General features: G+C 43.2%; 103 protein-coding genes, 4 tRNA genes and 3 pseudogenes (1 of these 110 only partly in view). 31 read left to right on the plus strand and 79 right to left on the minus strand.

Annotated features, from left to right (window positions below; translation table 11 throughout):
* The 12 genes from HGO23_RS17535 to HGO23_RS17590 all read right to left on the minus strand — a co-directional run.
* Nucleotides 1-1552, minus strand: the 5' portion of a protein-coding gene (locus tag HGO23_RS17535) for a baseplate J/gp47 family protein (protein WP_209027379.1). 626 nt of this gene lie to the left of the window's left edge; 1552 of the gene's 2178 nt are visible here — the first part of the coding sequence; it begins with the start codon at nucleotides 1550-1552; its stop codon lies off the left edge, out of view.
* Nucleotides 1553-1636: 84 nt separating this feature from the next.
* Complete coding sequence (locus HGO23_RS17540; protein ID WP_099134323.1) at nucleotides 1637-2068, minus strand: hypothetical protein; 432 nt, start codon at nucleotides 2066-2068, stop codon at nucleotides 1637-1639.
* Nucleotides 2065-2487, minus strand: a complete 423-nt coding sequence (locus HGO23_RS17545; RefSeq protein ID WP_099134322.1) for a GPW/gp25 family protein — start codon at nucleotides 2485-2487, stop codon at nucleotides 2065-2067. The genes HGO23_RS17540 and HGO23_RS17545 overlap by 4 nt, the downstream gene beginning before the upstream one ends.
* 10 nt (nucleotides 2488-2497) lie before the next feature.
* Entirely contained in the window at nucleotides 2498-4114 is a 1617-nt protein-coding gene (locus HGO23_RS17550) for a phage baseplate assembly protein V (RefSeq protein WP_209027380.1), read from the minus strand.
* Nucleotides 4114-4800 (minus strand): CIS tube protein, encoded by a 687-nt coding sequence (locus tag HGO23_RS17555; RefSeq protein ID WP_099134320.1) that lies wholly within the window; start codon nucleotides 4798-4800, stop codon nucleotides 4114-4116. Before HGO23_RS17555 ends, HGO23_RS17550 begins: the two co-directional genes overlap by 1 nt.
* A complete protein-coding gene (locus tag HGO23_RS17560) occupies nucleotides 4797-4994 on the minus strand; it encodes a DUF5908 family protein (RefSeq protein WP_209027381.1) in 198 nt (65 codons plus the stop codon). Before HGO23_RS17560 ends, HGO23_RS17555 begins: the two co-directional genes overlap by 4 nt.
* The gene (locus tag HGO23_RS17565) at nucleotides 4991-5449 is read right to left on the minus strand and encodes a phage tail protein (RefSeq protein WP_099134318.1); all 459 of its coding nucleotides are present in this window, start codon (nucleotides 5447-5449) and stop codon (nucleotides 4991-4993) included. The genes HGO23_RS17560 and HGO23_RS17565 overlap by 4 nt, the downstream gene beginning before the upstream one ends.
* Nucleotides 5450-5463: 14 nt before the next feature.
* Nucleotides 5464-6672: a phage tail sheath C-terminal domain-containing protein gene (locus HGO23_RS17570; RefSeq protein WP_209027382.1), complete on the minus strand. Its 1209-nt coding sequence runs from the start codon at nucleotides 6670-6672 to the stop codon at nucleotides 5464-5466.
* 66 nt (nucleotides 6673-6738) lie between these two features.
* Nucleotides 6739-8169, minus strand: a complete 1431-nt coding sequence (locus HGO23_RS17575) for a phage tail sheath family protein (protein WP_209027383.1) — start codon at nucleotides 8167-8169, stop codon at nucleotides 6739-6741.
* A gap of 21 nt (nucleotides 8170-8190) precedes the next feature.
* Nucleotides 8191-9258: a phage tail sheath family protein gene (locus HGO23_RS17580; protein ID WP_209027384.1), complete on the minus strand. Its 1068-nt coding sequence runs from the start codon at nucleotides 9256-9258 to the stop codon at nucleotides 8191-8193.
* A gap of 39 nt (nucleotides 9259-9297) precedes the next feature.
* Nucleotides 9298-9747, minus strand: a complete 450-nt coding sequence (locus HGO23_RS17585) for a phage tail protein (protein WP_209027385.1) — start codon at nucleotides 9745-9747, stop codon at nucleotides 9298-9300.
* Between the two features lie 518 nt (nucleotides 9748-10265).
* Nucleotides 10266-12584 (minus strand): FdhF/YdeP family oxidoreductase, encoded by a 2319-nt coding sequence (locus tag HGO23_RS17590; protein WP_209027386.1) that lies wholly within the window; start codon nucleotides 12582-12584, stop codon nucleotides 10266-10268.
* A 384-nt stretch (nucleotides 12585-12968) separates the two neighbouring features.
* Between HGO23_RS17590 and HGO23_RS17595 the strand changes: the two are divergent.
* From HGO23_RS17595 to nrdG, 6 genes and pseudogenes are all read left to right on the plus strand, one after another.
* Nucleotides 12969-13098 (plus strand): annotated as a pseudogene (locus tag HGO23_RS17595) (transposase); the annotation flags it as partial.
* A gap of 474 nt (nucleotides 13099-13572) precedes the next feature.
* Nucleotides 13573-14073 (plus strand): DUF2867 domain-containing protein, encoded by a 501-nt coding sequence (locus tag HGO23_RS17600; RefSeq protein WP_099134312.1) that lies wholly within the window; start codon nucleotides 13573-13575, stop codon nucleotides 14071-14073.
* Nucleotides 14074-14324: 251 nt separating this feature from the next.
* Entirely contained in the window at nucleotides 14325-14804 is a 480-nt protein-coding gene (gene pyrI, locus HGO23_RS17605; protein WP_209027387.1) for an aspartate carbamoyltransferase regulatory subunit, read from the plus strand.
* 86 nt (nucleotides 14805-14890) lie between these two features.
* Entirely contained in the window at nucleotides 14891-15277 is a 387-nt protein-coding gene (gene ridA, locus HGO23_RS17610; RefSeq protein WP_038261552.1) for a 2-iminobutanoate/2-iminopropanoate deaminase, read from the plus strand.
* 279 nt (nucleotides 15278-15556) lie between these two features.
* The gene (gene nrdD, locus HGO23_RS17615; protein ID WP_099134602.1) at nucleotides 15557-17467 is read left to right on the plus strand and encodes an anaerobic ribonucleoside-triphosphate reductase; all 1911 of its coding nucleotides are present in this window, start codon (nucleotides 15557-15559) and stop codon (nucleotides 17465-17467) included.
* A gap of 4 nt (nucleotides 17468-17471) precedes the next feature.
* Nucleotides 17472-17936 carry an anaerobic ribonucleoside-triphosphate reductase-activating protein gene (gene nrdG / locus HGO23_RS17620; RefSeq protein WP_099134310.1) on the plus strand — a complete coding sequence of 155 codons (465 nt, stop codon included), beginning with the start codon at nucleotides 17472-17474 and terminating at the stop codon, nucleotides 17934-17936.
* A gap of 18 nt (nucleotides 17937-17954) precedes the next feature.
* On the opposite strand, the gene HGO23_RS17625 is transcribed toward nrdG, so the two are convergent.
* Together HGO23_RS17625 and bhsA are read right to left on the minus strand one after the other, a co-directional pair.
* Nucleotides 17955-18386 carry a YhbP family protein gene (locus HGO23_RS17625; protein ID WP_099134309.1) on the minus strand — a complete coding sequence of 144 codons (432 nt, stop codon included), beginning with the start codon at nucleotides 18384-18386 and terminating at the stop codon, nucleotides 17955-17957.
* Between the two features lie 116 nt (nucleotides 18387-18502).
* Nucleotides 18503-18754 (minus strand): multiple stress resistance protein BhsA, encoded by a 252-nt coding sequence (gene bhsA, locus HGO23_RS17630; RefSeq protein WP_099134308.1) that lies wholly within the window; start codon nucleotides 18752-18754, stop codon nucleotides 18503-18505.
* Nucleotides 18755-19032: 278 nt separating this feature from the next.
* On the opposite strand from bhsA, the gene HGO23_RS17635 reads away from it, so the two are divergent.
* Nucleotides 19033-19329 carry a GIY-YIG nuclease family protein gene (locus HGO23_RS17635; RefSeq protein WP_280529548.1) on the plus strand — a complete coding sequence of 99 codons (297 nt, stop codon included), beginning with the start codon at nucleotides 19033-19035 and terminating at the stop codon, nucleotides 19327-19329.
* Nucleotides 19330-19399: 70 nt separating this feature from the next.
* On the opposite strand, the gene HGO23_RS17640 is transcribed toward HGO23_RS17635, so the two are convergent.
* The 5 genes from HGO23_RS17640 to HGO23_RS19820 form a co-directional block, all read right to left on the minus strand.
* Nucleotides 19400-19903 (minus strand): GNAT family N-acetyltransferase, encoded by a 504-nt coding sequence (locus HGO23_RS17640; protein WP_209027389.1) that lies wholly within the window; start codon nucleotides 19901-19903, stop codon nucleotides 19400-19402.
* A 303-nt stretch (nucleotides 19904-20206) separates the two neighbouring features.
* Nucleotides 20207-21364, minus strand: coding sequence for an ABC transporter permease (locus HGO23_RS17645; RefSeq protein ID WP_209027390.1), 1158 nt, complete (start codon nucleotides 21362-21364; stop codon nucleotides 20207-20209).
* Between the two features lie 18 nt (nucleotides 21365-21382).
* The gene (locus HGO23_RS17650; RefSeq protein WP_209027391.1) at nucleotides 21383-22573 is read right to left on the minus strand and encodes an ABC transporter permease; all 1191 of its coding nucleotides are present in this window, start codon (nucleotides 22571-22573) and stop codon (nucleotides 21383-21385) included.
* A gap of 12 nt (nucleotides 22574-22585) precedes the next feature.
* A complete protein-coding gene (locus HGO23_RS17655) occupies nucleotides 22586-23557 on the minus strand; it encodes an HlyD family secretion protein (protein WP_209027392.1) in 972 nt (323 codons plus the stop codon).
* 704 nt (nucleotides 23558-24261) lie between these two features.
* Nucleotides 24262-24489, minus strand: coding sequence for a hypothetical protein (locus tag HGO23_RS19820; RefSeq protein ID WP_244589829.1), 228 nt, complete (start codon nucleotides 24487-24489; stop codon nucleotides 24262-24264).
* Between the two features lie 356 nt (nucleotides 24490-24845).
* Here HGO23_RS19820 and HGO23_RS17660 point away from each other — a divergent pair.
* The 3 genes and pseudogenes from HGO23_RS17660 (at nucleotide 24846) to btsR (ending at nucleotide 28805) form a co-directional block, all read left to right on the plus strand.
* Nucleotides 24846-26203: pseudogene (locus HGO23_RS17660) on the plus strand (inverse autotransporter beta domain-containing protein).
* A 182-nt stretch (nucleotides 26204-26385) separates the two neighbouring features.
* Nucleotides 26386-28083, plus strand: coding sequence for a sensor histidine kinase (locus HGO23_RS17665; protein ID WP_099134302.1), 1698 nt, complete (start codon nucleotides 26386-26388; stop codon nucleotides 28081-28083).
* 2 nt (nucleotides 28084-28085) lie between these two features.
* A complete protein-coding gene (btsR, locus tag HGO23_RS17670; protein ID WP_209027393.1) occupies nucleotides 28086-28805 on the plus strand; it encodes a two-component system response regulator BtsR in 720 nt (239 codons plus the stop codon).
* Between the two features lie 257 nt (nucleotides 28806-29062).
* On the opposite strand, the gene HGO23_RS17675 is transcribed toward btsR, so the two are convergent.
* The 16 genes from HGO23_RS17675 to rlmE all read right to left on the minus strand — a co-directional run bounded on the left by HGO23_RS17675 (nucleotide 29063) and on the right by rlmE (nucleotide 47426).
* Nucleotides 29063-30991, minus strand: coding sequence for a DEAD/DEAH family ATP-dependent RNA helicase (locus HGO23_RS17675; RefSeq protein WP_209027394.1), 1929 nt, complete (start codon nucleotides 30989-30991; stop codon nucleotides 29063-29065).
* A 170-nt stretch (nucleotides 30992-31161) separates the two neighbouring features.
* Complete coding sequence (gene nlpI / locus HGO23_RS17680; protein WP_209027395.1) at nucleotides 31162-32052, minus strand: lipoprotein NlpI; 891 nt, start codon at nucleotides 32050-32052, stop codon at nucleotides 31162-31164.
* Nucleotides 32053-32255: 203 nt separating this feature from the next.
* Nucleotides 32256-34409, minus strand: a complete 2154-nt coding sequence (gene pnp / locus HGO23_RS17685) for a polyribonucleotide nucleotidyltransferase (protein WP_099134298.1) — start codon at nucleotides 34407-34409, stop codon at nucleotides 32256-32258.
* 304 nt (nucleotides 34410-34713) lie between these two features.
* Entirely contained in the window at nucleotides 34714-34983 is a 270-nt protein-coding gene (gene rpsO / locus HGO23_RS17690; protein WP_038261508.1) for a 30S ribosomal protein S15, read from the minus strand.
* Nucleotides 34984-35119: 136 nt separating this feature from the next.
* Nucleotides 35120-36067, minus strand: a complete 948-nt coding sequence (truB, locus tag HGO23_RS17695; RefSeq protein ID WP_209027396.1) for a tRNA pseudouridine(55) synthase TruB — start codon at nucleotides 36065-36067, stop codon at nucleotides 35120-35122.
* Nucleotides 36067-36477 (minus strand): 30S ribosome-binding factor RbfA, encoded by a 411-nt coding sequence (gene rbfA / locus HGO23_RS17700; RefSeq protein WP_099134296.1) that lies wholly within the window; start codon nucleotides 36475-36477, stop codon nucleotides 36067-36069. Before rbfA ends, truB begins: the two co-directional genes overlap by 1 nt.
* A gap of 112 nt (nucleotides 36478-36589) precedes the next feature.
* Nucleotides 36590-39313, minus strand: a complete 2724-nt coding sequence (infB, locus tag HGO23_RS17705) for a translation initiation factor IF-2 (protein WP_099134295.1) — start codon at nucleotides 39311-39313, stop codon at nucleotides 36590-36592.
* 25 nt (nucleotides 39314-39338) lie between these two features.
* Complete coding sequence (gene nusA, locus HGO23_RS17710; protein ID WP_099134294.1) at nucleotides 39339-40847, minus strand: transcription termination factor NusA; 1509 nt, start codon at nucleotides 40845-40847, stop codon at nucleotides 39339-39341.
* Nucleotides 40848-40868: 21 nt separating this feature from the next.
* Nucleotides 40869-41321: a ribosome maturation factor RimP gene (rimP, locus tag HGO23_RS17715; protein WP_145956604.1), complete on the minus strand. Its 453-nt coding sequence runs from the start codon at nucleotides 41319-41321 to the stop codon at nucleotides 40869-40871.
* A 236-nt stretch (nucleotides 41322-41557) separates the two neighbouring features.
* Nucleotides 41558-41634 (minus strand) — tRNA-Met (locus HGO23_RS17720).
* Between the two features lie 58 nt (nucleotides 41635-41692).
* Nucleotides 41693-41782, minus strand: a tRNA-Leu gene (locus HGO23_RS17725).
* 114 nt (nucleotides 41783-41896) lie between these two features.
* On the minus strand, nucleotides 41897-42244 hold the full coding sequence (secG, locus tag HGO23_RS17730) for a preprotein translocase subunit SecG (RefSeq protein WP_099134292.1): 348 nt from the start codon (nucleotides 42242-42244) through the stop codon (nucleotides 41897-41899).
* A 196-nt stretch (nucleotides 42245-42440) separates the two neighbouring features.
* The gene (gene glmM, locus HGO23_RS17735) at nucleotides 42441-43772 is read right to left on the minus strand and encodes a phosphoglucosamine mutase (RefSeq protein ID WP_099134291.1); all 1332 of its coding nucleotides are present in this window, start codon (nucleotides 43770-43772) and stop codon (nucleotides 42441-42443) included.
* Between the two features lie 78 nt (nucleotides 43773-43850).
* Complete coding sequence (folP, locus tag HGO23_RS17740; RefSeq protein ID WP_209027397.1) at nucleotides 43851-44696, minus strand: dihydropteroate synthase; 846 nt, start codon at nucleotides 44694-44696, stop codon at nucleotides 43851-43853.
* 112 nt (nucleotides 44697-44808) lie between these two features.
* Nucleotides 44809-46749: an ATP-dependent zinc metalloprotease FtsH gene (gene ftsH, locus HGO23_RS17745; protein WP_209027398.1), complete on the minus strand. Its 1941-nt coding sequence runs from the start codon at nucleotides 46747-46749 to the stop codon at nucleotides 44809-44811.
* Between the two features lie 47 nt (nucleotides 46750-46796).
* Entirely contained in the window at nucleotides 46797-47426 is a 630-nt protein-coding gene (gene rlmE, locus HGO23_RS17750; RefSeq protein ID WP_099134288.1) for a 23S rRNA (uridine(2552)-2'-O)-methyltransferase RlmE, read from the minus strand.
* Nucleotides 47427-47559: 133 nt separating this feature from the next.
* Here rlmE and yhbY point away from each other — a divergent pair, with 133 nt between their 5' ends.
* Nucleotides 47560-47853 carry a ribosome assembly RNA-binding protein YhbY gene (gene yhbY / locus HGO23_RS17755; RefSeq protein ID WP_038261477.1) on the plus strand — a complete coding sequence of 98 codons (294 nt, stop codon included), beginning with the start codon at nucleotides 47560-47562 and terminating at the stop codon, nucleotides 47851-47853.
* Between the two features lie 151 nt (nucleotides 47854-48004).
* On the opposite strand, the gene greA is transcribed toward yhbY, so the two are convergent.
* Nucleotides 48005-48481, minus strand: coding sequence for a transcription elongation factor GreA (gene greA / locus HGO23_RS17760; RefSeq protein ID WP_099134287.1), 477 nt, complete (start codon nucleotides 48479-48481; stop codon nucleotides 48005-48007).
* A gap of 315 nt (nucleotides 48482-48796) precedes the next feature.
* On the opposite strand from greA, the gene dacB reads away from it, so the two are divergent.
* Complete coding sequence (gene dacB, locus HGO23_RS17765; protein WP_169923001.1) at nucleotides 48797-50245, plus strand: serine-type D-Ala-D-Ala carboxypeptidase; 1449 nt, start codon at nucleotides 48797-48799, stop codon at nucleotides 50243-50245.
* A 99-nt stretch (nucleotides 50246-50344) separates the two neighbouring features.
* On the opposite strand, the gene cgtA is transcribed toward dacB, so the two are convergent.
* From cgtA to rplU, 3 genes are all read right to left on the minus strand, one after another.
* On the minus strand, nucleotides 50345-51514 hold the full coding sequence (gene cgtA / locus HGO23_RS17770; protein ID WP_209027399.1) for an Obg family GTPase CgtA: 1170 nt from the start codon (nucleotides 51512-51514) through the stop codon (nucleotides 50345-50347).
* Nucleotides 51515-51644: 130 nt separating this feature from the next.
* On the minus strand, nucleotides 51645-51902 hold the full coding sequence (rpmA, locus tag HGO23_RS17775) for a 50S ribosomal protein L27 (RefSeq protein WP_038261469.1): 258 nt from the start codon (nucleotides 51900-51902) through the stop codon (nucleotides 51645-51647).
* A gap of 20 nt (nucleotides 51903-51922) precedes the next feature.
* Complete coding sequence (rplU, locus tag HGO23_RS17780; RefSeq protein WP_045968299.1) at nucleotides 51923-52231, minus strand: 50S ribosomal protein L21; 309 nt, start codon at nucleotides 52229-52231, stop codon at nucleotides 51923-51925.
* Nucleotides 52232-52484: 253 nt separating this feature from the next.
* Between rplU and ispB the strand changes: the two genes are divergently transcribed.
* Nucleotides 52485-53456 carry an octaprenyl diphosphate synthase gene (ispB, locus tag HGO23_RS17785; RefSeq protein WP_099134284.1) on the plus strand — a complete coding sequence of 324 codons (972 nt, stop codon included), beginning with the start codon at nucleotides 52485-52487 and terminating at the stop codon, nucleotides 53454-53456.
* 45 nt (nucleotides 53457-53501) lie between these two features.
* On the opposite strand, the gene HGO23_RS17790 is transcribed toward ispB, so the two are convergent.
* Both HGO23_RS17790 and HGO23_RS17795 read right to left on the minus strand, forming a co-directional pair.
* The gene (locus HGO23_RS17790) at nucleotides 53502-53882 is read right to left on the minus strand and encodes a DNA-binding protein (protein WP_099134283.1); all 381 of its coding nucleotides are present in this window, start codon (nucleotides 53880-53882) and stop codon (nucleotides 53502-53504) included.
* A gap of 75 nt (nucleotides 53883-53957) precedes the next feature.
* Nucleotides 53958-54305 (minus strand): DNA-binding protein, encoded by a 348-nt coding sequence (locus HGO23_RS17795; protein ID WP_099134282.1) that lies wholly within the window; start codon nucleotides 54303-54305, stop codon nucleotides 53958-53960.
* Between the two features lie 187 nt (nucleotides 54306-54492).
* Here HGO23_RS17795 and HGO23_RS17800 point away from each other — a divergent pair, with 187 nt between their 5' ends.
* Complete coding sequence (locus tag HGO23_RS17800) at nucleotides 54493-54756, plus strand: helix-turn-helix domain-containing protein (protein WP_038261455.1); 264 nt, start codon at nucleotides 54493-54495, stop codon at nucleotides 54754-54756.
* A 116-nt stretch (nucleotides 54757-54872) separates the two neighbouring features.
* Here the strand turns inward: HGO23_RS17800 and mdh are convergent, their stop codons facing one another.
* Entirely contained in the window at nucleotides 54873-55811 is a 939-nt protein-coding gene (mdh, locus tag HGO23_RS17805; RefSeq protein WP_209027400.1) for a malate dehydrogenase, read from the minus strand.
* Between the two features lie 442 nt (nucleotides 55812-56253).
* Here mdh and argR point away from each other — a divergent pair, with 442 nt between their 5' ends.
* Nucleotides 56254-56724: a transcriptional regulator ArgR gene (gene argR / locus HGO23_RS17810; protein ID WP_099134280.1), complete on the plus strand. Its 471-nt coding sequence runs from the start codon at nucleotides 56254-56256 to the stop codon at nucleotides 56722-56724.
* A gap of 133 nt (nucleotides 56725-56857) precedes the next feature.
* On the opposite strand, the gene mpl is transcribed toward argR, so the two are convergent.
* Nucleotides 56858-58228 (minus strand): UDP-N-acetylmuramate:L-alanyl-gamma-D-glutamyl-meso-diaminopimelate ligase, encoded by a 1371-nt coding sequence (mpl, locus tag HGO23_RS17815; protein ID WP_209027401.1) that lies wholly within the window; start codon nucleotides 58226-58228, stop codon nucleotides 56858-56860.
* Between the two features lie 170 nt (nucleotides 58229-58398).
* On the opposite strand from mpl, the gene fbp reads away from it, so the two are divergent.
* Together fbp and ppa are read left to right on the plus strand one after the other, a co-directional pair.
* Nucleotides 58399-59403 carry a class 1 fructose-bisphosphatase gene (fbp, locus tag HGO23_RS17820; RefSeq protein WP_209027402.1) on the plus strand — a complete coding sequence of 335 codons (1005 nt, stop codon included), beginning with the start codon at nucleotides 58399-58401 and terminating at the stop codon, nucleotides 59401-59403.
* 260 nt (nucleotides 59404-59663) lie between these two features.
* On the plus strand, nucleotides 59664-60194 hold the full coding sequence (gene ppa / locus HGO23_RS17825) for an inorganic diphosphatase (protein ID WP_099134277.1): 531 nt from the start codon (nucleotides 59664-59666) through the stop codon (nucleotides 60192-60194).
* A 133-nt stretch (nucleotides 60195-60327) separates the two neighbouring features.
* Here ppa and HGO23_RS17830 read toward each other — a convergent pair whose 3' ends face one another.
* The 3 genes from HGO23_RS17830 to tamA are packed head-to-tail and all read right to left on the minus strand — an operon-like array spanning nucleotide 60328 to nucleotide 66178.
* Nucleotides 60328-60675 carry a gamma-glutamylcyclotransferase family protein gene (locus HGO23_RS17830; protein ID WP_099134276.1) on the minus strand — a complete coding sequence of 116 codons (348 nt, stop codon included), beginning with the start codon at nucleotides 60673-60675 and terminating at the stop codon, nucleotides 60328-60330.
* Nucleotides 60676-60677: 2 nt separating this feature from the next.
* A complete protein-coding gene (tamB, locus tag HGO23_RS17835; RefSeq protein ID WP_209027403.1) occupies nucleotides 60678-64439 on the minus strand; it encodes an autotransporter assembly complex protein TamB in 3762 nt (1253 codons plus the stop codon).
* On the minus strand, nucleotides 64436-66178 hold the full coding sequence (tamA, locus tag HGO23_RS17840) for an autotransporter assembly complex protein TamA (protein ID WP_209027404.1): 1743 nt from the start codon (nucleotides 66176-66178) through the stop codon (nucleotides 64436-64438). The genes tamB and tamA overlap by 4 nt, the downstream gene beginning before the upstream one ends.
* A 134-nt stretch (nucleotides 66179-66312) precedes the next feature.
* Here tamA and msrA point away from each other — a divergent pair, with 134 nt between their 5' ends.
* Both msrA and paeA read left to right on the plus strand, forming a co-directional pair.
* Nucleotides 66313-66954 carry a peptide-methionine (S)-S-oxide reductase MsrA gene (msrA, locus tag HGO23_RS17845; protein ID WP_099134601.1) on the plus strand — a complete coding sequence of 214 codons (642 nt, stop codon included), beginning with the start codon at nucleotides 66313-66315 and terminating at the stop codon, nucleotides 66952-66954.
* Between the two features lie 162 nt (nucleotides 66955-67116).
* Entirely contained in the window at nucleotides 67117-68448 is a 1332-nt protein-coding gene (gene paeA, locus HGO23_RS17850; protein ID WP_099134273.1) for a polyamine export protein PaeA, read from the plus strand.
* A 136-nt stretch (nucleotides 68449-68584) separates the two neighbouring features.
* On the opposite strand, the gene HGO23_RS17855 is transcribed toward paeA, so the two are convergent.
* Nucleotides 68585-68791: a DUF1107 domain-containing protein gene (locus HGO23_RS17855; RefSeq protein WP_099134272.1), complete on the minus strand. Its 207-nt coding sequence runs from the start codon at nucleotides 68789-68791 to the stop codon at nucleotides 68585-68587.
* Between the two features lie 342 nt (nucleotides 68792-69133).
* Here HGO23_RS17855 and HGO23_RS17860 point away from each other — a divergent pair, with 342 nt between their 5' ends.
* Nucleotides 69134-69691 carry a YtfJ family protein gene (locus HGO23_RS17860; protein ID WP_099134271.1) on the plus strand — a complete coding sequence of 186 codons (558 nt, stop codon included), beginning with the start codon at nucleotides 69134-69136 and terminating at the stop codon, nucleotides 69689-69691.
* Nucleotides 69692-69818: 127 nt separating this feature from the next.
* On the opposite strand, the gene cysQ is transcribed toward HGO23_RS17860, so the two are convergent.
* From cysQ to HGO23_RS17915, 11 genes are all read right to left on the minus strand, one after another.
* Entirely contained in the window at nucleotides 69819-70559 is a 741-nt protein-coding gene (cysQ, locus tag HGO23_RS17865; protein WP_209028820.1) for a 3'(2'),5'-bisphosphate nucleotidase CysQ, read from the minus strand.
* A 62-nt stretch (nucleotides 70560-70621) separates the two neighbouring features.
* The gene (gene bamJ / locus HGO23_RS17870) at nucleotides 70622-71242 is read right to left on the minus strand and encodes a BamJ family beta-barrel-assembly machinery protein (RefSeq protein ID WP_099134269.1); all 621 of its coding nucleotides are present in this window, start codon (nucleotides 71240-71242) and stop codon (nucleotides 70622-70624) included.
* Between the two features lie 180 nt (nucleotides 71243-71422).
* The gene (rplI, locus tag HGO23_RS17875; RefSeq protein ID WP_099134268.1) at nucleotides 71423-71875 is read right to left on the minus strand and encodes a 50S ribosomal protein L9; all 453 of its coding nucleotides are present in this window, start codon (nucleotides 71873-71875) and stop codon (nucleotides 71423-71425) included.
* Nucleotides 71876-71913: 38 nt separating this feature from the next.
* Nucleotides 71914-72141 carry a 30S ribosomal protein S18 gene (rpsR, locus tag HGO23_RS17880; RefSeq protein WP_000135199.1) on the minus strand — a complete coding sequence of 76 codons (228 nt, stop codon included), beginning with the start codon at nucleotides 72139-72141 and terminating at the stop codon, nucleotides 71914-71916.
* Nucleotides 72142-72145: 4 nt separating this feature from the next.
* Complete coding sequence (gene priB / locus HGO23_RS17885; protein WP_099134267.1) at nucleotides 72146-72463, minus strand: primosomal replication protein N; 318 nt, start codon at nucleotides 72461-72463, stop codon at nucleotides 72146-72148.
* Nucleotides 72464-72468: 5 nt separating this feature from the next.
* Nucleotides 72469-72867, minus strand: a complete 399-nt coding sequence (gene rpsF / locus HGO23_RS17890) for a 30S ribosomal protein S6 (RefSeq protein ID WP_038261402.1) — start codon at nucleotides 72865-72867, stop codon at nucleotides 72469-72471.
* 132 nt (nucleotides 72868-72999) lie between these two features.
* On the minus strand, nucleotides 73000-73737 hold the full coding sequence (gene rlmB, locus HGO23_RS17895; protein WP_209027405.1) for a 23S rRNA (guanosine(2251)-2'-O)-methyltransferase RlmB: 738 nt from the start codon (nucleotides 73735-73737) through the stop codon (nucleotides 73000-73002).
* A 75-nt stretch (nucleotides 73738-73812) separates the two neighbouring features.
* Nucleotides 73813-76278 carry a ribonuclease R gene (gene rnr / locus HGO23_RS17900; RefSeq protein WP_099134600.1) on the minus strand — a complete coding sequence of 822 codons (2466 nt, stop codon included), beginning with the start codon at nucleotides 76276-76278 and terminating at the stop codon, nucleotides 73813-73815.
* A gap of 56 nt (nucleotides 76279-76334) precedes the next feature.
* The gene (gene nsrR, locus HGO23_RS17905) at nucleotides 76335-76754 is read right to left on the minus strand and encodes a nitric oxide-sensing transcriptional repressor NsrR (protein WP_099134265.1); all 420 of its coding nucleotides are present in this window, start codon (nucleotides 76752-76754) and stop codon (nucleotides 76335-76337) included.
* Between the two features lie 293 nt (nucleotides 76755-77047).
* A complete protein-coding gene (locus HGO23_RS17910) occupies nucleotides 77048-77323 on the minus strand; it encodes a hypothetical protein (RefSeq protein ID WP_209027406.1) in 276 nt (91 codons plus the stop codon).
* Nucleotides 77324-77351: 28 nt separating this feature from the next.
* Entirely contained in the window at nucleotides 77352-77588 is a 237-nt protein-coding gene (locus HGO23_RS17915; RefSeq protein WP_209027407.1) for a hypothetical protein, read from the minus strand.
* A gap of 226 nt (nucleotides 77589-77814) precedes the next feature.
* Here HGO23_RS17915 and HGO23_RS19830 point away from each other — a divergent pair, with 226 nt between their 5' ends.
* Together HGO23_RS19830 and HGO23_RS17920 are read left to right on the plus strand one after the other, a co-directional pair.
* Nucleotides 77815-77982: a helix-turn-helix domain-containing protein gene (locus HGO23_RS19830; protein WP_244967973.1), complete on the plus strand. Its 168-nt coding sequence runs from the start codon at nucleotides 77815-77817 to the stop codon at nucleotides 77980-77982.
* 7 nt (nucleotides 77983-77989) lie between these two features.
* The gene (locus tag HGO23_RS17920; RefSeq protein ID WP_244967839.1) at nucleotides 77990-78562 is read left to right on the plus strand and encodes a type 2 periplasmic-binding domain-containing protein; all 573 of its coding nucleotides are present in this window, start codon (nucleotides 77990-77992) and stop codon (nucleotides 78560-78562) included.
* A 183-nt stretch (nucleotides 78563-78745) separates the two neighbouring features.
* On the opposite strand, the gene HGO23_RS17925 is transcribed toward HGO23_RS17920, so the two are convergent.
* From HGO23_RS17925 to tsaE, 10 genes are all read right to left on the minus strand, one after another.
* Nucleotides 78746-80044 carry an adenylosuccinate synthase gene (locus tag HGO23_RS17925; protein ID WP_099134263.1) on the minus strand — a complete coding sequence of 433 codons (1299 nt, stop codon included), beginning with the start codon at nucleotides 80042-80044 and terminating at the stop codon, nucleotides 78746-78748.
* A gap of 242 nt (nucleotides 80045-80286) precedes the next feature.
* Nucleotides 80287-81297 (minus strand): protease modulator HflC, encoded by a 1011-nt coding sequence (hflC, locus tag HGO23_RS17930; protein WP_209027408.1) that lies wholly within the window; start codon nucleotides 81295-81297, stop codon nucleotides 80287-80289.
* A 2-nt stretch (nucleotides 81298-81299) separates the two neighbouring features.
* Nucleotides 81300-82544, minus strand: coding sequence for an FtsH protease activity modulator HflK (gene hflK / locus HGO23_RS17935; RefSeq protein WP_099134261.1), 1245 nt, complete (start codon nucleotides 82542-82544; stop codon nucleotides 81300-81302).
* 23 nt (nucleotides 82545-82567) lie between these two features.
* Nucleotides 82568-82747, minus strand: coding sequence for a hypothetical protein (locus HGO23_RS17940; protein ID WP_169923000.1), 180 nt, complete (start codon nucleotides 82745-82747; stop codon nucleotides 82568-82570).
* A gap of 116 nt (nucleotides 82748-82863) precedes the next feature.
* Nucleotides 82864-84144, minus strand: coding sequence for a ribosome rescue GTPase HflX (gene hflX / locus HGO23_RS17945; RefSeq protein ID WP_209027409.1), 1281 nt, complete (start codon nucleotides 84142-84144; stop codon nucleotides 82864-82866).
* Nucleotides 84145-84239: 95 nt separating this feature from the next.
* The gene (gene hfq, locus HGO23_RS17950) at nucleotides 84240-84542 is read right to left on the minus strand and encodes an RNA chaperone Hfq (RefSeq protein ID WP_099134259.1); all 303 of its coding nucleotides are present in this window, start codon (nucleotides 84540-84542) and stop codon (nucleotides 84240-84242) included.
* A 108-nt stretch (nucleotides 84543-84650) separates the two neighbouring features.
* A complete protein-coding gene (gene miaA / locus HGO23_RS17955) occupies nucleotides 84651-85592 on the minus strand; it encodes a tRNA (adenosine(37)-N6)-dimethylallyltransferase MiaA (protein WP_209027410.1) in 942 nt (313 codons plus the stop codon).
* Nucleotides 85585-87585, minus strand: coding sequence for a DNA mismatch repair endonuclease MutL (gene mutL / locus HGO23_RS17960; protein WP_209027411.1), 2001 nt, complete (start codon nucleotides 87583-87585; stop codon nucleotides 85585-85587). Before mutL ends, miaA begins: the two co-directional genes overlap by 8 nt.
* Before the next feature lie 61 nt (nucleotides 87586-87646).
* Nucleotides 87647-89020 carry an N-acetylmuramoyl-L-alanine amidase AmiB gene (gene amiB, locus HGO23_RS17965; RefSeq protein WP_209027412.1) on the minus strand — a complete coding sequence of 458 codons (1374 nt, stop codon included), beginning with the start codon at nucleotides 89018-89020 and terminating at the stop codon, nucleotides 87647-87649.
* Nucleotides 89021-89034: 14 nt separating this feature from the next.
* On the minus strand, nucleotides 89035-89499 hold the full coding sequence (tsaE, locus tag HGO23_RS17970) for a tRNA (adenosine(37)-N6)-threonylcarbamoyltransferase complex ATPase subunit type 1 TsaE (protein WP_209027413.1): 465 nt from the start codon (nucleotides 89497-89499) through the stop codon (nucleotides 89035-89037).
* Between the two features lie 251 nt (nucleotides 89500-89750).
* Here tsaE and queG point away from each other — a divergent pair.
* A pseudogene (queG, locus tag HGO23_RS17975) lies at nucleotides 89751-90908 on the plus strand (tRNA epoxyqueuosine(34) reductase QueG).
* Nucleotides 90909-91529: 621 nt separating this feature from the next.
* Here the strand turns inward: queG and HGO23_RS17980 are convergent.
* On the minus strand, nucleotides 91530-92963 hold the full coding sequence (locus HGO23_RS17980; protein WP_099134254.1) for a 4-hydroxyphenylacetate 3-hydroxylase family protein: 1434 nt from the start codon (nucleotides 92961-92963) through the stop codon (nucleotides 91530-91532).
* Between the two features lie 718 nt (nucleotides 92964-93681).
* Here HGO23_RS17980 and HGO23_RS17985 point away from each other — a divergent pair.
* Entirely contained in the window at nucleotides 93682-93972 is a 291-nt protein-coding gene (locus tag HGO23_RS17985; protein ID WP_209027414.1) for a hypothetical protein, read from the plus strand.
* 78 nt (nucleotides 93973-94050) lie between these two features.
* A complete protein-coding gene (locus tag HGO23_RS17990; protein ID WP_209028821.1) occupies nucleotides 94051-94491 on the plus strand; it encodes an AEC family transporter in 441 nt (146 codons plus the stop codon).
* Between the two features lie 31 nt (nucleotides 94492-94522).
* On the opposite strand, the gene HGO23_RS17995 is transcribed toward HGO23_RS17990, so the two are convergent.
* Nucleotides 94523-94598, minus strand: a tRNA-Gly gene (locus tag HGO23_RS17995).
* A gap of 352 nt (nucleotides 94599-94950) precedes the next feature.
* Between HGO23_RS17995 and HGO23_RS18000 the strand changes: the two genes are divergently transcribed.
* Nucleotides 94951-98343 (plus strand): indolepyruvate ferredoxin oxidoreductase family protein, encoded by a 3393-nt coding sequence (locus HGO23_RS18000; protein WP_209027415.1) that lies wholly within the window; start codon nucleotides 94951-94953, stop codon nucleotides 98341-98343.
* Between the two features lie 64 nt (nucleotides 98344-98407).
* On the opposite strand, the gene HGO23_RS18005 is transcribed toward HGO23_RS18000, so the two are convergent.
* The 3 genes from HGO23_RS18005 to orn all read right to left on the minus strand — a co-directional run bounded on the left by HGO23_RS18005 (nucleotide 98408) and on the right by orn (nucleotide 101038).
* The gene (locus HGO23_RS18005) at nucleotides 98408-99841 is read right to left on the minus strand and encodes an NAD(P)/FAD-dependent oxidoreductase (RefSeq protein WP_209027416.1); all 1434 of its coding nucleotides are present in this window, start codon (nucleotides 99839-99841) and stop codon (nucleotides 98408-98410) included.
* Between the two features lie 317 nt (nucleotides 99842-100158).
* Nucleotides 100159-100234: transfer RNA gene (locus HGO23_RS18010), tRNA-Gly, on the minus strand.
* A gap of 258 nt (nucleotides 100235-100492) precedes the next feature.
* Nucleotides 100493-101038, minus strand: a complete 546-nt coding sequence (gene orn, locus HGO23_RS18015) for an oligoribonuclease (protein WP_209027417.1) — start codon at nucleotides 101036-101038, stop codon at nucleotides 100493-100495.
* A gap of 112 nt (nucleotides 101039-101150) precedes the next feature.
* On the opposite strand from orn, the gene rsgA reads away from it, so the two are divergent.
* From rsgA to HGO23_RS18035, 4 genes are all read left to right on the plus strand, one after another.
* Nucleotides 101151-102221 (plus strand): small ribosomal subunit biogenesis GTPase RsgA, encoded by a 1071-nt coding sequence (rsgA, locus tag HGO23_RS18020; RefSeq protein ID WP_209027418.1) that lies wholly within the window; start codon nucleotides 101151-101153, stop codon nucleotides 102219-102221.
* Nucleotides 102222-102363: 142 nt separating this feature from the next.
* A complete protein-coding gene (gene asd / locus HGO23_RS18025) occupies nucleotides 102364-103287 on the plus strand; it encodes an archaetidylserine decarboxylase (RefSeq protein ID WP_099134247.1) in 924 nt (307 codons plus the stop codon).
* A 24-nt stretch (nucleotides 103288-103311) separates the two neighbouring features.
* The gene (gene mscM, locus HGO23_RS18030; protein WP_209027419.1) at nucleotides 103312-106671 is read left to right on the plus strand and encodes a miniconductance mechanosensitive channel MscM; all 3360 of its coding nucleotides are present in this window, start codon (nucleotides 103312-103314) and stop codon (nucleotides 106669-106671) included.
* Between the two features lie 50 nt (nucleotides 106672-106721).
* On the plus strand, nucleotides 106722-107930 hold the full coding sequence (locus tag HGO23_RS18035; protein WP_209027420.1) for an MFS transporter: 1209 nt from the start codon (nucleotides 106722-106724) through the stop codon (nucleotides 107928-107930).
* Nucleotides 107931-108063: 133 nt separating this feature from the next.
* Here the strand turns inward: HGO23_RS18035 and HGO23_RS18040 are convergent, their stop codons facing one another.
* The 4 genes from HGO23_RS18040 to HGO23_RS18055 all read right to left on the minus strand — a co-directional run bounded on the left by HGO23_RS18040 (nucleotide 108064) and on the right by HGO23_RS18055 (nucleotide 111826).
* Nucleotides 108064-108192 carry a DUF805 domain-containing protein gene (locus HGO23_RS18040; RefSeq protein ID WP_209027421.1) on the minus strand — a complete coding sequence of 43 codons (129 nt, stop codon included), beginning with the start codon at nucleotides 108190-108192 and terminating at the stop codon, nucleotides 108064-108066.
* Between the two features lie 114 nt (nucleotides 108193-108306).
* Nucleotides 108307-109284, minus strand: coding sequence for a nucleoside hydrolase (locus tag HGO23_RS18045; protein WP_209027422.1), 978 nt, complete (start codon nucleotides 109282-109284; stop codon nucleotides 108307-108309).
* 2 nt (nucleotides 109285-109286) lie between these two features.
* Nucleotides 109287-110303, minus strand: coding sequence for a LacI family DNA-binding transcriptional regulator (locus HGO23_RS18050; protein ID WP_209028822.1), 1017 nt, complete (start codon nucleotides 110301-110303; stop codon nucleotides 109287-109289).
* A gap of 149 nt (nucleotides 110304-110452) precedes the next feature.
* Nucleotides 110453-111826 carry an MFS transporter gene (locus HGO23_RS18055; RefSeq protein WP_425330525.1) on the minus strand — a complete coding sequence of 458 codons (1374 nt, stop codon included), beginning with the start codon at nucleotides 111824-111826 and terminating at the stop codon, nucleotides 110453-110455.
* A 744-nt stretch (nucleotides 111827-112570) separates the two neighbouring features.
* On the opposite strand from HGO23_RS18055, the gene HGO23_RS18060 reads away from it, so the two are divergent.
* Nucleotides 112571-113338 (plus strand): IS5 family transposase, encoded by a 768-nt coding sequence (locus HGO23_RS18060; protein WP_209027424.1) that lies wholly within the window; start codon nucleotides 112571-112573, stop codon nucleotides 113336-113338.
* Between the two features lie 94 nt (nucleotides 113339-113432).
* On the opposite strand, the gene yigL is transcribed toward HGO23_RS18060, so the two are convergent.
* Nucleotides 113433-114233 (minus strand): sugar/pyridoxal phosphate phosphatase YigL, encoded by an 801-nt coding sequence (gene yigL, locus HGO23_RS18065; RefSeq protein ID WP_209027425.1) that lies wholly within the window; start codon nucleotides 114231-114233, stop codon nucleotides 113433-113435.
* 54 nt (nucleotides 114234-114287) lie between these two features.
* Nucleotides 114288-115283: a lysophospholipase L2 gene (gene pldB, locus HGO23_RS18070; RefSeq protein ID WP_099134240.1), complete on the minus strand. Its 996-nt coding sequence runs from the start codon at nucleotides 115281-115283 to the stop codon at nucleotides 114288-114290.
* Nucleotides 115284-115343 lie beyond the last annotated feature (60 nt).

Genomic DNA, 115343 nt, shown 5'->3' on the forward strand with positions numbered 1-115343 from the left:
CCCGTTCAAAAAAGGCGCTGTAGGATTCCGGTACACGTCCATTCCACGACGGCCAAGGCTGATTGATCGAAGCCACCACAACGATGGGTTCAACAGGGCGTTGAATAGTGTCTGCCAGTAATGGCGTTAAGAAATGGCTGTCACTGATGCTATTGACGTTCACCAATGTTGCTGTCATGGCGTTATAGATCAAGCCGTATAACCAAGGTTTTTTCCCCCATGAACCTTCGTGTGTGGGTATTACCACGACGGCTTTTAACCAATAGCGCCCTGTTGGCATCCGGGTAGACTGAGCGGAAGCATCCGCAGGCAGAACAACTTGCCAGATGCCATCTTGATACAGGTGTTGGGTTTCATCATTGACCCACGCATCCAATGTTGCCCATTGATTCTTATTATTCAGGTAATACCAAGAAACCTTGTTAGGTTGCTGCGGCGATTTTAATTTCCAATACAGCGATAGGGTTTGCCCCGGCTCTACGTCGGTGATACCAAGGTATAACGTGGGGTTCTCTTCCAACGGCTCAATTTCAGGGCTATAACCAAAGGGGGTTAAGTGATATGTCTTGAATGAAACTTTGTCTATAGTTGTTTCTTGCACCTTTAGTGCGGTTACTGTAGGCAATGTCTGACTGTCTTTTCCCTGTAGTCTGAGCACCGGCTTACTGAAAACAAGATTATCCAACCCCTCCGGGGCGCTGATTGCTGGCTCTTTATCTGAAAGCGTTAGTATGACCTCTGTTCCCTTTCCCTCAGCAGTCAAGATTAGCCACTGGTTTCCACTACTGATTTGAGCCACCAGATTTTGGCTATCAATATCTTTATCAAAGGTAACAGTTATCTTTCTTGTCCCTTCTTCCATCGCCAGTTGTGCAGAAATCATTAATACGCCACCCAATACAGATTTATCCGTATCAGTTTCACTGAATAACCGAATTCCATCAGATGGCAATGATAATTGTGCTTGTGAATCCCAAGGAGTCGCGGTAATCCATTGCTGTTGTTCTTTTTGACGGAGCCAGCGCAAGTCACTGATATAGGCACGATTCGCCAACAGACTGGTGTCCAGCGCATATTGCAAGGCATTGCCTTGTTCATCTTGCCCTGCTTCAAATAAAGTGCCTTTAGTGAGTAGTTGTTCTGTTACTGTGGTATTCAATTCTACAGATAAGGCGACTTGATCCGGTTGTGCCGGACGGGGAGATAACCCCAAAAGCGCCCGGTAATAGAGATTGCGATGCGCCGCCGGTAAGGCATTAAATAAAGATATTGGTGTTTCCAGTAATCGTAATACCACTAACAGAAAAGCTTGATGAGGTAATAATTCCCCATTGGCTTCGATTTTCCCCTGATATAATTCGGCAAGTTTCTCCGGCGTATTATCCGCCATAAAGAAAAAATCATTCCAATGCTTATCGGTTTGATTAAAGGGAATTATTTTAGTGTACTCCTCAATATATTGGAGTAATTGCAAACTGGTTCGATTATCTAATTTAAAATCGCTCATCGGCACCAAGTCTGACAATTTTTTATTTAACTCAGTCAATTCCATAATATCACCTGTTTGGCACAGCGATTCCTCTGTGAATAAGTGATTATTCACACCATTTAATTTCTATTTGATTCAGCCAATGCCTTAATTTACGGTGGCAAAGTTTTGTTGCGTGATAAAACTGCCTTTGCCTGATGAGGGGCTTGGGTAATTTGGGTCAGGTTGAGGTGGATTCACAGTATTATTTATGGCTGGTGATTGAGGCGTAAACACGGTTGTAAATTTTTGCCCTTTGATAATTAAGGCGGCACCACTGGTACAGTGAAGGGCTTGCTGACTGCTATCTAACGCCGTGATAGTAATGGTGCCATTTCCCGGCGTCATATGGGTTGTTGTGGTATAAGTTGCAGAAACAGTAACCCGTTTCTCATCACCCAAAATGCAGACTTTTTTGCCGTTTACCTGAGCATGCCCTGTACCTTTGATTTTAACCAGACCGGGAATGTTCAACTTTCGACTGCCAAATTGAGGCTCAAACTGTAGCGTGTCACCGTCAACTACAATGAGTTCACTCATATTACCTCCATCCTCCGGTCTTCACTCAGCGCCAGTGTTCCTTGAATTTTCTGATTGATATCGCTTCCCCGCAGGCGATACATAATCTGAATTTGCAAGGTACTCTTATTATTTGGTGACTGACGAACCTGGATATCGGTAATATCTGCCCGTGATTCATAACGTAATACGCTGTCATGAATATGGGACTCAATTTCAGCAAACAGTTCGTTACGGATATTTTCAAACATAAAATCATTTAATCCGCAACCATAATTTTCACGCATCAGGCGTTCCCCCGGCTCAGTTTTGAACAGAATGTGCAAACTTTGGCGCACATCTGCTGCTCCTTCAGCCATTTCCACCCCCTTTTCAAGGGAAAACGCGGGAGGAAAAGCCCAACCACGACCATAGAGTTGTGTCAGTATTTGGTTTTCCATTGTTCACCTTTCACTGGGTAAGATTAATTTTGCCACCCTTGATCTCAACACTGTTTTTGCCAGACAGATTGAGCGATTTATCCATTTGGGCATTCATGGTTTGTGCTTTCAGCGTTAATTCTTTTTTCGTTGACAGGGAAATATCTTTATCCTGCTGGAGTTCTATTTGGTTTTCTCCTGCATTCATTTGGATTATTTTCTTTTTGCCATCAATCCTGATTTGTTGTTGAGTTTCTCCTTTTTTCACCACCAGCACTTTTTCTTGATTATCCTGGGTAGGTTCTAAAGGTGCTTTATTTTTCGGGTTGTGCATTGCGCCCAGAATCACCGGATAACGTGGGTCATTTTCAAAAAAGCCAACAATCACTTCGTCGCCGGGCTCTGGATAAAAACAGAAACCGCTTTCGTGGCTGGCGTAAGGTTTCCCCAATCTGGCCCATAAGAATTCATTCGGACGATTCAATACTGGCAGAATAATTGGAATGCGGTTCAGGGCTGCTTTGTCTTGCTGATATTTCGCGACTATTGCAATGTGGAGTTCGGTGGCATCGGGTAGCATCGGCAGGTGTTCCTGTTGTAGGCCAATGCTCAAAGTGGTTTCCCAGTCAATTCGTCGGTTAAAACGATGACGAACCGCAGTAATGCTTGCCGTTCCATCCAATTGTGCACCGAATCCGGTCAATTGAATGTTGTCCCCTAACTGATAACGTCCATTACCTTTAAGCAAGAACTCGCCTGTAACACCAGAGATACGCTGATTCAGCAACAGCCCCTGTGCCAAATAGCCACTTTCCTGAGTAGTTAACGGGCTGCTATAGCGAATGTCCCAACTTGTTTTATTTAAAGATGCCAGCCTGTCAGGGGAGAGAGCCGCTTTACCCACGGCAATACTGCTGTGGCGACCGCCTGATAATTCCTGTTGTTTGCTGATATCCCAACCACTGACTTCCAGCGAAGCAGGGTTAAGATGGTTATCAAACTGCCAATTGGCATCTTTGACGATGATATCTTTTTTCTCATCCCCGCGACTTTTCAGGGTATGGATTGGGTTAGATTTCAGGGATTCAGGCTGGACAAGCTGAACGCCTTCTGTCGTTGGCAACAACCACACGCCGGTTGCCGATAGACGGCACAACAGAAAACGCCAGTCTGAACAACGAAATTGCACCATTTGCTCATGTTTTTGATCTAATGCGGCTATCTGTTCAAAATGCGCCTTGATACCCGCCTGATTCAATAAGGTGTTCAGAATGTTTTTTTCGTTACTGGCCTTAAACAGTTGTGAGTGCTGAGTATCAACCATTAGCTGCAACCGATGTCTGATGACCAAAGTAAGCAATAATTGCTTGTTTTTGATCTTCAACGTGTTACGGGTAATCAGGCCATTGAACAGTACCGATTTCCTGCCACCATCAATTACTTTCAGACGCAAGGTTTTCCCTGCCTGACAATGAGCCAGTTCTGCTTGTACATCTGCTTGACTAAAAGCGGAAAGCGGCCTGTCCGGCAAGCTGAGTTTCAGCGTTGCACAAGGGATGCTGTTAACACGGTAATAGGTATCTACATCAACGGCGGCCAACAGTGACAGAACCTTGCCATCTGCAATGATTTTCAGTTGATGGCTCATCAGGTGTCTCCTCTGGTGGCCTGCAATATCTCACCCGGAGCAAATCCGTTAAGATTATCCAAGCCGTTTTGCCAAGCCAGCGTCAGATAATCGACACCACCAGACAGCGTTGAGGCTGTGCTGGCCGCCATCAGAGACAGTGAAACACCATCCTGTACCCGTAAGGCGATTTTCGCCGGTGATTTCAGGTTTTGCTCTGTCTCCTGTAAGACCAGACTTTCATCCGCCACCAATGCCAGGATGACCCGCGCCCGCAAAGGAGTAGCATCACGATCAAATAAGGTGTAATTGACCGATAAGCCTTTTACTCTGCCGGCAAAATAGCCGCGGTTTTCCCAACGCATTTTCCCCCATTTAATTTGCAGGAATCGCGTTTCATTACTGGTGGCATCTACGCTGCACAATTGCTTAAGCTGCATTAGCTGAGCTTCAACGGGAGTTTTGTTACCCGGCATTGTGGCGTCAAAAATCAACTCAAGGGATAAGCCTGCGGGCTTGGCCTGTACATAAATGCTGCTCTGTTTTTCGCTATTAATCGCCTGGGATTGTTGGTAATCCGTTTGGTAATCCAGTTGCAGGGAATCGGGGTTATATATAGCCTGAATGGTGCCTGCCCGTATTTTTCCTTCCCTGTCTTTATAAGCGTTAATGGTCAGCTTCGCTAAACCACGTTCTATTAAACTCATGGACGCCACCCTTCCTCATCGCGTAATGCCGCCAACACTTCGCGTTTAATTTTCTCAACCCAAATTGCTTCATCCAGACTTTCCTGGATCAAAGAATGGCCTTGTTGAACTGATCCAGTCGCTTGTGTTGGTAATATTGGTGCTGATGAAACCACTTTTGCCTGAATAATTAACTCTCTGATTTCTACTGTCATACTTTGACTCCCAACCAGCACATATCCTGATAGCGAAGCTCAAGGGTATTCACCAAGATGGCGTTACTGTTCGCATCAAAGTCGCTGGTTTGCCAGCGTACCGGTAAGGCGTTGCTCAACGTCCAACTGGATAAAGGCAGTGAATTTTCGTTTAACAGCATAATCACCACATCCGCATAAGCGATTTTCTCACCGCGCAATACCCGATCAAACATCCAGGTCAAAGGAGAAACGGTCATCACACCGCGCTCCAGTGTTAATGTACCGTGTTGGATCTTCTCGGCCAGATAGTTATTGCGGGCGTTCTCGCCGCCTTGACTGTGTTGAGTGATTTGAAGTTCACGGCTCAGACCAGAAATGTGTTGGAAACGGATATCCAGCGGATCAGGAATGCCATTAAAAATAAAACTCGCCATAAAGCGGTGGGATACCACAGGGGTGTAATAATCTTTCATTGTGCTCTTTCCTTCTAAGACAAAAGCGCTCCCGTTTGGGTATCAAACACTAAACTGATTTCGATAAATTCAGCGGGAGACAAAACGGCCAAGGCGACTTTCATGATCATTTTCCCGGCACGGATATCCTCTTCAATCATCGTTTCATTTACGCCTAACAACACAGTAAATGCCTCATCTTCCCGTGAACCGTACAAGCCGCCCTGTAACCACAGTTGCCGTAACCAGTTATAGCTTTGCCCCTTGCATTTCATCCACGTCAGTTCGTTATTGGGTTCAAAGACGTACATACGGGCTAATTGCGCCAAATGAACGGTAACATAAGAAACCAGACGTCGCGTTTGCAGGTAGCGCCACGGCGAGCTGTCCCTGTTTTCCAGTGTGCGGCATCCCCATACACGTATACCTTTGCCGGGGAAAGTGCGGATCACATTGAGTGAAGTGCCGTTGGCGTTAAATAGTGCACTCCCTTGAAGATAAGACTTAGCCGGACAAATAACTTGGGATAAGGCAATATTGGCTGGTGCTTTCCACACGCCGACTTCACTATCTGTGTGCTGGATAACTGCCGCAATGGCTGCGGTGGGAGAGAGCACGATATTTTGCGGGCTGGATATATCCTGATAAATGGTTTCCAGCCGAGGCCAATAAGCGGCTCCCCATTGGCGATACTCTGACGAGAGACCTTCCAGACATTGCCGGGCCTGTTTAACCTCATCCGGCGCATCCAGCAGCACAAAGAGATTGGCGTGGATCTGACTCAATTGCAGCAATGTCATCCAACCTTCAGACCACAAATTAACTAAAGTGTGTTGGTCATCAATCACACTGTCATTCAGTCGAGTGATATCCGGCGCCAAAATCAGGGTAATCTGCGTTTCACCACCAATGGCTTCTGCTACCGCATCAGAGCTTAATGCTGTCATCAGTGCTCCGGCTTCCGCTTGGGTTATGTTTGCTGAGGGCATCTTTCCTTGCAGCGGTAAGACAAAAGCCTGTTGCCCGCCATTATCGAAATAGTGCCTGACCGCCCACGCCATCAAATGATTGTCGCCAAATAGCCGGGTATATTCCGCCAGATTATCGATACGAACCGCGGTTTTTGCTTGTTGTGAATTGTGGGATGTATAGCCAATAAATACCGGTACTGCACTAGGTATCTCTTGCTGACCTGTAGTGATGATACTCTCTGTTAAGGTTACTCCCGGTTGAATTCTTTCCATCATCATCTCCTTTAATTGCGTGAGATAGGCACTGCTAATACAGTACCTGATGTTTAGTCACGGAGATTACTGAGCAACATCCTGCGTAAATTGCAGAACGATAAATTCAGCCGGTCGTACTGCGGCCAGACCTACTTTCATAATCATTTTGCCTTGTTTGATATCAGCATCAGACATGGTGATACCCTGACCAATATGGACAAAATAAGCTTCTTCCGGCCGATCCCCCATCAGGGCATTTTTTTGCCAGAGGGCATAAAGATATTGGTCAACGGCAACTTTGGCACGCATCCAGGTCGGTTGATTATTGGTTTCAAATAATACGGCTCGCAGTGCCTGGCGGATATCGCGTTCAACAGAATTGAACAAACGACGGACAGGAATGTATCGCCAGTGGGTATCGTTGATGTCGGTACAAGTACGGGCTCCCCAAACTATCAGACCACGATCAGTAAATGAACGGATGACATTAATGCCCTTGTTATTCATCTCGCCTTGTCGTTCGTCATCGACTTTATCCGTCAATCCTTTGATACCTGTAAGTGCAACGTTGGCTGGCGCTTTCCAGACACCACGCTGGTTATCTGTTTTACAATAAATTCCTGCAATAGCAGCACTTGGAGGAATGGTGAGGTTACGTTGCTGTTCCTGTTGCAATCTGGTATCAATTTTTTGTGCTAGCGTTTTATCTTTTTTCCTGAATTCATCCAGATTTTTCAGTTTATCTTTGCCTGATTCATCCTGATACCCACTGATAGTAACGTCCTTATCGTCAGGTAAGGCAGATAATTTCAGGTTTGTTTCCAACAGAGGATAATAAGTGGCAACCTTAGCGCCATTGCCTACACCAGGTGTCGATTCACCATTGTGGCTATCTGCAATCAGAAAATAACCCACTTTGTCATCATCCAACAGTGGGCTGACTGCACCATAGACTTTGCTTTTATAATCCTGATCCTGTTCTGGACAAACCAACAGAGTGATATCCCCTTTTTGTTCTATCACTTCGGGAATGGAGGACAGAGCCAAATCGTCACTAACATTGTTTAATGGGTAGATATAACAAGCTCCACCCCCATTTTGAAAATAGAGCCTCAAAGCTTCTACGGCTTGAGATAGATTGACTTCCTCAATATTGTGAATCCATTTTTTGGGTTCTTCTTCGGCTGCCGGGAGAGATTGAATTTTGGGATTTTCTTGGGTTTCAGTCTCTTTATTTTCGACTTTTTCTTTTTTGGTCTCTTCTTTTTTTATTGCGCCATCAGAAGAAGCTTCAAGACTAGAGCGGATGACAATTTCTGTCACTGGCGCCAAAGAAAAAGCGGAAGTAAATTCAAGCCAATTGCTGATACGAATACAGGCTTGGGTTGACATCTCAGGTTTTCGGGTAAATTTACCAATAAAAACAGGCACGGCAGTTGGACTGTTACTCACAGACAATGCAAGGGATGCATCTTCTTCAATATAAACACCGGGCACTTTTAAATTAGCTGGCATAATAATTCCTCATCAATGTGATTAACGCTGTTCTACATCTTGCGTAAACTGGAGGATGATAAATTCCGCAGGTCGAACAGCAGCCAGACCAATTTTTACTATCATCTGTCCTTGATTAATCTGTTCTGGCGTCATTGTGATCCCCTTGCCAATCTGCACGAAATAAGCCTCTTCTTCCTTGCTGCCAGCCAATCCCCCTTGTTGCCACAAGCCATGAAGATAGTTGCTGATCGCCGCCCTGACACGTTCCCAAGTTGGCTGGCTGTTAGGTTCAAACATGGCAAAGCTCATGGCACGCTTAACATCTCGCTCAACGGTATTAAACAGGCGACGTACAGGGACATAGCGCCAGTTGTCATCGTCTTGCAGTGTTCTTGCTCCCCAGACGGTAGCGCCGGTATTGCTGAAATTTCGAATCATATTGATGGCACGACCAGAGTTATATACGCCCTGAACTTCATCCGTGACCAGAAATGCAGGTTCCAGCCCCCCTTTCAATGCGATATTGGCGGGAGCTTTCCACACTCCACGGGATAGATCGACGGAGGTGTAAACTCCGGCTATAACAGCACTCGGTGGAATGGTCGTCTCAGCCCAATCAGCTTTCAGCCACGGGTAGTAAACTGCGGCGAACGCTGTGGCGTCATATTTGTTCTTAACTGTTTCCGCATTCGCGATAGTCAACGCTTCTTCAGGGCCATCAAAAATGGCAAATAACCCTTTTCCTGGTTGGCATAAAGTTGCTGCTGCTGTTTTAATATCTTCACCCGCAGCAACCAGCAAAGTGACATCATCTAAAGTTGGAATAAATTTTTCTAATCTCTGAGTTTTGATGAGGTAGCAGTAGCCTCCGCCATTGATAAAATACGCACGCAGAGAAACTGACAATTTATCCTCATTGTCAAAGTTGACCACCAGATTAAGATAATCCATCCAGGAATTAATTCGGAGTGCAGTATCTTCATTAAGATATTTATTTTCTTTGTTCACTGCAAAAACAGGAACGGCGGTGGCGCTATTAGATACAGATAGCGCCAGGCTATTTAATTCTTCAATATAAACGCCAGGATAACTGGTATCGGTTGTCATAAGAAATACCCTTATACGAAATGATTAACTATCAATGCTTCAGATAGCCTGCATAGTTACGCGATCGGCTGTCAGGGTAATTTCCTGAACGGCTATGTCATTGCTAGTGGCATCAAAGGAAGGAGAAGTCAGTGAGGTAGGAAAAGCATTAGCAACATTCCAGGTCATTAATAACTCAGTGCCTGCGTCATTGGTTAAGCTAATGGTAATATCTTTTTTCTCGACCTGATTAAGTTGGATAGAATTAATCCAGTCAAATAATTCAGTTTTGCCAGGAAAAACACCTTTACGCAGGGTAATATTAATAGGTTGACGCTGACCCGGCATTTTGAACCAATTACCCACGCCATCACGGTATTCAATGGTTTCATAATTAATATCAAGTCCTGAAACACTGTTAAATGGAATTTGCTCATTGCCAACGGAAACAAGGAAACGATAAGAGGGAATTGGATATTCAACTGAAATTTGAGATGTGCTTATAGACATAATAGCCTCTTTTTAAAATAAAAATAGTTATGATTAATCTCTTTGAAATAGGATGTAAGACTATATATTTGGAGAAAGCTACCGCCACAAAATGACAAGGAATATCATTTTGGAAATTTTTTGGGGCTATATCATGCTTACATCGATATTTATGATCGATACCTAAATAGATATTTATATCAATGATCATCGTGCCGAAAAATCTATAATGAGTATATTGCCAATAATGCAATTTGCTTTTTATGCAATTTGATTTATGTAATAAAAAATATTTTTGTTAATTGTTAATTTATAATGTTTAACATATGTTAAAAATAATATAATGAATAAAATATTGACAGTAAAAATAGAGTTAAGTGAAAAACTGCTATTATTAAGGTTATTCGGAAAGAGGTTATATGAAATGGAAAATACAGATGTGATTTCAAAAACCGGGCCTGAATTGGTATCTGCTCAAAGAACTATTTTTAAGATAACAATTCATTAAGCAGAGACACATAAATAAAATAGCAAACAAGTTATACAAGGCGCTGAGGTTCTGATTCATTCAGTGCAGTCAACGATAATTTCACCGGAACAGATTTAGAAGTTGGTGTACCAGTACCATTACCAATACTATCCATCGGCACTAACGGATTAGCTTCCGGGTAATAAGCCGCAAGGTTACCGCGAGGAATAATATAAGGAACGAGTTTAAAGCCATGCACTTTACGCTCAATACCGTCATGCCATATTGTCTCGATATCAACCATATCCCCTGCTTGGTATCCCAATTGAGCAATATCTTCGGGGTTCATAAACAAGACTTCCCGCTGGCCATAAACGCCACGATAACGGTCATCCAAACCATAGATGGTAGTGTTGTATTGATCATGCGAGCGTAAAGTCTGCAAAGCAAAAGGAACTTCAGCTCCGTCGATTTGTGGGAACAGTGTTTTCGGTAGTGGTGCGTGGCTAAACTGGGCTTTTTTACTCGGTGTTGGAAAACGCAGTTCTGCCGCAGCATTGCCAAGATAGAAACCACCCGGATGTTCACATTTTTTATTAAAGTCAGCAAATCCGGGAATAGTTGCCGCAATATGATCACGGATTTTGTTGTAATCTCCGGCTAATTCCAGCCAGTTAATTGTTGAGGTATTGCCCAAAACCGCATCGGCAATGCCTGCAATAATGGCAGTTTCAGAACGTTGAGTATCAAATAGTGGTTTATTCACCCCCTCGGAAGCATGCACCATACTGAAAGAATCTTCTACCGTCACAAACTGTGCACCACTGAGCTGGATATCCTGCTCAGTACGTCCCAATGCAGGCAGGATCAGAGCATCTTTTTTACCAGTAACAAGATGGCTTCGATTTAATTTTGTACTGATATGAACTGTCAAGTCGCAATGCCGAAGCGCTTCTTCTGCACGTGGGCTATCAGGCGCAGCAGCGGCGAGGTTTCCGCCTAAAGCGATCAACACTTTCACTTCATCACGCAACATAGCATCCAGCGCTTCCACGACATTATGACCATGGGTGCGAGGCGGTTCAAAACCAAAATGGTTTGCCAAACTATCAAGGAAATTTGGGGAAGGTTGTTCATTAATCCCCATTGTCCGGTTTCCCTGTACGTTGCTGTGACCACGAACCGGGCATACACCTGCACCGGGTTTGCCCAATTGACCAAACAGCAATTGCAGGTTTGTAATTTCACGAACGGTATCCAGAGAATGTTTGTGCTGGGTGATCCCCATCGCCCAGGTACAAATAACCCGTTCGGCGTTCTGATAAATATCAGCAGCCTCGCGTAATTGTGCCTGCGTTAAGCCTGATTGTTCCTCAATAAACGACCATTCAGTAGCAGCAACTTCCTGCAAATAAGCATCCACACCTTCGGTGTAGGTCGAAATAAAATCTTGATCAAAAATACCTGCTTCTCCGGCATTCGTAAGTGTGTTATGGGTTTCCAAAAGTGCTTTGACCATACCCCGCACAGCCGCCATATCTCCACCCAGTTTAGGTTGATAGTAGCGATGGCTAATATTACCCGCCATTAGCGTAACCACTTCGAGTGGTTTTTGTGGATCAGCAAAACGTTCTAAGCCACGTTCGCGCAATGTATTAAAGGTGACAATTCTGGCGCCGTGCTCAGCAGCATGCCGTAAACTATGCAGCATTCGTGGATGGTTTGTACCGGGGTTTTGACCAAATACAAAGATGGCATCAGCGTGATCAAAATCATTCAGACGAATAGTTCCCTTACCAACTCCCAGGCTCTTCAACAATCCATAACCACTTGCTTCATGGCACATGTTCGAACAATCCGGGAAATTATTGGTTCCCAATACCCGGCCAAATAATTGATATAACCACGAAGCTTCATTACTGGCTCGACCGGAGGTATACAGTTCCAACTGATTGGGGTTATCCATTGTCTTAATGTGTTTGGCGATAAGAGAAAAAGCCTGCTTCCAACTAATTGGTTCGTAGTGATCCGTTTTATGGTTATAATGCATCGGTTCAACGACTCTTCCTTGATATTCCAGAAAATAATCACTTTGTTGGTAGAGTTTACTAACGCTGTATTTGGCGAAAAATTCGTTGTCTACATAGCGACGGGTCGCTTCCCAGGTAACCGCTTTAGCCCCGTTTTCACAGAAACTGAAAAGACTTTTGTTATCATCTCCCCACGCACATCCCGGGCAATCAAAGCCTTTGGGTTTGTTCATGCGCATCAGGTTAACCATGTTTTTTAATGCTTGTTTACTATCAAAGACAAAGCGTGTTGTTGCCTCCAATGAACCCCAACCTCCCGCAGCAGCGCGATAAGGTTCTATTTTTGTTTTGAATTTCATAACAATCTCGATTTTTTAACATGGTGGTCAAAAAATTGGCCACGGATTGGCAGATGAATCAGAAACGACGAACTGATTTATTGTGATATTTATTCCGTTCTTATACAACGAGAAAACCGAATTGTCCCCCTATTGATAGTACTAATTGAAATTTAATAGAGATCACAACATCCAATAGAGCAAGCAGATTGGTGAAAATAAATACAATAAATAATAAGACGTTATCAAAGCAAGGTATTGCTTATTTTTAATTCATAACTGAGCGTTTTTTATGCTTTGAGCGGGAGGTACAAGTGTAATTTTTCTGTACACAAGTGATCTTCTCACGGTGCAAGTGATTCTGAGATTGCACTCAACAAACGGAAAAATTTACTAGGGGGGTGTATTACTTTTATTGATTCTACGAGCTTATACGTTTGCCATAACATCCGCATTCCCCCGTCATAAAGTCTTTGAAGGTGTAGAAAAACGAGGAAAAACCTCAATAGGATGGTTTTACAGTTTCAAGTTACACTCTTAAGAAAATGTGGGTGAAATATTGGAGTGTGATTATGGAAATTACCAAAAAATAAAGACGGTAAAATAATAACTAATTATTATGATGGCTATAGAGGCCCTAAATTTTTATTTCCCTTGAGGAACCTATGAAGCCTAGTTAATTCTAGGCTTCTGCTATTTTAGCATTCCAAAATTATCAACTCTAATCATACAATCCTTCCCTTTTTTCTATACCTTGGCATAGTTTTTAATCGAACTAGAATGTTGGCAGCGTCAGACATATCCCTTTCCGTTGTATTAATTCAACACATAACATATTATTTCGATTTAGGATCAAACAATGTTAATGCTCAAAAAATTAACCCAAGAGTATGGCAAATTACACACCAAAGGAAAATCTTAGAGTGTCATTTCACCTCCTATACTGCAAAATTAAACATGGACAGGATATCCCTTATTTATATCATATAAAATAATATCGTGGTGTAATATGTACTATCGTGATGAAATTGGTTGTTTGTTTTTAGATAAAAAAGATAAATTAGATTATTTCAGTCAGCAAAATGCCTTTATTAAAAATAAAGTCACTGCCCTTACTGTTTATAATAAAATGACCCAAAAAACACCATTATGGTTACGTCTGTCTTTTACTATAAGAGATAAAATCTCAAGTCTTGCAGGCGTTAAAAAAATTCACGGATTCTCTGGTGGGCACTTAAAAGAAACACTGCATAACGGAAGCCATATTGATTTTTTTAAAATTGTACGTATTAGTGATAATGAAATGTGTCTCTTGTCGAAAGATGTACACTTAACGGTTTTGATATCCCTGAACGTTTTCTCTGATGACAATCATGTAAACGGTTCCACAGCAACGGTGACAGCATCTGTAATTACCCATAGTTTTTTTGGGAAAATGTATATGATACCGGTATCTCTCACACACGGCATTATTGTGAAGAGTATGCTCTCTAAGGTTAAGTTCCCATAAAAACTTAATGACATATACAGGAAATATCTAAATAGGGAAACATTATCAACACAGTTTTCCACCGACTATGACGTTTTCCCCACAACAAACTCAACAACCACCGACTTTAGTCGGTGGTTGATTTCACAAGCAACTATGATATGTCCATTACGCAGGATGAAATACCAAACCTTATATGACAAAATAGATGCATGTCCCTGATTCCCTAATATCTGGAGGAGGAATACCCTAAGCGGTATTCACAGCACAACATGACCCAAGACCATTCACTACAAGATCATCAATTACAAGTAGAAGCCATTAAATGTGGCACAGTTATCGACCACATTCCGGCCCATGTTGGTTTTAAGTTATTGTCACTATTCAAACTCACAGAAACCGACCAACGCATTACTATTGGTCTAAATTTACCTTCCAATCAATTGGGTAAGAAAGATCTAATCAAAATTGAAAATACATTCCTGACAGAACAACAGGCAAATCAACTCGCTATGTATGCGCCACATGCAACTGTGAATAATATTGAAAATTACGTTGTCGTGAAGAAAATGCCAATCAACCTACCAGAGCAGATTGACGGTATCCTTGTATGCCCGAACGGTAACTGTATCAGTCATAATGAACCAGTAGAAAGCAGTTTCCGCGTCATGGAAGCCGCTAACGATGTTGTCGTCTGTTGCAAATACTGCGAAAAAGAGTTTGATCGTCAGGCTGTCATCAGCAACGATTAAAATCCCGCAGTTGATGCCGGGCAGAGGGGCACTATAATGTTGGCCTCACAAAAATTTTCTATTCTGACGTTAAACAGGAGTTTCTAATGTCACATTCCATTCATACCGACAATGCACCAGCCGCAATCGGCCCTTATGTTCAGGGCGTTGATCTAGGCAGCATGGTTATTACTTCCGGTCAGATCCCTGTAGATCCGAAAACGGGTGACGTTTCTGAAGATATCACGGCACAAACCCGCCAATCACTGGAAAACGTCAAGGCTATTATTGAACAGTCTGGCCTGAAAGTAGCGAATATCGTAAAAACTACAGTGTTTGTTAAAGATCTGAATGATTTTGCTACAGTGAATGCAGCCTATGAAGCATTCTTTACTGAACATAACGCGCCTTTTCCCGCTCGTTCATGTGTTGAAGTTGCTCGTCTGCCAAAAGATGTGAAAATCGAAATCGAAGCGATCGCAGTCCGCAGCTAATTCATAGCTCCATCAACCCTGATAACTCAATATCAGGGTTGGTATTCTCTCCTTTTGCCCCCCACTTCTCCTCAGAATAATTTCCCTTTTCTTTGTCTTAGATCAACTTATTGAATGGTATATTGGATAGAAAAACCCATATATTGTGCTTAAATATAAATAAATAACTATATATAGTGATTATACACAAGATTATCCACACCAAGCTAAAAACTGACCATCATGCAGTTTTAGTTTGTGGATAACATATTGAGGAACCCTATTGTGAAAACGGTTGTGATGCAGCACAGTGACCATACAGTTAATGTTGGGGAAAAAGCTCTCCACAAATGGCATGATCGACTAGATCAGGAAATCCGCGGCCTGATCGAACAGAGTGATCTGCCTTTACTCAATGAAAATGCCAATAAAGACGCTAAAGTGATCCCCACTCAGCGTGATTTACTGGCAGGGATCGTCGCCAGACAGTATGCCAAACAACATATGTTGCCGGGTGATGTTGTTCTGGCACATGAAAAAGGAGAAATTCACTATCATGATCTGGATTATGCCCCATTCTTCCCAATGTTTAACTGTATGTTAGTTGACTTACAGGGCATGCTGACCAAGGGTTTTAAGATGGGAAATGCCGAGATTGAACCGCCAAAATCGATCTCCACAGCGACTGCCATTACAGCCCAAATTATTGCACAGGTCGCCAGCCATATTTATGGCGGTACAACCATCGACCGTATTGATGAAGTGCTCGCTCCATTCGTTAAGGCCAGCTATAACAAACATTTGATCATCGCAAAAGAGTGGCATATTACGGATCACACAGCCTATGCTGAAGCCCGCACCGAAAAAGAGTGTTACGATGCTTTCCAATCTTTGGAGTATGAAGTGAACACGCTGCACACCGCCAACGGACAAACACCGTTTGTGACATTCGGTTTTGGACTGGGGACATCAAATGAATCCCGTTTGATTCAAACGGCTATTTTACGTAACCGCATTGCAGGCTTAGGCAAAAATCACAAAACCGCCGTATTCCCAAAACTGGTTTTTGCCATTCGTGACGGGCTGAATCATAAATTTGGAGATCCCAACTATGACATCAAATTATTGGCTCTGGAATGTGCCAGCAAGCGCATGTATCCAGATATTCTTAATTATGATCAAGTGGTTAAAGTAACCGGATCATTTAAAACGCCAATGGGTTGCCGTAGCTTTCTCGGTGTTTATGAAGAGAAGGGTCAACAAATTCATGCAGGGCGCAATAATCTGGGGGTAATAAGTCTGAATCTTCCCCGTATCGCGATTGAAGCCAAAGGCAATGAAATGCGTTTTTGGCAGCTACTGGAGCAGCGCCTGTTGGTTGTCAGACAAGCATTAATGACCCGAATTGAACGTCTTGAAAACACCAAAGCACGGGTTGCCCCTATCCTCTATATGGAAGGCGCTTGTGGAATAAGGTTGAAAGAGGATGACAATATTGCCGAAATTTTCAAACATGGGCGGGCTTCTATTTCATTAGGGTATATTGGTATCAATGAAACAATTAATGCGTTATACGGTGATCACATTCATCTATTTGACGATGAACAACGTCGCCAAAAAGCAATCGCTATCGTCAAGCGGTTACGCAAAGCGGTTGATACCTGGAAACAGGAAACCGGATATGGATTCAGTTTATACAGTACGCCAAGTGAAAGTTTATGTGACCGTTTCTGTCGCCTTGATGCCGCTGAATTTGGCGTGATCCAGGGAGTCACGGACAAAGGTTATTACACCAACAGTTTTCATCTGGATGTAGAGAAAAAAGTCAATCCCTACGATAAGCTGGACTTTGAAGCACCTTATCCCCCATTAGCGAATGGTGGTTTTATCTGCTATGGCGAATATCCCAATCTGCAACATAATGTGAAGGCATTGGAAGATGTATGGGACTACAGTTATTCCCGTGTCCCTTACTATGGAACCAATACTCCAATTGATGAATGCTATCAATGCGGTTTTACCGGAGAATTTTCCTGTATCAGCAAAGGGTTCATCTGTCCTCGTTGTGGTAATCATGATCCAGCGCATGTTTCTGTGATCCGACGGGTTTGTGGATATCTTGGCAGCCCTGATGCCCGTCCGTTTAACGCAGGTAAACAGGAAGAGGTGAAACGTCGCATCAAACATCTCAGTAACGAGCGAATTGGCTAATACTATGAATTACCATCAATATTATCCGGTTGATGTGGTGAATGGCCCCGGAACCCGCTGTACCCTGTTTGTGGCTGGCTGTTCCCATCAATGTCGTGGTTGTTATAACCAAAGTACATGGCGGACTAACTCAGGTTATCCGTTCACGCAGGCTGTTGAAGATCAGATCATTACTGACTTGAAAGATCTTCGCATCAAACGGAAAGGGTTATCATTGTCTGGCGGCGACCCTCTTCATCCCTCCAATACACCCGATATTCTCAAACTGGTCAAACGGATAAAGAGAGAGTGCCCGAATAAAGATATCTGGCTATGGACAGGTTATGTACTCCACGAGTTAAGCGGTCTCCAACAAGAAATTGTCAGTTATATTCATGTGTTAGTTGACGGGAAATTTGAACAGGCGTTGCACGACCCGGCGTTAATCTGGCGAGGCAGTAGTAATCAGGTTATTCACTATTTACGATAATTAATTACGATACTGATATTAACGCTGCCAATGTAATTTTTTGCCAAAGCCAAGGGTGTTGTCCACCATTTTGATCTCATTCAGGTTCAATTGCCAAATAGGCGATTTTGCTGTTATCGCTATAGGAAAGCGGTGGCAGTAACTTGCTTTGGCAACTGTTTCATCCCTACCTGTCAATGGGACGACTTCACCACGAAACTGAATGCCTCTGATCTGGGAAACATTGTGAGTTTGTCCGGCAATAGTACCTGCAACTACGGCGTTTTCCTGCATCATTTTACCGTGGCGGGTATCAGGTTCAGTCATAAACCAAAGTGTCATTTTATCGACATCAAAGGCATAGAAACAATTTGCGCACCATAGATCCTGATTTGAAGAAGTACAAATTGTGAAGACATGTTGCTCGGCAAGGTACTGGCAGATTATTAAGATATCTTTATTCAATTCCATCTAATTCCATACTGTTATATTTGCTCATCTCAATCAGAACACATAGCTGGATCAATGTCCAGATGTGTTCTGATAGTTATACAGTAGTATAAGATTTAATCTGTTTTAACTATAAGTTATTTATAAATTTCAGCAACACCATGCAGTTTATTGTCTCCAGTAGCAGAAATAATGCGGAAATAAGATGCTCCAGCTTTGTCAGCTTTTTTGGATAACTCTTCTGTCAGGTTATCCAGTGTTTCTGCTCCCGTCACAGAAACAATACCAATCTTCTCTCCTGTAGCATTTCTTACTTCAGTTGCCGCAAAAGAACCAAACGAAACAGCACATAGTGTTAAAACAGCGGCAATAAATTTTGCATTTCTCATTTTCAGATCCTCTGTCTACTTTTCAATATAAAGGGTGTCTCTCTGTGACTTAGATCAAGTTATACGCTTCTTCAAAAAATGATAATTAGCAACTCTTGCTATAGTTTTTCAGTTATTTTGAATAAAAAATTCTGTCACTTACTGTTAATAAACATGTAATTTAATATAATTCATCATGTTATGATGTTCAAAAAACCATAATACAGTCTATAGCCTCATAATGATTTAATCCCATACAGTATTTATATATTTGTAACTATTTAAAATTACTAATGAATATTAACAAATCTGATTGGTATCTTTACTTGATAAAAACCCAGAATGGTTCTTTATATACCGGAATTACTACAGATATTTCCCGTCGTCTGATACAACACAGTACCGGAAAAGGGGCGAAGGCTTTGAGGGGAAAAGGTTCATTGACTCTGGTCTATCACAGTTTAGTACGAGATAAGAGCACAGCATTAAAGCTGGAATACCGAGTGAAGCAACTAAACAAACAGCAAAAAGAGAGGCTGGTTACAACCCAGCCTGTCTGTATAGAAATCTATTTGTCAGAGACTTCATTAGAATAGACATCGTTGCCAGAGTATCTCCAGCATTTCTTCAGCGTGTATTTACTATTTCTGTATTTACGTCTTGTAGTTACACATAATCAAAATGACTGGGATATGTGACTAAACCATGACAATCATCCAGCGAGACATCAGCCAGTGTGTAAACCTGAAAGAATTCCTCACTATCAAGCCATTGACAATGTAATTGGTACTCTTTAGCAAGCCTGAAACCAAAACGGTGATAATATTCAGGTTTACCAAGCACGACTACTGCGCCATAACCAAACTCATTCAGGCTATCCAATCCTTCATACACTAACTTCTCACCAATGCCCTGACGACGATACGGTTCAGACACTACCAATGGCGCCAATCCAACCCAATTATGATCCTGACCATTGATGTCAACAGGTGTGAAACCAACATAGCCAATCACGTGACCTTCATCGTCAGTCGCAACAACACCCAGCGTCAACAAGCCATCTTCTCTTAATCTATGAACTAACTCAGCTTCTGCCGAGGTCTCAAAGGATTCTCGCAGCAAGCGATCAATACCCGTGGCATCAACCGGAATTTCGACCCTGATTAACATGACGATAACGCGCGATCGTGCTGATCTGCGCCCTCTTTTTGTTCCACTTTGATAAATTCAGCTAACGATAATAAACCAAAACGGAAAGTGGATTTAACCTAACACAAGTCAGATCCCTTTTCGTGAAAAGGAACATGTTATTTTACCTAAATACTGTGATATTTCCTGATACTATCTCAAGAATTGATAATAAAATTCTATCACTGAGATCCAGTAAATCAGCACCAGTGACATTTGCACGGAACCTGTCCCAAATCAATATATTTTCATTATCAGTCTAAAGATAATTCTTGATTATTGTTATTAATTCTTTCGCTGCAGTTTCCTAAAACTCTTCAGTCCCCGCAGCTCACCATTACGCAACATCCCAACCAAAATCCCCAGGATCATGTACACAACACCAAGGAACAGGATCATTGCAATATCCCCCAACATACTTTGTAAAGGCATGTTCATTTGGTTTATTCCTGCGATAATTTTGGTTGCCCATGTGGATGGCAAAGCTGATGAAATCGCTCTTACCCAATCAGGCATCGCCTGAACCGGCCAGATAGTCCCCGAAATATAGAAAACAGGAGTAGTGATAAACGCCAATGTCAGATAAATCATTTCCACACTGCGCAAACACTCTGTTACCAGTTTACCTAACCCCAATACTGCCAGCAGGAATGGGAAAGTCATCAGCAACAATTGATAAATTGGTGCATCCTGCCGATATCCCAATACCCATGGCCACAGGACAAAAAAGATAACAGACAAAAACAGCCAAATAGGCAACAGCGCAGACAAAGCACCCAGATAGACAGGGAGTGGAGGCTTACCGTTAGGAGTGCTACGTATAGCAATACTCACACGTACACAAGCAATCAACAAGGAGTGCTGCAAAAGCATCACCAGTAGTCCGGGAAAAACAATTGCGGCATAACTGATCCCCGGATTAAATAATCCAATGGTTTCTCCTTTAATCGGTTGTAGCAGTACTTTCACCTGTTCCGTACTGAAACCCGATTTCAGCAGTAACTGGGTATTGTATTCAGATAATAATTGTTGATACGCCAACGCCAAATCCTGCTGAATCTGCCCATTGGCAAGGCGGTTCGTCGCGTCACCATAAACCGGTACTGTCACATTTTTTCCGCCTAAAAGACGTTTTTCAAAATCCGGCGGCACAATGATAATGGCGAAGATTTTCCGTCGTAACATGTCATTACGGGCGTTAGCAAGACTAGCGTAGCTTTTGGTTTCAACTTTCGCCGTCGCATCAACGTGGCGGATCAGCGCACGGCTCATATGGCTGTTGTCCTGATCAATAATCGCGATGGGTAGATCCCATAATGTAGGGTGGACATAAACCAGACTCATCACACACAGAGAAACAATCAGCATTAACCACAAGGGTTTTTCCAGCATTCCCAACAATACATTGTGGAAAGTTTGCCAATACATCTTCCAGTTATTCATTTATCTGCTTCCTCTGCATCATATAACTTCCCCTGGCTGGTTAAGCCGTTTCCACAAGCGATTGCGGATCAACAAGGCACAAACCAAAGGATAAATCATCAATAGCATGCAAATATGCAGGATGATTTTTAATGACACTTCCCGCAGAAAGATATCGAACATGGCATTTAAAGCATGGGTTAATGGCTCCAGATTCGAAATAACTCTTGCCGGCCATACCATTGATAATTCAGGCACCACCATGCCAGAAAATGACATCGCAATACTAACCAGCATTCCGATTAGCGAATAAGCCGTCAATGCACTACTGGTGAAAGTAAACAATAATAAGCCGATACTTTGAGCCGCAATCACATAGAAAAATCCAACAACCGGCATATATATCGGGTTACCTGCAACTTTGGCATCAGAGAATGCAACCAATGCTGCAATTTCTATCATCAACAACAGGGTAAAAATTAAGGTATAAGGCGCAAGTTTTCCTAATAAAGCCGGTACAAAAGATTTTGCGCTTAAGAGCTGCTTTCCCCTTGCCATCGTATAAATAGTACAGGTCACGACGAAAAGCTGTAATAAATGGATGGTTGCAGCAAATTGCTGGAAATAGATATAACTGCCACTGGCATTGAACAGGCTGTCATAAGACATCGTCGCCTTAGCAAGTGGTGGAAGCTGACGACCAATTTCAGACGCAATGATCTCACGATATTTAGCATTTGTTTCTACCATCAATCCGCTGAAGTCCTGAATCGAATAACGCCCTGAACCATAAAACAAGGCATTATAATAGATGCTCACTGTTGGCTGTTTACCACTCAACGCATCTTTTTCTAGATCATGGGGGATATAGAGTAAAGAGTAATCCTTTGCACTCCCCAATCTCTCTAGTGATTCCGTCAGGCCATTATCATAAGTTTTAATATCAGCGTGAGGGGCCGCATTTAAATTACGAATTAATGTGCGTGATAAAGTACTGTGATCATTATCCACTACTGAAACAGGCAGGTTTAGCAACGTTCCTTCCGAAAAATTGGCACTGATTAAGATAAACAGCAACAGAGGAAACAGCCAACTCAGCCAGTGAAAAATCGGGCTACGGACTGCAACCACCAGCTCGCGGGTAAACGCACGCTTAAAGCTATGCCATTCAGGATTATGCCATTTAAGACTATTCCATTTAAGACCATGCCACACAGCTTTTCTGTTCATCAAGCTGCCACCTTACTTATCCCAGTGCCATAATGCACTCATTCCCGGACGCAGCCCATCAACAGGTTGTAGTGGGTATAAACGCACTTCAAATGTTTTCAGATCAAAGTCCCCTGTCGCACGAGTTGCCCGTTTTGTCGCGTAATCCCCCATTGGAGCGATATAACGTACTTCTGCCTCAACATCTTTGTTATCCAAAGCCGGTACACGCAATGTCACTTTGTCACCTTTACGGATTTTAGCCAGAATATCTTCGCGCAAGTTATAGACAAAGTAAGCTTCAGGCATACGTACTAATGTTGCCAATGGGCTACTGGCATTGAAAAGTTGCCCGACCTCCGCCGGAAGTGGTCCAACTTCACCATCAACGGGAGCTTTTACCTGTAGATCATTACTCTGAATTTTTAACTCCTGTAATTTTTCTTCGGCTTCATTCAATGCTGCCTGATATTGTTGCCGTAATTCTATACGATCACCATTTTTTCCTGCATCCAGCTCCGCTTTTGCTGACAGCATTTTCTGGTAAGCAATATCACGCGCGTTTCGTGCGTTATCCAATTCACTCGCAGATGAATAACCTTTGACTGAAATATTACTGAGTCGCTCAAATTCACGTTGAGCGTTTTTATATCCAAATTCAGCCTGTAAGTATGCCGCTTCCAGACTGCGAATATTTTCTTCTCGTGTACCATGCAAAGATAAATTGAGTTTTGCTTTGGCCTGATCACGAGCGGCTTGAGCTGCGGCAACTTTTGCAGTCAGTTCAGGGCCATCAAGGCTTACCAATAGTTGCCCGGCTTTTATATCGTCTCCTCTCCTAACGTGAAGCGCAACCACTCGTCCAGAGGCTTTAGATGCAATGATGACCTCGGGTGCTTCAACCTCTCCCTGCAACAATAAGTCCTGATGATGTGAGCGAAAAAGCACGGCCATTGCGGTCAGAAAGATAATCAGCAATATCGTGAAAAGTGTTCTTTTCTTCATTATGTTTTGTAAGCTCCAAGCATACTACCAGATCAAAACTCGTCAGAGATTAACGAATTAGTTTAGCTATACCGACCTAATGTGACACTATCTTCATAAATTCTTTTTAGAAATTAGTGCGCCTGATCATTGACAAAAATGAAATGCTTTATGCAGCTACCTATCACATTATATACCCAATCAATTTCAAGTGGCAGTAAGACGGGAAATTAACATATTCCATCAATTCGACTTGTTCTCTGATTATTTTTATTTCTTAAAATAAATTCATCAATTAATATTTAATTATAAATTAAAAAGAGAGTTCTTTCTGAATCTACATTGCAGAATATTCGCCAATAGAAAATTAAAGATTAATAAAATTAAAATACAAATAAAAACTAATAATAATTTGCAACAAATATTTGGCTGTCAAAAATTCCCTTATATTTAAGGCTATTTTTATCCTTCCTCAGATAATCTCTGGACATATAAGATATAAAAATTTCAACATAATGTTTTTATTTGAAAAAATTTTAAAAACCATGTTTTAATCTCATAAAAAATACGTATAAATCACCTATTATTTTTTATTTAAAATGCCTGATATAGAAAGTAATGTTGACCACTAAATAATTTTATGCTGGAATAAAAACCACATGCATAAGATATGTCAAATCAATAATCCTTGTGTTAACAAATTAACAATTTTTTTGTTAACCAATTTATGATGTCTCAAATAAGGCAATACCGTTTTGCCCCTCTTTTATTTCATCATCACCTGACGCTGTTACTATTACAGGTTTATTTTTATGCACAAAAAATTTGATAAGTCCCGGACACAAAATCAGCAACGCTTGCTGAAACGAGTAGCCTGGGTGAATATTATCGTCCAATTTTCGTTCCCGCTCGCTGGCACATTTACTCCTATTATCGCCGCCGCCTAAACGCATACGATGTCTCAACATTCCCCTCTGGCAATACCAACTGAGCCTTATATTCTGAAGCCGGGAGAAACGATCCATACAATAGCTAAACGTTACGGTTTCACCATTAATCAACTTAAGGAAATAAATAAATTCCGTACTTTCAGCAAACCGTTTCCAGTACTTGAGATTGGTGATGAAATTGATGTCCCTAAATCGCGCCCTAATAAATATTTACCATTCAATTACTTTCCATCAGAACCATTTTCCGGAACCAATGATACAGAACGCAAGCTGGCTAATGCGGCTACCCGCGTTGGTGAGATACTGACACTCAATTTGGCCTGCGCCGCATTGATAAACGCAACACCATCAATATCGGTATCGGACAACGTCAATTTTTTGATAACTGGATGCCGGGATGCAATGCTTTTCTGGATCACGATCTTACCGGAGATAATACCCGGCTTGGCCTCGGTACAGAGTACGCCCACGATTATCTGAGATTAGGCATGAACGGCTATTTTCGCTTAACTAACTGGAAAGATTCGCGTTTGCTGAAAGATTACGATGAACGCCCTGCCAATGGTTTTATGTGAGAGCACAAGGCTATATCCCCGCTTTGCCACAACTTGGCGGTAAGTTGGTATATGAACAATATTTTGGCGATGAAGTTGGGTTAATCAATAAAGATCACCGCCAAAAGACCCCCGCAGCCTTTACTGCCGGAATTAATTATACGCCTATTCCATTGCTGACTTTCGATATTGACCGCAAACAAGAGATATCCGGCAATGGCAATACTCAATGGGACGTTGGAAGCTTGCTTGCCAACGGAGGTAAAATCAAAGTGCTTGTTGTTCAGGCACAGAATGGTCTCCACATTACTGGGAATACCAAAACGATTGATACCAGTATGGGTCAAGAGCAAGGTAACCATACCTATGGTGGCACTGAAAGCGGAAAAGTCAAAGGGATAGCTGATAACCTGGAAATCACTATCAATACAGGAAAAGTAAAAAAAGGCGAAACAATTACCCTGAATATTAAAGCATTCAATCACGGACAGCCTGTAAAAAATGTCCCTATAGAAATGAAAGCAACCAATGCACTAAACCGTCAGGAATTTCCTCAAACAGTTACTGCGCTGATAGACAGTGAATCAGGTCACTACCAAGGAGTAACGGGAGATCAGGGTAGTTTGTCGCTCCCCATCACCGACCCAAATGGACTCGGCGTAAAAACGACCTTGCAAATAAAAGCATATGGCGTCTCAAACCCGAAAACTGAAGATGTCATTTTTACTGTCGTGACCAGCCCTGATTCTAAGTACGCAAATTTTTGGGGACATATGGCTAAAACGGTGACAAATACAAACGGAGCCGTTTTTGACCGATCTCTGTTACAAGCTGAGTTAGCAGATATGGATATGAAAGGAATGACTACGTATCTTGAAAATGGTGAGATTTGGCCATGTCGCGTCTATAAAGGCGCTGTATAGTATTGCAAAAAAATGCATAAAAAATTATCGACAGTAGAAGATTTAGCCAGCCTGTACCGCACACATCAACAAAATGCGATGCATGAGCTGTACGGCTGGCCACAATTCCGTTCTTATCGTTCTTCAACACCCGGAATAGATGAACACGGGAAAAATGTTCATTTCGCCGTGAATATAGATGATGGCGCAGTTCATGTTATTAACGAGATAGTCACCGATTACGTTATCTGCACTGAATAACCCTATTCCTATTTATTTCGACAAAAATCCTTAAAAAATCCGCCCTTGCCGAAGAGGGTGGATAATCCTCTCAAGATCCGGAAATACATTAATCTTCAACGTACTATTGACGGCGTTAAATTCAAGCTTTGATAATAACTGCATAAATTAATTTATCGTTATCAAACATGTCGTGAAAAAATATGTATGAATTTAACCTCGTTTTACTACTGCTCCAGCAGATGTGTATCTATCTGGTGATTGCCTGGCTACTGAGTAAAACACCTCTGTTCATTCCTTTATTGCAAGTGAGTGTTCGCTTACCTCATAAGCTCATGTGTTATGTCATTTTCTCCATCTTCTGCATAATGGGAACATATTTTGGCCTGCATGTTAATGATTCTATTGCTAATACCCGTGCCATTGGTGCTGTATTAGGGGGGTTCCTTGGCGGGCCAACAGTCGGGGCGATGGTAGGATTCACCGGAGGATTACATCGCTATTCCCTTGGTGGAATGACCGCATTCAGTTGTATGGTATCCACCATTATAGAAGGCGTTATTGGCGGCCTTGTACACAGTTATTTAATGAAGCAGGGCAAGATCAATAAGTTACTTAATCTATGGACTGCGGCGATTGTGACATTCTTTGCCGAATGTGCTCAGATGGGGATTATTCTGCTGTTTACTAACCCTTTCAGTGAAGCATTTAATTTAGTGAAAAATATCGCCGCTCCTATGATTATCGCTAACAGTATCGGAGCAGCTATGTTTATCCGCATATTGCTGGACAGACGAGCCATATTCGAAAAATATACCAGTGCTTTTTCTGCCCAGGCCCTGAAAATCGCGGTATGTACCGAAGGGATATTACTTAAGGGATTTAATGAAGCTAACAGCATGCGTGTAGCAAAAGTTATCTATCAGGAACTGGAAATCGGGGCCGTCGCAATTACTGATCGGGAAAAACTACTGGCATTTATTGGTATTGGTTCTGACCATCACTTACCGGGAACACCTATTGCTTCCGAGCAATCACATCGTGCGATAGCAAATAATGAAGTCGTCTACGCTGATGGTAACGAAATCCCCTATTGCTGTTCTCTTAGTCCCATTTGCAAATTGGGTTCAGCACTGGTTATTCCTCTGCGGGGAGAAAATCAGCAAGTAATCGGTACGATAAAATTATATGAAGCCAAAAATCGTTTATTCAGTTCGATCAATCGAACATTAGGCGAAGGAATTGCCAGCTTGCTTTCTGCCCAAATCCTTGCGGGACAATATGAACGAAATAAGCAGTCTCTATTACAATCAGAAGTGAAACTACTTCACGCGCAAGTGAATCCTCACTTTTTATTTAATGCCCTGAATACACTACAGGCAGTGATCCGACGCGATAGCCAGCAAGCGGGCCAGCTTGTGCAGTACCTTTCGACATTCTTTCGCAAGAATCTGAAGCGACCAGAAGAAATTGCCACACTACAAAATGAAGTAGAGCATGTGAATGCTTACTTACAAATTGAAAAAGCGCGATTTTGTGAACATCTCCAGATAACCATAGATATACCGGAGTCTCTACGTTATGCCAAATTGCCTGCATTTTCCCTGCAACCTATGGTCGAAAATGCAATTAAACATGGCACATCACAGTTACTGGATACCGGAAGAATTACGATTAGAGCCCACCAGCAAACCAATCTGCTATTGGTAGAAATTGAAGATAATGCGGGGCTTTATTGCCCGAAAAAAATGGGGAATGGACTTGGAATGAGTTTAGTAGATAAGCGCTTGCGGCTTCGCTATGGTGAACATTATGGTGTGCGTGTTGATTACCAACCAGAAGAATTTACCCGTGTCATTTTATGTTTGCCATTGGAAAAAGAGGCTGATAAGGCGGCGTAGTTATGCATGTACTAATTGTTGATGATGAGCCACTGGCTCGTGAGAATTTACGTTGCCTGTTAGAAGAGGAAACAGATATTCAGATCATCGGTGAATGTGCCAATGCAGTAGAAGCAATTGGCACCATTCATCGTCTGAAACCGGACGTGGTTTTCCTTGATATTCAAATGCCTCGCATCACCGGGCTTGAAATGGTAGGTATGCTCGACCCTGAGCATCGCCCTTATATCGTTTTTCTTACTGCTTTTGATGAATATGCAATACAGGCGTTTGAAGAGCATGCATTTGATTATCTGCTAAAACCACTGGAAAAAGAGCGACTGAGCAAGACATTACAACGACTGCGTTCGGGTTATCAAAAACAGAGTCTGACAGACTTACAACCCGAAAATGAGCAACTGAAATATATTCCCTGCATAGGACACAGCCGGATATGGCTGATGCAACTGGATGATGTGTTGTATATCACCTCACGTTTGAGTGGGGTATATGTGATGAGTGCCAACGGACAGGAAGGTTTTACTGAATTGACCTTGCGCACTCTGGAAATCCGTACTCCCCTGACCCGTTGCCATCGACAGTATCTGGTCAATATGACGCATTTGCGGGAGATTGTTTTTGGGGAGAATCGTCAGGCGGAATTGGTATTGAGCAATGATGAACGAATTCCTGTCAGCCGCCGTTACTTAAAGCCTCTCAAAGAAGAATTGGGGTTAAGTTAATCATTTTTGCAGAGATAATGTCTGTACTCTCTACTATTAATCCAGAATAAAATAAGAAAATGTATAGCCGCTATTGCTCTCGACGAGTTATTTTTAGAAAAAGCAACACAATTAATTGAACACCCTAATTCTGCCCGATTTGGTAAAATGAAAATATTGAAAACATAAAAGCCCTTTCTCTTTATAGGGGAAAGGGCTTAATTCAATTTGATATTTCAGCGTGTTATTGCTAACACGAGACAACAATCAACAGGGTATTACACGTTACCATTGCTTTGTTGCTGACGGCGACGTTGTCCACCACCGTTGAAATCGTCGTTATTGCGACCACGGAAAGAACCGCGCTCACCGCCACCACGGCGTTCATTGTTAAAACGACGACCACCGCTATTGCCAAAACCGTCACGATCACGGCGTGAGCCATTACCACCATTACCGTTACGACCACCACCACGACGCTCACGACGTTCAAATGGCTGTGCATCCCCCATCAACTGTATGTTCATTGGCTTATTCAGGATACGGGTACGGGTAAAGTGAGACAATAACTCTCCCGGCATCCCTTTTGGCAGCTCAATTGTGGAGTGCGTTGCGAACAGTTTGATATTGCCGATGTAGCGGCTGCTGATATCACCTTCGTTAGCGATAGCACCAACAATATGGCGTACTTCAACACCATCATCGCGACCCACTTCAATACGGTACAGTTCCATATCACCAACATCACGGCGTTCTCGGCGAGGACGATCACCTCTGTCACCTCTATCACCTCTGTCACGCTCACCAAAGCCATTACCATTACCATTACCATTACGGCGACGGTCATCATGTTCATTAAATTCACGGCGAGGACGACGAACTGGATCTGGTGGCAGGATCAGTGGACGCTCACCTTGTGCCATTTTCAGCAGTGCCGCAGCCAATGTTTCTATATCCAACTCGTCGCTGATACTCAATTTAGACAGCAGAGCACGATATTGATCCAGATCGCTGCTTTCCAACTGCTGCTGAACGTTAGCAGCGAATTTTTCCAGACGACGCTGGCTCAGAAGTTCAGCATTCGGCAGCTCTACTTCCGGGATTGTCAGCTTCATGGTGCGTTCAATGTTACGCAGCAGACGGCGTTCACGATTTTCAACAAACAATAGCGCACGACCAGCACGACCAGCACGACCTGTACGGCCGATACGGTGTACATATGACTCAGCATCCATCGGAATGTCATAGTTAACAACCAGACTGATGCGGTCAACATCCAAACCACGGGCAGCAACATCTGTTGCGATCAGAATGTCCAGACGGCCATCTTTCAAACGCTCCAGAGTCTGTTCACGCAGAGCCTGATTCATATCGCCATTCAGTGCCGCAGAATTATAACCGTTACGCTCAAGCGTTTCTGCCACTTCCAGAGTCGCATTCTTGGTACGGACGAAAATAATCGCCGCATCAAAATCTTCTGTTTCAAGGAAACGTACCAGTGCTTCATTCTTACGCATACCGTAAACAGACCAGTAACTTTGGCTGATATCCGGACGGTTGGTTACGCTGGTCTGAATGCGAACTTCTTGTGGCTCGTTCATGAAACGACGAGTGATACGACGAATCGCTTCAGGCATAGTCGCTGAGAACAATGCAGTCTGATGTTCTGCCGGGATCTGGCTCATGATGTTTTCAACATCTTCAATAAAGCCCATACGCAGCATTTCGTCAGCTTCGTCCAGTACCAGACCTTTCAGGTTGGACAGATCCAACGTGCCACGCTTCAGGTGATCCAACAGACGACCCGGTGTTCCCACTACAACTTGTGGCCCCTGGCGCAAAGCACGCAATTGAACGTCATAACGCTGTCCACCATAGAGCGCGACAACATTCACGTTACGCATATGTTTGGAAAAATCTGAACATGCTTCAGCAACCTGTACCGCCAGTTCACGGGTCGGTGCTAACACAAGGATCTGTGGAGCTCTAAGCTCAGCATCAATATTATGCAGTAAAGGCAAGCTGAATGCCGCAGTTTTACCACTACCAGTCTGCGCCATACCCAGCACGTCACGGCCATTTAACAGGTGAGGAATACATTGCTGTTGAATTGGTGAGGGCTTCTCATAGCCCATGTCTTGCAGTGCAGAAAGAATAGGTGCTGATAATCCTAAATCAGCAAAAGAGATTTCAGTCTCAGTGGTCATGTAATGGTGCCTCATTGATCGTGGCGGCCAGTCTACATAACACAGTGAAAAGAATTTCTGTCATTTTCATTTAAAATGTGAACTGGCTCAAATTATGTTATTAAACGAACAAATAAGCCCCCACCTCTCAAGATGTGGACTTAAAAATCTGTCGTGAAAATGTTCGTCAGCTATTGTTGGTTCGATTCTGATACTGATAGGTCATCTTGTCTTTGGCCTAGCAGCGCCAATTCCAACAATGCATAGCGGTGCTCAACAAAGTTATGAACATTGTTAGCTACCGTCAGCTTGAATAACGCAACTGCGCTATCCTCATCCCCCAGACTTAGGTAATGCTTACCTAAATAGAAGTCAGTTTCACTGAGATGCTCAGCGAGCGAAGTGTTATCTGTCGAATCCTGTTTCAGGCGTTCCATCAGTATTTTCTCACTGATCTTACCCAAATAAAATTCAACAATATTCCAGCCCCATAGCCCCCGGTTCGTTTTGTCAAAACGGTGCGACAAATTAGTCATTGCAACCTTAGGATCGATTTTCTCTTCCACAAGGTACAACCACAACGAACGGAAGGGATCATTTGGATCGTCTTGATAAAACGCCTGCAGATCATCCTGCGCTAAACGATAGCGGCCACCGTAATACAGTGCAATTCCGCGATTCATCCGCGCGTAGTTGTAAGTTGGATCAAGCTCTAAAACAGAATCAAACGCTTCATAGGCAGCATCAAAATTGCCTGCCTGCGTAAAATAAATCCCCAGATAATTAAAAATTTCAGGGATATCTGGACGGATAGACAAAGCCACTGAAAAATCATTCTGTGCCAATGCTCTCAGCCCGAGGCTATCATACAGCACACCTCTTTCATATAAAAGCTGTGCATACTCATCTTCCTTAAGAGAGCGGCTCGCAAGTATTTGTTCCATGCGTGCCAAAATAACCTCTTGTTGCAATGTTGGTTGAAGTGGAATAGCAAAAACTTCATTTTTACGCCATTCAGTGCTGCCACATCCTATAAGGAGAAAAATAGCTGCAACGTAATACCAGCGCAGAAAAGAATTCATTTCCCACTCCCGAAGTCAGACATTAATCAGAATGCCCTGTTACTCCACCCACGGTTGTTCCACCCACATTGTATATTTCAGGCATCCTGCCCGAAATTATCTGCCCCCCTGTATCTTTCAAATTGCCCTCTGTTGGCGACAATTCGAAATTTATTGGGGATAAACGGCGCCCTTTTTACAGGACACCGCTCTCTACGTCAAATTTATTCTACTGATGATTCCGGTGATTGTGATGCTTCATCGGTAGTATTCAGCATAGTATTAACTGCTGCTTCTTTCATACTCAGACGGATACGACCCTGACGGTCAATTTCCAGCACCTTGACAGGAACTTCCTGACCAATCTGTAAATAGTCAGTTACTTTCTCTACACGCTTGTCTGCGATCTGAGAAATGTGTACCAATCCTTCTTTACCACCGCCAATTGCAACAAATGCGCCAAAGTCAACAATACGGGTAACTTTACCAGTATAAATACGGCCAACTTCGACTTCAGCAGTAATCTCTTCAATACGGCTGATAGCATGACGAGCTTTTTCACCATCAGTCGCTGCGATCTTCACAGTACCGTCATCTTCGATTTCAATAGTTGTGCCTGTTTCTTCAGTCAGAGCACGGATCACGGAACCACCTTTACCGATCACATCTTTGATCTTATCTGGGTTGATCTTGATGGTGTGAATACGTGGCGCAAATTCAGAAATGTCATTACGTGGGCTCTGGATTGCCTGCTCCATCACATTCAGGATATGTAAACGAGCACCTTTGGCCTGATTCAAAGCAATTTGCATGATTTCACGGGTGATACCTTCAATTTTGATGTCCATCTGCAATGCGCTGATACCATCACGGCTACCCGCAACTTTAAAGTCCATATCACCCAGATGATCTTCATCACCCAGAATGTCAGAAAGAACCACAAAGTTATCGCCTTCTTTCACCAGCCCCATGGCGATACCTGCAACTGCTGCCTTAATCGGTACACCTGCATCCATCAGTGCCAATGAAGCACCACAGACGGAAGCCATAGAAGAAGAACCATTGGATTCCGTAATTTCAGAAACCACACGAACCGTATACGGGAACTCGTTGATGCTAGGCATTACCGCCAGAACACCACGCTTCGCCAAACGACCGTGACCAATTTCACGACGTTTTGGCGAACCAACCATACCCGTTTCACCAACAGAGTATGGAGGGAAGTTGTAATGGAACAGGAAGCGATCTGTGTACTCTCCCATCAGCTCGTCGATCACCTGGGCATCACGTTCAGTACCCAGTGTTGCTGTAACCAGTGCCTGAGTTTCACCACGGGTAAACAGAGATGAACCGTGAGTACGTGGCAATACGCCAGTACGAACGTCCAGTGCACGAACCATATCTTTTTCACGACCATCAATGCGAGGCTCACCACGCAGTACGCGGCCACGAACGACATTTTTCTCCAGAACAGACAACACTTCAAGCACTTCTGTCTCTTCCAGCTCAACGCTATTTTCTGCTGCTTCTGCCAGAATGATTGCAGAAACTTCTTCTTTGATAGTATCAACCTGAGCGTAACGCTCCTGTTTTTCAGTAATGCGGTAAGCATTGCCCAGACGGCTTTCTGCCAACTCAGCAACGCGATCATGCAGAGATTGGTTGACAGGCTCTGGTGCCCAATCCCACTTCTCTTTACCCGCTTCAGCAGCCAGTGCATTGATGTTATCAATCACAATCTGCTGTTGTTCATGGCCGAACACCACCGCACCCAGCATCTGTTCTTCTGTCAGCAGCTCCGCTTCGGATTCAACCATTAGTACAGCGCCTTCAGTACCTGCAACAACCAAATCCAGACGGCTGTTTTTCAGCTCATTGCTGGTTGGGTTCAGTACATACTGATCATTGATATAACCAACACGTGCTGCGCCAATTGGGCCGTTGAATGGAATGCCAGACAATGCCAATGCCGCAGAAGAGCCGATCATAGCAACGATATCCGGATGAACCTGTGGGTTTACAGAAACAACAGTTGCAATGATTTGAACTTCGTTCAGGAAACCTTCTGGAAAAAGTGGGCGCAGTGGACGGTCGATAAGACGAGCAACAAGGGTTTCACCTTCACCCGGACGGCCTTCACGACGGAAAAAACTGCCAGGAATACGGCCAGCAGCATATGTACGTTCTTGATAGTTAACAGTCAGTGGAAAGAAATCCTGACCTGGTTTTACTTTTTTCTGACCAACAACGGTAACAAATACCGCAGTGTCATCCATATTTACCATAACAGCCGCTGTCGCCTGACGAGCCATCATGCCTGTTTCGATGGTCACAGTGTGCTGACCATACTGGAATTTACGAACAATCGGATTCAGCAAAATAATATTCCTTCGTTAGTGTTGCTGCCTTTTAAATATCAGCAACAATGGATATTCTCTTCATTGCTACACCCTCACGACTAATGACAGTGCTTAATCCCCTTTGTTTTCCAAGTAACAGCTCTGTTAGCCGCTCTATAACTTGGAATCTACCGGGTATATCCTTTTCAGTACTCTCATTAGCCGCGCGAGTCACTGTAGCTGAAGAGATTCAAATATTTCAGAAACGGAATTTAAGTTTCTTAAATTCCACTTTCTAGAAGAAAAGGGGCCCGATAGGCCCCTTTCCACTGAAACTCATTGATTAGCGGCGCAGTCCCAGACGCTCAATCAGCGCGGTGTAGCGTGCCAGATCTTTACGCTTCAGGTAGTTCAGCTGGTTACGGCGCTGTGCAACCATACGCAACAGACCACGACGGCTGTGGTGATCTTTTTTGTGCTCTGCAAAGTGACCTTGCAGATGGTTGATTTGTGCAGTCAGCAGGGCAATCTGAACTTCGCTAGAACCACTGTCGTTAGCGCCACGGCCAAACTCAGCAATAATCTGCGCTTTTGCTTCAGTACTTAGAGACATAGTATAACTCCAAATAATTGATTACGAATGACGAGTGCCGATCTCTAATTCAGCTACTCATATACAGGCGCATCATTCTACGCTGCAAATAGGTGAAGCGCAAGATAGTCCCATTAATGCTTACTTTTGATATGTTTCAACTATCATCAGTTTCAACTACCAAGCGACGCGGAGCCACTAAACCATCATCATCAATCACAGCAATACCGATGAATTTGTTTTCATCTCCTTCGGTAACGCGTACCCACTCACTAGATGGTAAACGGTGCTGGCTACGAACAGGCTGTCCCTGCTTAAAATAAGCAGCAACGACAGATGTCAAATGAATTACGGGGAAATGCGTAACTGCCGTATCCATCGGTAACAGCAATGGATCGAGCAATTCTCCCGCTTCAATCTGTTGTCTTGCCGCCTGTTCTTTTAACCCATACAGCTGTTCCAATGTCACCATCCTATGATTAGGATAATTGGCAACCTGCAAACGATGCAGATAAATCACATGGGCACCACACCCCAACAACTCTCCTAAATCGTCAACGATCGTGCGGACATAGGTTCCTTTGGAACAGTGGATTTCCAGCTCCAGTTCATCACCCTCCCAGCGAATGAACTGCAATTCATACACGGTAATTGGACGCGCTTCCCGCTCAACTTCAACGCCTTGACGGGCATATTCATACAGCGGTTTTCCCTGGTGTTTTAACGCAGAGTACATGGAAGGAACCTGCATGGTATCACCGCGGAATATCTCCAATGCTGCATCAAGCTGAGCCGGAGTCACCTGAACTTCACGTTCACAAATGATTTTTCCATGTGAATCTGAAGTATCAGTGCGCTGTCCTAAACGGGCAATGACTCTATAGCGTTTGTCAGAATCCAACAAAAACTGGGAAAACTTGGTCGCTTCACCCAGGCAAATCGGCAACATTCCTGTTGCCAGCGGATCTAACGCACCTGTATGACCTGCTTTGCTGGCATTAAAGATCCGCCTTACTTTCTGTAAAGCATCATTGGAGGAAATATCCTGCGGCTTGTCCAACAGCAGTACACCGTGTATCGCACGACCCCGACGACGACGCCCCATTACTTTTCCTCGTTATGATCCGCAGAAGCACGACGCTGCTCGTCATTTTTTACGACATTAGTCACCAGATTTGACATGCGCATCCCTTCTATCAAAGAACTGTCGTAAGAAAACGTCAGTTCAGGAATAACGCGCAGACGCATCGCTTTACCCAGCAAAGAACGAATAAACCCAGAGGCTTCATTCAATGCCTTGATACTCCCCTGAACCTTATCTGAATCATGTTCTTCCACTAACACATTCAGAAAAGTCACAAATACTTTGGCATAAGCCAGATCGCGAGAAACCTCAACACCAGAAACAGTTGCCATACCGATGCGGGGATCTTTGACTTCACGCTGTAAAATGATGGCAATCTCTTTTTGCATTTCCTGTGCAACGCGCTGAGTACGACTGAATTCTCTTGCCATTGTTTTATCTCCTGACATTTTGGGGGGCATTGAGCCCCCCAAGAATGGAATGAATCTATACCCGTCTTTCTTTCAAGCTGCTACCTGAAATCTATTGGGCAATTGTGGTTTTTTAATCGATAGAGCGTTTAACTTCAACAACTTCGAAGACTTCAATCATATCGCCAACACGAACATCATTGTAGTTCTTCACACCGATACCACATTCCATGCCATTACGGACTTCGTTAACATCATCCTTAAAGCGACGCAGGGATTCCAGCTCACCTTCGTAGATAACCACATTATCACGCAGGACACGGATTGGATTATTACGCTTGATAGTACCTTCTGTCACCATACAGCCAGCAACTGCACCAAATTTCGGTGATTTAAAGACATCACGAACTTCTGCCAATCCCATGATTTGCTGTTTGTATTCTGGTGCCAGCATACCGCTCATTGCCTGTTTGATTTCATCAATCAAACTATAGATAACAGAGTAATAACGCAGATCAACACTTTCGTTTTCAATGATACGACGTGCAGAAGCATCAGCACGAACGTTAAAGCCCAGAATAATCGCGTTGGATGCTGCCGCAAGCGTTGCGTCCGTTTCAGTGATACCACCTACGCCAGAGCCGATGATTTTCACTTTCACTTCGTCAGTAGACAATTTCAGTAGTGAATCACAAATCGCTTCGCATGTACCCTGAACGTCAGTTTTCAGAACGATGTTCAGTTCAGATACCTTACCCTCTTCCATGTTAGCAAACATGTTTTCCAGTTTGGATTTCTGCTGACGAGCCAGTTTCACTTCGCGGAATTTGCCTTGGCGGTACAGTGCTACTTCACGTGCTTTCTTTTCATCACGTACAACAGTCGTTTCATCACCCGCAGATGGCACGTTGGATAGACCAAGGATTTCCACTGGCATAGATGGGCCGGCAGACATGACTTCCTGACCAAGTTCGTTACGCATCGCACGGATACGGCCATATTCGAAGCCGCACAGAACGATATCACCTTTGTTCAGGGTACCGGACTGCACCAGAATGGTAGCAACAGGACCGCGACCTTTATCCAGGAAGGATTCAATAACCACGCCATTTGCCATACCAGTACGAACTGCATTTAGCTCCAGAACTTCAGCTTGCAGCAGGATAGCTTCCAACAATTCATCAATACCGATACCAGCTTTAGCAGATACATTAATGAATTGGTTTTCACCGCCCCAATCTTCCGGAATAATACCGTACTGTGACAGTTCATTCTTCACGCGATCCGGATCAGCTTCTGGTTTATCAATTTTGTTAACCGCAACAACAACTGGCACACTAGCTGCTTTGGCGTGCTGGATAGCTTCGATAGTCTGAGGCATCACGCCATCATCCGCAGCGACAACCAGAACAACGATGTCGGTTGCCTTAGCACCACGAGCACGCATGGAGGTAAACGCAGCGTGGCCTGGAGTATCCAGGAAGGTAATCATGCCTTTTTCAGTTTTCACATGATATGCACCAATATGCTGGGTAATACCGCCCGCCTCACCGGAGGCCACTTTGGTTGAGCGGATGTAATCCAGCAAAGAGGTTTTACCATGGTCAACGTGACCCATGATAGTAACCACAGGCGCACGAGGCTCTGCCTGAGTTTCACCGGTGTCACGATCGCTCATCAGCGCTTCTTCCAGTTCGTTTTCACGACGCAGGATAACTTTGTGCCCCATTTCTTCAGCAACCAATTGAGCTGTTTCCTGATCGATAACCTGATTAATGGTCGCCATTGCGCCCATTTTTATCATGGTTTTGATGACCTGGGAACCTTTAACAGCCATCTTATTAGCCAGTTCAGCAACGGTAATGGTTTCACCAATCACTACATCACGGTTAACGGCTGCTACAGGTTTGGTAAAGCTCTGCTGCAAAGCAGAGGTTTTGCGCTGTTTACCTTTGGTACGGCCGACTGCACGTGCTTCTTCACGATCAGCTTTCGATTCAGAATGTTTGTTATTCTTCTTCTGGCGGGAGGATTTGCCACCACGGGTTCGGGTGCGGCGATCACCTTCAACTTTAGCGTCATTCTCATCTTCCGCATCACGGGCATGACGGGAAGTAGTTACATGGTAGTCATTGCTGTCATTAAAATCAGAGTTGTCAGACCATTTATCCTGATTTTCTTCTGCCATGCGGCGGGCTTCTTCTGCTACACGTTTTGCTTCTGCTTCAACTTTACGACGCATTTCTTCTTCAGCTTTGCGTTTTAAATTTGCTGCTTCAGCTTCACGACGCGCTTTTTCAGTTTGCGCTGCTGGCTCAGTTTGCACTGGTTTCGATTTCTTTTCGGTATGTTGCTTAGTCACTTTTTCTTTTTCCGCTACCTCACGCTGAGCCTTTTCAGCCTCTTCACGTTTGGCTTTTTCTTTTGCTTCACGTTTCGCTTGCTCTTCCGCGAGTTTCTTCGCTTCAGTTTCAAGCCGCGCCTTTTCTTCTGCCTCGCGCCGAGCCTGCTCTTCCGCTTCACGCTTCGCCTGTTCTTCCGCTTTAGCTTGTTCAATCGCGTCACGGTTCACATATGTGCGTTTTTTACGGACTTCAATCGCTACCGATTTACTTTTGCCACCGGTGCCAGGGACGTTCAGTGTACTGCGCGTTTTACGCTGTAGTGTCAATTTACCTGGCTGGCCGCCAGTACCGCCTTGTTCACGGTTCAGGTGGGCCAGCAAAGCTTCTTTTTCTTTCTGGGAAACAGAGTCAGTTGCGGTTTTCTGAATGCCAGCATCAGCGAATTGCTGGATCAGGCGTTCAACCGATGTCTGGATCTCTTCTGCCAGTAATCTTACGGTTACCTCTGTCATTCTGTTCCTTCCTGCTACAGTTTATTTATGCATCATCGCCAAACCAACAGATATTACGGGCTGCCATAATGAGTTCTCCTGCTTTCTCATCATTCAGTCCTTCGATATCAGATAAGTCGTCGATACCCTGCTCGGCAAGATCTTCCAGAGTACAGATGCCAAGGGCAGCCAGGTTAAACGCCAAAGTACGCTCCATGCCAGGCAGATCCAGTAAATCTTTGGCAGGTTGCTGATCACCAAAACTCTCCTTCTGGGCCAGTTCTAGCGTCGTCAAGGCCGCTTTTGCACGTTCACGGAGAACTTCAACGGTTTCCTCATCAAGGCCTTCTACTACCAGAAGTTCATTGATTGGTACATAGGCCAACTCTTCCAGTGTGGAGAAACCTTCTTCGACCAATACAGTGGCGAAATCTTCATCAATGTCGAGATGCTTAGTAAATGTATCAATAGAAGCATGAGCTTCTGCCTGATGTTTCGCTTGCAGCTCTTCCGCAGTCATGACATTCAATTCCCACTTGTCATCACCACGATGTTTTTTCAGCAATTGTGCCGCCAGACGGACATTTTGGCCATTACGACCAATAGCCTGAGCAAGATTGCTGTTTTCCACGGCAACATCCATCGTACAGTTATCTTCATCAACAACGATAGATGCAACATCCGCCGGAGCCATTGCATTAATAACAAATTGCGCAGGATTGTCATCCCACAATACGATATCAATTCGTTCGCCGCCCAACTCACTGGAAACGGCCTGTACCCTTGCACCACGCATACCTACGCAAGCACCAACCGGATCGATACGCTTGTCGTTAGTTTTTACTGCGATTTTGGCGCGGGAACCCGGATCACGGGCAGCAGCTTTGATCTCAATGATCTCTTCGCCAATTTCCGGTACTTCGATGCGGAACAATTCAACCAGCATCTCTGGACGAGAACGGCTAATGAAAAGCTGTGCACCACGTGCCTCTGGACGCACATCATACAAGACACCACGCACGCGGTCACCCGGGCGGAAGTTTTCACGTGGCAGCATGTCTTCACGTAAAATAACCGCTTCAGCATTATTACCCAAATCAAGCGTAATATTGTCACGATTTACTTTTTTGACCTGACCAGTCACGATCTCGCCCTGCTGTTCGCGGAATTGATCGACGACCATTGCACGTTCAGCTTCACGTACTTTCTGCACGATAACCTGTTTTGCAGTCTGGGTTGTAATACGGTCAAAAGTTACTGATTCAATTTGATCTTCAATATAACCACCCAGTTCAATTTCTGGGTCTTCAAATTTTGCAGCATCAAATGTGATTTCACGAGTCGGCAGAGTGACTTCTTCAACAACTAACCAACGGCGGAAAGTATCAAAATCACCGGATTTACGATCGATGCAAACACGGACATCAATTTCCTGCTCATATTTTTTCTTGGTGGCTGTCGCCAATGCAATCTCTAATGCTTCGAAGATTTTTTCACGAGGGAGAGATTTTTCATTAGAAACCGCTTCCACAACAGCCAGAATTTCTTTATTCATCCTAGTTGCCTCATCCGAACTTTAAAAGTGGGGTACCAGGTTCGCTTTCTGGATGTTGCTCAGTGCGAACACTTCGTCTTTTCCATCCACCGTAACCGTAATTATTTCACCATCAACAGCTTTGATAATTCCTCGCCATTTACGACGGTTTTGCATTGCCATACGTAACATCAAGCTGACTTCTTCACCCATGAAACTCTGGTAGTGTTCAGCCTTAAACAGTGGACGATCAAGCCCCGGTGAAGATATTTCTAGGTTATAAAGCCCTGAGATCGGATCTTCGACATCGAGTACTGCACTGACCTGATGGCTAACATCAGCACAATCATCAACAGTGATACCCTCCTCACTATCGATATAGACCCGCAGTGTCGATACACGTGCGCGAATAAACTCCAGGCCCACTAATTCAAAACCCAAAGCTTCAACTGGTGCTGAAATCATCGCTGTTAATTTTTGCTCTAATGTGGACAAGCCCACCCCCAAGACATAAAAAAAGGGCTATATTAGCCCAGTAGTTCTGCTGTCAAATAACAAAAAACCCCGAAATCCGGGGCTTATGTAACTGGACCCTGTTTACTGCCAGTGGTCTCAACCAACTTCTTTTATACCTCTCAAAGCTGTACCTCTGGGAGCAACCTGTCAAATCAGGATTGATACCCTAGGCTGCTAAATCATAACTATTTGAAAAGGTACATGTTGTTAAGAAGTGGTTGCGGGAGCCGGATTTGAACCGACGACCTTCGGGTTATGAGCCCGACGAGCTACCATGCTGCTCCATCCCGCGTTCGAAAACGTGGCAAATCTTACGCTGATAACACTAAAAACGCAAGTTTCTAGATTAATGGTGCCGAGGACGGGACTTGAACCCGTACGCCCGTTGTTTAGGCACTACCACCTCAAGGTAGCGTGTATACCAATTTCACCACCTCGGCACTGATTGTAGAACTGTTATCTTAACCTGTTAATGATACTAACCGTTTAAATCAACAACCCTACTCCAATTCTTTTACTGACTATTCTTTTTATAGAAAACTTTCTATCGAAAATTATTGTGGGATATCACTATTCGGTTTAGTTGGCTTTGCTGGTACTACTGGAACTTCTGCTTGTTTCTCAACGTGTGCAGGCTCAGCAATATCGTCCCACTTACCGCTTGAACCAGTTTTGTTACTGGTCATATTACCCAGCACCAGACTGATAACAAAAAACAGTGTTGCAAAAACCGCTGTCATGCGGGTCATAAAATTCGCAGAACCCGATGAACCAAATATTGTTGCAGACGCACCCGCACCAAAGGAAGCACCCATATCAGCACCTTTCCCCTGCTGTAGCAGAACCAGAGCGATTAGCCCGATACCGACCAGCAAGAATATACTTAAAAGAGCTCCATACATATGTTGTACCCGTTTCCTCGTGGGATTTACCATAACTTTGGTAACGTCATAACTCTAGTAATGTTTACTGCATCACCCGCTCAAAATAAAAAAAATTAACTTATTGGGCGGGTGTGAATACTAACCAAAGCGTTTCAGACAAGCAAGGTTAATTTCAAATACTGATGCTGATCGAAGAAAAAATCAACAAATCAGGCTATTTTTTTACAGCATCTGCAATGCGATGCGCCAGTGCCGTAACCTGTCCCTCATCTTCACCTTCTACCATCACACGGATCAATGGTTCAGTGCCCGATTTGCGTAACAGTACTCGACCACGACCCTCTAACTCAGTTTCAACTTCTTTAACAACTTCGAGTACTCGTTCCGATTGCAAAGGATCGTTATCACCACTAAAACGAACATTGACCAGCACTTGTGGCAATAATTTCATGCCACTACACAGGTCATGCAGACTCATATTATTGCGTACTATAGCACTCAATACCTGCAAACCAGCAACGATACCATCACCTGTTGTGGTTTTATCCAGTAATATGATATGGCCTGAATTTTCTGCACCTAAACGCCAGCCTTTTTCCTGCAACTTCTCCAGTACATAGCGGTCACCGACTTTGGCACGTTCAAATGGAATACCAAGCTGTTTCAACGCCAACTCCAATCCCATATTACTCATCAAAGTTCCTACTGCACCACCGCGCAGTTGCCCTTGTCGCAATGCTTCACGTGCGATGATGTAAAGTATCTGGTCTCCATCTACTTTCTGACCCAAATGATCAACCATGATTATCCGGTCACCATCGCCATCAAATGCCAAACCGACATTTGCCTGCTCTTCCTGAACCCGTTTCTGCAATAGCCGGACATCTGTCGCACCGCATTCTTCATTGATATTGATGCCATTTGGCTCACAGCCGATAGTTATAACATCGGCGCCCAACTCTCTCAGAACATTCGGTGCGATATGGTAGGTAGCACCATTAGCACAATCCAATACGATTTTTAATCCATTTAGACTTTGTTCACTAGGGAATGTGCCTTTACAGAATTCGATATAACGGCCTGCCGCATCAACAATACGATTAGCACGTCCTAATTCAGCAGATTCTACGCAGGTTAGCGGTTTTTCCATTTCGGCTTCAATTGCTTCTTCCACATCATCAGGAAGTTTAGTGCCATCAATGGAGAAGAATTTAATACCGTTATCGTAGTAAGGATTATGGGAAGCTGAAATAACAATTCCCGCTTCAGCACGGAAAGTGCGTGTCAGGTATGCTACGGCTGGCGTCGGCATCGGGCCAGTAAACGATGCTGATAGCCCAGCGGCTGCCAGTCCCGCTTCCAAAGCAGATTCCAGCATATAGCCAGAAATACGGGTATCTTTACCAATAATAATTTTGCGAGAACCATGACGCGCCAGTACCTTACCCGCAGCCCAACCAAGTTTTAAAACAAAATCAGGGGTAATCGGGCTATTACCGACTTTGCCACGGATACCGTCAGTACCAAAATATTTACGGTTACTCATAAATTTCTTTCTTCCTTTGCTGAACGTATTCTTTGTTCACAATCTGCGTTTTGCTGATAATTTTTCCGGCGGGGTTCGCTACTGACGAAAAATATTCTTCTCTGACAAAGTTACCTGGACAATCTGTATTGCCTGCACCGTTTCTTTTACATCATGCACGCGAATAATCTGAGCTCCCTGCATAGCCGCAATGACAGCGCAAGCAACACTTCCCGTTACTCTTTCCTGTGGTGGCACATGAAGTAACTGACCAATCATGGACTTGCGTGACATACCAGCCAGAATCGGCAGGCCAAGATGGTGGAGCTCTTTTAAATGAGCCAATAATTGATAATTATGTGATAAATTCTTACCAAAACCGAATCCCGGATCTATCATCAGCTTGTTTCTTGTAATACCTGCTGCAACACAGCGTTCAATCTGTGTTTCCAGATATGTTCTGACTTCCGCCACAATATCTTCGTAGTGAGGTTCTACCTGCATTGTTCGGGGTTGTCCCTGCATGTGCATTAAACAAACTGGTAACTCTGTTTTTGCCGCTGCCTCTAGTGCACCCGACCCCTGCAATGAACGGATGTCATTAATGATATGAGCACCTACTTTGGCAGCTTCCTGCATTACGATAGCTTTTGACGTATCAACAGAGATCCATACATTAAAACGCTGTGCCAAAGACTCTATTACAGGTACAACGCGATCTAGTTCCTCCTGTTCACTGACATCATCAGCACCAGGACGCGTCGATTCACCACCAACATCAATAATAGTGGCTCCTTCTTCAATCATTTTGGCAGCATGTTGTAGTGCCGCATCAAGGGTACTGTAAGTACCACCATCTGAAAAGGAATCAGGAGTAACATTCAGTATTCCCATGACTTGCGGATGGGAAAGGTCAAGAATACTGCCTCTGGCTGTCAGTTTCATCGCTAGGGGGCCTTAATGTTAAAAACCCCAGGAAAAACCCGGGGTTTAGTAAGTACGGTCTGTCAAAACCAGAGGCAACCTTCTATCAATGATCGCCCTTGGTCTGAATAGATTATGCAGTTGGACTACCATCCGCAGGTTTCGTGGCCTGCTGCTGAGACGATGTATTCTGACGGTTATTACTACTATTACTATTACTGCTATTACCGCCATTATTGTTATCGCCTTCCCAACCTGCGGGCGGACGAACTATAGTACGGTTCATCAGGTCATCAATCTGAGGCGCATCAATGGTTTCGTACTTCATTAAAGCATCTTTCATTGAATGCAAAATATCCAGATTATCCATCAGAATCTGACGTGCGCGCTGGTAGTTGCGATCAATGATAACTTTCACTTCTTGATCAATTAAACGTGCGGTATCTTCCGACATGTGTTTTGCCTTAGCCACAGAACGACCAAGGAAAACTTCGCCTTCTTCTTCCGCATACAACAATGGGCCTAGTTTTTCCGAGAAGCCCCATTGTGTCACCATGTTACGGGCAATGGATGTCGCCACTTTAATGTCATTGGAAGCGCCCGTAGAAACATTATCTGGACCGTAGATGATCTCTTCTGCAAGACGGCCGCCATATAAAGTAGAAATCTGACTTTCTAATTTTTGACGGCTGGCACTGATTTGATCACCTTCTGGCAAGAAAAAAGTTACACCCAATGCGCGACCACGAGGAATGATTGTCACTTTATGGACAGGATCATGTTCAGGAACCAAACGGCCAATGATGGCATGTCCTGCTTCATGGTAAGCGGTGGATTCTTTCTGCTCTTCTGTCATGACCATTGAACGGCGCTCTGCACCCATCATGATCTTATCTTTTGCCTTCTCAAATTCCACCATAGATACGACGCGTCTGTTGCCACGAGCGGCAAATAAAGCGGCTTCGTTCACCAGGTTTGCCAAATCCGCACCAGAGAAACCTGGTGTACCACGGGCAATAATGGAAGCATCAATGTCAGTATCCAATGGAATACGGCGCATATGAACTTTCAGAATCTGTTCACGGCCGCGAACATCAGGCAGACCAACGACAACCTGACGGTCGAAACGACCCGGACGCAACAGCGCAGGATCCAAAACATCAGGACGGTTAGTTGCAGCGATAACGATAATGCCTTCGTTACCCTCAAAACCATCCATTTCAACCAGCATCTGGTTCAGTGTTTGTTCACGTTCATCGTGTCCACCACCCAAACCAGCACCACGTTGACGCCCTACAGCATCAATTTCGTCGATAAAGATAATACAAGGAGCTGCTTTCTTAGCCTGTTCAAACATGTCACGAACACGAGAAGCGCCAACACCAACAAACATTTCAACAAAGTCAGAACCAGAAATAGTGAAGAATGGTACTTTAGCCTCACCTGCAATTGCTTTCGCCAGCAAGGTTTTACCTGTACCCGGAGGCCCTACCATCAGGATACCTTTCGGGATCTTACCACCCAGTTTCTGGAATCGGCCGGGTTCACGCAGGTATTCCACCAATTCACCCACTTCTTCTTTTGCTTCGTCACAACCAGCAACATCCGCAAACGTGGTTTTGATCTGATCTTCCGTTAACATACGGGCTTTGCTTTTACCGAAAGACATCGCTCCTTTACCGCCACCACCTTGCATTTGGCGCATAAAGAAGATCCAAACGCCAATCAGCAGTAGCATTGGGAACCATGAAATAAAGAGAGTCGCTAACAGGCCTTGTTGCTCTGGTGGTTCACCGACAACTTTTACCTGTTTGTTGAGCAGTGTATCCAGCAGCTTCTCATCCTGAACTGGCATATACGTGCTATATTTTCCACCGTTGTCTTTCTTAGTGAAATCAATGTCACGACCCGAAATACGTACTTCACTGATTTGATTATGTGATAACTCACTGATGAAGTTCGAGTAATCCACCCTACGACCACTGGAATCGCCGGGACCAAAACTCTGGAACAATAACATCAAGACAACTGCGATGACTAACCAGAGAATCAGGTTTTTCGCCATGTCACTCAAGGGATTAACCTCATATTACAACTGTGTTAACAAATAGCAGCAGGGTACTACACTTTCCGCCCTGTCGCTACAATGTATACTTCACGTGATCGTGCCCGCGAAGCGTCTGGTTTACGAATTTTAACTTTCGTAAAAAGGGAGCGTATTTCCCTCAGGTACTCATCAAAGCCCTCTCCCTGAAACACTTTGACGATAAAACTACCCCCAGGGGCCAGCACATCACGACACATATCCAACGCTAACTCAACCAGATACATGGATCGAGGAATATCGACCGCGGGGGTTCCACTCATATTGGGAGCCATATCCGACATGACGACCTGGACTTTATTATCACCAACCCTCTCAAGCAATGTTTTCAATATAAGTTCATCACGAAAGTCCCCCTGTAGGAAATCAACTCCGACAATGGGATCCATTGGCAAAAGATCGCAGGCAATTACCCGACCACGATCACCAATCTGACTGACTACGTACTGAGACCACCCACCTGGAGCAGCGCCTAAATCAACAACGGTCATGCCCAGTTTAAAAATTTTGTCGCTTTGCTGTATCTCATCAAGTTTAAACCAAGCGCGGGAACGAAGCCCTTTTTTCTGCGCCTGAAGAACATATTTATCACTAAAATGTTCCTGCAACCAGCGACTTGAGCTTGCTGAACGTTTTTTATTGGCCATTGTTCTTTCCAACTATACTAATAGAGAGTCCTATTTTTGCACTCTCTTATCAAACCACACCACACACTTATGGTGATAGATAAGAGATGGCGGTAGAATATGTCGTTTTCAATCCCAACTAAGCAAAAAAACGATGACTCTTAACAAGAAACAAGTGCAATACCTGAAAAGCCTCGCTCATTCATTAAAGCCTGTTGTTATGATCGGTAACAACGGACTGACTGAAGGCGTATTGGCCGAAATCGAACAAACCCTTTCGCATCACGAGCTTATCAAAGTCAAAGTTGCAGGCGAAGACCGTGAAATCAAAACTTTGATCGCGGAAGCTATTGTTCGTGAAACTGGCGCATATAATGTGCAAATTATTGGAAAAATGCTAGTTCTCTACCGCCCATCGGAAGAGCGCAAGATTAGTTTACCGAAATAATCTCAACATACTTATACAAAAGTGCCATTCTACTATGATAAAAAAGGCCAAATCAGGCCTTTTTATTCCCATCATCAACATATAATGGCCACTTTCTATGCCCTTCCCCACCCTACGAGCGGGAAAGTTAATTCAACCTTTAAATTGAATATCAAATATACTCGACGCTCAAAACTTCATATTCCACTTTGCCACCCGGAGTATCGATCACAGCAACGTCATCCACTTCTTTGCCAATTAAACCACGGGCGATGGGCGAGTTAACCGAAAGCAGGTTTTCTTTGATATTCGCTTCATCGTCCCCCACAATGCGGTAAGTCTGTTCTTCATCAGAATCAACATTCAATACCGTTACCGTTGAACCAAAAATCACACGGCCATTGTTGGTCATCTTAGTGATATCGATCACTTGTGCATTAGAAAGTTTAGCTTCAATTTCTTGAATACGGCCTTCACAGAATCCCTGTTGCTCACGAGCAGCGTGATATTCAGCATTTTCTTTCAAGTCACCGTGCTCACGCGCCTCAGCGATTGCAGCAATAATTTGAGGGCGACGTACATTTTTCAGATATTCTAATTCTTCGCGCAATTTATCTGCGCCACGTACCGTCATCGGAATTTGTTTCATTTATCAAACCTCTAAATCAATCCTAAGCCCAGACAACATCTTCCTGATTTTTGCAATAACATCACTTCTCTTGCAATAACAGTATTTTGCAATAGACTACAACACAATGAGCACACCCTATCAGGCGGGCTTCCAGACAATAAAAGAAGCGTAAACTACAGAATACGCTGATAGTTCACATACATATTTAAACTGCTAATCTATCATTTTAACGTAGAGTTGATGATGGATCATCGTTTACTTTTTCCTGAATTGCATCTTAGTATTATTGATACAAATATTATCGGAATACATCCACGTTTATATGCGAGATCTATGGCTCTTTTAAAAATTACCAGCAGAATAGCTTGGATGCTCAGTTTGAGCCTGAGTATTTTCAGTGCGAATGCCTCTTCAATTGAAGAAAATATTCAATATTTGCCAGCGGGAACCAATTTTTCATTTATCGCCCAGAAAGTCGGCGAAAAAATACCTATCATTGATTATCATGGACAGCAATTGGCATTACCTGCCAGTACTCAGAAAATTGTGACAGCATTAGCTGCCTTATTACAGCTTGGCAAAGATTTCCGTTTTGTCACTACATTAGAGAGTGACGCTAATGTTGAAGATGGCAGATTAAAGGGCAATCTTATTGCCCGTTTCGTTGGTGATCCATCGCTAACACGCACACAACTGCGCAATATGGTAGAAGAGTTAAAACAGTCTGGTGTACAGCAGATTGATGGGGATCTCATCATAGATATTTCCATTTTTTCCAGCCACGATAAAGCACCCGGCTGGGTATGGAATGATATGACACAATGTTTTAGTGCTCCTCCTGCCGCCGCCATTGTGGATAAGAACTGTTTTTCAGTCTTACTCTACAGCGCTGAACAAGCTGATACATTAGCCACTGTCCATGTTCCTTCGTATTATCCTGTCAATGTATTCAGTGAAGTAAAAACACTTGCGAAAGGTTCTCCAGAAACAAAGTATTGTGAACTTGATGTAACAACAGGAGAATTGAACCGATATACGCTAACTGGCTGCCTGACACAACGTAGCGAACCCTTGCCACTGGCATTTGCTATCCAGAATGGAGCAAGCTACGTGGGTGCTATTCTGAAAAATGAACTACATCTTGCTGGAATTGAACTAAAAGGCCATCTACGACGTCAATCGCTCCCTGAACAACCAGAAAAGATCCTCACATTGAATCAATCAGCACCTTTACATGACCTGCTCAGAATCATGCTGAAAAAGTCAGATAACATGATAGCCGATACCGTTTTTCGCACCTTGGGGCATTATTACTTTAACGTTCCCGGTACCTGGCGCTCCGGCTCTGATGCTGTTCGTCAGATCTTAAAACAAAAAGCAGGTATTGATCTTGATAATACTGTCTTAGTTGATGGTTCCGGCCTTTCACGCCATGATCTTATCACTCCTTCAACAATGATGGAGATTTTACAATTCATTGCCCAGCACAATAATGAACTGGATTTTATCTCCATGCTGCCGCAAGCAGGTTATGATGGTACTTTAGCCTATCGTCCCGGCTTGCATGAAGCTGGAGTTAATGGCAAAGTTTTTGCGAAAACAGGGTCACTACAAGGTGTATATAATCTTGCTGGCTTTATGAACGCTGCCAGCGGACAACAGATCGCTTTTGTCCAATTTATTTCGTCTTACTCCGTCTCTCCTGAAAATCATCGTCAGCGCCGTGTTCCTCTTACCCGTTTTGAAAGCCATTTATATAAATCGCTATACAAAAACAATTGACGAAAATGCCTTCAGAGAGAAAATGCCTTCAGAGAGAATAAGAAAAAAGGGCGCTTCAAATACGCCCTTTTCCATCATTTGTATATCTGGTGTGAAAACTTAGCGTTTGTAAATAAATTCAACGCCTTCTTCATCTTCTTTGTCCCAGTCGTCATCCCAATCATCAGTATCAGGTGCTTGCTGCAACTGTTCTTTATGGTAGTCATCCCACATGAACTCAACTTTTTCTGGCTGCGATCCTTCCTCGGCATCTACTTGACGAGGCTGAGCCTTGATGAATTCCATGATATCCCAGCAGAGTTCTTTCACTCCCTGACGATTCACGGCTGAAATCATGTAGTAGTCACCTTCCCAACCCAGTTCATCAGCGATCGCCTTCGCTTTCAATTTAGCCTCTTCCGGATCGGTCAGATCAACCTTATTGAATACCAACCAGCGTGGTTTTTCAGCCAGTTTTTCACTGTATTTATGCAACTCATTGATGATAATACGGGCATTTTCTACTGGGTCAGATTCATCAATCGGACAGAGGTCGATTAAGTGCAACAGTACACGGCAACGCTCCAAATGTTTCAGGAAACGAATACCCAAACCAGCCCCTTCTGATGCACCTTCAATCAAACCTGGGATATCTGCTACTACGAAGCTTTGCTCGTTATCCATACGTACGACGCCAAGACTTGGTACTAACGTCGTAAATGGATAATCAGCGACTTTAGGTTTTGCTGCTGAAACAGCGCGAATGAAGGTAGATTTACCCGCATTTGGCATTCCCAACATCCCTACGTCAGCCAGTAACATCAGCTCCAACATCAAGTCGCGGCTCTCTCCCGGCGTTCCCATGGTTCTCTGGCGAGGAGCGCGGTTAACAGAGGATTTAAAACGGGTGTTACCCAACCCATGAAAACCACCTTTTGCAACCATCAGACGCTGCTCATGACGTACCATGTCACCCAGAATTTCTCCTGTAGCAATATCACGGATACGGGTCCCTACTGGTACTTTAATGGTAATATCCTGACCACGCTTGCCTGTACAATCGCGGCTTTGCCCATTTTGCCCACGTTCAGCACGGAAGGACTTTTCAAAACGGTAATCGATTAGCGTATTGAGGTTTTCATCTGCCAGTAGATAAACATCACCACCATCACCGCCGTCACCTCCGTCCGGCCCACCTTTTGGAATATATTTTTCACGACGGAAGCTGACACAGCCATTGCCACCATCTCCCGCTACAACCAGTATCCTGGCTTCATCTACAAATTTCATCACTTTTCTCCGTAGGATAGCCACTATAAAGCTGGATGGCAGATCGTACCCAGAGATGGCATAATCCAAAATATAAAAAGCCCCGCAACACACATTGCAGGGCTTCCGATTCGATCGAAGTTCAAAAAACTTATTCAGCTACTATGCTAATAAATTTACGGTTTTTTGGACCTTTAACTTCGAATTTAACTTTTCCGTCAGCTAATGCGAACAGGGTGTGGTCACGGCCACAACCTACATTGTTGCCTGCGTGGAATTTAGTACCACGTTGACGAACGATGATGCTACCTGCCAAAACAGATTCACCACCAAAACGTTTTACACCCAGACGTTTGCTTTCAGAATCGCGACCGTTACGAGTCGAGCCGCCAGCCTTTTTGTGTGCCATTAATCTGCTCTCCTAATATCTTAAGCGATGCCAGTGATTTTAACATCAGTGAACCACTGACGGTGGCCCTGCTGCTTACGGCTGTGTTTACGACGACGAAACTTAACGATTTTAACTTTCTCACCACGACCGTGCGCAACAACTTCAGCTTTAACTTTAACGCCTTCAACTACTGGAGCGCCGATTTTGATGTCTTCACCATTAGCGACCATCAGAACCTGGTCAAACTCAACAGTTTCACCTGTTGCGATGTCCAGCTTTTCCAAGCGAATAGTTTGACCTTCGCTTACTCGGTGTTGTTTACCACCACTTTGGAAAACCGCGTACATATAAACTCCGCTTTCCGCGCACCCCCCTAAAATTCTTTCCAGAGCGCGCTATAAAAAATATTCACAATAGGGCGCGAATTCTACGCAAAAACCGCTTGGAAGACAAGAGCAGAATTAGAACAGAGGAGAAAAAAGCCGAGTTTTTCGATTGTCATTTATTTGAACGTTTTTTCAAGTACAATCAATATACCGTGATATCTATTGATATACTAATTAATGAGCACAGCTCTGAATCAGAGTCCGAAGCTAAAACATGAACTTAGAATCGATAATTAAACTTACAGCTGATGATATGGCAGCGGTTAATGAAACAATTCTTAACCAATTAAATTCTGATGTAGCGCTAATCAACCAGCTTGGCTACTACATTATCAGCGGCGGTGGTAAACGTATTCGCCCAATGATCGCAGTGTTGGCTGGTAAGGCACTGCATTATGAGGGAGAAAAACATATCAAAATTGCTGCCCTGATCGAATTTATTCACACAGCAACCCTACTCCATGATGATGTCGTAGATGAGTCCGATATGCGCCGCGGTAAAGCAACTGCCAATGCTATGTATGGCAACGCAGCCAGCGTATTGGTTGGTGATTTTATCTATACTCGCTCGTTTCAGATGATGACAGACCTCAACTCCATGCGAGTGCTGAAATTGATGTCTGACGCCACGAATGTTATCGCTGAAGGTGAAGTGATGCAGTTGATGAACTGTAATGATCCGAACATTTCAGAAGATGACTACATGCGTGTCATTTACAGTAAAACTGCGCGTTTGTTTGAGGTAGCCGCCCATTCTCCCGCTATTTTGTCTAATGCAACTCCAGAGCAAGAAGAGGCACTACGTGATTATGGTCGCTATCTTGGTACTGCATTTCAATTGATTGATGACCTGTTAGACTACAATTCCGATGATAATACACTTGGAAAAAACACCGGAGATGATTTAAATGAAGGTAAACCAACGCTTCCCCTCTTACACGCTATGAATCACGGAACGCCTGAACAGTCAGCACTGATCCGCGAAGCTATTGAAAAAGGCAATGGCCGCCATTTACTGGATACTGTGCTTACAACGATGAAACAGTGCGGTTCACTTGATTACACCCGCCAACGGGCGGAGGAAGAAGCAGATAAAGCAATTTCAGCGTTACAAGTGCTTGATGAGTCTCCATACAAAGCGGCCCTTGTGGGATTAGCCCACATCGCTGTACAGCGACGTTCCTGAGCCAGACCCAGATAGTATACCCTGGGTATAAGTATCCCAGACTATTCAGTCTGGGATACTCCCTTTGTTTTCAACCTCTTGAATTCCTACATATTGAACAATGCTGGTAAGTCCTTTACGTAAAATGAACTTAACCATTCGCTCCCTTTCTGGCTTAGTCAATTGATAATAAGCTTCCACCCAAATCATAAACGGATCCTGTCGTTTGTTCCGATAATGCTCAACCGAGTTCTCACTGACAGTCAGTACACTCAAAACATCTTCGGGCAAGCTATTGATATGATATTCTAGTGCTTTTCCCTGCACTCCACGCTTACGGCGTTGTTCCCAGCCTTCACGTCTTGCCATCAGGTTCACTCCTTGGGGAGACGATGGCAGGCCAGCGAGGCCAATGAGTTCCTTTGCAGAATACCATTCTTTTTTCATCTCTCTCTCCTCGCTTTATACCGGAGCAGTAAAGAGGAAGCCAAATTTTAAGCATTTAGCTTTTCAAAAGCTGCCTCAGGTAGCTATAATTTTTTCCAAAAAACTTCTTATTCCATCTCGTAGTATCACTTCTGTAATTACCTCCTTTTCTTCATCCGTGAGTAAATTAAACGCACTTACCCAAATGGATAGAGGGTCTTGTTTCTGAACCTGATATTCAGGTGATATTTCATTAAGCTCCAGAGCGGCCAATGTTGATTCAGGAAAACATGAATAGTGATATTCAATTGCTCTTCCCTGAACACCTGTTCGTTTTTGTCTCAACCACTCTTCACGTTTGGCTCTGGCATTGACTCCTTGTGGTGATCTAGGTAACTCACCTACACCGGTCAACTCCATTGCCGTATACCACTCTTTTTTCATAATGTTTCTCTATTTTTGTAACCAAGTTCAAAAAAGAAGTTATTAAGAAAAAATTAAAAATATTTTTAGAAAAAATAATGTTATTTTATTTTCTTAATAACAGATCCATGTTCGTTATTAATTTCACTCTAACGCTTTAGTTATACCACTAATGTGGCTCTAAATTTAATAGGAAAGGATTAAAAAAATGATTTCTATGAAATCGGATTGGCATCCTGCTGATATTATTGCTGCTTTACGTAAACGTGGAACAACTCTGGCCGCTGTTTCTCGTGAATCAGGACTAAGCTCATCAACTTTGGCGAATACTCTTTCTCGCTCGTGGCCCAAGGGAGAATGGATAATAGCAAACTACTTAGGTATTCATCCGTCTGAAATATGGCCAAGCCGTTATTTCAATCCTCATACTGGAGAGTTATTAGAAAGGAAAATAAGAGAGAAAAAAGAATAATTAGCTACCAATATAATTATTGAAAGAAAAACCGCTAGCTTTTTTTAAACTAGCGGTTTTCGTTATCTAATATATTTAAGTTAATTCGTATATTAATAAATTAAGAATTAATTGAATTAACCATTAATAAATCTTTCGCCTAATTCAATATCTTTTTTCAGAACGTCCAGCATATTATCCAATGCTTTCTGTTCAAACTCACTCAATCGACCAATATCTAAACGTTCTTCGATACCATTTTTACCCAAACGAACAGGTTGTGCGAAGAAACGAGCATATTTGCCGTCACCTTCTACGTAACAGCATTCAATAACATTGCTTTCACCCTGCAAACCACGGATCAAAGAAAGGCCCAGACGTGCTGCTGCTTGACCCATAGACAAAGTTGCAGATCCACCACCTGCTTTTGCTTCAACAACTTCAGTACCTGCATTCTGAATACGTTTCGTCAACGCTTCCACTTCTTCATCAGTGAAGCTGACACCCGGGATCTGAGACAGTAATGGCAGAATAGTTACGCCAGAGTGACCGCCGATAACAGGAATTTCCAACTCTTCTGGTTTCTTACCTTTCAGTTCTGCCACAAACGTATTAGAACGGATAATATCCAGAGTAGTTACGCCAAACAGACGATTCTTGTCGTAAATCCCCTCTTTTTTCAGCACTTCGGCAGCGATTGCCACAGTGGTGTTCACAGGGTTGGTAATAATTCCGATTAATGCTTTTGGACATGTTTTAGCAATCTGTTGAACCAGATTACGGATAATTCCTGCATTAATATTGAACAGATCTGAACGATCCATACCAGGTTTACGTGCTACACCTGCAGAAATCAATACAACTTCCGCTCCTACCAATGCAGGAGTTGCATCTTCACCAGCAAAACCAGTGACCTTCACAGCTGTTGGGATATGGCTCAGATCGGCAGCTACACCAGGGGTCACCGGAGCAATGTCATACAAGGAAAGTTCTGAACCTGAAGGAAGCTGGGTCTTGAGTAGAAGGGCAAGTGCCTGACCAATACCACCGGCTGCACCGAGAACTGCAACTTTCATCCTGATACTCCTTTAAATAAGTGCTGTAAAAAACTTAAACCTGTCTGGTTAAGAGACTTAATATTTCCCATACAAAGTATAAGTATGGAATAAGCTCTCAGCCTTACTCATCACTACGTATTAAAACAATCTGTTAACAGACAGATTATCTACCTAATAGCCCAATGATGGAACACTAAAGTTTTTTATTTTAGACAAAATGCTTGTCTGTTAATGAGATAACAGGCACTTTTTTAGGAATTATTCCTATTATCTTATTAATTACTCTGTTGATTAACTTGTCTTTCTCCTTTACCTGAATAATGCCATTTTATTAACAATACATTTACCAGGCTCAATAACGTAAATATTCGATCTATTGGGTTTGTTCTTCTCTTCCTTGCATAAAAATTCACTTTTTGCATAATATTGGCTTCATAAGTGGATTCAACGATGGTGAAATATGCGAATTCCTTCGAAACAGGAAGATTTAGTAAAAGCTTTCAAAGCATTATTAAAAGAAGAAAAATTCAGTTCTCAAGGCGAGATAGTTGCAGCACTCCAAGAAGACGGTTTTGAAAACATTAACCAATCTAAAGTTTCCAGAATGCTGACAAAATTTGGCGCTGTCAGAACCCGTAATGCAAAAATGGAAATGGTCTACTGTCTGCCAGCAGAATTAGGTGTCCCCACGGCCACCAGCCCATTGAAAAATCTGGTATTAGATGTTGATTATAACCATTCCGTAGTTGTCATTCGTACCAGTCCTGGCGCAGCACAGTTGATCGCGCGTTTATTGGATTCATTAGGAAAAGCAGAAGGGATCCTTGGCAGTATTGCAGGAGATGACACTGTTTTTTCTACACCGACACAAGCCCTTACAACCAAGCAGCTCTATGAGGCTATCCTCAATCTGTTTGAGCAAGAACTGTAAATCAACCGCCTGTAAAACCATTTAAAAACACGGCATCACTACATACCATTTTGCCAGAGAAAATTGTGCCATAGGTTCTGTACAAGAGGAACGCTGCTCATTGCGATCCTCTTAATTCAACGTTTATGATCAATTAAGCAGCGTGTGCTTTCTTATTCAACGCCGCCAATAATTTCTCATGAATACCACCAAAACCGCCATTACTCATGATCAGTATGTGGTCACCCGGCTGGGCTGCCTCCACAATCATGCGTACTAACGTGTCAATATCCGTACTCCAGCTAACAGGTTGAACACATTGTTCCGCAATTTCAGCAACCTGCCACTGGATATTACCAGGTTGAAACAGAAAAACTTCATCCGCACGACCCAGGGAAGGAGCAATATCATTTTTGCTCATACCCAATTTCATGGTATTTGAACGTGGTTCCAGCACTGCAAGAATGCGCGCCATACTACCCGCTTTGCTTCTCAACGCTTCCAGTGTCGCCAAAATTGCCGTTGGATGATGGGCAAAGTCATCATAAACCGAGATATCATTCACTCTGCCAAGCAATTCCAGTCGGCGACGAGCATTAATAAAGTCACCTAATACCTGACAGGCATCATTAGGCTGAATTCCTACATGGTGAGCTGCTGCAATAGCCATCAAGCCATTATGCATATTGTGTTCCCCCACCAATGACCAGTTAACTTCACCCACTAATTCACCATGATGGTATACCTGATAAGTACTGCTGTCCTGAGTGTTTTTTTGGACGTGCCAAACCCCTGTTTCCCCGAGGTGTTCCAACTCACTCCAGCATCCCATTCCAAGTACTTGTTTCAGATTTACGTCATTATCAGGTACAAGGATTTTACCCAAGCCCGGTACGATTCTGACAAGATGGTGAAATTGCTTTTGGATGGCAGCCAGATTTTCGAAAATATCAGCATGATCGAATTCAAGATTATTCATGATGAGTGTACGAGGGCTATAATGAACAAACTTTGAACGTTTATCAAAGAAAGCACTGTCATATTCATCCGCTTCAATCACGAAAAACGGGCTTTCACCAATCTGTGCTGAAACATCAAAATTGCCCGGCACACCACCAATCAGAAATCCCGGTTTATAGTCACAGGCTTCCAAGATCCACGCCAGCATACCCGCTGTTGTTGTTTTGCCATGTGTTCCTGCAACAGCCAAAACCCAACGCTCTGGTAAAACATGATCATGTAACCACTGTGGGCCGGATGTATAAGGAATACCGCGATCCAGAACCGCCTCAACACAAGGATTACCACGTGTCATAGCGTTACCGATGATCACCATATCTGGCACAGGAGCGAGTTGGGAAGGATCGTATCCTTGGATCAGTTCAATACCCTGATTTTTCAACAGAGTACTCATGGGAGGATACACATTGGCGTCAGAGCCGATAACTTCGTGACCTAATGAACGGGCGAGTATCGCCAGCCCTCCCATGAAAGTACCGCAGATGCCAAGAATATGAATACGCATTTATTTCTATCCGATATCATGAAGTGTATCACTATTCTAACCATCAAATCACAGATTAGAAATGCAATAGCCTATCAATCATTTTATTCTTTAGCTAAACTGCCCGCACTTAAGTGCTACCCCAACGTGGAGCACGATTTTAAAATCATAACCAAATCAGGGCTTTCGTCATGAAAACATTAGGCGAATTCATCGTCGAGAAACAGCACGACTTTCCTCATGCTACGGGTGAACTGACCGCACTACTTTCTGCCATTAAACTGGGTGCCAAAATCATTCATCGGGACATCAATAAAGCCGGTCTGGTAGATATTTTAGGCACCAGCGGTGTTTCAAATGTTCAGGGTGAAGTGCAGATGAAACTGGACTTGTATGCCAATGAAAAACTCAAAGCAGCATTGAAAGCACGCGGTGAAGTAGCTGGTATTGCTTCCGAAGAAGAAGACGAGATCGTCATCTTTGATGGTGATCGGGCAGAAAATGCGAAGTATGTTGTTTTGATGGATCCACTGGATGGTTCTTCAAATATTGATGTAAACGTTTCCGTTGGGACTATTTTCTCCATTTACCATCGAATTACGCCAGTTGGGCAGCCCGTTACCGAAGAAGACTTCCTGCAACTGGGTCATCGTCAGGTTGCAGCGGGTTATGTGGTTTACGGTTCGTCCACCATGTTGGTTTACACCACTGGCTATGGTGTTCATACTTTCACTTACGACCCTTCCCTTGGTGTATTCTGTCTGACCCATGAGAAAGTCCAGTTCCCGGAAAAAGGTAATATGTACTCGATTAACGAAGGGAACTACATCAAATTCCCTCTGGGCGTGAAAAAGTACATCAAGTATTGCCAGGAACAAGACGAAGCAACTCAACGCCCTTACACTACCCGTTATATTGGCTCACTAGTTGCCGACTTCCACCGCAACCTGTTGAAAGGCGGTATCTATATCTACCCAAGTACAGCAAGTCACCCGACAGGCAAACTCCGTCTACTATATGAGTGCAACCCGATTGCTTTCCTGGCTGAACAAGCTGGCGGCAAAGCCAGTGATGGCGTCAACCGGATTTTAGATATCGTACCAAGCAAGCTGCATCAACGAGTGCCTTTCTTCGTCGGAACTAAATCTATGGTAGAAAAAGCCGAAAGTTTTATGGCTGAGTTTCCGGATGAGTAATATAAATCAACTGGTTGATTAATTGGTTGTAAGAAGAGGCGAAGTTTCGCCTCTTTCTATTCGACGACGTAGTAAGGCAATGGCCAGCAGAGCAGTCAGAAACCATAGCACAAATCATGAATAATTTTTGGACAGGAATCCTCTACCACCATTAACCCATAGGAATACAGGCATAATACAGAAAAATGGAATTACTTTAGGCCTGTTTTGGCTATAATACCTCGCACTCCATTTTGGTTTGAAATTGAAGGAAACCTTTTATGAGCCTGAACAATGTACCGGCGGGTAAAGAACTGCCAGAAGACATCTACGTTATTATTGAGATCCCTGCAAACGCCGACCCAATCAAATATGAAGTGGACAAAGAATCTGGCGCCCTGTTTGTAGACCGTTTCATGGCAACCTCCATGTTCTATCCATGCAACTACGGTTATATCAACAATACCCTGTCTCTTGATGGCGATCCTGTTGACGTACTGGTTCCAACTCCATACCCATTGCAGCCAGGCTCTGTTATTCGCTGCCGCCCAGTTGGTGTTCTGAAAATGACCGACGAATCCGGTGAAGACGCTAAGCTGGTTGCTGTTCCTCATTCTAAGCTGACTAAAGAATACGATCACATCAAAGATGTAAACGATCTGCCAGAGCTGCTACGTGCTCAAATTACACATTTCTTTGAACACTACAAAGATCTGGAAAAAGGTAAGTGGGTAAAAGTTGATGGTTGGGAGAATGTCGAAGCCGCTAAAGCGGAAATCCAATCTTCTTTCGAACGCGCTGCGAAAAAATAATCTTCTCGGATAACAGCAAGTTCTGATTATATAATAACCTCTGTACTTTTATTTATTGGCACAGAGGTTTTTTTATTCGGTTATATTGGTTAATTTGTCAAAAATGATATAAAAACAGTAACACCACTGATTTTTATCTCTCTTCGTAACGCTTCAGCCAGTCACCGCTTTCTATTCTAGGCACCCCCTCAACAGATAACATGTATAAATAGATCCATGCGCTGCCATAAGAGGTTTTGACCAATTCCCTTTGATATTCCTGAGTATTCTTTTTCAAATCATCCAGTTCAGTCAAAATGGATGACGTAATGCGATAAACCTCACATTCAATTGTTCCTTCGCCACGGATCACCGCTGGATAATGCCCCAGATCGTAGATTTCATAACCTTCCAACCTATGCTCCCCCAAAAGTTGAGCATAGGTCATCCAGTGGTGATTACCTTGTTTGCGCCTCAGGCTGCCATAAACAATAACTCGCATCTTTAAAACTCAAACTCATAGAGCAGATCCAAAGCTTTATCAATACCAGATACTGCTTCGAGATACAATCTAGGCATCACACGATAACGTAACGTCAGAGTTGCCAGAGAGTCAAAAATACCAACACCATATTTTACCTGTAAGTCGTTGGTAATCTTGCCACTCACAACAACCTGCGATTTGTTACCAATTCCCTGTGTATTCAGGGCCAGATCAGAAACACCAAAAGTCTCACCAATTTTGCCCACCAATCGACCGCTCTGTGCGACGCCCAAACCAATCAACACAGAAGTCATCTGGGAGCTATCAGCCCCTCCCTTCTCTAAGCCTTCACCACTCAACAGGTAAGACAACGCTTCCTCTTGCGATTTGACTGGCTCAGAGAAAATTTCAATCTTAGGTTTATCTGCCAACCCCATCACTTTCACACCAGCAATAACATTATTCGCTGTCGATTCGGGGTTACGGATCGCTTCAATATTCAACATGGGTTGATCCGGTGGACCAGAGAACAGAATAATTCCTTTACGTACCTGTAAATCCTGCCCATAAGCGCGAAAGCGACCATCAGGAATATCAATTTGACCGTTCAGCCCCAATCCCTGCTGATCCTGAATGACGTTCAGGTCTCCTTTCAACTGAGCGTTCAAACCAAATGCACTCAAGCGGACATCATCACCTACGTGAATATTTAAATTACTTTGGATCAAGATGGAAGATTTTTTCTTTTCTACCGGCTGTAGATTTTTATCCAGCATCACTTCGTCAGGAGAAACATCCACCGCAGACTCCGGTAATTCCTGTACAGTAATGCGCGCCCACGGAATATCCACATTGCCATTGAGTTTCAATAATTGGGGCGTCGCTTCAAAAACCAGATCAGGGCGTACATCAATTTTTACCATTGGTGGTACTGTCACACGCAGTTTTTCACCATACGCTGTCACTCTGGCATACCATGCGTCCAGATTGCGCCAATCCGCATTACCATGAAGATTAAGTTGCCCTTGCGGAGTTTTGATCACACCATCCAGATCGGAACGAACACCATCAAAATGAACTGCTACCTGACTTTGGTTGATATCAAACGGCAGCCAATGGCTACTGACCTGAAAAACATCTGCTTTCAACATGCCAAATAACAACGGATTCTTAGCATTACCGCCAAGGCGCAAGTTCGCATTTAAATTCCCTTCAGCTTTTTCATCTTTATCCAGAATCGGTTTCATCAACTTCAGAGAAAGGGACTGGATATCTACATTACCCGTTAATTTACGACGGCCTTCTAAGTCATTGATTTGAATATGGCCATTCAGTTGTCCATTATCTGCCAGTTTAAATAACCACGATAAATCCGCCTTACCATTTGTCAAACCAGCATTCAAAGTCAATGTCTCAAAATCAACAGGTAACGTGGTGCCCTCCACAACCTGCCAAATCTGGACACCGTTTCCTTGCAGAGTCACGTTCGCTTGTGGTAATTGATGCCCTGCTGTCCATTTAACATTAGCACTCCCACTAAATACGCCTTTAAGTTGGGTTGTTTTATCCAGGAATGGCTGGATCATGGCAAGATCAAAACGCTCAAACACAATATCAGCCTGCCCACTGGTGCCAGCTTCAATCGGTTTCGGAATACAAAGTTGAGCATTCGGGTTCAACCAACAATGAGTGCCAACGATCACTTTTTGCTGCAAATTCTGGTAATCAATGGTTATCGCCTTACTTAAGCGCCACTCACCAACTGGAGTCTCAAAGTGGGTATTGTTGATATTGCCTTTCCAACGTTCTTGTTTACGGTCAAAACTACCATTGAGCGCCAGCTTACCTGATACGGGACTCCCATCCACCTGCAATTGTAAATCATGCTGTTTTTCTGTTCCTTTGGCATTGAGCATCAAGTTACTGATAATCAGATCCGATTGCTTCAATTGACGAATAACAACCGATAATTGCCCTTCAATCTGGTCAGTAGAACGCACATTTCCTTTAATAACCGCGCTATCCACCCTCAGCATATTCTGCCAACCCACACCATGTGCATTTAAACCTGCCACAACTTGCGGTGCTTTCATATTGCCACGCAGCTTCACATCACCGACAACCACTCCGGACAATCCCGGCAGCAAGCCATTTAGTTGTGGAGCATTGATATCACCATCCAAATTCCATTTTTCATCGGTAAGATACCCTTTAATATCCAGCGTGTTACGGCCAAAAATGAAGTTAAAGTGGGGAATATCCCATTGTCCGGCCGCATTGCCGGAAACTTTACCATGTGCTTTGATGGTATTCTGTTTTACATAACCACCAAGGGATATTTCAGGCAGCTGGAGCTGCCAACTGCCACCATATAAACTGCCACGTACTGCCACCTTGCCATCTATTTTGGCAGGCCATTCTGGCCACTGTTTAGCAGTATCAATGCCATTAAACGTCAACAGCGCGTTCCAGCTAATGGCTTTGCTCCAGTCAACTACACCAGTGAGATCCGCATTACCCTGCAATGCAGATAGGCGCAACCGAGTTAATCTGAGCAGTTCTTCATTTCCCTTTGCATCCAACATCAATAATGCCGGTGGAAGTTCTTCACCCTTAATATCAGAACGCAGGGAAAGATCATAACCACTGGCTTTACCATTCAGACGTAATTTGACATCATTTAGCTGATATTCAGATTTACCCGTCAATGGCCACTGTAACCGTTTACCTGCCAATGTCAGGCGTACAGGCAGGCCCGCTTTAGCTAATTCGACCTGAGCATCCAAATTAGCATTCACTGGCCCTGAAAGATTCAATGCCAGATTAAGCTGCTGTAATAAAGCACCGTTCAGTTTTGCCTCAACCTGTTGCCCGTTTAGTTCATCCAGCGTGGTATTGCCCTTAACTGATAAGTTGACTGGCCACTGTTCGGACAGTTTTGCCGTTCCCTGTATCGTAAGAGAGCCTTCCGGTGCACTGACGCTAAAGGTTTTGATATCTACCTGCTGCCCCTGATTACTGGCTTGCAGTTTCAGATCATTGAGAGTGATAGCGGTATCTCCCGTCAGACGAAGCTGGCGGCCGTGAATATTTTCTACCGTAATATCAAGGGGAATAGGAACATTAGGCAATTCAGCCAATAGTGGTTTAGAAAACAGTGTCTTTAAAACCTCTCCCAATGATTCTTCTGGTTCAGCTTTCTGCTGAATTTTCTGTGCAGTATGTTCAGGAGGTGTTTTCGGCAATGCAACCAATAGCTGATTGACTTGTATGGGTTTTAGCGTCAGATGTTTTTCCTGCCACTGAGCACCCGCTTTGAACTCGTCTAAATCAATGACTGTATCATCTACTTTGACATGGGTATTCTTTAAAGAAAGCAGATCCAACGAAATAGGATACGGTGTTTGCAGTTCAGTTAATGGCTCTGATTCTGACGGGCTTTCTGATGGCGGAAATTCTGTCGTATTGAGCAAAACAGATACCCCTTCCGTCGTCAGAGCACTGACACAAACATGACTGTGTTTCAAACAAGAGAGCCGCAACGAAAGGTGTATCTTGTCTGCATTAACATCAACACCCGGCATCTTATATTTGATACCTTGTAATGTTAAATCGCGCCAACCGCCACTGATATCTGCTATCTCCAGCCCTGGAACTAAGCGTGTCGCACTGTTAATCATAAAATGCAGGCCAATTCGTGTACCAACTAATCCCGCAATCATTATCAACAACAGACCAACAATCAATAGGAAAGCAATGCTAAGCCTTTTTGCCCACCTCATAGTTCAGCCCCTAAACCGATATAAAATTGAATGCCATGATTATTTTTATCTTTCACAGGGGTTGCCAGATCGAATTTAATCGGCCCAACGGGGGAAGCCCAACGTATACCTAAACCTGCACCTGTTTTAAAATTACTCTTCTTGATATCATTCACTGCTTCGCCAGTATCCACAAACAATGCACTCCACCAATTACCATAGATATTGTATTGATATTCCAGCGAACCAATGACCAACTTTGACGCCCCGGTTAATTTACCGTTACTATCTTTAGGGGAAATTTTCTGGTACTTATAACCACGGATACTTCTATCCCCCCCGGCAAAAAAACGCAAATCAGGCGGCACTTTCTCGAATTGATTGGTTTCTATCCAACCAAGATCTCCCCGTAAAACAAAACGATGTTTATCACGGAACGTTCTGATCCAAACGTGGTGAGCCTGTAAGACCAGAAAATCCACATTTGATCGCCAGGTCGTATCAGAAACATCAATTGAATAACGCTGACTGTCTCCCCAATAAGGCATAGTACCGCCACGCTGACGAATTCGGCTTATATTCGCTCCCGGATAAAGCAATGTCGTTGTATTCGTTACATTAGCCTGAGTAAAGTGGCTGAGGCTCCAGCGCAGATTGACACTATATCGCCACCCTGTGGAGAGATCCCAGTTGCGGGAAAGGTTTAAAGTTGCAGTATCCGAGATGGTATCGTTGATATTTTTACGCTTATAACCCGTTTGTAACTCATAATATTGTTCAAGTGGATTAGCCTTAAGTGGCATTTTATAAGACGCATCAATCAATTGATCACGTCCGGAAATATTGATGCTGGTACTCAAACTGTGCCCACGCGAATTGAGCCACGGCTTTTTCCATTTTGCCTGAATACGAGGACCAACATCTGTTGCATATCCTCCTCCCAACTCAACATAATTGGCAGAACGGGGAACCAAAGAAGCATCCAGTGGCAATATCTTATCTTTACTATTGCGCCCCGCCGTAAAATCAGGCACGACAACCGCCGAGTTGAACCATCCGGTATCTGCCAGACGGTGGTTAAATTCTGCCAGTTCTTCCGAAGAGTAATAATCCCCTTCTCTAAATGGCACAAGATTATTCAGGTAACTTTCTTGAATTTGTGAGCCTTGAAACTTAACAGGGCCAAAGCGATAGCGCTCTCCACTATCAAAATCAAAATCCCAGAAGGATTCATGCCGTTCCCGGGATACTCCCAGTTCACTTTTTTTTATCTCGGCATCAAAATATCCCTTCCTGAGCGCCAGATTATTTAACCCATTCTTAAAGTTCTCATACTCACCATGATTTAGAATCGTCCCTTTCTTCGGCGTATTTTTTTTGATAAGTGCGGCATAATCCTGATCGGTTTTAGCTCCCCCCTCTAAATCAACCTTAACTTCAGCGACCTGCACTGGTTCACCTGGTGTGACTTTTGCCGTCAAAACAGAACGGGAAGGCGGAGTATTTTCCTGATAAGTGAATTCAATGGTGGGATCATAATACCCCAATGGTCTTAACCCTTTTCGTATGGCTTTTTCGACACGGGCTCGAAAACGTCCATCAGGAAAAACTTCATCAGTACTAATGCTTGAGAGCTGCACTCTGGCATTTTTATCCAGTTCGCCAGAAAGTCCTTCCACTTTCAATCGTAAATTTGCACTATAAGCCGATGGAGCTGCGATAGACACACAAAAAATAAATATGAAAGGGTATCGTGACACGCGAACTCCTAATATTTACTTAGGGGTAAGATTCAGCAGCATAAAAGAATACTGCCATGGATTAATTCTGGTAAAGTTTGAAAGATATACAAGCAACTCATAACCATAAAATAGATGACAAACGGGAGAGAATCTTGCCAAATTCAGTCAACGAAAGCCAACATGTTTCTGAACAGAATGCATTACCAGGCCGAGAAATACCATTAACTGTATCACCCTATCACTACGTTACACAGCATGCGATAAATAACATACCTGATAATATGGAAATTGCTTATATAGGTATGGGATGCTTCTGGGGTGTCGAACGTCTTTTCTGGCAGCAGGAAGGCGTGTATACCACATCTGTTGGTTACAGTGGAGGCACTACTCCAAATCCGACCTACGAGGAAGTCTGTTCAGGGTTAACCGGACATACCGAAATCGTCAAAATTGTATTTGACCCGACCAAAATCACCTATGGGCAATTATTGAAGTTGTTCTGGGAAAACCACGATCCTGCACAAGGCATGCGTCAACAAGGTGATATCGGTACACAATATCGCTCAGCCCTTTACACGGTTTCTCCTGAACAATATGCGCAGGCACTCTCCAGTCGCGAGCAATACCAGCAAGCAATGGATGATAATGACGATAAGCGCACAATTACCACAGAGATCCGTGAAGCCGGACCATTCTATTTTGCAGAAGATTATCACCAGCAATATCTGATGAAAAATCCTGAAGGATATTGTGGATTAGGTGGTACAGGCATCTGTTTTCCACCTCTGTCCTGAAACTAGCCGATTTAATAAACCTAAGTTATAATTATCGGACTAAATTCATTTGTCTTACGGCAATGTGCCGTAAGATATTATTTGTGTAATTTTTCATATCTTCCTCCAGTGTTATTCAAATAAAAAACTACCCTGCCACTGGAGATAAGAAACGGATACTTTATGTTAAATAGTTTATTAGTCATACTCTTGCTTTGTGCGATTAGCGCATTTTTTTCGTTATCAGAAATTTCTCTCGCCGCTTCAAGAAGAATTAAATTAAAACTGATGGCTAACGAGGGAAATATCAATGCAGCTCATGTTCTCAAATTACAAGAAACGCCAGGCATGTTTTTTACTGTCGTACAGATTGGCCTGAATGCAGTAGCCATCCTCGCAGGTGTTGTCGGAGAATCCGCTTTTTCTCCTGCCATTAAATCATTATTGCTCAAATTTATACCTTATGAATGGGCAGAACAACTTGGCTTTATCTGTTCTTTCACTATCGTAACCAGCTTCTTTATTTTACTTGCTGACTTGACCCCTAAACGCCTTGGAATGATTAAACCCGAAGCTGTTGCAATCAGGATTGTTAATCCAATGCGTTTTTGTTTGGCAGTATGTCGTCCATTAGTCTGGTTGTTCAATGGACTCGCTGACTGCATATTCAAAGTCTTCAAAATCCCGATGGCACGCAATGAAGATATCACCTCTGATGATATTTATGCTGTGGTTGAAGCGGGAGCCGTCGCTGGAGTATTACGTAAACAAGAACATGAGTTGATCGAAAATGTTTTCGAACTGGAGTCCCGTACCGTTCCTTCTGCCATGACGTCCCGTGAAAGCGTGGTTTATTTTGACAAAAATGAAGACGAAAACAGTATCAAAGAAAAGATCTCTACCCATCCACACTCAAAGTTCCTTGTTTGCGATGGTGATATTGATCATGTCCTTGGTTATGTAGACTCCAAAGATTTACTGAACCGCGTTTTAAATGGGCAGAACCTCAGCTTAAAAAATGGTGTTCAAATCCGTAATACTCTGATGATCCCTGATACTCTCTCGTTGTCTGACACTCTGGAAAGTTTCAAAGCTGCCGGCGAGGATTTTGCCATCATTCTCAATGAGTACGCACTGGTGATGGGTGTGATAACTTTGAATGACGTCATGACGACTTTAATGGGAGATCTAATTGGTCAGGGGCAGGAAGAACAGATCGTTGTCCGCGATGAAAATTCATGGCTAGTAGAAGGTGGCACACCTATTGAGGATGTGCTTCGGGTTCTGGATATTGATGATTTCCCCGATTCCAGCAATTATGAAACGATTGCCGGGTTTATGATGTTCCGTTTGCGGAAGATCCCAAAACGCACAGATTATGTGAAATTTGAAGGTTACAAATTTGAAGTAGTAGATATTGATAACTACAAAATTGATCAATTACTGGTAACCAAAATTGTGGATACACCATCTCCTTCCAGTTCAGACCCTGCTGAGCAGGCAGTATCTGAGTAATAAACTCAAAGAAAAACTGTCATTAGAAAAACTACCCCTACAAAAAACGGCCGAGAGGCCGTTTATTACACTCATTATGTTGCGTCAATCATGACATATAAGCATATATAATCAGTAAGTTAGCTGTTACAGAAAGCTATCCCATTTCAGCCTGTAGGAGCAACACGTGCTGGTTAACTTCACTCATTACATGGAAATGACGTTTATCTTTTATCCTTGGAGGTAAAATTTTCCCATAATTAAATTCAAAAGCACCCATATCCTTAATGTACAACCGCCCACGGAATAGGGTTTTTATGTAGAGAGCAATTTTTAGTGGATTATAGTGGCGAAAGATTTTCATCTCTTTTTATTCCTCCGTGCTTCTTACGATACTATTTTACTACGTTGTTTACTTCATTGTTGTTTACTGCATTGTGTAATCAGACACATCACTGCTGTGTAGTACGATGTATAGACTCTATATCCGGCAATTTGTTCCCCAACATTAAAGGTTCAATCACTACTTTTACGTAACATGATGAAAAAATAGAGCATTATGTTATATTGGCTGAAGATTACCTTATATTTTATTTTGAATGTTACCAAATTGTTGTGTTTTGTAAGGACAGACCAGTCAACAAGCGCTATGCTGAATGTGATGCACCCTGATAACATGCCACATCATGCCAAATAAGGAATAAAAATGCTAAAAAACATAATGTTACCTTTAATATTGGGCTTAGCTTCAATATCTGCGTTTGCCCATAATATTACTGTCGAAAAACCCGTTCCCACTGTCATCGTAACAGATAAAGGTGAACTACTTCTTAACGACAATAAGTTTAGCTATCAGGAATGGAGCAGTGCAGAACTTCCAGGGAAAGTAAGAACTATCCAGCATATTGCCGGGCGCAGCTCAGCCAAAGAGATGAATGATCCCCTCATTCAAGCCTTGAAAGCGGCTGGCCTTCCGAAGGATCAATATCAAACCACCAGTCTTGTAAATACCGATGATGCTATTTTTGGCACCAGTGCTTTCGTCCGCAGTAGCCTTGAAGACAGTAAAAAAGAGTTTCCATGGTCACAATTTATTGTCGATAGTAATGGTGTTGCCAAAAAAGCATGGGGACTGGAACCCAAAAGTTCAGCAATCATTGTGCTGGATAAGCATGGTAATGTGAAATTTGTCAAAGATGGCAAATTAAATCATGATGAGATCGCACACGTTCTTACTTTGATCAAAGAAGAACTGAAAAATTAATTATCTTCATATTTTTCTATCATATTGAGCTGGTGATAATGGTTTCGTGACAGGAACCATTATCACTTTAGCTATTATGATGGTATTAAAACGGTAGTGTTAAAATTGAGCTACGATTCGTATCACTTTAAAAAATCGTCACTCTGAACCCCGGATTCAAAAAAGATTCACGCGGTACATAACTTAGTGTTTTACCTGCCCAATCTGTTACATGTGCGCCCGCGGCGATTGCAACAGCATGACCTGCGGCAGTATCCCAAATATTCGTTGGTCCGAAGCGAGGATAAAGTTGAGCTTTTCCTTCAGCCACCATACAAAATTTAAGTGAAGATCCGACTGACAACGTCTGATGCGTACCTAATTGAGTAAGATAATCTTTTAGTTCATCATCCATATGCGAACGACTAACTACAACAGTGGGTGGCATTGCGGCAACAACTTTAATGGGAAATTTCTGCCCACTCGTTTCTTTCCACGCCTGACGTTTCTGCCCTGAATAAAGAACATCATATGCGGGAACATAAACCACCCCCATTACGGGTACACCATCCTCAATCAGTGCAATATTAACGGTAAATTCACCATTTCGGTTAATAAACTCTTTTGTTCCATCCAGCGGATCCACCAGCCAATAACGCTGCCAATTTTTCCGCTCATCCCATGTTGGTGGATCTTCTTCTGACAGCAACGGAATATCAGGCGAAATACGCATCAAACCCGCTTTAATGATCTCGTGGGCGGCAAAATCCGCCGCGGTAACAGGTGAATCATCCGTTTTATGTTTTACTTGCAGCGGTTGCTCATCATGATAAACCGCCATGATTACTGTTCCCGCTTCCCGTGCCAATTGGCAGATCTGTTGTAACATCATACACCTCTGCATTTTCTAAAATAAAATAGCCGGCAAACCAGCTATTTTATTGATTAGAATTACAGAATCTCAAGTAGTTCGACTTCAAAGATCAATGTGCTGTAAGGAGGAATGGAAGCACCGGCACCACGCTCACCATAAGCTAGGTTATGCGGAATATAGAGCTCCCACTTGGAACCAACAGGCATCAGAGTCAGTGCTTCAATCCAACCTGGAATTACACCGCTGACAGGGAATTCTGCTGGTGTCCCACGCTGTACAGAGCTATCAAACACAGTGCCGTCAATCAGACGACCGGTGTAGTGAACACGGACACGATCACTGCGGGCAGGGATTGTGCCATCACCCTGAGTCAGAACAGAGAATTGCAAACCAGATTCTGTGCTGTTTACACCTTCACGCTGTGCGTTTTCTGCCAAGAACTTTTTGCCTTCTTCTGCCATCGTCTGCTGACGTTCACGACGAACGCTATCAGCACGTTCATGTATTTCACGCAGAGCACGATGCAGTTCTTCCACAGGAAGAACCGGAGCACGGTCTTCCAATGCATCACACAAACCTGCCAGCAGAGCTTCTGGCTCCAATCCCTGCAAACCAGATTCCTGCAATTGTTGTCCAACCTGCAAACCAATACCGTAGCTTGCCCGCGCCTCAATAGATTCAAAAGAAGGTTTTGTCATGAAATTACCTGTTATTAAATGAATAAAGACTCAAGCATAACAGCCCTGTCTGGATGGGTAAACGCGTGAAGGGATTTAAAAAGAGTTTTACTCTTGTAAAACATCTTTTGATTTATAACTAACAAAAAACGCTGGCATTGCCAGCGTTTTTTGTTCACATGTTCTGTCGCTAATCAGAGATTAAGCTTCTGGAACGATGTTAACGTTCAACTGTGCGAATACATCGCTGTGTACCTGGAAGTGAACTTCGTGCTCACCAACAGTACGCAGAACGCCGTTAGACAGGCGAACTTCGCTCTTAGATACAGCAACACCAGCCGCAGTAATTGCATCAGCGATGTCACGAGTACCGATAGAACCGAACAATTTACCTTCGTCACCCGCTTTAGAAACGATAGTGACAGAGCCCAGTGCACTGATTTGCTCTGCACGAGCTTGTGCTGCTGCCAGAATGTCAGCCAGTTTAGCTTCCAGTTCAGCACGGCGAGCTTCGAAGAATTCGATGTTTTTCTTAGTTGCAGGAACAGCTTTGCCCTGTGGAACTAAGAAGTTACGGGCATAACCCGATTTAACACTAACTTGGTCACCCAGACTACCTAGGTTTGCTACTTTATCAAGCAGAATAACTTGCATTACCTTATCCTCTCAAAGTCGTGAATGGACTGTGCCTATTACTGATGACGATCAGTGTAAGGCAACAAAGACAGGTAGCGCGCACGCTTGATAGCACGAGCGAGCTGGCGCTGATATTTTGCACGAGTGCCAGTGATGCGGCTAGGTACAATTTTACCACTTTCAGTAATGTAGTTTTTCAGCGTAGCAATGTCTTTATAATCAATCTCTTGTACGCCTTCCGCTGTGAAACGGCAGAACTTGCGACGACGGAAATAACGTGCCATTTGGCTAGTCTCCAGAATCTATCAATTCAATCTGCTCGGCATGAAGAACCAGTTTGTTAAGACCATTGCGCCCATGGTGGGAGTTAATGAATCCTGAAACGGTTATTCGACTGCCGACCGTTATACTGTGAGTATATTCCTGTAACAACTGTCCACTGGCAATAATGGGCATTCTGCACCATGATTGCCTGTTTAATCCGGCTTCCTGTTGCTGTGAGCGATGTTCAAGCACAAACTGACAATGAGGAATACCGGATGGACTGACTCTTCGTATCGGTGCTTTGCACACTGTGCCGGAAAGCACCAAACGATTGGTTGTCACGGTGATTACTCTTCAGAATCCCCAGCTTCATCAACATCATCAACCAGGTCTTCTTCCAAGACCAGGTCACGGCTACGACGTTCGTCTTTAGCCTTAACCATTGGTGATGGTTCAGTTATTGCGTGCTTAACGCGCATAACCATGCTGCGGATAACGGCATCGTTGAAGCGGAAGTTAGTTTCCAGCTCATCAATCGCTTCTTGTGGCGCTTCAACGTTCATCAGAACGTAGTGAGCCTTGTGCAGTTTGTTGATTGGATAAGCCAGTTGACGACGGCCCCAGTCTTCCAGACGGTGAATCTGACCTTGCGCGTTAGTGATAGTCGCACTGTAACGCTCGATCATGCCCGGAACCTGTTCGCTTTGGTCAGGATGGACCATAAAAACGATTTCGTAATGACGCATTATTATTGCTCCTTACGGATTATTCAGCCTCCTGTCAGGGTCAGCCGTGGCCCATGGAGGCAAGGAACGTGTTAAGTACGGCTGAAAAATCGACGCGTCACTATACCCGCACAATAAAAAAAACTCAAGCAACTATTGGGCGCTTCTCTGACGCACAATTTCAAATAGACAAACTCCTGTTGCCACCGATACATTCAGGGAAGAGACAGAACCCGCCATCGGAATACTGATCAGTTCATCACAATGTTCACGGGTCAATCGACGCATACCTTCCCCCTCAGCCCCCATAATCAGAGCCATCGAGCCTGTCAGCTTGCTCTGATACAAAGAATGCGTGGCTTCCCCCGCCGTTCCTACAATCCAAACATTATTTTCTTGTAGTAAACGCAGAGTACGGGCAAGGTTCGTGACACAGATCAGCGGAACACTTTCTGCCGCACCACAGGCAACTTTTTTCGCGGTTGCGTTCAATTGAGCGGAACGATCACGAGGAACAATGACTGCATCAACTCCTGCCGCATCGGCAGTACGCAAGCAAGCTCCCAAATTATGCGGATCGGTGACACCATCCAACACCAACAAGAAAGGACGCTCCCATTGAGCTAACAAATCAGGTAAGTCATTCTCCTGATATTGTCTTCCAGGCTTAACCTTAGCAATAATACCCTGGTGTACCGCGTTTTCTGTCTGCGCATCCAACCATTGACGGTTAGCCAATTGAACTGAAATACCGATGTTTTCCACGTCCTGTAACAACGGAGTTAAACGGCGATCTTCGCGCCCTTTCAATACATAAACTTCCATGAAGCGCTGTGGATCACGCTCCAATAAGGCTTTAACGGCATGAATACCGTAGATAATTTCACTCATGACTGGATGATACCTAAAAAATAGAAGGCGGCAGAAACCGCCCCTGATTATCTGTAGTTGTTAGCTATTTGGCTGTCAGCTATTTTCGCGCGTTTTTTTCGCGCGTTTTGCTTTCAATTTTGCCGTGATCTTTTTGGTTTTGTCTGAAACTTTTTTCTTCTTGCCTGATTTATTGTTTGATTTGTCTTGTTCCGTTTTTTTCTTCTTACGGAACTCACTGTCTTGACGGAAAACACGATCTGACTCGAAATCGGCTAATTTTTTATAATCTCGCCCTTTTTTAGCATTTTTACGTTCAGAAGCCCCTTTTTTCGCCTTATCTCTTGCAGTTTTACCTTTATTACGAGCCTTGCGGGTGGTAGAAAGCAGGATAAAGTCAATCTTGCGCTCATCCATGTGAACCGCTTCTACACGAATTTCCACTTCATCACCGAGCCGGTAAGTCTGCCCGGAAGATTCACCTATCAGACGCTGGCCGACATTATCATATCGGTAATAGTCATTATCCAATGTTGAAACATGCACCAAACCATCAATGAAAAGATCATGCAGTCTGACAAAGAAACCAAAGCCAGTCACACTGGTAATCAGACCGGTGAAAATATTACCTACCTGATCTTGCATGAAATCACATTTCAGCCAGTCTGCTACATCTCTTGTCGCTTCATCAGCACGACGTTCAGTCATTGAACAGTGGTCACCCAATTGCAGCATCTGCTCCATATCGTTGTGCCAGCCACCCGTTGGTGTCCAATGCTGCTCAACAGTACCCTTCTCTTGTGCCAACAGGTATTTGATCGCACGATGCAATGCCAAATCAGGATAACGGCGGATCGGCGATGTAAAATGCGCATAAGAACGCAGAGCAAGACCAAAATGCCCACGATTTTCCGGATCATAGATGGCCTGTTTCATAGAGCGCAACAACATCGTCTGCAATAGTTCATGATCAGGTCGTTCAGCGACTATTTTCATCAATTGAGCATAGTCTTTTGGCTCTGGTGTCATGCCTCCCAATAGACTCAGTCCCAACTCATTAAAGACTGAGCGTAAATTCAGAATACTTTCTTCTTTCGGTCGGTCATGAATACGATACAAAGCGGGTTCACGATGCTTTTCAACAAAACGGGCTGCCGCAATATTCGCCAGGATCATGCACTCTTCAATGAGTTTGTGAGCATCGTTACGTGCTACCGGCTCAATACGCTCAATACGGCGTTCTGCATTGAAGATAAACTTTGCTTCTTCAGATTCAAACGAAATAGCGCCACGCTCGTCACGCGACTTATCCAATGCCTGATAAAGTTCATGTAAATGCTCAATATGCTTTACCAATGGTTTGTAATGCTCACGCAGCTCTTGATCACCCTGCAAGATTTTCCATACTTTGGTGTAAGTCAAACGAGCATGAGAATTCATTACAGCTTCGTAAAACTTGTATGAAGAGAGTCTTCCTTGGGCGGAAACCGTCATTTCGCACACCATACACAGGCGATCAACTTCCGGGTTAAGTGAACACAATCCATTCGACAGAACTTCCGGCAGCATTGGCACAACTTGCGATGGAAAATAAACTGAGTTACCACGGCTGCGTGCTTCGGTATCCAAAGGGGTTTGTGGGCGCACATAATAACTGACGTCTGCAATCGCTACCCATAACCGCCAGCCACCGCCCCGTTTTCTTTCGCAATAAACCGCATCATCGAAATCACGGGCATCTTCACCATCGATTGTAACTAATGGTAATTCTCGTAAATCAACTCGCCCTTGCTTAGCCGATTCCGGTACATTTTCATCCAGATCAGCGACCTGTTTTTCCACCGTTGGCGGCCAGTTATAAGGGATTTCATGGGTTCGGAGAGCAATATCAACTGCCATGCTCGTTCCCATCGTTTCGCCGAGTACTTCAACAATTTTGCCAATGGCTTTAGTACGGCGAGTCGGGCGATTCGTCAATTCCACAACGACGACATTGCCCATTCTTGCCCCACAGATCTCCTCTTTAGGGATCAAGATATCGAAACACAGACGGCTATCATCAGGAACAACGAATCCCATGCCGGCATCAATAAAATACCGTCCAACAATTTGGCTGTCCTTTGGCTCCAACACTCTTACAATACGAACTTCAACCCGACCTTTACGATCCGGACGCAAAGGTTGTGCCAGTACAACATCGCCATGGATCGCCATCTTCATCTGCTCTGCCGACAGATAAAAATCTTCTTTGTGACCCTCCACTCGCAGAAAACCGTAGCCATCACGATGACCAATCACTGTACCCTTCAATAAGTCCAATCTTTCTGGCAACGCATAACACTGGCGGCGAGTGAAAACTAATTGTCCATCACGCTCCATTGCCCGCAAACGGCGGCGCAACGCTTCCTGCGCATCTGCGCTGGTCAACTGAAGTTCTTGTGCTAATTCCTGACGACTTACCGGAGTGGTGTGTTTAGAAAGGATATCCAAGATATATTCCCGACTTGGGATAGGAGATTCGTATTTTTCAGCCTCTCGTTCCTGAAAAGGATCTTTTGACATCGCAATTCCTCTGTTGTCATCAGTAAGCTGTTTATCCCCATATTTCATTTCTTGCTTCATTTTGTCAGCAACAATTTATAAAGGGGACGATTGTCTTCGACCATATCGGCCAAAGTATATTGATTCAATTCTGCCAAAAATTTTTCTACCGCCTGATTCAATACTAATTTTAAACGACAAGCAGGTGTAATATGGCAACTACTACAGTTAACTAATCCAAGTGGTTCTAATGCACGAACCACATCACCGATTTTAATCTCGCTGGCGGCCTTACCCAGACTAATACCGCCATTTTTCCCCCTAACAGCATTAACTAGCCCTAAGTTACTCAGTTGATTAATTATTTTTACCATATGATTACGTGAGACACCGTAAACTTCTGTTACCTCAGTAATGTTTGTCATCTGGCCTTCTGGTAAAGAAGCCATATAAATCAGGGCACGCAAGCCATAATCGGTAAAACTGGTTAACTGCACACTTACCTCTGGGTGGCTGAATATAACGGGGGGTTATTGATAACCAAACAAACAGATATTATTGGTTTATCATTAGCTAGTCACATTATGTGGGTATTTTAAAAATTAAGCAAAACGAGCTGCTCCCTTTTCCTTCTATCTCCTCAAAACACAAAATCAGACAGTAAACATAACTTTTTGTGGCGAGTAATAAATTCGAAGCTATACGACTTTGCCAGAGAAAAAATCAAGGGCAATCGTTACAAGAAGCTGATGAGCATTTTAGCTCACCAGCAGATTATCTAAATATCAATTTATTTTACTTTATCAAACAACTTCGGCCTGTCTCCTGAAAAATCAATCCAGGGATTAGTCCCAAGCAACTCTGAATGAGATACGCTGGGATCAATATAACGCATTACAAAAATTTCCGGGCCATGTGCATATGCGACAAGTAAGCCTTGCTCTGCAATCAAGAAACCACCGTGAATACCCAATCCTGGATAACTGAGACGCACAGCCAAATCGTCTAAGCCAACGTAATCAACAGTCAAACGTACAACCACACCATCAGGTAATACGAGAACCAAGTTAACGGACCACCCGAAACTACGGTCATTACCTCATCAATACCCGCCCGCTATCCGCAGAGTTTACATGCAGCCGGCCAAATTTATTCAATACAGCTATTTGAGTTTCAGGCGTTATTGCCCTCATATCATACACTTTGGGATAAGGAGCCACATCCACTTCCGAAATTGATAAATAGCCTCCACGGTGAACTTCAGGTGTTCGTCCTGCCAGGCGGATTTGCTGGAGCAAATCCGCACGGTTTAAGTTGAAAATGGAAATCAACTTGTGCTGTTCCTCTTCGGTGATTGCACGAGTCTGAGTTTACCCTCCTAATCTGGATTGAACTTAGAAAAATTGAACTTAGAAAATAAGTGCAGAAAGAAGAGCAAAAATCGCAGTCATGCTGCATATATTACTCCTTTACAAAAACGCACTAATGACGATATCCGAATCATCGTTCATCTGGTAAATTGATGGAAATCACTTATATATGTTAATTATTCGCCGTATGGATGAACTTCGCCGCATCGACCTTAACCTGCTACTAACATTGCATGCTTTACTAACAGAAAAACATGTCACCCGAGCTTCTTTACGATTACATAAGAGCCAACCAGCTATCAGCCACGCACTCGCACAGCTTCGAACACACTTCAATGACCCTTTATTGACGTAACGGCCGAATGACTTTGACGACACGTACCCAGGCGCTGATACAACCACTCAATGACGCCTTGGGTAGCCTAAACAGTTTGCTAGGTACCTCTGAATTCGACCCATCGCAAGCCCATAGGCGTTTCCGGCTTTCCTTATCAGATTATGCCGCACGGATCATACTCCCCCCGCTAGTACGGTACGTTCGCAAATGGGCAACAGGGATTGATCTTGCGATTAGTCAGGCTAGCAGGGAAACGGTGCTACCAACCAAAGAAGAATTATCACTAGAGCAATGGCTACAACGTCCTCATGTGATGTTGGCCTTACGACCCGATGCAAATGACAAAATCGAAAAAAACTTATCATTACTAGGGCTAAAGCGGCATATTGCCTTAGCTCTGCCACACTGGAATGCAGCGGTGGAATTACTGCCTGGCACATTAGGCGAGAAAGAAGACGCCGCACATCGTTGGTTACATCAGGCTATATTGACTGTAGCCAATCCACTAAAACTATGTGCCGGGGTGAGTGAGCGCAGCCAACAAAGAGGCAACTTGAAAGACGAAAGGTATAAGTTAGAACCAATCAAAACCAAATAATACAAACTCATATATATTTTTTCGCGAAGCGACTGCTAAATACAAAGTTGCTACTGGAAAAGGGGGCATTAACTTGAGAAGAACAAGACGACAGGGATAAGTAGTACATATTGTGGGCTTACCAGTAACTTAAACCGGGCACAAAGCCCGGTTATAGATACTTTAAAGATTTAAAATCATCAATTAAGCATCAAATGGATCACGCAGGATCATGGTTTCAGAACGATCTGGGCCAGTAGAAATAATATCAACAGGAACGCCGGTCAGCTCTTCAACACGTTTGATATAGTTTAATGCTGTTGCTGGCAACTGGCTGTGCTCTTTAACACCGAAAGTGCTTTCATCCCAACCTGGCAGAGTTTCATATACCGCTTCCAGACCTTCCCAGTTTTCTGCGGCCAATGGCGTAGTCTCAATAACAGTACCATCAGGCTTACGATAACCAACGCAGATTTTCACTTCTTTCAAACCATCCAGTACGTCCAGTTTAGTCATACAGAAACCGGACAGTGAATTAATTTGGATAGCGCGACGAATAGCAACGATATCCAACCAACCAGTACGACGACTACGCCCTGTGGTTGCACCAAATTCCTGACCTTTCTGGCGCAAATATTCACCAGTTTCATCAAATAATTCGGTTGGGAATGGGCCTGCACCAACACGGGTGGAGTAAGCTTTGATAATGCCTAATACGTAATCAACGTAACGCGGACCCAAACCTGAACCAGTTGCAACACCACCAGCGGTAGTATTGGAAGAGGTTACATAAGGATAAGTACCGTGGTCGATATCCAGCAATGTACCCTGCGCACCTTCGAACATTACCAGTTCACCTTTCTGAGTTGCTTTGTAGAGCAGGTCAGAAACGTCAACTACCATGCCAGTCAGAATATCCGCAACTGCCAGAATATCATCCAGCGTTTTCTGATAATCAACAGCAGGTTCGTTGTAATAGTTAACCAATTGGAAGTTATGGTAATCGATGATTTCTTTCAGCTTAACTGCGAAAGTTTCTTTATCGAACAGATCGCCCACACGCAGGCCACGACGAGCCACTTTATCTTCGTATGCAGGCCCAATACCACGGCCAGTTGTACCAATTGCCTTAGCACCGCGCGCCTTTTCGCGGGCATTATCCAATGCAACATGATAAGGCAGGATCAACGGACAAGCTTCGGAAATAAGCAAGCGTTCACGTACAGGAACCCCACGTGATTCAAGCTCTTTCATCTCTTTCATCAAAGCATCTGGTGCTAAAACGACCCCATTTGCGATAATGCTAATGACATTTTCACGTAAGATCCCAGATGGGATTAAATGGAGAACGGTTTTTTCACCGTTGATGACTAGTGTATGGCCTGCATTATGGCCGCCCTGATAACGAACTACATATTTAGCTCGTTCAGTCAGCAAGTCGACGATTTTACCCTTGCCCTCGTCACCCCATTGGGTGCCCAATACGACAACGTTCTTACCCATTTCAAAAGTTCACTCGGTTGCTTAAAAATGGATTCTAACATCTCATTTAGCACCTTTCAGTATTTTTTCTCACTTCTGTTATTTCGTTTCGTCATATTAATGGGCTGCTAAGTAAACATTGGTAATGATAGCAGACAAAAAACTAGCATGAAAAAGCCACTGTAAATTCTCTTACAGTGGCTCAAATGAGTTTTCTTTTTTCAATTCAGGCGAATATAAAACAATTCACCTATCAGAACTCATTAGTTATCAGCACGATTAGCATGGTCACGCTGTTTAGTCGGATCTTTCATATAACGGAAGAAATCAGTATCTGGGCTGAGAACCATGATGTTCCCGTCATTCTTGAAGCTTTTCTCGTAAGCACGCAAGCTACGGATAAAAGCGTAGAAATCAGGATCTTTACTGAAAGCATCAGCAAACAGTTTAGTGGCTTCTGCATCACCTTCACCACGTAAAACTAGTGCCTGACTATATGCCGCTGCTTTAATCTCAGTAGCTGATTTGTCAGCCGCAGCACGGACCTTCTCAGCTTCTTCCATACCCTGTGAACGGTGACGACGTGCTACCGCTTCACGTTCTGCACGCATACGCTGATAGATTGCACCAGAAACTTCATCAGGCAAGTTGATTTGCTTGATGCGGACATCCACAACTTCAATCCCTAACGCAGCCATACTGTTCGGGTTGAAAGCGGGTTGTTCACCTTTAGTTTCTTTCTTCACACGGGCAGCCGCAGAGGCGATTGCGCTGTCTGCGGAAGAATCATCATCACTTGTACCCAGATTCAGAGCATTACGCACATCCGTCGTCAAACGACCACGGGAGTCTGTCACAATGCCACGAACATCCAGACGACCAATTTCAGAACGCAGGCGGTCACTGAATTTACGCTTTAACAGCACTTCAGCTTGAGAAATTGAACCATTTCCCGTTGCCAGATAATAGCTACTGAAATCTTTAATCCGCCATTTCAGATAAGAGTCAACGATCAGGTCTTTATTCTCACTTGTCAGGAAGCGGTCAGCCTTGATATCCATAGTCTGGATACGGGCATCAAGTGTTTTGACAGTTTCAATAAATGGAATTTTAAAATGCAGGCCGGGCTGATAAACCATTGGCTTATTTTCAGCATCGCGCATCACTTTGCCAAAGCGCAGCACAATACCACGCTGACCTTCATATACGATAAATAGCGATGAATACAGCACAACCAATACGGCGGCAATAGCAAAGACGAACGACTTACGCATGATTATGGTCTCCCTTGTCTTGTCGTATCACCACGCAGGTTGCTTGAATCATCATAGCCAGAACTGCCATAACCAGAATTACTATAACTAGATGACCCGTGTGTTAGTGTAGAATGTGTCGTGCTGCGTTGCTCCGATGTTACCTTCACTTCTGATGGCTTAATCTTTGCTTCTTCAGCTTGACTACGCAGAACCTGATCCAGCGGCAATACCAGCATATTGTTGCTCTTTTCATTTGCAATCACTTTACGGGTATTACTCAGAACACGCTCCATCGTCTCAATATAAAGGCGCTCACGGGTAATTTCCGGCGCAGCTTTATATTCTGGCAGGATTTTAGCGAAACTTGCCACTTCACCCCGTGCATTCAATACGACACTGACTTTATAGGCTTTAGCTTCTTCGATAATACGTTGAGCATTACCATTGGCAATCGGTAAGACAGAGTTTTTATAAGCTTCTGCTTCACGAATCGTTTTCTGCTCTTCTTCGCGGGCTGCGATAACGTCATCAAACGCCGCTTTCACCTCTTCAGGTGGACGTGCAGTCTGGAAGTTAACATCCAACAAAGTGATCCCCATATTGTACGGACGAATGGTTTCTTCCAGTACCTTTTGGGTATCGTTACGCACAATAGTACGATCCGCAGTCAGGATTTTTTCCATTGTGTATTTGCCGACAACCCCGCGTACAGCACTGTCAGTCGCCTGATGCAGACTGTTATCAGGATTAGTGACATTAAAAAGATAGGCGACAGGGTCAGTAACACGGTATTGAACGTTCATTTCAGCACGTACAACGTTTTCATCCGATGTCAACATGACACCCGATGTTGCCAATTCACGAACAGATTCAACGTTAACAGCACGAACCCGGTCGATAAATGTCATCTTCCAGTTCAAGCCGGGCTGCACGATATGGCTAAATTTACCCAATCGGGTAACAACACCACGTTCTGTTTCTTTAATTGTATAGAAACCACTTACAACCCAAACAGCAACTGCAGCAGCAACGGCGAGACCAATAAGACGCCCACCAAATTTAAGGTTCTGTCCAGAACCATTTCCACCTTTGTTTCCACCGAGACCACCGAGTTTTTCACTCAGTTTACGGAACAGATCGTCGAGATCAGTTGCCCCACGGTTTCGACCACCTTTATTGTTGCCGCCGGAGTTGCCGCCATTATTATTGCTGCTTCCCCACGGGTCGCGGTCCTGTCCGTTATTACCGGGCTGATTCCACGCCATGTTTTAGCTCCACTTTTAGTTTTTCACTGGTTTTTCAGAGGTGACTGCTCTCCACCCAGACGGGTGAGGCTTCCCACTTCACAGGCCGTTGCCTGTCCCTGACAGGTCTGACAGCGGCCTCCATGGGCAGAAACGATAACTTTCATCGTTTCGTAAGCAACCAATATTTTTGGTGATACTTTTGACAGTGCTGATTCCGTCACTGCAATTCTGGCACAGTCATTTCATCACCACCATTCCATCACCGCTATTCCATGACTTTAAGCACCTTGAAATGGCAGACAAAATGATACCTTGTTTGTCGTCCTGCGCCAATCAATCAGACAACATAGTCTGGTAAATTTGGCTCTTGTTTGCACAGACGACGCCAATCAACCATCGGCATCCTGACTTCAAGCCCTAACTGACCATCTTCTTCCATCCACTCACGCTCAATCGCCTGAAGCTGGTAAAAACGACTACGCAAACGCCCTGCTTCTGGTGGAAGATGCAATTCATAATGTGCAATTTCCCCTGAAAGACGCTCAGTCAGTGCCTGTAATAACAGAGGGATACCTTCTCCAGTCTGAGCAGAAAGCCAGACTCTCACCGGACGATTTTCTTCATCACGGTCAATACGGGGAACAAAATCAGCCAACATATCGATTTTGTTCATCACCAATAGAGAAGGGATCTCATGCGCCTCAATCTCTTCCAGAACACTATCAACAGCAAGGATATTTTCATCCAAACGATTATCTGAAGCATCAACAACATGAAGCAGCAATCTTGCCTGCCGGGTTTCTTGCAAAGTAGCCTTAAACGCTGCAACCAAATCATGAGGCAACTGACGAATGAAACCAACTGTATCAGCCAAGACAACCGAACCAACATCATTCACATTGATCCGACGCAACGTAGGGTCGAGAGTAGCAAAAAGCTGATCAGCAGCAAATACCTCAGCCAAGGTTATTCTATTGAATAAACTTGATTTTCCTGCGTTGGTATAACCGACGAGGGAAACAGTAGGAATATCTGCTTTGTTGCGTGCCTGACGCCCCTGTTCACGTTGCTTTTCTACTTTATTAAGACGCCCCAAAATCTGCTTGATTTTGTCACGCAGCATACGGCGGTCTGATTCTAGCTGGGTTTCTCCCGGACCACGTAAACCAATCCCCCCTTTCTGGCGTTCAAGGTGAGTCCAACCCCGAACTAAACGGGTGGATAAATGACGCAATTGTGCAAGTTCTACCTGCAATTTACCTTCATGCGTTCTTGCCCGCTGAGCAAAGATATCCAGGATCACACCAGTGCGATCAACAACACGGCATTGACACAGGCGTTCAAGATTACGTTCCTGAGCAGGACTGAGTGCATGATTAAACAGCACCACATCTGCGCCGCTGTTTTTGACTGCTTCAGCAATTTCTTCTGCTTTGCCTTCCCCGACAAAATATTTCGGATGCGGAGCCTTACGGCTTCCTGTCACTATCTGCACAGGAGAAACACCTGCGGAAGTCACCAATGATTCAAATTCACTGAGATTTTCCGTATCTTTTTCCTGTGAGAAAAAAACATGCACCAGAACAGCTAGTTCTCCGCCTTCATAACGATCAAACAACGGTGCAACCCCTCAGGCTGAGTAAAATCCATAGGAAAAACATAGGTAAAGTCTCCCTACCTATGTTTTTATTTTCGCCAGGCATTATCACTGATTTATTCAGCGATATCATTTTCCTGTTGTGCCGCCGAGCTAGTATTAGCCTGATAATTTCCTACACTGGATCCCACATTTGCATTGCTACCATGGTGAGACACTGGGCGGGAAGGCACAACAGTAGAAATGGCGTGTTTATAAACCATCTGACTGACTGTGTTTTTCAGCAAAATGACAAATTGGTCAAAAGATTCAATTTGACCCTGCAATTTGATGCCGTTGACTAAATAAATAGAAACCGGGACCCTTTCACGTCGTAATGCGTTCAGGAATGGATCTTGCAAAGATTGCCCCTTAGCCATTCTATATTTTCCTTATTTTGTTGTTTTTAACTAAGAACCCGTTGGTTCGAAAAATTAACTACTCAAAAATGACACTTTGTACTGATCAATTGTACACAATCAATAAATTTATGTACTAATAACCTGCATGACTGTATTTAGTGCTTGTTCAGGTTGATCACTGTCCAACCAAGTCACATTGTCCCAACTCCTGAGCCATGTGATCTGACGCTTCGCTAACTGGCGAGTCGCACAGATACCACGATAAACCATCTCATCATGAGAGATTTCGCCCACGAGATAAGACCACATCTGACGATAACCAACACAACGAATGGAAGGTAAATCTGTATGCAAATCGTTACGAGCATAAAGCGCTTTAACTTCATCTTCAAACCCTGATTTGATCATTTGTTCAAAACGGGCAGCAATGCGCTGATGCAGAACTTCACGGCTTGCAGGCGCAATCGCAAACTGATGAACACGATAAGGCAATACTTCTCCAGACGTTTCAGTCAATGTAGTTAGAGTTTTACCCGAAATCCGAAAAACTTCCAGTGCACGAGTAAGACGTTGTGGATCATTTGGGTGAATTCTTGCAGCAGCGACCGGATCAATCTCCTGCAACTGCTGATGCAATGCGTCCCACCCCTCTTCCGCTGCCTGCTGCTCAATTTGTGCCCGGACTTCAGGACTTGCAGAAGGCAATGGCGATAATCCTTCTAGTAATGCTTTGAAATATAGCATGGTTCCGCCAACCAGGAGTGGAATTCTCCCGGCAGCCGTAATTTCCGCCATGTGTTTCAACGCATCACGACGAAAATCAGCAGCAGAATAAACTTCGGCAGGATCCAAAACATCAATCAAACGATGAGGTGCCTGTACCTGTTCTTCTGCGGAAGGTTTCGCAGTACCAACATCCATGCCACGATAAATCAATGCAGAATCAACGCTAATCAGTTCAACCGGAAGATGCTGACGTAAAGCGATTGATAATGCCGTTTTTCCTGAGGCAGTCGGCCCCATGAGAAAAATGGCTATGGGCAATTGTTGAGTTTTTGAATCACTCATGATTAAAAAGTGCCACCACTGCTTGTAAATCAATTAATTGTAATAATCCCTCAGGCGGAGATTCCACCAGCTGAGGGCAAAGGCGCTCGACATCAGCTAAAAGCTGAACAGCCTGCGCAACGTTCCACGTTTCGTGTTCGCTCCCCAAATGACGGGAGAGCCAGATCGCCACCTGTTCTACAGAGGCCGATGGCTGCTCTATCAGATAGCCCAACAATGCCGGAAACAGTTTTGGCAGGTTCTGTTGGCGCAGAGGCAACGATACCGCATGAATGGTTACTTTTCCATGTGCGACAGTAGATTCAATGCCAAAAGTCTTTAATAGCTCACTATTCTGCTCCAAAATACTAATTTCTGCCTGATCAAGAGACAGTTTCAATGGAATAAGCAGTGGTTGTGATTTTAGCCTTTGTTCTCCCGGAGTTAACTGTGCCTGCCTCAACCAACGCTCCGCAACAGGTAAAGACAGCAACCCAATGCCTGACGCCGATTCAAACAAAACATAGTGAGAGGCATAAATACTTAATACCTTGCCGAAACTATAACTACCACTTTTCCCTTGTACGACAGTTGAATGAGTTGGTGTTAATGTCGTTTTTTCCGTGTCAGGAGTTGGTCTTCCAGAATCTTGTTTCTCAGGCGTTGCCTTTTCAGGAAATAATGGTTGTTTTTCCTCTGACTCAAACTGCATCAGTTTCTGATACAACTCCCCCTGTTTTTTCTGATAATTTTCCCCATGATAAGGCTGCCGGGTAGAGCTATGATCCGAACGCTCGCCTGAAGATGGATTTTTGCGTGGTTCTTGCCTTTGCTTATCATGCTGCCCGGACGAAGATGAAGAAACAGGGCGAGAAGGTGATGATGTATTTGAAGGCTGCTCTCCCGATAACGCCTTTGTTTGTTGGAGAAAATGGTTTTCTCCCGCAGAAGGCCGATTTTCCGGTATCCAATTGGCGGTATTCTCCTGACAATCAAGTGCCAGTCCAGCGCCATTACCCCGCTGTTTCAATACTGCTGCTACGCCCTGATAAATAAAATCGTGTACCAAACGCGCCTGATGAAAACGCACTTCATGTTTAGCCGGATGCACATTGACATCAACCTGATGCGGGTCGATCTCCAGGTACAGAACATAAGCGGGTTGCTGCTCTCCTTGCAGCAGATCTTGATAGGCCTGACGAATAGCATGATTAATCAGCCGATCCCGCATCATGCGTCCATTAACATAGCAATACTGAGTATCACCTGTCACAGCGGTATTCATCGGATCAACCACCCATCCCTTGATAGATAAAGAATCGTGCTGCCATGATAGTGCAAGTACCTGCTGCACAAATGCCGCGCCACAAATCGCTGCTAATCGACGTTCATGCTGAGATTCTTCTTTGGCCGGACGATACTGACGAACCAATTTTCCATTGTGATTCAGATTGATCGCCACATCCAGTCGGGCAAGTGCGATTCTGCGCATGACTTCATCAATATGGCTGAACTCTGTTTTTTCCGTTCTTAGAAATTTTCGACGGGCAGGCGTGTTATAAAACAGGTCTAAGACCTCAACCGTTGTTCCAACAGGGTGAGCAGCAGGTTTTACCGTTACTTCCATATCACGACCTTCAGCATAAGACTGCCATGCCTCGGCCTGATTTTCAGGACGAGATGTCAGCGTCAGCCGTGAAACGGAACTGATACTGGCCAGCGCCTCCCCTCGGAATCCCATACTGACAATGGCTTCAAGATCATCTAGAGAAGCTATTTTACTGGTAGCATGCCGAGCTAATGCCAACGTGAGGTCTTGCCTGCTAATACCACAGCCATTATCACGAATACGGATCAATTTTATGCCGCCACGCTCAATATCAATGTCAATGCGGGTAGCGCCAGCATCCAGGCTATTTTCCACCAACTCCTTCACTACCGATGCAGGGCGTTCAACCACTTCACCAGCAGCAATCTGATTTGCCAATTGTGGGGGTAATATCCTGATAGCCATCATTCGACCTTATTTACTGTTTCTTACGTATTACTTCTTATCTTACGTATACGGTTTAAAATTACTTTGGTGCTGTTTGCAACGGATTAGTCTGAAAATAGTGACGTAACCCCAGATGGATAGCTTGCGCTAATTTTTCTTGATACTGATTGGAACTCAACAATCCTTCTTCTGACGAGTTACTGATAAAACCCGTTTCTACCAAGATGGAAGGAATATCCGGTGAACGCAGAACCCCCAAACTGGCATGTTCTGGTGTACGTTTATGCAAAGAACCAACCTGAGTTAACTGATGCAAAACCTGAATAGCTACGTCATAACCTACCCGTTGTGAATGCCCGAATTGCAGATCCAGCACAGCCTGACTCAAAAAAGGATCAGTGCCATTGGCAAGAGCATCTCCCGCACCACCTAGCAATTCAGACTGTTTCTCATGCTGTTCCAACCAATTCCCCAATTCACTGTTCGCACGACGATTGGACAGTACCCAAACAGAAGCCCCCCTGGCACTACGATTAGGTGCAGCATCCGCATGAATGGAAATCAATATATTGGCTTTGTGCTTACGGGCAACCTCAGATCGTCCTGCTACCGAAATAAAATAATCTCCGTTCCGTGTCAGGACAGGTTTGAACATGGGATCATTACGCAGAAGTGCTTCCAGTTTACGTGCCACACTGATGGTAACATTTTTTTCCCGCAATCCCCGCTGCCCGATTGCCCCCGGGTCCTGCCCTCCATGTCCAGCGTCAATGGCAATAACAACTGGATATTTTCCTTTAGCTGCCTTGGTTAGCTGTTTTTTCACTACTTGTTCACCATGAGCAAATTGTTCACCATGAACAGGCGTAGTTTTAGCATTCTGTTTTGTCAGCATTGTACCAGAAGTTGACTTATTTGTTAGTAATTGCTTACCTTCGTTTGATCCTAGATTTTCTCTGAATGCAGGTTTTTTTTCCAATGTCGATGAACGACTCGCAGTACCATTTACTTTCAGAGTAAAGATAATCTGGTATTGATGACCTGATTGCTTCACAACGGACGTTGCTGTTGCCTTCTGCGCTAACTCCAGCACAATTCGCTTATGAAGTAAATCAGGTGGCTGACTGGTTCGGACTACTTTTACCAAATTCTGTTTTGCCTGACCTTTACCTGACAAATGCATTGGCAGCCCTGTGAAATTAGCGGATTGACGAATATCCACCACCAGTCTTTCAGGGTCATGCAGAGGGAAAAAACGATACTCAGGATGTCCGCCGGTGAATCCCAACGTCACGGTCGCTTCAGATGGACTATTGCTCACATGCACATTTGACAGCGTAGACGCCATTACTGTTGTCATAACCAGTTGGCTTAACATCACAAACAACACACAAACCATCAGCCAATGGGTTTGCCATTTTTGTATCATCTTCACGAAGAAGGCATTCATCATGGTCAGGGATTCCTTCATAAGGATTTCAGATTATCCAGTAAATTTTCACCATATTCAGATAACGCCACAAAACGTGCTTGTCGACCTTCATTGTTATAGGTCAAATGCAACTCAATATCAGCTTTAGGCAAAAAACCTGCCCCCTGCTGCGGCCATTCCACCAAACAAATGGCATCCTGATGAAAATAATCCCGGATCCCCATAAATTCCAATTCTTCCGGATCAGCCAGACGGTACAAATCAAAATGATAAACAGAACGTGGTTGTAAGGTATAAGGTTCAACCAACGTATAAGTAGGGCTTTTTACGTGTCCCTGATGACCGAGAGCTTGCAGAAAACCACGACTGAATGTCGTTTTACCTGCGCCAAGATCACCGTATAAATAAATAACATAGCCGCGTTCGCAAGCTGCCGCCACTGCATTGCCCAGCGCAACCGTAGCATTTTCATCTGGAAGTGATAAAACGAGTTCTTTCATCGAAAATTATCTATTGTATTTATTGAATTGAAGCTTGTTGAAATATACACACCCTTTTCCAAGTCGCGACCTGAAATCCATAAGGTATATAAAAGACATATTAGTCAAATAGTTTAACCAATAACCATAACATAACTCAGCTATTATCATTTAGCATCTCCTGTGCTGACACCGAGCCAGATACCACATTTTTTGTCTTCAATCTATCCTGTGTTACTCTACGCCTCTTTTACAGCAGTAACTTATATTCAATGGTAACCCCTCTCGATCTGAATCTTCTGGCAACAAACATCAAGCAATAGGGGCTTTCCCTCGGTTTCCAGCAAGTTGGCATCTGTGATACTGATTTATCCACAGAAGAGCCGAGATTACAGGAATGGCTTGATAAGCAATACCACGGTGAAATGGACTGGATGGCACGTCACGGCATGATGCGAACGCGTCCCCGTGAATTACTGCCCGGCACGTTGCGGATTATTAGTGTTCGCATGAATTACCTGCCCACCAAAGCTGCTTTTGCCAGTACATTGAATAACCCTGAACTGGGCTATGTTAGCCGTTATTCACTGGGCAGAGATTACCATAAACTGCTACGCCAACGGCTTAAAAAGCTAGGTGAACAAATACAGGACTATTGCAGCACCCATGAATACCAAGGGACTCTGAATTTTCGTCCCTTCGTCGATTCTGCTCCCATTATGGAACGCCCATTGGCAACAAAAGCCGGACTTGGCTGGGTTGGTAAACACTCACTTATATTAAACAGGGAATCTGGCTCTTGGTTCTTTCTGGGAGAATTACTGATTAACCTTCCCTTACCTATCGATATTTCTCAAGAAGAACAATGCGGACGTTGTGTCGCTTGTATGACCACCTGCCCAACAGGAGCAATTGTAGAACCTTATACGATTGATGCCCGCCGCTGTATTTCTTACCTGACGATTGAACTCGACGGAACGATCCCAGAAGAATTTCGGTCATTGATGGGAAACCGGATTTATGGTTGTGACGATTGCCAACTTATTTGCCCCTGGAATCGTTTCTCACAATTAACAGATGAAGCTGATTTTAGCCCTCGTGCCGCACTGCATACACCTGAATTACTCGATTTGTTCAGTTGGAGCGAAGAAAAATTCCTGCGCATAACGGAAGGTTCAGCCATACGACGTATCGGTTATCTACGTTGGCTGCGCAATATTTCAGTTGCATTAGGTAACGCACCTTACCGGGATGAAATTGTACTAACTCTGAAAAAAAGAATCGGTTTGAGTGATGTATTAGATGAACATATCCACTGGGCCGTCGCTCAACAGATATCCCGTCGGAGTGCTAATGCAATTGAAGTCCAAACGTCACAACAGAAACGATTAATACGAGCAATTACCAAAGGGTTGCCCAGAGATGCTTAATATACAATCAGCTTAATTTCTTATTAAAAAGCCCCTCTGTTTCCTTGTGAATAAAATAAAAACGCTTTACTGATCAAGGCGCAAAGAAAGGATAAATATTAATTCAATAATTTTGAATAACAGACAATTATTCTAATTTATCAATTAGTTAATCAATAGATATTATTTTAAATAATGGGCTGCAAAGCTTAAATGTAATCGTATTGCCTGTGGATAACTCTGTGTAACAATCAAAGCAATACCGAGCAACTAAATACGGTAGTTACGTAAAATACTGTGGATAAAAAATAGAGATTGCATTTCGTTGGAAAAGTATTAGGTATTGGCAGTAAAAACGGAATCCACTCCTCATTCTAGACGCTACTGGAGAAATTTTCCTCTGCATATCCAAAAATGAGGCGGAATTATGGACTTGTTGAAGCAGGATGGCAAGCGCTTTATCAATAAATTATTTTTGGCAGGACTCTGACAAGTTATACTGATACGGAATAAGAAGTGCCAACACTCAATGCTGGCACTTTTTTCTTAGCGACTATTTCATTACCAACTATTGCCACTCATTATTATCCGGCAAACTTAACGTGACAACAGGATGAACATAGCAGCAGGATAAAAATTAATTTAAAGCTTTTTTATTCTTTCAACCAGTTCTCTTGATGACTCCCAGTCATATTGACCGTAAAGACGCCCCAACGTTTGATAAGGAGCTCCGGCATAAAACAGCTCATACTGATGGTGTCTTGAAGCACACTCTGAACCTACCGCATCCCACACCAACTTCATCAATCTGACCCTTTCGACAGGTGAAGCAATGGATGAATACTGTGTTTTCTCAATAACACTTAAAATTTCATCATCCTCTAAATCAGCCGCACTTGACGGCAACATCAAAACCCCCCCTCCTGCCAGTTTTCTAATTGTCTCCAATACATTCGGATACATTGACTGCGAGATCACCCGATACGTATAGAGCATGGTCTTATCAGGTAAGCAGAATCCATTATGAACTTTTGGGCAATGGAGCACACTCTTAAACAACCCTTCAATATTCATGGCGTAGCAAGCGAGCTGTGCGAGTGATTCCTTCACGGCAGGATATTCGCAGACACCATTGGTTTCGGCCATTACCTGCGCTAATCCCGCTAAAAAGTGTAATTTTACTGCATAACGGGCCAGGCTTTGGATATCCATCAAGATTTCCGTAGCCGTTGACTCCGTCTGCTTAGAGCACATCTCAATATCTTCAAAGACAAATACCCTTTCCCAAGGCACCAGAACGTCATCGAAATAGAGCATTGAATCATTTTCATCAAACCGGGATGACAATGGATAATCTGTGGGATTAGCACCAAACTCATAGGAGCGTCTGGATATAATTTTTATGCCTTTCGTATTGAGTGGCATAGCAAAAGAGAGCGCATAGCGTTCATCAAGATCTTTTTTCAGCGGCTTAGTAGTACCGACCAATACTTCATCAGCCAATACAGCGCCCGTAGCGAGCATTTTAGCACCTCGGACAATAATGCCTTCGGCATTCTTTTCCACTACACCAAGGGCATGATAAATATTCTTATCATGCCCACCGGGTGTCTTTGAACGGTCACCCTGCGGACTAATCAGGGCATAAGCCAGATAAAGATCATTCTTACTCGCATAGGCAAAATAATTTCGCAAAGCATCAGCGCGTTCTTGAGAATAAGATTCGAATAACTCAATATGTGTCAGCATTCCGGCTAGTGCTGATGACGTGTAATCAGGGCTTCTGCCAAGCCAGCCCACTGTCTGCTTTGCCCATTCATAGGCTGCATAACCTCGTGCAATTAGCTGTTCAGGGGTAGAAGGCAACTGCCAGTACAGGCTCATCTGCTCGCCAGCTTCCGTTGTGAAAGTCATTTTATCCGTATGCTGAATTTTATAATCATACAAATTCGCTACAGACCTAATCGCATTCCTGAACGCTGGGTGATCCACATGATCTGTGATCTTTTCGCCATTGATAAAAATAGTGCGTCCATCACGTAAATCCTCCATATATTGCTTTCCGGTTCTTATCATCTTTTCTATGCTCCTATCAATTACGACAATTTCTAAAGGTCAAGAAAAGAAATCTTTTTATTCAGCACTGGAAATCCAATATACAAGGATAATTGTCCCCAATTGAGAATAATATGACTACGATACATCTCATTAAAATATCGCAGAAAACAGCAGCCTATTAGCTGCACCGGCATCGGTCTTGATTACTCTTTCCAGTACAAAAAAAGAATATACTTTTCAAGGCAATGAGATATATTCATGCGGATTAACTATAAAAGCGATATCAAATTGCGATGTCATCATAATAATGAACAATAAGTTAATTAGCTTAATCAGTGGTTATTACAGTTTTATAATACCATTTCATCTATTATATTAATCTACCCTTCATTATATTTATTACTCAAGAATATAAAATGTTACTCTAACTCATCACGAATTTCTTATTTTGAGATAATTCATTAATTTTCATTTCTCTTTACTGTATATTTTTTTATATCGTTTAGCTATAAGCTAATACATAAATAACATATTGGATAATCAATTATAAATGAGGTTGTTATCTATGATTGTTAATCATAAATCAAACGTACCGCATATTGTAAACAAAAGTAATGACTTATTGTTTATATACGAATGTTATCATTGCATATTGGGAATGAAAAGGAACGAAAAACTTGCAAATATAAATTGGTTCCATTCAAGTAACATCTCTCATTCAATATTACAGATACATATGACTGACTTGCTTATTTCAATGGAAAAAAGCAAATATGAGCAAGCTAAATCACTTCTTGATACACTAATAATGATAAGTGAAAAAGAATCAGATGAACGTGTTGAACTCATCAACTCAGGAATAATTTCTTTAATTAAGAATAATTATTACCAAGCCAGAAATTATTTTTATAAATGCTTACTAAAAAATCCTAAAGATATATTCAGTTTTTACACATGTCATATGATTGAGTTCAATAATGGCATGACCGAAACCATGCTTGAAACGCTCAATCTGGTAAATAAATAGTCTGGCTACAGCTTCTTTGGATAACCCGCAATTATCACGGCTAGTTTGGGCAATTCTCGCTGTAATAAATAATTCGTGATGGTGATCATTAAAAATCCCTTGATTATTGCTTGTTTCATCGGGATATCATTCAACCTGACCAAAATTGGCTTACCTTACGGTTCAGAGCAATTTTTAAAAATTCTGGCAAGTACAAGCCTTCCATTGGGGTTGATTTGTATCGGTGCATCCTTACAACCATCAACGCTAAGATCTGAAAAAAGGCCGATTATTATCAATAGCCTATCTAGGTTATTATTAATGCCATTAATTGCCGGGATTATTGGTTTTCTACTTGAGCTCAATATGTTAGAACTCAATTTACTGATCTTATTTTTCGCAATACCTACAGCACCAACGGCTTATATCTTAACCCGCCAGCTAAATGGAGACAGCCAATTGATGTCAGCGATCATCACGCTACAAACAATTATTGCTGTTATTACTTTGCCTATTATATTAAGTTTAGGATTAAACTAAGTGAGTACTACTGAAGAAAGGATATATGATTTGGAGCGGGAAACGAGACTCGAACTCGCGACCCCAACCTTGGCAAGGTTGTGCTCTACCAACTGAGCTATTCCCGCACCCCAAGAACGGACGCCATTATGAACGCCTTCAACAAAGATGGCAAGCCATTTACTTGCACATCAAGACTGAACGCTTAAAAGACATCCAACAGAACAAATATATTACACAAATATGATGCTACAAAGCTTCATAACTGTTTATGATACAAACATTATATCCAATAGACCTCAAGATCTAGCAACAAAATTGCAACTTTATAAGTGAAGGGGCCCTTAAAATTTAACATTATATATACAACCACCCCCCTAATAAGATTTGTACTTGTCGGAATAATTTGCTGGAAATAGATTAGAACCATTTTTTAGTCGTATCTTACACGGTGATTGCCCTTCAGTAAGGCCTGAACATATGACTCAATATTATCCACCTAAATTTGTTACTGGCACCGATGCTCTTATCGAGCTTCTTCTGGCTCAGGCTGAGCTGGATAGAAGCCGTAATCTTAATACAGCAGGATTTGTTTCAGGATATCGGGGTTCACCATTAGCCCGTTTAGATCAGACATTATGGCAGAACAGTAAAAAACTGGCTCAGGCCAATATTCATTTCCAGCCCGCAGTCAATGAAGATCTGGCGGCTACTGCGATTTATGGTACCCAAAAAGTTGAATCTGACCCTGATCGCAATGTTACTGGAGTTTTTGGCATGTGGTATGGCAAAGGACCGGGCGTCGACCGTTCTGGAGATGCACTCAGGCATGGCAATGCCTATGGCTCTTCCCCTAATGGCGGTGTGCTGGTTATCCTTGGTGACGATCATGGCTGTGTGTCTTCTTCCATGTCTCACCAATCTGATCTCGCTTTGATGGCGTGGAGCATGCCAATCTTACATCCGGCCTCCGTTTCTGATTATTATGATGTGGGATTATGGGGCTGGGCTGCATCCCGGGTAAGTGGGGCTTGGATTGGCTTTAAAGCAATCAGTGAAGTTGTGGAAAGTAGTGCTATCAGAGAGAGTAAGCCTATTCCTGAATATGAAATACCTCAAGTTGATCCCGGCCCAAGTGGGCTTCATTGGCGTTGGCCTGATCTCCCCAGCCCTCAAATAGAACAGCGTTTAGCTTATAAACTTAAAGCTGTTCAGGATTTCGCCAAACTTAACCCAATTGATCAACTCATTGTTCCATGTTCACATCCACAAGCTTTATTAGTTACCGTCGGCAAAGCCCATCGGGATGTTTTAGAAGCCCTGCGTGCCGGAGGTTTACCTCCTTCTGAATTAGCAAAACACGGTATTGCTTTTGTCCATATACGTCTGGTTTATCCTTTATCCCCACTTCTCAGCGAAATCGCATCACAGGTTACTGATATTTTTGTCATTGAAGAAAAAAACTCTGTAGTCGAAATGCTACTCGCACGGCATCTCATTAATTTGCCACAACATATCAACCTGATAGGTAAACATAATCATCTCGGCCAAAAACTTGTGCCCACAGACATAGAGTTACGTCCTTCACGGCTTGCTCCTCTGCTTGCAGGGTGGCTGAAGAAATTCAATTTATTCCTCTCTGTTCCTTTGGAATGGTCAACCCAAACTGCACTGCACGATATTATGCTCCCCAAACGTACTCCCTATTTCTGTGCGGGCTGTCCTCACAGTACTTCGACCCGTCTACCAGAGGGCAGTCAGGCTCAAATCGGCATTGGGTGTCATATCATGGCCTCGTGGATGGATCGAAATACAGGATATGGACTGACAGCAATGGGGGCTGAAGGTACCGACTGGGTAGGCCATTCCCCCTTTATTAATCGTTCTCATGTCTTTCAAAATCTGGGAGATGGCACTTACTTCCATTCCGGACATTTAGCTATTCGTCAGGCAGTCGCTGCGGGAAGCCACATTACTTATAAACTGCTGTTTAATGAGGCGGTGGCAATGACAGGCGGGCAACCACTGGATGGGAACATTACCATAACGCAGATCGCGTCTTTAATGCTGGCTGAAGGTGTGAAAGATGTCGCAATTGTGACCGATGAGCCTGATAAATATAAAGGTAAAAACAGACTTCCTGCCAGAGTGAATGCTTATCAACGGGATTTTCTTGAAGATATACAGAAACGCTTTCGAGACACTGATGGCGTGACTGCCATCATTTATGATCAAGCCTGCGCAACAGAATTACGACGTAAAAGAAAAAGAGGATTAGTACCGAAAGCGACAAGACGAGCAGTGATTAACGAGTCCGTCTGTGAAGGATGTGGTGATTGCCAGATACAATCCAATTGCCTTGCAGTGATCCCAACCGAGACATCCCTAGGCACTAAACGCGCGATAGATCAGCATGCTTGCAATTCAGATCTATCCTGTCTGAAAGGTTTTTGTCCCAGCTTTATCACTATAGAAAACGCGGAACCACGCCAAGACACCGGCAAGACATTGCCACAAAAAAAGCTTGATAAACTACTGAATAAACTTCCCCAACCAGCCTTAAATTCCACAGACACCCCTTATGAAATCTTATTCGTTGGTGTAGGTGGTACTGGTATTATCACCGCTGGCCGCCTGCTTGGTATCGCTGCCAAAATAGAAAACTACGCCGTCAGCTTGCTTGATTTTACTGGTTTTGCCCAAAAAGGCGGAGAAGCAATAACCCACATTCGATTCAGCCGGGATGTCAATAAACTGCATCAGGTCAGAATTGACCGGGGACGCTCCAATCTCGTCCTTGCGGCTGATTTAGTTGCTGCAACGGGGCAAAACTCACTAGAAGTGATGTCGAAAACAGGTTCCAACTGCGTACTTAATACCCATAAGACGCAAATCGGCAATATGTTAAGAAATCCCATGCTGAAATTGGATCATACCAAGATGCTGGATACTCTTCACCAATATTGCCAGACACTGCAATCTGTTGACGCAGAGCAAATTGCCGCAGATTTGGTCGGTGACAGAAATCAAACTAATATCGTCTTAATCGGTTATGCCTGGCAACTTGGTCAGATCCCAATCAAGCTATCCTCTATAGAGAGCGCCATTCAGAACATGTCCCATCCAACAGAGAACATTGCAAATAATGCACAACGAGCCTTCCATCTCGGCCGCATTGCTGCTGAAAAGCCCGAACTTCTGGATAATTTTCTGTATGTTAAACCGAAACAGACTATCGAGACGCTGGATGATCTTATTTTGCATAGATATAGACTTCTGGTTGATTATCAGAATGAAAAATATGCACTCCGCTATTTGAGCCGTATTGCACAAGTCCAACAAACGGCTCAACAAATTGATGCAGAAGACCTGACTAAGTCTATTGCTGAGAATTTGTTCAAACTAATGGCGTATAAAGATGAATATGAAGTTGCCCGTCTCTACGTCAAAACAGGTTTTTTTGATAATCTTCGTTCACAATTTGATAATGCAGGTAAGATCCGCTTTCATCTGAGTCTTCCTTTTTTCAATCGCAAAGATCCCCGGACAGGTGAGCGAGGAAAACAGGAATATGGCACGTGGATCATTCCTGTTTTTCGCTTTCTTGCAGCATGTAAACTATTTCGTGGTACAGTTTTTGATATTTTCAGCTATCAGGAAGAGCGTAAACAGGAAAGAAGTTTACTACTCGAATATGAGCAATTGATTGATTTTCTGATAGAAAAATTGAATCGCAATAATCTGGCAATTTGTCAACAAATTGCCACTCTACCTGATCAGGTACGAGGTTTCGGGCATGTGAAACAAAAAGCGATAAAAAATATGCAGGAACGCAAGGTAGCTTTGCTAAAAGAGCTGGAAAAAACTGTATGATGAAACACATGGACATCACTAATAACGGTGATGTCCAACAGTCTTATTCTCTTCAGCAAATTTATTACTTCCAACAGTTGTAGTAAGCACGTAATCGCTCTGTTATCTGCTCTTCACGGCAAGAGAATGCAACCAATTCAGGAGGTGGCGTGAAGGTTTTATCGATCAATTCAGCCTGTGCCTGATACTTACGGAGTAAACCTTCGTTGATAACGCTTTCCCATCCTGGTTTGATATTCCACATATTTTCATAACCCATCGCTACCGTTTGTTTTGCCGCTTCCAAAACAATCATATCCCGCTCAAACCCAACTAAAGGTGGACGAATAGGGGTAAAGTCTTTTAAATCAATATCCTGATTCGGCAATCCCATTATTTCATTCGCAACATAGTCGGCTAAAAGCGGGGATTGGTGCAGACCGTCCCGGTAAGTGCCAGTCACAAGCCATACCCCATCAATGCCACACTCGCCAATCAATGGAAAACCATCTGCGGAGACAGGCCGATTGCCAACCTGGATTGCAATTATCTCTGATTCATACAAATCAACGTTTATCTGATTGTAAGCGCACTCCAGAAGGAACTGGACGGTAGCAATTGACCCATACTTATGAGGTTGGTTTTTCACAAGGTTGGTTGCACCGACGTAAAGAACACCATCCCCACGCGGCACACAATGCAGACCACAAGCAAATGCACGATTCGGAGTACGAATAACCGAGGTTGGTAGTGCATCAGCGTTTTTGAGTTTGAGTAAAACAGACACTCCATAGCCTGAAAAAAGTGGGGGAATTTTCTGCACGATAGAAGATTGGTCTGATAATACATCAAGCGACTGTACGCCTGCTGCGATAATCACTTTACCTGCGGTAAGACGCCTATCATCAACGGTTTCAACACCAGTTACAGCACCGTTTTTTGTGAGAATGCGCTTAACATTGTTATCGACGATCTCTCCCCCCTCCTTGAAAAAGGCAGAATCCAACATTTCAAGCAATATATGGGAATTAAGGGCATGTTCCTCTGAAATATAAAGCCCTTTGAGTGAACGCATTAAGTTGTTCGCTTTCATTCCCTTAATCAATTCTGGATCAACAATTTGATAAGGTTCATTGTGCTCACGAAGCGTACGCTCTATAGCATCATAGTTAACACTATCAACCTCAGCCATACCTGCGGTATTGAGAATGACATGCGTCCCTTTTGCCGTAAACAAAGGACGAGTATCCCCTGAAGAGGCAGCCAAACGCTGTGCCCATGTTGACCAGCAATCTTTCGCGACACGATCCATTTTGAGTTTCAACGTCCCATAGTCACTCGCAATAAGACCGCTTGTTACCTCACCAAAACAACCATTCATTGCTCCTGCAGCTCTTGATGCAGCATTGCTACGATCAAGACTTCCCACCCTGCATACTTTCAATCGGCGACTGATAAGTTCATAAGCAAGCGAACCTGCAATAGCACCAGATCCTACAACAATGACATCATAGTTCATTCCGTACTATCCTCTTAATTTGATGGATAAATATCCCTGAAAAAGGGCCAGGGACAGGTTGGAGAAACTGTGCAGAAAACTGGGTATGGAAAAGGAAAACGTTTCTATAAAATAATGCGCTTATTCTCGGTTTGGAGAGTTTTGGCAATATTGATTTCTATAGGTGATTATACCAAGTTAGATTTAACTTAGCAGAGGGATCGAATATCGGTCAACATCAATCCTTATGGATTGGTCAGGCTGAAATTACAAAAAAAGCGCCTTTTGGCGCTTTTTCTATGACTTGCAGACTATTATAAAATCTACTGTCCTGAATTTGGAGCGGGAAACGAGACTCGAACTCGCGACCCCAACCTTGGCAAGGTTGTGCTCTACCAACTGAGCTATTCCCGCTTAATTTTGGCGTGCTGTACTTTCGAAATTCTTCGTCGGTACGGGAGCGCATTATACGAAGAATTCTTCTTCTGGCAAGCCCCAAAACATAAAAAATTGCATTTTTCCTCTGATTGATGATTAATTCGACGAATTATCTGCTTAATCATCAAATCAATGATTGATTTATATACAAATTTTGGTAACGACGATAAACTTCGATTAAAGTGGGTTCTCAATCCCACTTTAATCAACAGATACTCAGTGAAATACCACTCCTTACTTCTGGATAAAATGCTCACGGTAATAAACCAGTTCAGCAATTGATTCCCGGATATCATCCAATGCCTGATGGGTATTCTTCTTGCTTAATCCGGCCAGCAATTCAGGTTTCCAACGACGCGCCAACTCCTTAAGCGTACTCACATCCAGATAACGATAGTGAAAATATTTTTCCAATTCAGGCATATAGCGGAATAGAAAACGGCGATCCTGACCTATGCTATTACCACAGACAGGTGATTTTCCTGCCGGCACCCACTGCTCCAGAAAAGCAATAGTTGCTTTCTCAGCCTCAGCCTCATTAAATAAACTCTGCTTTACACGTTCCGCTAACCCGCTGGCGGTGTGCGTTCGAACGTTCCAATCATCCATCAGTGCCAGTTGTTCATCTGACTGATGTACTGCGATAACTGGCCCCTCCGCGAGGATATTCAGTTCCGAATCGGTAACGATTGTCGCAATTTCAATTATGCGATCGCGCTCTGGATCCAAGCCCGTCATCTCTAAATCTATCCAGATAAGATTGTTCTCACTTTTCGACATGATATATCCTAGGTTCCTTCAAAACAGGTAGTCTGTATCAGAGGTGTATCATAACTTTTTTGATCACCCACAGCGATAATCAGCAAGATAGATGAAATATAAGTGAGGTTCGGTGGCTAAAAGTAAACTCTCCAAAGGGCAGCAACGCCGTGTGCAGGCCAATCATCAGCGCAGACTGAAACAGCCGCTCAAAAGGACTGATGCCCAAAAACCAGAACTGGATGACAGCCAGCTTGGTGAGCCACAAGAAGGGCTGGTTATCAGTCGATTCGGCCAACATACAGACATTGAAGCCGCAGACGGCTCCATACAACGCTGTAATATCCGCAGGACAATCCGTTCACTGGTAACCGGTGACCGTGTCGTATGGCGACCCGCATTACAGCTCCAGTCTGATGTGAAGATCAATGGGATTGTCGAAGCGGTACATGAACGCTCTTCCGTCCTCACCCGTCCCGATTATTACGATGGCATTAAACCCATTGCAGCCAATATCAACCAAATTGTGATTGTTTCTGCCATATTGCCTGAACTCTCACTGAATATTATCGATCGCTATCTGGTTGCGTGTGAAACACTCAATATTGAACCTTTGATTGTGCTCAATAAAATTGATCTATTGGATGACGAAAGCCGTGAATGGGTCAACAGTGTCATGGATATTTACCGTCATATCAGCTATCGGGTGCTGGAAGTTTCCAGCTATACAGGGGAAGGTATATCAGAACTGATTAACTTACTGGCTGATAAAATCAGTATTTTCGCTGGTCAGTCCGGGGTCGGGAAATCCAGCCTACTTAACACCCTGCTCCCAAACAACGAAAAAGAGATTCTGGTCAATGAAGTCTCGGACAATTCCGGCCTTGGTCAGCATACAACTACAACAGCACGCCTCTATCATTTCCCACAGGGAGGAGATGTCATCGACTCCCCCGGTGTACGGGAATTCGGGTTATGGCACCTGACACCAGAACAGGTAGTACAAGGTTTCATTGAATTCCGTGATTATCTTGGTGGATGTAAATTCCGTGATTGTAAGCATCTAGATGATCCCGGCTGTGCTTTACGGGAAGCCCTGGAACTAGGGTCTATCGCGGAAGAGCGTTTTGAAAATTACCACCGCATACTGGAAAGTATGGCTCAGGTAAAGCCACGCAAAAATTTCACTGAAGGTCAAAAATGAGACACAATAATTAGCAATACGTTGCCCTGACATTCAGCATAAGGGCAGGTACAATAGCTGACTTTTGCCCAATTTACCTATATACCCTATGGATTTCAGACTGCAACTTGAAAGACGGGTATAAAAAATCCAAGAGGTTAATGTGCTAGACAATATTAAAATCAGACTACAATATTTATTGCCAAAGCAATGTATTACTCACTTAGCAGGTTGGTTTGCTAATAAAAAGGCTGGTTGGTTAACACAACTTGCCATTCAAGCTTTTGCCAAAGTTTATAAAGTCAATATGAATGAAGCCCAAGAGCCTTCTTTTAAAGCTTATTCAACATTCAATGAATTTTTTGTCCGCCCATTAAAAGAGGGTATTCGCCCTATCGTCAATGAAGCCCACCAACTGGCTCTTCCCGCAGACGGTGCTATCAGCCAGTTAGGCGCTATCCGGGAAGAACAAATTATTCAGGCTAAAGGCCACTACTACACTGTGGAAGCATTGCTGGCTGGTCAATACCAGCTTGCCGAGCAATTCCGCAATGGTCAGTTTGTCACGATTTACTTATCACCAAAAGATTATCACCGTGTCCATATGCCATGTGATGGCGTACTGAAAGAGATGATTTATGTTCCGGGAGATCTGTTTTCCGTCAATCCATTGACTGCTGCAAATGTCCCTAATTTGTTTGCACGCAATGAGCGCGTTATCTGCCTGTTTGATACCGCCTTCGGCCCAATGGCACAAATTTTAGTCGGTGCAACTATTGTAGGTAGCATAGAAACCGTCTGGAGTGGCTGTGTGACGCCTCCACGTGAAGGCATTATCAAACGCTGGACTTATCCGGCAGAAGGTGAAGAAGGTGCCGTTTCCCTCAAGAAAGGAGAAGAAATGGGTCGTTTCAAACTTGGTTCAACCGTGATCAACCTGTTTGTTCCTAATCAGATTCAGTTTGCTAATAATTTATACAGTGGTTCACAAACCCAGATGGGTGACTTACTGGCACAAACTATCACCAAAGAGGGAGAACAAACTGAGCACGCTAATGTTTCTATGAATCAAAATAACGCTAGTTAATTTATTACCAAGGAGCCCCTTATTGTGCGCCTGATTATCAGTTTACTTCTTAGCCTGTTAATTGCGAATCTGGCTTTTGCTTCCACAATACAGCTGGATGAAAATCAACTGAAACAAAATCTCAAACAGGTTGAAGGCAGTAAAAATCCACAGGATGCAGAGGTTGCGCAAGCATTTCAAGGGGCTATCAACTGGGTTAATGATGCCAAGTCCTCTAAAGAAAGAATTGAGAAATATCAACAGGCCATTGATGATTTTCCTAAAATCATTAAAGAGTTGCGCCAGAAAATTCTGGCTGCAAGTGAGCCTCCTCCTGCTATTCCAGCTAATCAGCCAATCAGCAACTTAGAGCAGCAAATTATCCAGCTCAGCAGCCAATTGCTGGAACAAGAGCGGCAGTTACAACAAGAACAGGATAAAATCCGCGAAATCAGTGACTCAGTCAATCTCTTACCTCAACAACAAGCTGAAGCAAGACGCCTGCTAACCGAGGCAACTTCCCGGCTTCAATCATTGAGTCCTACTCCCACGCTGTTGGGAGAAGCCCAATTAACCCTTGCACAAGCAGAAGTTAATGCCCGCAAAGCGGTAACTAATGAATTGGAGATGGCACAACTTTCTGCCAATAACCGACAGGAAATTGCCCGGTTACGGGCAGAATTATTCAAAAAACGCTATCAACGGCTGGATCTCCAACTCCAGCAATTGCGGAGCCAATTAAATGCTCAGCGGCAACAAAAAGCAGAGTCGGCCCTTGAACATACTGAAATGCTGGCAGGACAGAATGGAGGGAAACTGCCGCAATTTTTATTGGATGAACTTCAGCAGAACCGCCATTTATCACAAATGCTTAACCAGCAAACCCAACGTATGGATTCCATTGGCTCACAGCAACGCAAAGCAGCCGATGATATTCTGCGGGTACGCCAGACACTCAATACCATTCGTGAACAGGCGCAATGGCTAGGTGATTCAACAGCGCTGGGCGCAGCTTTAAGGACACAGTTAACCCACATCCCGGATGTTCCGAAATCCCAACAGCTTGACCGAAGCATAGTAGAGTTACGGGTCGAAAGGCTGAAATATGAAGAAATGCTGGAAAACTCTCAACGGGAAAGCGGGCAAGTTCCCGTTGCATATAATAATCTGACCCAGGCACAAAAACAGGTTTATGATTCCCTTATCCGTACCAGAAAAGAGTTACTGAATTCTCTGCTTTCAGGCTATGACAGCGAAATATTGGAGCTGACAAAACTCAAAGTATCCACCAACCAGTTAAATGATGCTTTGAAAGAAGTTAAAGATGCAACTCACCGTTATCTGTTTTGGGTTGCGGATGTCGACCCCATTTCGCTGGATTACCCGCTGCGGGTGGTAAAGGATCTAACCCGTCTGCTCTCTCTGGACACATTCTCCCAATTGGGCATCGCCATTCACGTTATGCTGACCACGCAGGATACGCTGCTTTATTTGCTAGGGACATTATTGCTGGTGATTTTCAGCATCAGTTCACATCGCCAATATCATGCTTTCCTTGAACGTTCCAGCAACCGTATTGGCAAAGTGACACAAGATCACTTCACCCTGACTCTGCGTACAGTATTCTGGTCTGTTGTCGCGGCTCTCCCTCTGCCGATGCTTTGGTCAGCGATTGGCTACGGCCTGAAAAATGCGTGGCAGTACCCAATGGCGACAGCAATTGGCAACGGTGTCAGTGAAACAACGCCTGTCCTGTGGATTTTCATGCTCAGTGCGGCATTTGCCCATCCTAATGGCCTGTTCATTGCCCATTTCCGTTGGCCAGAAGAGCGGGTAAAACGGGCCATGCGGTTTTATCGTTTGTCGATATTCCTGATTGTGCCCCTTATGATGGCACTTATCACATTCAACAATTACAGTGAGCGTGAGTTTGCCGCGACACTCGGCAGATTATGCTTCCTGATGCTCTGTGTTTCCCTGAGCTTGGTTACCATTACGTTAAAACGCGCAGGTATTCCACTGTACATGGACAAACACGGTTCGGGTGAAAACATCATAAACTCTGTGTTGTGGTGGATATTACTCTCTGCACCAATTCTGGCTGCACTGGCATCCGTGCTCGGCTACCTGCAAACGTCACAAGCATTGCTGGCACGGCTAGAAACTTCGGTTGCCATCTGGTTCTCCCTGTTGGTCATCTACCACATTACTCGTCGATGGATGTTAATCCAACGTCGTAAACTTGCTTTCGAAAGAGCGAAGCAGCGTCGTGCCGATATTCTTGCCCAACGTGCCAAAAGTGAAGAAGACTCCACCAATATCAACAGCAGCATTGAAGGCTCCATTGAAGTAGAAGAACCGATTATCGATTTAGATGCAATCAGTGCCCAATCTCTGGGGTTGATACGTTCTATCCTGACCATGATCGCGCTGGTTTCATTGATCCTGTTATGGTCAGAATTACATTCTGCTTTCTCTTTCCTCGAAAATATCCGGCTATGGGATGTCACCACGACCATCAACGGTGTTGATACCGTCCAGCCAATAACAATGGGTTCCGTTCTGATTGCGATCCTGGTTATTGTGATCACTGCACAGCTTATCCGCAACCTCCCTGCGCTACTTGAGCTAGCACTGTTACAGCACTTGGAACTGACACCGGGCACAGGTTATGCCATCACAACATTAACCAAATACGGTATTACCTTGATCGGTGGGATTGTCGGTTTCTCATTAGTGGGCATTGAATGGTCGAAACTGCAATGGCTGATTGCAGCAATGGGGGTTGGGCTTGGTTTTGGATTACAGGAAATTTTTGGCAATATTATTTCAGGCCTGATGATCTTGTTTGAAAAGCCAATCCGCATTGGCGATACGGTGACTATTCGTGGCTTGACCGGTAGTATCACGAAAATTAACACACGGGCAACCACCCTGTCCGATTGGGACAGAAAAGAGATTATCGTTCCTAATAAAGCATTTATTACTGAGCAATTTATCAACTGGTCATTGTCAGATACAATTACCCGTATTGTCCTGACTATTCCTGTCCCCGTAGAAACAGAGTCCGCGAAAGCAACCGATATATTAATGACTGCCGCCAGACGGTGCCCGTTAATTCTCGATAACCCGATGCCCGAAGTCTATCTGGTTGACCTGCAACAAGGGATTCAGATCTATGAACTGCGTGCTTATGCCGCAGAAATGGGGCACCGTATGCCTGCCCGCCATGAAGTGCATCAGTATATTTTGCAAGAATTCCGCAAAAATGATATTACCCTGCCGTTCCCGCCATTTCAGGCACGCGTTGATATTTTTGGGCAGGAAATTCGCAGTACTACTATTCGCAGTGCTACTACCAACACATCAGGTCGTAATCCTCCCCGTAAACCAGGAGACCTGTAAAGTTAGGGCTTAATTAGGGAAGGAAATTAAGGAAAGAAGAAACTCAAAATATGGTCAAACGCATCCCTTTTCAAATAAGTGGCTTACTGGCATTAAATGGTGTTTCTATTCTGGGAAACACCATTACAGAAATTGCCATTCCGTGGTTGATTCTGGAAATATCAGGCAGCCCATTGCTGGTTGCCGCCGTCATGTCAGCCAAAATAGTGCCAATAATACTTTCTATTTTCTTTAGCGCACAGTTGGTGGATAAATATGGTGCGTTTCGCATCTCAATGCTATCTGATTTAGTTAATTTCTTGAGTGTATTATTAATCCCTGTGTTTTACACTATGGATATCTTGCACTTTTATCTATTCGCTATCCTGCTAATATTTTCAACTATTCTGGATTCTCCAGGACGTCTGGCAAAAGATGTCATACTGGCAAAAGAGATAAAACAGCATAAAAGAGAAAATGAATTAATTAACGGAATAAATAGCACCATTGAAAATATCTGTGATCTTATTGGCCCTGTTTTTGGCTCACTGATTATCGCAATGCTCGGTACAATAAATGCCTTATATTTTGATGCAATCAGTTTTTTAGTGGTTGCACTGGGGATCATCATTCTGAAAAAACATTTTGTTACCGATATAGATCAGGTGACTGAACCCCATTCTCTGCCACATCGTTATTTCCTTGAAGCATTCAACTATATTAAATCAGAAAAGGAACTGTTTTCTGTTCTAATCCTCAGCTCAATAATTAATTTTGTTATTACTCCATTCTTGATCATTTATCTGCCTTACATAAATAAAACCGAATTTAATTCCGTTGTCAGCCTTGGCATTTCGATGACATGTTTTGGTATAGGTACAACGCTTTCCTCTTTGCTTTACGGTATCTGTGGCAAACATTTTTCCAGTTACCGAATTATTTTGGCCGGTTACAGCCTGCTCGGATTAGGTTTCATATCTTTGTCTCTATTCAGTGAGCAGTATGTACTATTTATCCAACTTTTTGCCATCGGCTATGGTATTGGTTTTACAGCGCCGGTAGAAGTCACACTAATTCAGCGCCAAGTGCCAGAAAATTTATTTGGCCGGATAATGACCCTATTTACCTCCACACGTTTTCTTAGTGTTCCTCTTGGATATGTCTGTTTCGGTGCTGTACTGGAATCCAGAATCGCTCAGCAAATACCGATACTCATGGCGGTAATGGTATTTAGTGGCTTATTGATTTACTTACTTCTGCGTGGGAGAAATGAGAATTAAGGTAATAAAAAACCATTTATATTCATACTAAACTTAGCTTTTTATTTATAAAAAAACGCCGCTATAAAATAATAGACGACGTTTTTGAGATGATGGCAAACTAAAGAAATAAAACCAAAGAGATATTAAAATACTAACGCATGGCTTTCGGATCAGCACCGTAGTCATTACTGCCTTCAGTGCCTTCTAAAAGAGTGAATATAAATACTACAATGCCTCCAATTGGAACAAAAACTAGTAAGATCCACCAGCCTGAACCCAATAAAGAGGAATGTTAGTGGCAGTCACTCCAAACTGCCTACTTATTGATTTAATGTAAAAAATTGTTCTAAAAGATCAAATATAATAACAGGGTTTATTATGAAAGAGGAAAAAATCAATAATTCTGAATATAGTGGAAAATTATTGATAAGAATCGATCACTATCCACTGTCTTCAATATTGTGATAGGTTTTTTTTTCTTATTTGAGATACTTATATCCCAATACGATGATTCTGGTTCATAAATGCACGTTATTCCACGATCTTTCCCTTCTAAAACAACGTCCACATAATTTTGTGTGCTAGTAACTATTGTTCTATCAATAAGCCATGCAACTGTTAAAGCATCATGGATCCAGCAACCTGTTAATCCCCTTGTTTCTATTGAATAGTCCATCCAAGGGCGAATCGTTTCAACCAAAAATTCACAAAGAGGATTATCAAATGTGGATAAATAATCCAAATCAGAATGTAGCATCTGAGTTTGTGTCGTGACATCCATCGGTACCAGAGTAATATTTGCACCACTTGTTAATACGATATGTGCTGCTTCTGGATCAATTCCAAAATTGGTGTCCTTTTGATAACCAGAAACATCAAACACTCCCCCCATTATGACTATTTCAGCTACCGATTCCGGAAAATCAGGATATAACTGCATAGCATGGGCGATGTTAGTCAAAGGTCCAATCGCTACAACTGTCACTTCCCCAGGATTGTAACATACAAGTTCTCCTATACTGTGAGCCGCTGATGATGCCACTAAAGGAAATGATTTAGGAGGAACAACATCTTTCCATAGATGACGTAGACCGTTCAGATCAACACCATGATCAAGCTTGTCACGCCAAACATCCATAGGTTCTAATAATCCTTGGAAGGCCCCACATGTCACTGGAATATCTTTACCTAGTCTCTGCAAAAGAGATTTGGCTACAGAATAACCAACTTCACTGGGGGTATTACCTGTTACTGTAGAAATTAATTCAAGAGAAATTTGCGGTGCTGCTATGGCAAGTGCTAATGCAAGACCATCATCAACATTAGCTCCAGCTATACCATTCCCTGGATCACAATCAATAATTAAACGCATATTTATTCTTTTACGATAGATGTACAACCACAAGACTCACCGATCTGTAAATCAAACTCAAATTCACACTCACGAGCTTCTCCATTCCATGTTTTCAGCATTTCGATAGCTGTTTTTGCCATTCTATCAATCTGCTGACGTACTGCTGTCAAAGACGGTACATTAAACTGCGATTGTTGTGTAGCATTGAAACAAACTAGCGCCATATCATCTGGTACTTTTATTCCTTGTTCAGATAGTGCTCGAAGACATCCGAACGCTTGTAGTTCATTTGTTGCGAACAAAGCACGTGGCCTCTTTCCTTTCAACATTTTCAATGTCATTTCATAACCTCCCATACGAGTGTAATCCGTAGAAAATATCCACTCTTCATGCACAACCAAGTTGGCGTGTTGTAATGCATCACGCCAACCAGCAATACGATCCTGTGTATTCAACATATCACGTGGTCCACAAATAATGGCTATATCACGATAACCATGTTGAGCCAGATGTTGAGTAACTTTAAACGCGGCAAGACGCTCATTTACAATAATCGCGCTAACATTTAGACTTGCATCAACGCGATCTAACATGACATATGGTGTTCCACTTTCTTGGATAAGCTCAATACAAGGATGGCGATCAACACTGACATATATCAACCCATCAACTTGACGTTGCAACAAATTATTGATCAACTCTTTTTCACGTTTTCTATCGTCTCCTGAATCTCCCAATAGCAATACCTGACCATGCTTAAAAGCTTCTTGTTGCAAGGCATGAGCTATAGACGAAATAAAAGGATTAGATATATTTGGTACAACAAGCCCGTAAGCTTGTGTAGTTCCAGAGACAAGAGCTTTTGCAATACCGTTTGGACGATAACCTGTTTTTTTAATAGCCTCTAACACACGCTTCCGAGTTGCTTCCGCAACGGGTCTTGGACCATTGTTAACAACATAGCTAACTACAGCTACTGATGTCCCTGCTTCTTTAGCAACATCAGTACGAGTCACTCTTTTAACATGTAACTTCATGATATTTAGTTTACGTATAGGAGAAAGTAATAATTTAAATAATTTAGGAGTTAAAATACCATGATTTGAAATGTAATAAACACTTGGCACGAATCAAATAATGTTAATTCATGCCAAAGTTATTAACGATGGGATAAGTTACTAAAGCACTAAATAGCATCTTCAGGTAAATTTAAATCTCTACCACGAGTTTCTGGCGCAAAGAACGTTGTTATAAATCCAATTCCTGCCATAAATACAAAATAAATTGCGATAGACCACCAATGCCCAGTAAAAGATAACAAAGCAGATGCAACTAATGGTGCAAAGCCACCAGATAAAATGGATCCAATTTCCTTTGCAAAAGCCATCTTGGTGTAACGATTCGTCATACCAAACAGTTCAACTCCCCAAGCGGCTTGAACACTAAAAATGCCGAGGGAAGCTAACCCCATGCCCACTATAATAGTCAACATAACAACAATAGGTTCACGGCTTTCCAACAAGATAAAAGCAGGTACCGCGTACAAAATTATTAATAGGCAAAACCAACGATAAACGATTCGACGCCCAAAACGATCAGATAAATATCCCGACAATGGAATGATCAAAAAGCCTAAGATTGAAGCAATAAACACTGCAATTGTAGGTATGGATTTATCTATCATCAATACGTTAGTAACATAACCAAAGATAAAACCTTGAACTAAATAGGATGGACCATTCTCACCAATACGCAGACCAACCATGATCCAAAATGCCTTTGTCCGTCTCCAAAAATTTCGATGACTATATTCAGTTTTGTAACTAAATTCCTCTGAAAATACTTTTGACTGTACACTTCGGGTGCCGGACTCCATCTTATAACGTTGAAATACTGGAGACTCATTTAAGTACTTACGGATATACAGTGCAATCACAGCAAGTAAGAAGCTAGACAGGAATGGAATTCTCCATCCCCATTCTAAGAGGTTCTTTTGATCCATAGTTAGTATCAGCAACCAAACTAGTGATGCTAGTAACACTCCACTATTTGAACCAATAGCTATAACAGAAGACACTAAGCCACGCTTTTTCGGCGGTGCATATTCTCCTAGCATCACAGTTCCGCCAGAAAGTTCAGCTCCCGCACCCAACCCCTGGGCCAAGCGTAAAATAACTAGGCAAATTGGAGCCCAAATACCAATTTGAGCATAGCTCGGGATCACACCAATAAGTGTTGTTGAACCTCCCATAAGCGCTATTGTCGCAACCATAACGACTTTTCGCCCTTTACGATCTCCCAACCATCCAAACAATAAGGCCCCAATTGGTCGTGCAATAAACCCAACAGAATACGTTGCAAAACTAGAAAGCAATGCTACTGCTGGTGTCATATTAGGAAAAAATACATCACTAAAGATCATCCCCGCAGCTAGTCCATAAAGTGCAAAATCAGCATATTCTATTGCCGTACCTAACCAACAAGAAAAAACTGCTCGACAAAAATCTTTTCGCCCTTTTTGAGTCAACAGACACACTTCGGATGCATGTCGTTTTCCCATTAAGGGCGAAACTACATTTTCAAACTGCATAAATGTTCCCTGAATGTTGGAACAGTAATTTATCAATGCCGATGTTATAAACCGGAAAAATATTTTTTCATAGTTATATTTTTATATCGATCTTCATTTTATCTACTCGAGTAGATTTATTATGATAATTAAAAATTATGATTATTTTTATAATCCAGAATACTAAGATAAAAATTATTTTTTGCAAGATATAAAAAATAGACAACTTATATTAAAATTTATTTAATGACAATGAAAAAACATAAAAAAAAGATATTTATAAAAATATAATAACTCCCATTTACCAATAGAAAGCATTCCAAAAAAATCAGAATAAAACATTAAAACCTAACTAATCAAAAATTAGATTATTTTAATAAATTCATCCTCCAATACACTCATTTGAGCAATTTTTAACCATAAAAACATATGACATTATCTTTATGCATCTATTCATATTTTAGAATTCTCTTCTAGTAAAGACACCAAAGCCAAATTAAAGACTATATTTAGGAAAAAATATGTTTAAAAATAGGAAAATTTTCCTAAAATCAAATAAATTAACAATATTATTATTTATAGAGCATAAATAAAATATTAAAATCAGTAAGCATTCTTATATCAAAACAAAAAATTATCGTTACTAGGGCGTGTTGACGTTTGAACGAGGGGATTTGAATGGCATGATAATTTGGTATCCTTATTTTCGCCAAAAAACTCGTAACCAGAACTATCATGCCACGACCCATGTTATCAGACCCTATGTGGGATAAGCTATTTGTATTCATGCAACAAAATCGGCTTGTCTACCATAAAAAAACGCATCGCCTAATTCTGGCAGGTATCCTTTTTCGAATGAGAACCGGGAGCCCTTGGCGGGAACTGCCTGTTGAATATGGGAAATGGAATACCGTTTTTAAGCGTTTTAATGCGGGGTCAAACAAAGGTATTTTTGATTTATTATTCAAGGAATTAGCTAAAGATTCTGATACTGAATGGTTGTTCATTGATGGCAGGATTGTCCGTGCTCATCAGCACAGTTCAGGCGCGGCTTCAAAGGAGAATGAAGCGATTGGGAAAAGCCGGGGAGGACGCTCGACTAAAATCCATTTGGCCGTAGACAGTTATGGTTTGCCTGTTCATTTTGAATTATCCGAGGGGCAAACTCACGACATTGTGCATGCAAAAAGTTTGGTGGTGCAATCACCGCCCCCGGACTTTGTCATCGCTGACAAGGGGTATGATAGTCAGGCATTCAGAAATTATATCGAAGAACAAGGGACAACGGCGGTTATTCCCTACCGAAAAAATAACCGAAACTCGGATAAAAAGAAGGATAAGGGTTTATATCGTTATCGTCATCGTCATTTAGTTGAAAATGCGTTTGCCAGAATCAAACATTTTCGTGCAATCGCAACAAGATACGATAAATTGGCACGAAATTACGCCAGCACATTGGCACTGGCATTTGTCATTATCTGGCTACCCATGTGGGGCGAATAAATGATGAATACAAAACGTCAACACGCCCTAATATAAATGCAAAAAAAACAGCACCCATCAGAATGCTGTTTTCAATTGATTACTTAAATGAACATCAAACTCGATACATTTTCTGCAAATAACGCGAAACTGCATCATCGGCATTAGAGCCTATCACTTCCATGTCCGGCAAAATGTCTTTCAGGCGCTGATGGGCACCCTGCATAATGCAACCTTTACCCGCTACGCTTAGCATTTCCAGATCATTCATTCCATCACCAAAAGCAATACAGTCACTTAATTGATACCCAATGGATTGGCAGACCTGCGCCAATGCTTCCCCTTTGGATACTCCTCCTGACATGACTTCCAGACAATTTCTTAGAGAGAAACTCACGTTTACTTTATCTCCCCAACGCGCTTCAATTCTCTCTTCCAGTTGAATCAAATAATCATGATCTTCACTGGTATAATAGACCTTACACACACCATCAACAGGAAAATTCTCACGTTGGAAAAGCTGATAATGGAAATCAGACACCTTAAAAAATTCAGTCTGTTCCGAACTTTCACGATTAACCCACCACTCATCATTATTATAGTAGTTGGTCAAAACGTTCGGGTTATCAAACTCCAGCAAACATAAATCACGGGCAATTTCCGGTGCCAGACTATGGCTGAATACCAGTTCTCCCTGTGCATTATGCACTCTCGCCCCATTTGATGTGATCATGTAAGCATTAATGCCCAATCCATCGCGGATCTGCCCTACATCAATGTGATGACGCCCTGTCGCAAAAATAAAATGAATCCCTTTATCTGTCAGAAGATTCAAAATTTTCTTAGTATACGGCGTTAATACGTGATCGGGAGATAACAGTGTGCCATCTAAGTCTGAAGCAACAACATAGTACATGGTTCAAATTCCTAAGCGATACCCGCATCTTTCTTGAAATCTATTGGGTATAAATCAGTGTTGATCAAAAAAATCACAAATCGCATTAAGGGCCTGCGCCCGCAATGCATCTTTTTCGAACAGGATTTCATGGTATGCCCCTTGGATAACCAGAGGATTATGTTCTTCTTTTCCTGCTCCGGCTTTTTGACGCGCTTCGCAAAAAGCCAATAACTCCCGATTACTAACTACCTTATCTTCACTAGCTTCTAAAACAATAAGTGGTGTCTGAATTTTTCCTGCATTTTCAATTAAGTTATCTCCCGTTCGCATGTTTTCACGCATCCAACGGTAAGTCGGCCCTCCAAGGCGTAACTTAGGATAATCAACATAATAGCGTAAATATCGCTGATAACGTGCATAGCTATGGGTTAACAAGTTGATAAAATAGGGTAATGGTCGCCAATGCCCTGTTGATATCGCATATCTGTTACGTCTTTTAGGGTAAGGTTCTGCTTGGTTGACCAGAAAATTCGCCAACCAACGAGGCATTGGTAAGTTAATACCAAACATGGGAGCACACAGTGCCGCAGCACGGAATATTGATTCTTGGCGTAATAGAAGAGAACTCAGTATAGCCCCGCCCATTGAGTGAGCGAGTGCATAACAGCGATATGATTGAAGTGGAACGATTTCTAATTCGATGAATTTTGCCAAGTCATCCACATAGTGTTCAAATGCTTCAACATGTCCTTTTTGAGGATCTGTCAGCATTCTGCCTGAAAGCCCCTGACCGCGATGATCAATAATAAAGATGTTGTAACCCAGATGGTAAAAATCGTAAGCCACTTCCGGATATTTCACATAACTTTCACTACGACCAGGAGATATCACCAATGTCTTATCATGATGGGGCGAACAGAAAGAGACATAACGGATAGGAATATTATCAACGCCTATAAATTCCCGTTCGTTTCTGGTATTCCAAAAATCCAGTAATAATCCATTCGTAAACGCAGAGAACTGAGGTTCGCGGTTTAACCAGCTTGCTTTCAATATCTCAGGCGGCATTTATCATCCTCTATATCCGTCGTCTTTCCAGTTATTTGTTTGTTGACTACGGTTGACTGC

Source organism: Xenorhabdus budapestensis, from assembly GCF_017743015.1.
Lineage (GTDB): Bacteria > Pseudomonadota > Gammaproteobacteria > Enterobacterales > Enterobacteriaceae > Xenorhabdus > Xenorhabdus budapestensis.

Coding starts and splice junctions, on each gene's coding strand:
- HGO23_RS18050 (WP_209028822.1), bottom strand. CDS start 110,303: ATGAAGTTACATGTTAAAAGAGTGACTCGTACTGATGTTGCTAAAGAA.
- HGO23_RS17920 (WP_244967839.1), top strand. CDS start 77,990: ATGACTTTGACGACACGTACCCAGGCGCTGATACAACCACTCAATGAC.
- secG (WP_099134292.1), bottom strand. CDS start 42,244: ATGTATGGAGCTCTTTTAAGTATATTCTTGCTGGTCGGTATCGGGCTA.
- HGO23_RS17860 (WP_099134271.1), top strand. CDS start 69,134: ATGCTAAAAAACATAATGTTACCTTTAATATTGGGCTTAGCTTCAATA.
- HGO23_RS17545 (WP_099134322.1), bottom strand. CDS start 2,487: ATGGAAAACCAAATACTGACACAACTCTATGGTCGTGGTTGGGCTTTT.
- HGO23_RS17565 (WP_099134318.1), bottom strand. CDS start 5,449: ATGAAAGATTATTACACCCCTGTGGTATCCCACCGCTTTATGGCGAGT.
- rpmA (WP_038261469.1), bottom strand. CDS start 51,902: ATGGCACACAAAAAGGCTGGCGGCTCGACTCGTAACGGTCGCGATTCT.
- HGO23_RS17800 (WP_038261455.1), top strand. CDS start 54,493: ATGATTTCTATGAAATCGGATTGGCATCCTGCTGATATTATTGCTGCT.
- tamB (WP_209027403.1), bottom strand. CDS start 64,439: ATGAGGTGGGCAAAAAGGCTTAGCATTGCTTTCCTATTGATTGTTGGT.
- HGO23_RS17655 (WP_209027392.1), bottom strand. CDS start 23,557: ATGAAGAAAAGAACACTTTTCACGATATTGCTGATTATCTTTCTGACC.
- HGO23_RS17645 (WP_209027390.1), bottom strand. CDS start 21,364: ATGAATAACTGGAAGATGTATTGGCAAACTTTCCACAATGTATTGTTG.
- infB (WP_099134295.1), bottom strand. CDS start 39,313: ATGACAGAGGTAACCGTAAGATTACTGGCAGAAGAGATCCAGACATCG.
- HGO23_RS17925 (WP_099134263.1), bottom strand. CDS start 80,044: ATGGGTAAGAACGTTGTCGTATTGGGCACCCAATGGGGTGACGAGGGC.
- hflK (WP_099134261.1), bottom strand. CDS start 82,544: ATGGCGTGGAATCAGCCCGGTAATAACGGACAGGACCGCGACCCGTGG.
- btsR (WP_209027393.1), top strand. CDS start 28,086: ATGCATGTACTAATTGTTGATGATGAGCCACTGGCTCGTGAGAATTTA.
- HGO23_RS18005 (WP_209027416.1), bottom strand. CDS start 99,841: ATGAACTATGATGTCATTGTTGTAGGATCTGGTGCTATTGCAGGTTCG.
- HGO23_RS17640 (WP_209027389.1), bottom strand. CDS start 19,903: ATGTTAATCAGGGTCGAAATTCCGGTTGATGCCACGGGTATTGATCGC.
- HGO23_RS17650 (WP_209027391.1), bottom strand. CDS start 22,573: ATGAACAGAAAAGCTGTGTGGCATGGTCTTAAATGGAATAGTCTTAAA.
- truB (WP_209027396.1), bottom strand. CDS start 36,067: ATGGGGCGTCGTCGTCGGGGTCGTGCGATACACGGTGTACTGCTGTTG.
- rplI (WP_099134268.1), bottom strand. CDS start 71,875: ATGCAAGTTATTCTGCTTGATAAAGTAGCAAACCTAGGTAGTCTGGGT.
- rpsR (WP_000135199.1), bottom strand. CDS start 72,141: ATGGCACGTTATTTCCGTCGTCGCAAGTTCTGCCGTTTCACAGCGGAA.
- HGO23_RS17540 (WP_099134323.1), bottom strand. CDS start 2,068: ATGAGTGAACTCATTGTAGTTGACGGTGACACGCTACAGTTTGAGCCT.
- HGO23_RS18000 (WP_209027415.1), top strand. CDS start 94,951: ATGACTCAATATTATCCACCTAAATTTGTTACTGGCACCGATGCTCTT.
- HGO23_RS17665 (WP_099134302.1), top strand. CDS start 26,386: ATGTATGAATTTAACCTCGTTTTACTACTGCTCCAGCAGATGTGTATC.
- ppa (WP_099134277.1), top strand. CDS start 59,664: ATGAGCCTGAACAATGTACCGGCGGGTAAAGAACTGCCAGAAGACATC.
- mdh (WP_209027400.1), bottom strand. CDS start 55,811: ATGAAAGTTGCAGTTCTCGGTGCAGCCGGTGGTATTGGTCAGGCACTT.
- HGO23_RS18035 (WP_209027420.1), top strand. CDS start 106,722: ATGGTCAAACGCATCCCTTTTCAAATAAGTGGCTTACTGGCATTAAAT.
- paeA (WP_099134273.1), top strand. CDS start 67,117: ATGTTAAATAGTTTATTAGTCATACTCTTGCTTTGTGCGATTAGCGCA.
- HGO23_RS17575 (WP_209027383.1), bottom strand. CDS start 8,169: ATGCCAGCTAATTTAAAAGTGCCCGGTGTTTATATTGAAGAAGATGCA.
- ridA (WP_038261552.1), top strand. CDS start 14,891: ATGTCACATTCCATTCATACCGACAATGCACCAGCCGCAATCGGCCCT.
- HGO23_RS17855 (WP_099134272.1), bottom strand. CDS start 68,791: ATGAAAATCTTTCGCCACTATAATCCACTAAAAATTGCTCTCTACATA.
- nrdG (WP_099134310.1), top strand. CDS start 17,472: ATGAATTACCATCAATATTATCCGGTTGATGTGGTGAATGGCCCCGGA.
- rlmB (WP_209027405.1), bottom strand. CDS start 73,737: ATGAGTGAAATTATCTACGGTATTCATGCCGTTAAAGCCTTATTGGAG.
- nrdD (WP_099134602.1), top strand. CDS start 15,557: ATGCAGCACAGTGACCATACAGTTAATGTTGGGGAAAAAGCTCTCCAC.
- greA (WP_099134287.1), bottom strand. CDS start 48,481: ATGAAACAAATTCCGATGACGGTACGTGGCGCAGATAAATTGCGCGAA.
- argR (WP_099134280.1), top strand. CDS start 56,254: ATGCGAATTCCTTCGAAACAGGAAGATTTAGTAAAAGCTTTCAAAGCA.
- bamJ (WP_099134269.1), bottom strand. CDS start 71,242: ATGACAAAACCTTCTTTTGAATCTATTGAGGCGCGGGCAAGCTACGGT.
- HGO23_RS17600 (WP_099134312.1), top strand. CDS start 13,573: ATGTACTATCGTGATGAAATTGGTTGTTTGTTTTTAGATAAAAAAGAT.
- mutL (WP_209027411.1), bottom strand. CDS start 87,585: ATGGCTATCAGGATATTACCCCCACAATTGGCAAATCAGATTGCTGCT.
- HGO23_RS17990 (WP_209028821.1), top strand. CDS start 94,051: ATGGTGATCATTAAAAATCCCTTGATTATTGCTTGTTTCATCGGGATA.
- dacB (WP_169923001.1), top strand. CDS start 48,797: ATGGCTCTTTTAAAAATTACCAGCAGAATAGCTTGGATGCTCAGTTTG.
- HGO23_RS18045 (WP_209027422.1), bottom strand. CDS start 109,284: ATGCGTTTAATTATTGATTGTGATCCAGGGAATGGTATAGCTGGAGCT.
- HGO23_RS17985 (WP_209027414.1), top strand. CDS start 93,682: ATGACTGACTTGCTTATTTCAATGGAAAAAAGCAAATATGAGCAAGCT.
- HGO23_RS17590 (WP_209027386.1), bottom strand. CDS start 12,584: ATGAAATTCAAAACAAAAATAGAACCTTATCGCGCTGCTGCGGGAGGT.
- rlmE (WP_099134288.1), bottom strand. CDS start 47,426: ATGGCCAATAAAAAACGTTCAGCAAGCTCAAGTCGCTGGTTGCAGGAA.
- ispB (WP_099134284.1), top strand. CDS start 52,485: ATGAACTTAGAATCGATAATTAAACTTACAGCTGATGATATGGCAGCG.
- hflC (WP_209027408.1), bottom strand. CDS start 81,297: ATGCGTAAGTCGTTCGTCTTTGCTATTGCCGCCGTATTGGTTGTGCTG.
- HGO23_RS18060 (WP_209027424.1), top strand. CDS start 112,571: ATGCCACGACCCATGTTATCAGACCCTATGTGGGATAAGCTATTTGTA.
- HGO23_RS17980 (WP_099134254.1), bottom strand. CDS start 92,963: ATGATAAGAACCGGAAAGCAATATATGGAGGATTTACGTGATGGACGC.
- HGO23_RS17585 (WP_209027385.1), bottom strand. CDS start 9,747: ATGTCTATAAGCACATCTCAAATTTCAGTTGAATATCCAATTCCCTCT.
- mpl (WP_209027401.1), bottom strand. CDS start 58,228: ATGCGTATTCATATTCTTGGCATCTGCGGTACTTTCATGGGAGGGCTG.
- orn (WP_209027417.1), bottom strand. CDS start 101,038: ATGTCGAAAAGTGAGAACAATCTTATCTGGATAGATTTAGAGATGACG.
- HGO23_RS17795 (WP_099134282.1), bottom strand. CDS start 54,305: ATGAAAAAAGAGTGGTATACGGCAATGGAGTTGACCGGTGTAGGTGAG.
- HGO23_RS17580 (WP_209027384.1), bottom strand. CDS start 9,258: ATGACAACCGATACCAGTTATCCTGGCGTTTATATTGAAGAATTAAAT.
- rpsF (WP_038261402.1), bottom strand. CDS start 72,867: ATGCGTCATTACGAAATCGTTTTTATGGTCCATCCTGACCAAAGCGAA.
- miaA (WP_209027410.1), bottom strand. CDS start 85,592: ATGAGTGATTCAAAAACTCAACAATTGCCCATAGCCATTTTTCTCATG.
- HGO23_RS19820 (WP_244589829.1), bottom strand. CDS start 24,489: ATGCGTTTAGGCGGCGGCGATAATAGGAGTAAATGTGCCAGCGAGCGG.
- cgtA (WP_209027399.1), bottom strand. CDS start 51,514: ATGAAATTTGTAGATGAAGCCAGGATACTGGTTGTAGCGGGAGATGGT.
- folP (WP_209027397.1), bottom strand. CDS start 44,696: ATGAAACTGACAGCCAGAGGCAGTATTCTTGACCTTTCCCATCCGCAA.
- rpsO (WP_038261508.1), bottom strand. CDS start 34,983: ATGTCTCTAAGTACTGAAGCAAAAGCGCAGATTATTGCTGAGTTTGGC.
- bhsA (WP_099134308.1), bottom strand. CDS start 18,754: ATGAGAAATGCAAAATTTATTGCCGCTGTTTTAACACTATGTGCTGTT.
- amiB (WP_209027412.1), bottom strand. CDS start 89,020: ATGATGAATGCCTTCTTCGTGAAGATGATACAAAAATGGCAAACCCAT.
- fbp (WP_209027402.1), top strand. CDS start 58,399: ATGAAAACATTAGGCGAATTCATCGTCGAGAAACAGCACGACTTTCCT.
- HGO23_RS17830 (WP_099134276.1), bottom strand. CDS start 60,675: ATGCGAGTTATTGTTTATGGCAGCCTGAGGCGCAAACAAGGTAATCAC.
- HGO23_RS17675 (WP_209027394.1), bottom strand. CDS start 30,991: ATGACCACTGAGACTGAAATCTCTTTTGCTGATTTAGGATTATCAGCA.
- HGO23_RS17570 (WP_209027382.1), bottom strand. CDS start 6,672: ATGGAAAGAATTCAACCGGGAGTAACCTTAACAGAGAGTATCATCACT.
- HGO23_RS19830 (WP_244967973.1), top strand. CDS start 77,815: ATGGATGAACTTCGCCGCATCGACCTTAACCTGCTACTAACATTGCAT.
- HGO23_RS17790 (WP_099134283.1), bottom strand. CDS start 53,882: ATGAAAAAAGAATGGTATTCTGCAAAGGAACTCATTGGCCTCGCTGGC.
- nlpI (WP_209027395.1), bottom strand. CDS start 32,052: ATGAATTCTTTTCTGCGCTGGTATTACGTTGCAGCTATTTTTCTCCTT.
- pldB (WP_099134240.1), bottom strand. CDS start 115,283: ATGCCGCCTGAGATATTGAAAGCAAGCTGGTTAAACCGCGAACCTCAG.
- HGO23_RS17550 (WP_209027380.1), bottom strand. CDS start 4,114: ATGAGCCATCAACTGAAAATCATTGCAGATGGCAAGGTTCTGTCACTG.
- tsaE (WP_209027413.1), bottom strand. CDS start 89,499: ATGAAAGAACTCGTTTTATCACTTCCAGATGAAAATGCTACGGTTGCG.
- rnr (WP_099134600.1), bottom strand. CDS start 76,278: ATGTCAAAAGATCCTTTTCAGGAACGAGAGGCTGAAAAATACGAATCT.
- rplU (WP_045968299.1), bottom strand. CDS start 52,231: ATGTACGCGGTTTTCCAAAGTGGTGGTAAACAACACCGAGTAAGCGAA.
- rbfA (WP_099134296.1), bottom strand. CDS start 36,477: ATGGCAAGAGAATTCAGTCGTACTCAGCGCGTTGCACAGGAAATGCAA.
- pyrI (WP_209027387.1), top strand. CDS start 14,325: ATGACCCAAGACCATTCACTACAAGATCATCAATTACAAGTAGAAGCC.
- cysQ (WP_209028820.1), bottom strand. CDS start 70,559: ATGTTACAACAGATCTGCCAATTGGCACGGGAAGCGGGAACAGTAATC.
- glmM (WP_099134291.1), bottom strand. CDS start 43,772: ATGAGTAACCGTAAATATTTTGGTACTGACGGTATCCGTGGCAAAGTC.
- HGO23_RS17555 (WP_099134320.1), bottom strand. CDS start 4,800: ATGAGTTTAATAGAACGTGGTTTAGCGAAGCTGACCATTAACGCTTAT.
- yigL (WP_209027425.1), bottom strand. CDS start 114,233: ATGTACTATGTTGTTGCTTCAGACTTAGATGGCACACTGTTATCTCCC.
- nusA (WP_099134294.1), bottom strand. CDS start 40,847: ATGAATAAAGAAATTCTGGCTGTTGTGGAAGCGGTTTCTAATGAAAAA.
- HGO23_RS17560 (WP_209027381.1), bottom strand. CDS start 4,994: ATGACAGTAGAAATCAGAGAGTTAATTATTCAGGCAAAAGTGGTTTCA.
- yhbY (WP_038261477.1), top strand. CDS start 47,560: ATGACTCTTAACAAGAAACAAGTGCAATACCTGAAAAGCCTCGCTCAT.
- hfq (WP_099134259.1), bottom strand. CDS start 84,542: ATGGCTAAGGGGCAATCTTTGCAAGATCCATTCCTGAACGCATTACGA.
- HGO23_RS18055 (WP_425330525.1), bottom strand. CDS start 111,826: ATGGGAAAACGACATGCATCCGAAGTGTGTCTGTTGACTCAAAAAGGG.
- HGO23_RS17625 (WP_099134309.1), bottom strand. CDS start 18,386: ATGGAATTGAATAAAGATATCTTAATAATCTGCCAGTACCTTGCCGAG.